General features: G+C 71.3%; 98 protein-coding genes and 2 pseudogenes (2 of these 100 only partly in view). 66 read left to right on the forward strand and 34 right to left on the reverse strand.

The window, feature by feature from the left end; translation table 11 throughout:
• The 3 genes from dprA to ACZ79I_RS28890 all read left to right on the forward strand — a co-directional run.
• Positions 1 to 707: the 3' portion of a DNA-processing protein DprA gene (dprA, locus tag ACZ79I_RS28880; protein ID WP_471500875.1), read on the forward strand. It extends 454 nt beyond the left edge of the window; the window shows 707 of its 1,161 coding nt (coding positions 455–1,161); the start codon falls outside the window, past its left edge; its stop codon occupies positions 705 to 707.
• Positions 708 to 977: 270 nt separating this feature from the next.
• Positions 978 to 1,820 carry an RNA polymerase sigma factor WhiG gene (whiG, locus tag ACZ79I_RS28885; protein ID WP_471500877.1) on the forward strand — a complete coding sequence of 281 codons (843 nt, stop codon included), beginning with the start codon at positions 978 to 980 and terminating at the stop codon, positions 1,818 to 1,820.
• A 146-nt stretch (positions 1,821 to 1,966) separates the two neighbouring features.
• Positions 1,967 to 2,524, forward strand: a complete 558-nt coding sequence (locus ACZ79I_RS28890; protein ID WP_471505299.1) for a TetR/AcrR family transcriptional regulator — start codon at positions 1,967 to 1,969, stop codon at positions 2,522 to 2,524.
• Here ACZ79I_RS28890 and ACZ79I_RS28895 read toward each other — a convergent pair.
• On the reverse strand, positions 2,478 to 3,188 hold the full coding sequence (locus tag ACZ79I_RS28895; protein WP_471500879.1) for a murein hydrolase activator EnvC family protein: 711 nt from the start codon (positions 3,186 to 3,188) through the stop codon (positions 2,478 to 2,480). The genes ACZ79I_RS28890 and ACZ79I_RS28895 overlap by 47 nt on opposite strands.
• 271 nt (positions 3,189 to 3,459) lie before the next feature.
• On the opposite strand from ACZ79I_RS28895, the gene rpsB reads away from it, so the two are divergent.
• The 5 genes from rpsB (at position 3,460) to ACZ79I_RS28920 (ending at position 8,178) form a co-directional block, all read left to right on the forward strand.
• On the forward strand, positions 3,460 to 4,362 hold the full coding sequence (gene rpsB / locus ACZ79I_RS28900; protein WP_471500880.1) for a 30S ribosomal protein S2: 903 nt from the start codon (positions 3,460 to 3,462) through the stop codon (positions 4,360 to 4,362).
• A gap of 170 nt (positions 4,363 to 4,532) precedes the next feature.
• Positions 4,533 to 5,369 carry a translation elongation factor Ts gene (gene tsf / locus ACZ79I_RS28905; RefSeq protein ID WP_471500882.1) on the forward strand — a complete coding sequence of 279 codons (837 nt, stop codon included), beginning with the start codon at positions 4,533 to 4,535 and terminating at the stop codon, positions 5,367 to 5,369.
• A gap of 192 nt (positions 5,370 to 5,561) precedes the next feature.
• Positions 5,562 to 6,320: a UMP kinase gene (gene pyrH / locus ACZ79I_RS28910; protein WP_471500884.1), complete on the forward strand. Its 759-nt coding sequence runs from the start codon at positions 5,562 to 5,564 to the stop codon at positions 6,318 to 6,320.
• Positions 6,321 to 6,496: 176 nt separating this feature from the next.
• Positions 6,497 to 7,054: a ribosome recycling factor gene (gene frr / locus ACZ79I_RS28915; RefSeq protein ID WP_014675285.1), complete on the forward strand. Its 558-nt coding sequence runs from the start codon at positions 6,497 to 6,499 to the stop codon at positions 7,052 to 7,054.
• Positions 7,054 to 8,178, forward strand: coding sequence for a phosphatidate cytidylyltransferase (locus ACZ79I_RS28920; protein ID WP_471500886.1), 1,125 nt, complete (start codon positions 7,054 to 7,056; stop codon positions 8,176 to 8,178). Before frr ends, ACZ79I_RS28920 begins: the two co-directional genes overlap by 1 nt.
• A 22-nt stretch (positions 8,179 to 8,200) precedes the next feature.
• Here ACZ79I_RS28920 and ACZ79I_RS28925 read toward each other — a convergent pair whose 3' ends face one another.
• Positions 8,201 to 9,409 carry a PP2C family protein-serine/threonine phosphatase gene (locus tag ACZ79I_RS28925; RefSeq protein WP_471500888.1) on the reverse strand — a complete coding sequence of 403 codons (1,209 nt, stop codon included), beginning with the start codon at positions 9,407 to 9,409 and terminating at the stop codon, positions 8,201 to 8,203.
• Positions 9,410 to 10,511: 1,102 nt separating this feature from the next.
• Between ACZ79I_RS28925 and rlmN the strand changes: the two genes are divergently transcribed.
• The 4 genes from rlmN to ACZ79I_RS28945 all read left to right on the forward strand — a co-directional run bounded on the left by rlmN (position 10,512) and on the right by ACZ79I_RS28945 (position 15,597).
• On the forward strand, positions 10,512 to 11,618 hold the full coding sequence (rlmN, locus tag ACZ79I_RS28930; RefSeq protein ID WP_471500890.1) for a dual-specificity RNA methyltransferase RlmN: 1,107 nt from the start codon (positions 10,512 to 10,514) through the stop codon (positions 11,616 to 11,618).
• A 213-nt stretch (positions 11,619 to 11,831) separates the two neighbouring features.
• Entirely contained in the window at positions 11,832 to 12,923 is a 1,092-nt protein-coding gene (locus ACZ79I_RS28935) for a thiamine ABC transporter substrate-binding protein (protein WP_471500892.1), read from the forward strand.
• Positions 12,899 to 14,563 (forward strand): ABC transporter permease, encoded by a 1,665-nt coding sequence (locus ACZ79I_RS28940; protein ID WP_471500894.1) that lies wholly within the window; start codon positions 12,899 to 12,901, stop codon positions 14,561 to 14,563. Before ACZ79I_RS28935 ends, ACZ79I_RS28940 begins: the two co-directional genes overlap by 25 nt.
• A gap of 2 nt (positions 14,564 to 14,565) precedes the next feature.
• Positions 14,566 to 15,597 (forward strand): ABC transporter ATP-binding protein, encoded by a 1,032-nt coding sequence (locus tag ACZ79I_RS28945; protein ID WP_471500896.1) that lies wholly within the window; start codon positions 14,566 to 14,568, stop codon positions 15,595 to 15,597.
• A gap of 66 nt (positions 15,598 to 15,663) precedes the next feature.
• Here the strand turns inward: ACZ79I_RS28945 and ACZ79I_RS28950 are convergent, their stop codons facing one another.
• The 6 genes from ACZ79I_RS28950 to ACZ79I_RS28975 form a co-directional block, all read right to left on the reverse strand.
• Complete coding sequence (locus ACZ79I_RS28950; RefSeq protein WP_471500898.1) at positions 15,664 to 16,329, reverse strand: LAETG motif-containing sortase-dependent surface protein; 666 nt, start codon at positions 16,327 to 16,329, stop codon at positions 15,664 to 15,666.
• A gap of 234 nt (positions 16,330 to 16,563) precedes the next feature.
• The gene (locus tag ACZ79I_RS28955; RefSeq protein ID WP_471500900.1) at positions 16,564 to 16,971 is read right to left on the reverse strand and encodes a VOC family protein; all 408 of its coding nucleotides are present in this window, start codon (positions 16,969 to 16,971) and stop codon (positions 16,564 to 16,566) included.
• 149 nt (positions 16,972 to 17,120) lie between these two features.
• Complete coding sequence (locus ACZ79I_RS28960) at positions 17,121 to 18,392, reverse strand: hypothetical protein (RefSeq protein WP_471500902.1); 1,272 nt, start codon at positions 18,390 to 18,392, stop codon at positions 17,121 to 17,123.
• Positions 18,374 to 19,111, reverse strand: a complete 738-nt coding sequence (locus ACZ79I_RS28965) for an ABC transporter ATP-binding protein (protein ID WP_471500904.1) — start codon at positions 19,109 to 19,111, stop codon at positions 18,374 to 18,376. The genes ACZ79I_RS28960 and ACZ79I_RS28965 overlap by 19 nt, the downstream gene beginning before the upstream one ends.
• Before the next feature lie 254 nt (positions 19,112 to 19,365).
• Positions 19,366 to 20,748 (reverse strand): aspartate aminotransferase family protein, encoded by a 1,383-nt coding sequence (locus tag ACZ79I_RS28970; protein WP_471500906.1) that lies wholly within the window; start codon positions 20,746 to 20,748, stop codon positions 19,366 to 19,368.
• The gene (locus ACZ79I_RS28975; protein ID WP_471500908.1) at positions 20,733 to 21,251 is read right to left on the reverse strand and encodes an Lrp/AsnC family transcriptional regulator; all 519 of its coding nucleotides are present in this window, start codon (positions 21,249 to 21,251) and stop codon (positions 20,733 to 20,735) included. The genes ACZ79I_RS28970 and ACZ79I_RS28975 overlap by 16 nt, the downstream gene beginning before the upstream one ends.
• Before the next feature lie 171 nt (positions 21,252 to 21,422).
• Here ACZ79I_RS28975 and ACZ79I_RS28980 point away from each other — a divergent pair, with 171 nt between their 5' ends.
• The 3 genes from ACZ79I_RS28980 (at position 21,423) to ACZ79I_RS28990 (ending at position 24,654) form a co-directional block, all read left to right on the forward strand.
• Positions 21,423 to 22,862, forward strand: a complete 1,440-nt coding sequence (locus ACZ79I_RS28980) for a gamma-aminobutyraldehyde dehydrogenase (RefSeq protein WP_471500910.1) — start codon at positions 21,423 to 21,425, stop codon at positions 22,860 to 22,862.
• A gap of 200 nt (positions 22,863 to 23,062) precedes the next feature.
• Positions 23,063 to 24,253: a polyamine ABC transporter substrate-binding protein gene (locus ACZ79I_RS28985; protein WP_471500912.1), complete on the forward strand. Its 1,191-nt coding sequence runs from the start codon at positions 23,063 to 23,065 to the stop codon at positions 24,251 to 24,253.
• Complete coding sequence (locus ACZ79I_RS28990) at positions 24,229 to 24,654, forward strand: Mu transposase domain-containing protein (RefSeq protein ID WP_471500914.1); 426 nt, start codon at positions 24,229 to 24,231, stop codon at positions 24,652 to 24,654. Before ACZ79I_RS28985 ends, ACZ79I_RS28990 begins: the two co-directional genes overlap by 25 nt.
• 4 nt (positions 24,655 to 24,658) lie before the next feature.
• Here ACZ79I_RS28990 and ACZ79I_RS28995 read toward each other — a convergent pair whose 3' ends face one another.
• The gene (locus ACZ79I_RS28995) at positions 24,659 to 25,342 is read right to left on the reverse strand and encodes a TetR/AcrR family transcriptional regulator (RefSeq protein ID WP_471500916.1); all 684 of its coding nucleotides are present in this window, start codon (positions 25,340 to 25,342) and stop codon (positions 24,659 to 24,661) included.
• A gap of 92 nt (positions 25,343 to 25,434) precedes the next feature.
• Between ACZ79I_RS28995 and ACZ79I_RS29000 the strand changes: the two genes are divergently transcribed.
• From ACZ79I_RS29000 to ACZ79I_RS29015, 4 genes are all read left to right on the forward strand, one after another.
• A complete protein-coding gene (locus tag ACZ79I_RS29000) occupies positions 25,435 to 26,121 on the forward strand; it encodes a class I SAM-dependent methyltransferase (protein ID WP_471500918.1) in 687 nt (228 codons plus the stop codon).
• A gap of 36 nt (positions 26,122 to 26,157) precedes the next feature.
• On the forward strand, positions 26,158 to 26,583 hold the full coding sequence (locus ACZ79I_RS29005; protein WP_471500920.1) for a hypothetical protein: 426 nt from the start codon (positions 26,158 to 26,160) through the stop codon (positions 26,581 to 26,583).
• A gap of 120 nt (positions 26,584 to 26,703) precedes the next feature.
• Entirely contained in the window at positions 26,704 to 27,819 is a 1,116-nt protein-coding gene (locus tag ACZ79I_RS29010) for a PLP-dependent cysteine synthase family protein (RefSeq protein WP_471500922.1), read from the forward strand.
• Positions 27,816 to 29,069: an MFS transporter gene (locus ACZ79I_RS29015; RefSeq protein WP_471500924.1), complete on the forward strand. Its 1,254-nt coding sequence runs from the start codon at positions 27,816 to 27,818 to the stop codon at positions 29,067 to 29,069. Before ACZ79I_RS29010 ends, ACZ79I_RS29015 begins: the two co-directional genes overlap by 4 nt.
• Positions 29,070 to 29,128: 59 nt before the next feature.
• On the opposite strand, the gene ACZ79I_RS29020 is transcribed toward ACZ79I_RS29015, so the two are convergent.
• The 3 genes from ACZ79I_RS29020 to ACZ79I_RS29030 all read right to left on the reverse strand — a co-directional run bounded on the left by ACZ79I_RS29020 (position 29,129) and on the right by ACZ79I_RS29030 (position 33,013).
• The gene (locus ACZ79I_RS29020) at positions 29,129 to 29,773 is read right to left on the reverse strand and encodes a DUF305 domain-containing protein (protein ID WP_471500927.1); all 645 of its coding nucleotides are present in this window, start codon (positions 29,771 to 29,773) and stop codon (positions 29,129 to 29,131) included.
• Between the two features lie 86 nt (positions 29,774 to 29,859).
• Positions 29,860 to 30,258, reverse strand: a complete 399-nt coding sequence (locus ACZ79I_RS29025) for a DUF6153 family protein (RefSeq protein ID WP_471500929.1) — start codon at positions 30,256 to 30,258, stop codon at positions 29,860 to 29,862.
• 73 nt (positions 30,259 to 30,331) lie between these two features.
• A complete protein-coding gene (locus ACZ79I_RS29030) occupies positions 30,332 to 33,013 on the reverse strand; it encodes a heavy metal translocating P-type ATPase (protein ID WP_471500931.1) in 2,682 nt (893 codons plus the stop codon).
• 105 nt (positions 33,014 to 33,118) lie between these two features.
• Between ACZ79I_RS29030 and ACZ79I_RS29035 the strand changes: the two genes are divergently transcribed.
• Entirely contained in the window at positions 33,119 to 33,655 is a 537-nt protein-coding gene (locus tag ACZ79I_RS29035) for a hypothetical protein (RefSeq protein WP_471500933.1), read from the forward strand.
• Positions 33,656 to 33,719: 64 nt separating this feature from the next.
• On the opposite strand, the gene ACZ79I_RS29040 is transcribed toward ACZ79I_RS29035, so the two are convergent.
• Together ACZ79I_RS29040 and ACZ79I_RS29045 are read right to left on the reverse strand one after the other, a co-directional pair.
• The gene (locus tag ACZ79I_RS29040) at positions 33,720 to 34,403 is read right to left on the reverse strand and encodes a glycerophosphodiester phosphodiesterase (RefSeq protein WP_471500935.1); all 684 of its coding nucleotides are present in this window, start codon (positions 34,401 to 34,403) and stop codon (positions 33,720 to 33,722) included.
• A gap of 66 nt (positions 34,404 to 34,469) precedes the next feature.
• Positions 34,470 to 35,625, reverse strand: a pseudogene (locus ACZ79I_RS29045) (adenosine deaminase).
• A 67-nt stretch (positions 35,626 to 35,692) separates the two neighbouring features.
• On the opposite strand from ACZ79I_RS29045, the gene ACZ79I_RS29050 reads away from it, so the two are divergent.
• On the forward strand, positions 35,693 to 36,601 hold the full coding sequence (locus ACZ79I_RS29050; protein ID WP_471500937.1) for a DUF4190 domain-containing protein: 909 nt from the start codon (positions 35,693 to 35,695) through the stop codon (positions 36,599 to 36,601).
• Here ACZ79I_RS29050 and ACZ79I_RS29055 read toward each other — a convergent pair.
• On the reverse strand, positions 36,598 to 37,155 hold the full coding sequence (locus ACZ79I_RS29055; protein WP_471500939.1) for an NADAR family protein: 558 nt from the start codon (positions 37,153 to 37,155) through the stop codon (positions 36,598 to 36,600). The two genes, ACZ79I_RS29050 and ACZ79I_RS29055, sit on opposite strands and share 4 nt — an antisense overlap.
• Before the next feature lie 211 nt (positions 37,156 to 37,366).
• Between ACZ79I_RS29055 and ACZ79I_RS29060 the strand changes: the two genes are divergently transcribed.
• The 6 genes from ACZ79I_RS29060 to ACZ79I_RS29085 are packed head-to-tail and all read left to right on the forward strand — an operon-like array spanning position 37,367 to position 44,548.
• The gene (locus ACZ79I_RS29060; protein ID WP_471500941.1) at positions 37,367 to 38,920 is read left to right on the forward strand and encodes a gamma-aminobutyraldehyde dehydrogenase; all 1,554 of its coding nucleotides are present in this window, start codon (positions 37,367 to 37,369) and stop codon (positions 38,918 to 38,920) included.
• A 52-nt stretch (positions 38,921 to 38,972) separates the two neighbouring features.
• Entirely contained in the window at positions 38,973 to 40,220 is a 1,248-nt protein-coding gene (locus ACZ79I_RS29065) for an ABC transporter substrate-binding protein (RefSeq protein ID WP_471500943.1), read from the forward strand.
• A gap of 5 nt (positions 40,221 to 40,225) precedes the next feature.
• On the forward strand, positions 40,226 to 41,377 hold the full coding sequence (locus ACZ79I_RS29070) for an ABC transporter ATP-binding protein (RefSeq protein WP_471500945.1): 1,152 nt from the start codon (positions 40,226 to 40,228) through the stop codon (positions 41,375 to 41,377).
• Complete coding sequence (locus tag ACZ79I_RS29075; protein ID WP_471500947.1) at positions 41,377 to 42,306, forward strand: ABC transporter permease; 930 nt, start codon at positions 41,377 to 41,379, stop codon at positions 42,304 to 42,306. The genes ACZ79I_RS29070 and ACZ79I_RS29075 overlap by 1 nt, the downstream gene beginning before the upstream one ends.
• A complete protein-coding gene (locus ACZ79I_RS29080) occupies positions 42,307 to 43,107 on the forward strand; it encodes an ABC transporter permease (protein WP_471500949.1) in 801 nt (266 codons plus the stop codon).
• Positions 43,108 to 43,129: 22 nt separating this feature from the next.
• A complete protein-coding gene (locus ACZ79I_RS29085) occupies positions 43,130 to 44,548 on the forward strand; it encodes an NAD(P)/FAD-dependent oxidoreductase (RefSeq protein WP_471500951.1) in 1,419 nt (472 codons plus the stop codon).
• Between the two features lie 51 nt (positions 44,549 to 44,599).
• Here the strand turns inward: ACZ79I_RS29085 and ACZ79I_RS29090 are convergent, their stop codons facing one another.
• On the reverse strand, positions 44,600 to 45,322 hold the full coding sequence (locus tag ACZ79I_RS29090) for a phosphatase PAP2 family protein (protein ID WP_471500953.1): 723 nt from the start codon (positions 45,320 to 45,322) through the stop codon (positions 44,600 to 44,602).
• Positions 45,323 to 45,853: 531 nt separating this feature from the next.
• On the reverse strand, positions 45,854 to 47,188 hold the full coding sequence (gene gabT / locus ACZ79I_RS29095; protein WP_471500955.1) for a 4-aminobutyrate--2-oxoglutarate transaminase: 1,335 nt from the start codon (positions 47,186 to 47,188) through the stop codon (positions 45,854 to 45,856).
• A gap of 367 nt (positions 47,189 to 47,555) precedes the next feature.
• Here gabT and ACZ79I_RS29100 point away from each other — a divergent pair, with 367 nt between their 5' ends.
• The 3 genes from ACZ79I_RS29100 to ACZ79I_RS29110 all read left to right on the forward strand — a co-directional run bounded on the left by ACZ79I_RS29100 (position 47,556) and on the right by ACZ79I_RS29110 (position 53,110).
• Entirely contained in the window at positions 47,556 to 49,673 is a 2,118-nt protein-coding gene (locus ACZ79I_RS29100) for an ATP-binding protein (protein WP_471500956.1), read from the forward strand.
• A gap of 134 nt (positions 49,674 to 49,807) precedes the next feature.
• A complete protein-coding gene (locus tag ACZ79I_RS29105; RefSeq protein WP_471500958.1) occupies positions 49,808 to 51,475 on the forward strand; it encodes a PucR family transcriptional regulator in 1,668 nt (555 codons plus the stop codon).
• Between the two features lie 189 nt (positions 51,476 to 51,664).
• Positions 51,665 to 53,110: an aldehyde dehydrogenase family protein gene (locus tag ACZ79I_RS29110; RefSeq protein ID WP_471500960.1), complete on the forward strand. Its 1,446-nt coding sequence runs from the start codon at positions 51,665 to 51,667 to the stop codon at positions 53,108 to 53,110.
• Between the two features lie 180 nt (positions 53,111 to 53,290).
• On the opposite strand, the gene ACZ79I_RS29115 is transcribed toward ACZ79I_RS29110, so the two are convergent.
• Complete coding sequence (locus tag ACZ79I_RS29115) at positions 53,291 to 54,340, reverse strand: LacI family DNA-binding transcriptional regulator (RefSeq protein ID WP_471500962.1); 1,050 nt, start codon at positions 54,338 to 54,340, stop codon at positions 53,291 to 53,293.
• Positions 54,341 to 54,733: 393 nt separating this feature from the next.
• On the opposite strand from ACZ79I_RS29115, the gene ACZ79I_RS29120 reads away from it, so the two are divergent.
• The gene (locus ACZ79I_RS29120; protein WP_471500963.1) at positions 54,734 to 56,710 is read left to right on the forward strand and encodes an acyl-CoA dehydrogenase family protein; all 1,977 of its coding nucleotides are present in this window, start codon (positions 54,734 to 54,736) and stop codon (positions 56,708 to 56,710) included.
• Between the two features lie 93 nt (positions 56,711 to 56,803).
• On the opposite strand, the gene ACZ79I_RS29125 is transcribed toward ACZ79I_RS29120, so the two are convergent.
• Entirely contained in the window at positions 56,804 to 57,256 is a 453-nt protein-coding gene (locus tag ACZ79I_RS29125; RefSeq protein ID WP_471500964.1) for a lamin tail domain-containing protein, read from the reverse strand.
• Positions 57,257 to 57,438: 182 nt separating this feature from the next.
• Between ACZ79I_RS29125 and dxr the strand changes: the two genes are divergently transcribed.
• The 6 genes from dxr (at position 57,439) to ACZ79I_RS29155 (ending at position 65,026) form a co-directional block, all read left to right on the forward strand.
• Positions 57,439 to 58,695, forward strand: coding sequence for a 1-deoxy-D-xylulose-5-phosphate reductoisomerase (gene dxr, locus ACZ79I_RS29130; RefSeq protein ID WP_471500965.1), 1,257 nt, complete (start codon positions 57,439 to 57,441; stop codon positions 58,693 to 58,695).
• Entirely contained in the window at positions 58,692 to 59,996 is a 1,305-nt protein-coding gene (locus tag ACZ79I_RS29135) for a M50 family metallopeptidase (protein ID WP_471500967.1), read from the forward strand. The genes dxr and ACZ79I_RS29135 overlap by 4 nt, the downstream gene beginning before the upstream one ends.
• Positions 59,997 to 60,164: 168 nt before the next feature.
• A complete protein-coding gene (ispG, locus tag ACZ79I_RS29140; protein ID WP_471500968.1) occupies positions 60,165 to 61,322 on the forward strand; it encodes a flavodoxin-dependent (E)-4-hydroxy-3-methylbut-2-enyl-diphosphate synthase in 1,158 nt (385 codons plus the stop codon).
• A gap of 413 nt (positions 61,323 to 61,735) precedes the next feature.
• Positions 61,736 to 62,584, forward strand: coding sequence for a GNAT family N-acetyltransferase (locus ACZ79I_RS29145; protein ID WP_471500970.1), 849 nt, complete (start codon positions 61,736 to 61,738; stop codon positions 62,582 to 62,584).
• Between the two features lie 105 nt (positions 62,585 to 62,689).
• Positions 62,690 to 63,259, forward strand: a complete 570-nt coding sequence (locus ACZ79I_RS29150) for a GNAT family N-acetyltransferase (RefSeq protein ID WP_471500972.1) — start codon at positions 62,690 to 62,692, stop codon at positions 63,257 to 63,259.
• A 72-nt stretch (positions 63,260 to 63,331) separates the two neighbouring features.
• Positions 63,332 to 65,026 (forward strand): proline--tRNA ligase, encoded by a 1,695-nt coding sequence (locus ACZ79I_RS29155; RefSeq protein WP_471500974.1) that lies wholly within the window; start codon positions 63,332 to 63,334, stop codon positions 65,024 to 65,026.
• 529 nt (positions 65,027 to 65,555) lie between these two features.
• On the opposite strand, the gene ACZ79I_RS29160 is transcribed toward ACZ79I_RS29155, so the two are convergent.
• Genes ACZ79I_RS29160 through ACZ79I_RS29170 form a run of 3 tightly spaced genes read right to left on the reverse strand, consistent with a single transcriptional unit; the run spans position 65,556 to position 67,566 of the window.
• Entirely contained in the window at positions 65,556 to 66,458 is a 903-nt protein-coding gene (locus ACZ79I_RS29160; RefSeq protein WP_471500976.1) for an aminoglycoside phosphotransferase family protein, read from the reverse strand.
• A 56-nt stretch (positions 66,459 to 66,514) separates the two neighbouring features.
• On the reverse strand, positions 66,515 to 67,024 hold the full coding sequence (locus tag ACZ79I_RS29165) for a ferritin-like domain-containing protein (protein ID WP_471500978.1): 510 nt from the start codon (positions 67,022 to 67,024) through the stop codon (positions 66,515 to 66,517).
• Entirely contained in the window at positions 67,021 to 67,566 is a 546-nt protein-coding gene (locus ACZ79I_RS29170) for a hypothetical protein (protein ID WP_471500980.1), read from the reverse strand. Before ACZ79I_RS29170 ends, ACZ79I_RS29165 begins: the two co-directional genes overlap by 4 nt.
• 270 nt (positions 67,567 to 67,836) lie before the next feature.
• Here ACZ79I_RS29170 and rimP point away from each other — a divergent pair, with 270 nt between their 5' ends.
• The 7 genes from rimP (at position 67,837) to truB (ending at position 74,993) form a co-directional block, all read left to right on the forward strand.
• Entirely contained in the window at positions 67,837 to 68,346 is a 510-nt protein-coding gene (gene rimP, locus ACZ79I_RS29175; RefSeq protein WP_471500982.1) for a ribosome maturation factor RimP, read from the forward strand.
• A gap of 2 nt (positions 68,347 to 68,348) precedes the next feature.
• Positions 68,349 to 69,344, forward strand: a complete 996-nt coding sequence (gene nusA, locus ACZ79I_RS29180; RefSeq protein ID WP_471500984.1) for a transcription termination factor NusA — start codon at positions 68,349 to 68,351, stop codon at positions 69,342 to 69,344.
• A 140-nt stretch (positions 69,345 to 69,484) separates the two neighbouring features.
• Entirely contained in the window at positions 69,485 to 69,763 is a 279-nt protein-coding gene (locus ACZ79I_RS29185) for a YlxR family protein (RefSeq protein ID WP_381080559.1), read from the forward strand.
• 178 nt (positions 69,764 to 69,941) lie between these two features.
• Positions 69,942 to 73,013 (forward strand): translation initiation factor IF-2, encoded by a 3,072-nt coding sequence (gene infB, locus ACZ79I_RS29190; protein ID WP_471500986.1) that lies wholly within the window; start codon positions 69,942 to 69,944, stop codon positions 73,011 to 73,013.
• Between the two features lie 293 nt (positions 73,014 to 73,306).
• The gene (locus ACZ79I_RS29195) at positions 73,307 to 73,600 is read left to right on the forward strand and encodes a DUF503 domain-containing protein (protein ID WP_381079379.1); all 294 of its coding nucleotides are present in this window, start codon (positions 73,307 to 73,309) and stop codon (positions 73,598 to 73,600) included.
• Between the two features lie 38 nt (positions 73,601 to 73,638).
• Positions 73,639 to 74,091 (forward strand): 30S ribosome-binding factor RbfA, encoded by a 453-nt coding sequence (gene rbfA, locus ACZ79I_RS29200; RefSeq protein ID WP_471500988.1) that lies wholly within the window; start codon positions 73,639 to 73,641, stop codon positions 74,089 to 74,091.
• Positions 74,088 to 74,993, forward strand: coding sequence for a tRNA pseudouridine(55) synthase TruB (truB, locus tag ACZ79I_RS29205; protein WP_471500990.1), 906 nt, complete (start codon positions 74,088 to 74,090; stop codon positions 74,991 to 74,993). The genes rbfA and truB overlap by 4 nt, the downstream gene beginning before the upstream one ends.
• 276 nt (positions 74,994 to 75,269) lie before the next feature.
• Here truB and ACZ79I_RS29210 read toward each other — a convergent pair whose 3' ends face one another.
• Together ACZ79I_RS29210 and ACZ79I_RS29215 are read right to left on the reverse strand one after the other, a co-directional pair.
• On the reverse strand, positions 75,270 to 76,088 hold the full coding sequence (locus ACZ79I_RS29210) for an alpha/beta fold hydrolase (protein ID WP_471500992.1): 819 nt from the start codon (positions 76,086 to 76,088) through the stop codon (positions 75,270 to 75,272).
• Positions 76,089 to 76,183: 95 nt separating this feature from the next.
• A complete protein-coding gene (locus ACZ79I_RS29215; RefSeq protein ID WP_471500994.1) occupies positions 76,184 to 76,849 on the reverse strand; it encodes a DUF4097 family beta strand repeat-containing protein in 666 nt (221 codons plus the stop codon).
• A gap of 451 nt (positions 76,850 to 77,300) precedes the next feature.
• On the opposite strand from ACZ79I_RS29215, the gene ACZ79I_RS29220 reads away from it, so the two are divergent.
• Positions 77,301 to 78,290, forward strand: a complete 990-nt coding sequence (locus ACZ79I_RS29220) for a bifunctional riboflavin kinase/FAD synthetase (protein WP_471500996.1) — start codon at positions 77,301 to 77,303, stop codon at positions 78,288 to 78,290.
• Positions 78,291 to 78,401: 111 nt separating this feature from the next.
• Here ACZ79I_RS29220 and ACZ79I_RS29225 read toward each other — a convergent pair whose 3' ends face one another.
• From ACZ79I_RS29225 to eccE, 3 genes are all read right to left on the reverse strand, one after another.
• Positions 78,402 to 81,458: an SCO5717 family growth-regulating ATPase gene (locus tag ACZ79I_RS29225; RefSeq protein WP_471500998.1), complete on the reverse strand. Its 3,057-nt coding sequence runs from the start codon at positions 81,456 to 81,458 to the stop codon at positions 78,402 to 78,404.
• A gap of 370 nt (positions 81,459 to 81,828) precedes the next feature.
• Complete coding sequence (locus ACZ79I_RS29230; RefSeq protein ID WP_471500999.1) at positions 81,829 to 82,614, reverse strand: hypothetical protein; 786 nt, start codon at positions 82,612 to 82,614, stop codon at positions 81,829 to 81,831.
• Positions 82,611 to 83,939 carry a type VII secretion protein EccE gene (gene eccE / locus ACZ79I_RS29235; protein ID WP_471501001.1) on the reverse strand — a complete coding sequence of 443 codons (1,329 nt, stop codon included), beginning with the start codon at positions 83,937 to 83,939 and terminating at the stop codon, positions 82,611 to 82,613. Before eccE ends, ACZ79I_RS29230 begins: the two co-directional genes overlap by 4 nt.
• A 197-nt stretch (positions 83,940 to 84,136) precedes the next feature.
• Here eccE and eccB point away from each other — a divergent pair, with 197 nt between their 5' ends.
• The 10 genes from eccB (at position 84,137) to ACZ79I_RS29285 (ending at position 92,812) form a co-directional block, all read left to right on the forward strand.
• Positions 84,137 to 85,663: a type VII secretion protein EccB gene (gene eccB, locus ACZ79I_RS29240; RefSeq protein ID WP_471501003.1), complete on the forward strand. Its 1,527-nt coding sequence runs from the start codon at positions 84,137 to 84,139 to the stop codon at positions 85,661 to 85,663.
• Between the two features lie 46 nt (positions 85,664 to 85,709).
• Entirely contained in the window at positions 85,710 to 86,990 is a 1,281-nt protein-coding gene (mycP, locus tag ACZ79I_RS29245) for a type VII secretion-associated serine protease mycosin (RefSeq protein WP_471501005.1), read from the forward strand.
• A gap of 241 nt (positions 86,991 to 87,231) precedes the next feature.
• Positions 87,232 to 87,666 carry a hypothetical protein gene (locus ACZ79I_RS29250; RefSeq protein WP_471501007.1) on the forward strand — a complete coding sequence of 145 codons (435 nt, stop codon included), beginning with the start codon at positions 87,232 to 87,234 and terminating at the stop codon, positions 87,664 to 87,666.
• Positions 87,666 to 89,369, forward strand: coding sequence for a WXG100 family type VII secretion target (locus ACZ79I_RS29255; protein ID WP_471501009.1), 1,704 nt, complete (start codon positions 87,666 to 87,668; stop codon positions 89,367 to 89,369). Before ACZ79I_RS29250 ends, ACZ79I_RS29255 begins: the two co-directional genes overlap by 1 nt.
• 112 nt (positions 89,370 to 89,481) lie before the next feature.
• The gene (locus ACZ79I_RS29260) at positions 89,482 to 90,660 is read left to right on the forward strand and encodes a S8 family serine peptidase (RefSeq protein ID WP_471505302.1); all 1,179 of its coding nucleotides are present in this window, start codon (positions 89,482 to 89,484) and stop codon (positions 90,658 to 90,660) included.
• Positions 90,661 to 90,805: 145 nt separating this feature from the next.
• Positions 90,806 to 91,147 carry a WXG100 family type VII secretion target gene (locus ACZ79I_RS29265; RefSeq protein WP_471501011.1) on the forward strand — a complete coding sequence of 114 codons (342 nt, stop codon included), beginning with the start codon at positions 90,806 to 90,808 and terminating at the stop codon, positions 91,145 to 91,147.
• 80 nt (positions 91,148 to 91,227) lie between these two features.
• Positions 91,228 to 91,530 carry a WXG100 family type VII secretion target gene (locus tag ACZ79I_RS29270; protein WP_471501013.1) on the forward strand — a complete coding sequence of 101 codons (303 nt, stop codon included), beginning with the start codon at positions 91,228 to 91,230 and terminating at the stop codon, positions 91,528 to 91,530.
• Positions 91,531 to 91,678: 148 nt separating this feature from the next.
• On the forward strand, positions 91,679 to 92,266 hold the full coding sequence (locus ACZ79I_RS29275) for a Scr1 family TA system antitoxin-like transcriptional regulator (RefSeq protein WP_471505304.1): 588 nt from the start codon (positions 91,679 to 91,681) through the stop codon (positions 92,264 to 92,266).
• Positions 92,163 to 92,591 (forward strand): DUF5753 domain-containing protein, encoded by a 429-nt coding sequence (locus ACZ79I_RS29280; RefSeq protein ID WP_471501015.1) that lies wholly within the window; start codon positions 92,163 to 92,165, stop codon positions 92,589 to 92,591. The genes ACZ79I_RS29275 and ACZ79I_RS29280 overlap by 104 nt, the downstream gene beginning before the upstream one ends.
• Entirely contained in the window at positions 92,588 to 92,812 is a 225-nt protein-coding gene (locus ACZ79I_RS29285; protein ID WP_471501017.1) for a DUF397 domain-containing protein, read from the forward strand. Before ACZ79I_RS29280 ends, ACZ79I_RS29285 begins: the two co-directional genes overlap by 4 nt.
• 306 nt (positions 92,813 to 93,118) lie before the next feature.
• Here ACZ79I_RS29285 and ACZ79I_RS29290 read toward each other — a convergent pair whose 3' ends face one another.
• The 4 genes from ACZ79I_RS29290 to ACZ79I_RS29305 all read right to left on the reverse strand — a co-directional run bounded on the left by ACZ79I_RS29290 (position 93,119) and on the right by ACZ79I_RS29305 (position 95,913).
• Positions 93,119 to 93,586 carry a hypothetical protein gene (locus ACZ79I_RS29290; protein WP_471501019.1) on the reverse strand — a complete coding sequence of 156 codons (468 nt, stop codon included), beginning with the start codon at positions 93,584 to 93,586 and terminating at the stop codon, positions 93,119 to 93,121.
• 2 nt (positions 93,587 to 93,588) lie between these two features.
• Positions 93,589 to 94,086 carry a hypothetical protein gene (locus ACZ79I_RS29295; RefSeq protein ID WP_471501021.1) on the reverse strand — a complete coding sequence of 166 codons (498 nt, stop codon included), beginning with the start codon at positions 94,084 to 94,086 and terminating at the stop codon, positions 93,589 to 93,591.
• A 29-nt stretch (positions 94,087 to 94,115) separates the two neighbouring features.
• Entirely contained in the window at positions 94,116 to 95,432 is a 1,317-nt protein-coding gene (locus ACZ79I_RS29300) for a hypothetical protein (RefSeq protein WP_471501023.1), read from the reverse strand.
• 88 nt (positions 95,433 to 95,520) lie between these two features.
• Complete coding sequence (locus ACZ79I_RS29305; RefSeq protein WP_471501025.1) at positions 95,521 to 95,913, reverse strand: hypothetical protein; 393 nt, start codon at positions 95,911 to 95,913, stop codon at positions 95,521 to 95,523.
• Between the two features lie 311 nt (positions 95,914 to 96,224).
• Between ACZ79I_RS29305 and ACZ79I_RS29310 the strand changes: the two are divergent.
• The 3 genes and pseudogenes from ACZ79I_RS29310 to ACZ79I_RS29320 form a co-directional block, all read left to right on the forward strand.
• Positions 96,225 to 96,849 (forward strand): annotated as a pseudogene (locus tag ACZ79I_RS29310) (IS66 family transposase); the annotation flags it as partial.
• A gap of 25 nt (positions 96,850 to 96,874) precedes the next feature.
• On the forward strand, positions 96,875 to 98,173 hold the full coding sequence (locus ACZ79I_RS29315; protein WP_471501027.1) for an IS256 family transposase: 1,299 nt from the start codon (positions 96,875 to 96,877) through the stop codon (positions 98,171 to 98,173).
• Between the two features lie 60 nt (positions 98,174 to 98,233).
• A protein-coding gene (locus tag ACZ79I_RS29320) for an IS630 family transposase (protein ID WP_471493049.1) occupies positions 98,234 to 99,318 on the forward strand; the annotation gives its coding sequence in 2 pieces (ribosomal slippage) (positions 98,234 to 98,759 and positions 98,759 to 99,318; 1,086 coding nt in all).
• Positions 99,319 to 99,483: 165 nt separating this feature from the next.
• Here the strand turns inward: ACZ79I_RS29320 and ACZ79I_RS29325 are convergent.
• The gene (locus tag ACZ79I_RS29325; RefSeq protein WP_471501029.1) at positions 99,484 to 99,837 is read right to left on the reverse strand and encodes a DUF4333 domain-containing protein; all 354 of its coding nucleotides are present in this window, start codon (positions 99,835 to 99,837) and stop codon (positions 99,484 to 99,486) included.
• A 225-nt stretch (positions 99,838 to 100,062) separates the two neighbouring features.
• Entirely contained in the window at positions 100,063 to 104,016 is a 3,954-nt protein-coding gene (eccCa, locus tag ACZ79I_RS29330) for a type VII secretion protein EccCa (RefSeq protein WP_471501031.1), read from the reverse strand.
• 220 nt (positions 104,017 to 104,236) lie between these two features.
• Between eccCa and eccD the strand changes: the two genes are divergently transcribed.
• Together eccD and ACZ79I_RS29340 are read left to right on the forward strand one after the other, a co-directional pair.
• A complete protein-coding gene (gene eccD / locus ACZ79I_RS29335; protein ID WP_471505306.1) occupies positions 104,237 to 105,742 on the forward strand; it encodes a type VII secretion integral membrane protein EccD in 1,506 nt (501 codons plus the stop codon).
• A 135-nt stretch (positions 105,743 to 105,877) separates the two neighbouring features.
• The gene (locus ACZ79I_RS29340) at positions 105,878 to 107,377 is read left to right on the forward strand and encodes an outer membrane protein assembly factor BamB family protein (protein ID WP_471501033.1); all 1,500 of its coding nucleotides are present in this window, start codon (positions 105,878 to 105,880) and stop codon (positions 107,375 to 107,377) included.
• Between the two features lie 57 nt (positions 107,378 to 107,434).
• On the opposite strand, the gene ACZ79I_RS29345 is transcribed toward ACZ79I_RS29340, so the two are convergent.
• Positions 107,435 to 107,731: a DUF397 domain-containing protein gene (locus tag ACZ79I_RS29345; protein WP_471501035.1), complete on the reverse strand. Its 297-nt coding sequence runs from the start codon at positions 107,729 to 107,731 to the stop codon at positions 107,435 to 107,437.
• A gap of 174 nt (positions 107,732 to 107,905) precedes the next feature.
• Here ACZ79I_RS29345 and ACZ79I_RS29350 point away from each other — a divergent pair, with 174 nt between their 5' ends.
• From ACZ79I_RS29350 to ACZ79I_RS29375, 6 genes are all read left to right on the forward strand, one after another.
• Positions 107,906 to 108,082 (forward strand): hypothetical protein, encoded by a 177-nt coding sequence (locus ACZ79I_RS29350; protein ID WP_471501037.1) that lies wholly within the window; start codon positions 107,906 to 107,908, stop codon positions 108,080 to 108,082.
• A gap of 256 nt (positions 108,083 to 108,338) precedes the next feature.
• Positions 108,339 to 108,626: a 30S ribosomal protein S15 gene (gene rpsO, locus ACZ79I_RS29355; RefSeq protein WP_100571636.1), complete on the forward strand. Its 288-nt coding sequence runs from the start codon at positions 108,339 to 108,341 to the stop codon at positions 108,624 to 108,626.
• Between the two features lie 331 nt (positions 108,627 to 108,957).
• Positions 108,958 to 111,195, forward strand: coding sequence for a polyribonucleotide nucleotidyltransferase (locus ACZ79I_RS29360; RefSeq protein WP_471501039.1), 2,238 nt, complete (start codon positions 108,958 to 108,960; stop codon positions 111,193 to 111,195).
• A complete protein-coding gene (locus ACZ79I_RS29365; protein WP_471501041.1) occupies positions 111,192 to 112,571 on the forward strand; it encodes a M16 family metallopeptidase in 1,380 nt (459 codons plus the stop codon). Before ACZ79I_RS29360 ends, ACZ79I_RS29365 begins: the two co-directional genes overlap by 4 nt.
• 42 nt (positions 112,572 to 112,613) lie before the next feature.
• The gene (gene dapB, locus ACZ79I_RS29370) at positions 112,614 to 113,366 is read left to right on the forward strand and encodes a 4-hydroxy-tetrahydrodipicolinate reductase (protein WP_381085574.1); all 753 of its coding nucleotides are present in this window, start codon (positions 112,614 to 112,616) and stop codon (positions 113,364 to 113,366) included.
• Between the two features lie 5 nt (positions 113,367 to 113,371).
• On the forward strand, positions 113,372 to 113,630 hold the 5' portion of the coding sequence (locus tag ACZ79I_RS29375) for a hypothetical protein (protein WP_471501043.1). Its footprint extends 194 nt past the window's final position; only the first 259 of its 453 coding nucleotides appear in the window; the start codon lies at positions 113,372 to 113,374; its stop codon lies beyond the right edge, outside the window.

A 113,630-nucleotide genomic window follows, 5' to 3' on the forward strand; every position in this document is an offset into this window, starting at 1 on the left:
GGGTGGTCGTCTCCGGCGGTGCCTACGGCGTGGACGGGGCAGCCCACCGCGGCACCCTCGCGGCCGGCGGCGCCACCATCGCCGTGCTGGCCTGCGGGGTCGACCGGCCCTACCCGCGCGGGCACACCGAGTTGATCACCAGGATCGCGCACCAGGGGCTGGTCGTCGGCGAGCTGCCACCCGGCGATCACCCCACGCCCAGCCGGTTCATCCTCAGAAACCGCGTGATCGCGGCGCTCACCCGTGGCACCGTGGTCGTCGAGGCGGCCTACCGCAGCGGCGCCCTGGTCACGGCACGCGCGGCACAGCGGCTGGGCCGGCACACGATGGGTGTGCCCGGACCGGTCACCAGCGGACTCTCCGCCGGCGTCCACGAACTGCTGCGGGGGGAGGCCGTCCTGGTCTCCGACGCCGCGGAGGTCGCCGAACTGGTCGGGGAGATGGGTGAGCTGGCCCCGGACCGGCGCGGACCCGTCCTGCCACGCGATCTCCTCCACCCCGCCGCGGCCCGCGTGCTCGCCGCGCTGCCGGCCCGCGGCGCGGCCGCGGTGCGGGAGATCGCCCGCGGGGCCGGGACGAGCGACGACGACGCGGTCGGGAGACTGTACGAACTCCGATCACTTGGATTCGTCGAACGACACGACGATGGCTGGAAGTTGACACGCCAGGCGGTGAGCGCGGTCCGACAAGATCACGGCGGATGCTGACCCAGAGTGATCGGCCGTCCGGGCGATGCCCGACAGCCTTGGCAATTCCCGTAGTTGACCGCTTCGGCGGTCACGCAGGGCGACGACCCCGCTCTCCGCGGGAAGTCTGCCGTGCCCGTTCGCGCGGGGGTGATGCACTGTTCTTCGCACACTGCGACACCACAGTCACGCTACGCTCACGAGGATCCCGACTCAGACAGGCATCTCGACATCAGACCGACAGCTCACCCAGGTATCCCCAGTTCACAGCAGAACGGCACAAGGCGACGAATGCCCCAGCACACCTCCGGGTCCGACCGGGCGGCGCTCCCCCCAGCCGCCCGTGACGGCGGCAGCGTGCGCCCGCCCGCTCCCTCGACACTCGACGAGTTGTGGCGGTCGTACAAGGAGACGGGGGACGAGCGGTTGCGGGAGCAGCTGATCCTGCACTACTCACCCTTGGTGAAGTACGTGGCGGGTCGGGTGAGTGTGGGACTGCCGGCCAATGTGGAGCAGGCGGACTTCGTGTCGTCGGGCGTGTTCGGGCTGATCGACGCCATCGAGAAGTTCGACATCGACCGGGAGATCAAGTTCGAGACGTACGCGATCACCCGTATCCGCGGCGCGATGATCGACGAACTGCGGGCGCTGGACTGGATCCCGCGGTCGGTGCGGCAGAAGGCGCGCAGCGTGGAGCGGGCGTACGCGACCCTGGAGGCGCGGCTGCGGCGGACGCCGACCGAGGCGGAGGTGGCGCAGGAGATGGGGATCGGCGTGGAGGAGCTCCACGCCGTCTTCAGCCAGCTGTCGCTGGCGAACGTGGTGGCCCTGGAGGAGTTGCTGCACGTCGGGGGCGAGGGCGGCGACCGGCTGAGCCTGATGGACACCCTGGAGGACACCGCCGCGGACAACCCGGTCGAGGTGGCGGAGGACCGGGAGCTGCGACGGTTCCTGGCACGCGCCATCAACACGCTGCCCGAGCGGGAGAAGACCGTCGTCACGCTCTACTACTACGAGGGCCTCACGCTCGCCGAGATCGGCAATGTGCTCGGGGTGACCGAGAGCCGGGTGAGCCAGATCCACACGAAGTCGGTGCTGCAGCTGAGGGCCAAGCTGGCCGGCTTCGGCCGCTGACCCGGCCGCCGACCCGGTCGCCGGCACGGATGGGCCGGCGCGCCCCGGCGGGGGAGCCGCGACCGGCGCGCAGGGCGGGAACTGGCTCCCGCCGGCGGTGGTCCGTCCGTACAGTGGTGGACGTGCCAAGGATTCGAGCGGCCTCCGTGGCCGAGCACCGGTCGATGCAGCGAGCCGCCCTCCTGGATGCGGCACGGTCCCTGCTGTCCCAGGGCGGTACGGAGGCGCTGACGTTCCCGGCGCTCGCCGAGCGAACGGGCCTGGCGCGGTCCTCCGTCTATGAGTACTTCCGCTCCCGCGCGGCGGTCGTCGAGGAGCTGTGCGCCGTCGACTTCCCGGTCTGGGCGGCGGAGGTCGAGGCGGCGATGGCCGCGGTGGACGGGCCCGAGGCGAAGGTCGAGGCGTATGTGCGGCAGCAGTTGGCGCTCGTGGGGGACCGCAGGCACCGCGCCGTGGTGGCCATCTCCGCGCGCGAACTGGACGCGGGGGCGCGCGAGAAGATCCGGGCCGCGCACGGAGGGCTCGTCGCGATGATCGTCGGGGCGCTCGGCCAGATGGGGCACCGTGAACCCCGGCTGGCGGCGATGCTGCTCCAAGGCGTGGTCGACGCGGCGGTGCGGCGCATCGAGCTGGGGGCCGCGGAGGACCCGGCCGCCATCACCGAGGCGGCGGTGGCGATGGCCCTGCGGGGCGTCCGGGGCTGAGCGCTCCGCGGCCGGCGGCGCCCACGGCGGGGGCCCCGCGCGGACGCCACGCCACCGGCCCCCGGCCCGGCGGCAGCGGCACCCCGTCCACCCGCAGCAACCGCGACGGTCCGGCGCGCAGCAGCCACGGCGGCAGCAGGGACAGCGGGTCCAGATACGTCTCCCCGCTGCGCAGGCCCCAGTGCAGGCACGGTCCGCCGCAGTGGGCGCCCGCCGGCTCCAGCAGGCCCAGGACCTCGCCCGGCCCGACCTCCTCGCCCAGGCGCACCGAGGCGCGGACGGGCTCGTACGTCGTCCGCAGCGGTGGATCGCCCGTCCCCGCCAGGTCGACCGCGACCACGCCCCGCCCCGCCACCCGGCCCGCGAAGGCCACCCGGCCCGCGGCGACCGCCCGCACCGGGTCGCCGGGGGCCGCCGCCAGGTCCACGCCCCGGTGACCCGGGCCGTACGGGGTGGCCGGAGGCTCCCAGCCCCGTACGACCAGGGGGTGAACGCCCACCGGCCAGACGCGGGCGACGGCCGGCACCGCCCCGCGGGGTGCCGGCACGGCGGCCGGGGGCGGCGGTCGCCCCGCGAGCGCGCCGGCCCGGGCCACGGGAGCCGGCACGACCGGGAGGACCAGCAGCAGCGCGGGCCATGGCCACGCACATCGTTTCGCTCGCATGCGAGAACCGTCCCGCATATCGAGCGATCATGGCGGAATCTGTGGACAACTGCCGGGTTGTGGACAGCGGCGTCACCCGCCACCCCGCCGGTCCCGTACACTTCTTGTGGCGATCCGGGTCACCGGGTCGACTTCGCACGCCCCGGCACCAGGCCCTCACGAGGCCGGTGTCAGCGCTCCTCGGTCCTTTGCGGCACGGCGCACGCGGGCGTCAGGCGCGAGTGTCATCCGGCACTCGCGGCACAACCGAGAAAACTCAAGGAGAACGGCCATGGCCGTCGTCACGATGCGGGAGCTGCTGGAGAGCGGCGTCCACTTCGGTCACCAGACCCGTCGCTGGAACCCGAAGATGAAGCGCTTCATCTTCACCGAGCGCAACGGCATCTACATCATTGACCTGCTCCAGTCGCTGTCGTACATCGACCGCGCCTACGAGTTCGTCAAGGAGACCGTCGCCCACGGCGGTACGGTCATGTTCGTCGGCACGAAGAAGCAGGCGCAGGAGGCCATCGCCGAGCAGGCCACCCGCGTCGGCATGCCGTACGTCAACCAGCGCTGGCTGGGCGGCATGCTCACCAACTTCTCGACCGTGTACAAGCGTCTGCAGCGGCTGAAGGAACTCGAGCAGATCGACTTCGAGGACGTCGCGTCCTCCGGTCTGACCAAGAAGGAGCTCCTGGTCCTCTCCCGTGAGAAGGCCAAGCTGGAGAAGACCCTCGGCGGTATCCGCGAGATGCAGAAGGTGCCGAGCGCCGTCTGGATCGTGGACACCAAGAAGGAGCACATCGCGGTCGGCGAGGCCCGGAAGCTGAACATCCCGGTCGTCGCCATCCTCGACACCAACTGCGACCCCGACGAGGTCGACTACAAGATCCCGGGCAACGACGACGCGATCCGCTCCGTCACCCTGCTCACCCGTGTGATCGCGGACGCCGTCGCCGAGGGCCTCATCGCCCGCTCCGGCGTCGCCGCCGAGGGCAAGGGCGAGAAGGCCGCGGGCGAGCCGCTCGCCGAGTGGGAGCGCGACCTGCTCGAGGGCGAGAAGAAGGCTGCCGAGGCCGAGGCCGCGGCCCCGGCCGCCGAGGCCCCGGCTGCGGAGGCCCCGGCCGCCGAGGCTCCGGCCGCCGAGGCTCCGGCTGCGGAGGCCCCGGCCGCCGAGGGCGAGCAGGGCTGACCCTCGGGCCGTTCGGCTGACGTGGGGGCGGGTGGCACCGACGGCGCCACCCGCCGTTCACCCGCAGCCCCTAGATCTTCGTAGCCCGTAGATCTTTGGCGGCCGTCCGCTCACCTTGCGGCGGCCGCCGACTTCGAGACTTCGAACTCCGAGAAGAGATTCACAGAATCATGGCGAACTACACCGCCGCCGACGTCAAGAAGCTCCGTGAGCTCACCGGCGCCGGCATGATGGACTGCAAGAAGGCGCTGGACGAGGCCGAGGGCAACGTCGACAAGGCCGTCGAGGCGCTCCGGATCAAGGGCCAGAAGGGCGTCGCCAAGCGCGAGGGCCGCTCCGCCGAGAACGGCGCCGTGGTCTCCATCATCGCCGACGACAACTCCTCCGGCGTCCTCGTCGAGCTGAAGTGCGAGACCGACTTCGTCGCCAAGGGCGAGAAGTTCCAGGCCGCGGCCCAGGCCATCGCCGAGCACGTCGCCAGGACCTCCCCGGCCGACCTGGAGGCCCTGCTCGCCTCCGAGATCGAGCCCGGCAAGACCGTCCAGGCGTTCGTCGACGAGGCCAACGCCAACCTCGGCGAGAAGATCGTCCTGGACCGCTTCGCGCAGTTCGCGGACGGCTATGTGACGGCGTACATGCACCGCACCATGCCCGACCTGCCGCCGCAGATCGGTGTCCTGGTCGAGTTCGACAAGCCGAACGCCGAGGTCGCCAAGGGCGTCGCCCAGCACATCGCCGCCTTCGCGCCGAAGTACCTCTCCAAGGAGGACGTGCCGGCCGAGGTCGTGGAGGCCGAGCGCCGTATCGCCGAGGAGACGACCCGCGCCGAGGGCAAGCCCGAGGCCGCCCTCCCGAAGATCGTCGAGGGCCGGCTCAACGGCTTCTTCAAGGACGCCACGCTGCTCGGCCAGCCGTACGCGCTCGACAACAAGAAGTCCGTCCAGAAGGTCCTGGACGAGGCGGGTGTCACCCTGAAGCGCTTCACGCGCATCAAGGTCGGCATCTGAGTCCGTACCGCGATCGACGCGCGACCCCGATAGGGTCGACAGCAGTCGTCCGTGCTGTTCGCGCAGGCCGTCCCGCACACCGGTGCGGCGGGCGACAGCAGATATGACGAGGAGGCCATTGCCGCGCATGGGATGCGAACCACGCCCCACCGGCAATGGCCTTCTTCGTATGTGCACCACGAGGAGATCTCCATGACCACCAAGGCCCAGAAGAGCGACGACGGCAAAGTACACGGCCGGTTTCTGCTGAAGCTGTCCGGAGAGGCCTTCTCCGGTGGCGGGGGCCTGGGTGTCGACCCCGATGTGGTGCACGCCATCGCCCGTGAGATCGCGGCCGTGGTGCGCGACGGCGCCCAGATCGCGGTCGTCATCGGCGGTGGCAACTTCTTCCGTGGCGCCGAACTCCAGCAGCGTGGCATGGACCGGGCCCGCTCCGACTACATGGGCATGCTCGGCACGGTCATGAACTGCCTCGCCCTCCAGGACTTCCTGGAGAGGGAGGGCATCGACAGCCGGGTGCAGACCGCCATCACCATGGGCCAGGTCGCCGAGCCCTACATCCCGCTGCGGGCCGTGCGCCACATGGAGAAGGGCCGTGTGGTGATCTTCGGCGCCGGTATGGGAATGCCGTACTTCTCGACCGACACGACCGCCGCCCAGCGGGCGCTGGAGATCGACGCCGAGGCGCTGCTCATGGGCAAGAACGGCGTGGACGGGGTCTACGACTCCGATCCGAAGACCAACCCGGACGCGGTCAAGTTCGACTCCCTCGGCTACGGCGAGGTCATCACCCGTGACCTCAAGGTCGCCGATGCCACCGCGATCACCCTGTGCCGTGACAACAAGCTGCCGATCCTCGTCTTCGAACTGCTGACGGAAGGCAATATCGCCCGCGCCGTCAAGGGTGAGAAGATCGGCACACTCGTGGGTGACCAAGGAGGCCGGGACTGACCGGGGCCGACCTGCCCGGGGTGAACTCCGCGAGGGGTGAACTCCGTCCGGGCGACGGGCCCTGACCGGAGGATGGACAATGTCCTGCCGGTCCGGAACCGTGCAGGAAGAAGACGCGACGCAGCCGGCCGCCGCCCACGGATGCCGGGCCTACTCAAGACACGCAGGAGCAAGTGGTGATCGAAGAGACCCTCCTCGAGGCCGAGGAGAAGATGGAGAAGGCCGTCGTGGTCGCCAAGGAGGACTTCGCCGCGATCCGCACCGGTCGTGCGCACCCGGCGATGTTCAACAAGATCGTGGCCGACTACTACGGAGCACCGACCCCGATCAACCAGCTGGCCTCGTTCTCGGTACCGGAGCCGCGCATGGCCGTGGTGACGCCGTTCGACAAGAGCGCGCTGCGCAACATCGAGCAGGCGATCCGCGACTCGGATCTGGGCGTCAACCCGAGCAATGACGGCAACATCATCCGCGTGGTGTTCCCCGAGCTCACCGAAGAGCGCCGCCGTGAGTACATCAAGGTCGCCAAGGGCAAGGGCGAGGACGCCAAGGTCTCGATCCGCTCCGTCCGCCGCAAGGCCAAGGACGCCATCGACAAGCTGATCAAGGACGGCGAGGTCGGCGAGGACGAGGGCCGCCGTGCTGAGAAGGAACTCGACGACACCACCGCGAAGTACGTCGCCCAGGTGGACGAGCTCCTCAAGCACAAGGAAGCGGAGCTGCTCGAGGTCTGATGAACGATTCTTCCTGGGGGGCGCCGCCACAGGCCGGGTACTGGGCGCCCACCGACCAGGGGCCCGTGCCGGGCGCCGGCCCGGCGGGCCCCGCGTACGATGCGCATGACGCGCAGCGGACGCGCCCCATGCCCATCGTGCCCGACGTAGCCGCACACGGCGGAGACCAGGATGACGACCGGGGGGCCGCTCGGCTGAGCGGCCCCTTGTTCCGCGACGAGACGCCGCAGGCGCCGCACCCCCGGGCGGCGTCGCAGAATCCGGAGCCCATGCCCGACGCCCCCAAGCCGGCGCCCGCACCGCAGAAGAAGAGCGCGGGCCGTGACCTGGGCGCCGCCATAGGAGTCGGCGTCGGGCTCGGCGTCGTGATCGTCGTGTCGTTGTTCATCGTCAAGGCCGTGTTCGTCGGCGTGATAGCGGTCGCCGTCGTGGTGGGCCTGTGGGAGCTGACGAAGCGGCTGGAAGAGCGCAAGGACGTCAAGGCGCCGCTCGTGCCGCTGGTGGTCGGCGGCGCGGCGATGGTCGTCGCGGGCTATGTGCGGGGGGCCGAGGGCGCCTGGGCGGCGATGGCCCTCACCGCGCTCGCGGTCCTCGTCTGGCGCATGACGGAGCCGCCGGACGGCTATCTCAGGGATGTCACGGCGGGTGTCTTCGCGGCCTTCTACGTGCCGTTCCTGGCCACGTTCGTCGCCCTGCTGCTGACGGCGCAGGACGGGCCGCAGCGCGTCCTGACGTTCCTGCTGCTGACGGTCGTCAGCGACACGGGCGCGTACGCGGTCGGCTGGCGCTTCGGCACGCACAAGCTCGCGCCGCGCATCAGCCCCGGCAAGACCCGCGAGGGACTGATCGGGGCGGTCGCCTTCGCCATGGCGGCGGGGGCGCTGTGCATGCAGTTCCTGATCGACGGCGGCTCATGGTGGCAGGGGCTGGTCCTGGGCCTCGCGGTCGCGGCCAGCGCCACACTGGGCGACCTGGGCGAATCCATGATCAAGCGGGACCTGGGCATCAAGGACATGGGCACGCTGCTGCCGGGGCACGGCGGCATCATGGACCGGCTGGACTCGCTGCTGCCGACGGCGCCCGTGGTGTGGCTGCTGATGGTGCTCTTCGTCGGAACCGGCTGACCCGCCGGGTCGGCCGGTCCGGTCAGCTTGTCCTGCGCACGTCCGCCGGGCCCTCGGCCCGCGAGCTGGGACGGACCGGGGACGGGGGGCGCTGGACGGCCACCATGGCCACGTCGTCGGTGAGCCGGGCGCCCACGTACTCGCGCAGGTCGTCGTGCACGGCGGCGAGGAGGGCGTCCGGCGCCAGGGCGGTCCAGCGCGTCAGCCTGTCCTCGAGCGGATAGAAGGCGCCGTCCGGGCCGCGGGCCTCGGTCACGCCGTCGGTGTAGAGCAGCAGGGTGGCGCCCGGAGGGAAGTCGACCGTGTCCACCGGCACCTCCCCACGGATGAGGTCGCCGAGGCCCAGCGGTGGCACCGCCACCGTCGGATACAGGACGGTGACGTTCCCCTCGTGGGCGAGCAGGGGCGGCGGGTGTCCCAGGTTCGCCAGGCGGAGGGGCCCGGTGTCCGGCAGGTCCAGCACGACCGCCGTGACGAACGCCTCCTCCTCGAACGGGCCGTTCAGGGGCCGGCTTCCGGCCGCCGCGGCGGACAGCTCCTGGATGTCATGGCGGAAGGCTGTCTCCAGCTCGTGCACCACTTCCGGCACCGTGTGGCCCTGGCGGACCGACTGCCGGAAGGTGTTCAGCACACAGCTGACCATCTCCAGCGAGGCCAGCCCCTTGCCCTGCACGTCGCCGAGCAGGATCCTCGCGGAGGTCCCGCCGCGGGCGAAGGCGTACAGGTCCCCGCCGATGGCGGCCTCCTCGTCCGCCGCCAGGTACAGGGAGGCGACGTCGAAGCGGCCGACCCGGTGCGGCAGCGGATGCAGCAGGACCCGCTGGGTCACCTCGGCCACCCAGCGGGACTGGGCCAGCTGCCGCTCCTTGTGCAGCCGTACGGCGCTGGCGGCCAGCGCGGCCGCGCTGACCAGCACGATGGTGGCGATCTGCACCGGGACGAAGTACGACCCCCCCAGCTGCCGGCCCACCACGTCGGCCACCCACACACACGGCAGCGTCACCGCGATCACGATCAGCACGCCGACAGGAGTGCAGAAGACGGCCGCGAGGGCGGGCGCCGCCACCATCAGGGAACCGAAGCGGATGACGGGTGGCGTCAGCACGTCCACGACCAGCAGGATCACCGGCAGGAGCGACACCAGCAGCCCGACGGTCACGGGGTGGCGCCAGATACCGGCGCGCGACACCCGGCCGACGAGGTCCGGCACCCCGATCACCTCCACGTTCACGCCCTGGCGACCCCGGCTGCCCTGGCGTCGGCCCTGTGATGCGGCTTTTATCACAATATGCCCGGTAATGGGCCGGGAGTACCCGCGTGCGTGTCTGCGACACCGGGAGGACCGTGCCCAAGCCCGGAGAACCGGCAGCAGCCGGGCAGCAACACGCCCGCTGCCGGCGGGTCCGGCGGCGCGGATAGGGGCCTGGGGCGGGTCGCTGGGCCGCCTCTGGGCGTCAGGCTCGCGCGGGACCGGCAGAAGCACCCGATCCACGGCCTTCCCACCCGATCCGCGGGCCAGCGCAAGGGGGCATGATCACTCGCGCCAAAGCAGCTCCAGCCCAAAGCCGCCCGGCCGACCTGCGTGGGCTGCTCCGGGGTGCCAGGGGCACCAGGGCCTGTCCAGCGGATCATGCCAGTCACCGCGGGCGGTAGGGGCACCGGCGGCGCACCAGTACGGGCAAGGGCCGGAAGGGGGCTTGCTGGTCGTGTGACCTCCGTGGCCTACTACGCCGGATCGATGGGGCTGACCTGCATCACCGTCGATGCCTTGACCGGTCCGCAGGTCACCTTGCCGCCGTCAGCGTCTGCGGTTGTCAGTGCGTCAGGCGGTGTGCCCGACGTGGCCACGGCATCACATCCCGCATGTGCCGCCACCACCGCACCACCACCGGCGTGTCTGCCGTGTGGTCGACGCTCGGCACGTGCTGCCAGTCCGACAGCGGGGCGAGTGGTGTTCCTTCGGGGGAGTGCTTCCGGGGCACGTCGGGCATGGCTCCTCCCAGGGCCGGTACGTACCGCAGTTCTTGCGCAGGTCGTTGTCCGACCGAGTCGTGGGGCTGGACTTGAAGCTGGCCACGCCCTTCATGGACCCTAAGGAACCGACATGGACCATCCCGAACGCTTTGTGCATGAGGTGTACGGATTCGGTCACCCCCGGAGGGCCGTGAGCTGCATCGGCCGAGAGGGGCCTGGTGGGACGGGTCACCGCTCGACGGGATCTTCCCGCCATCCGGTGATGAGGTAGCACTCGGCGACCGGTGACGACCGCTAACGACAGCCGTAGCCGGCGGCAGCCCAGGTCACCCGACTGGATCTGCGACACTGATAACGCCATGCCTAAGCCCGGAGAACTGACCTTCACCGCGCCGCGCGGAGCCAAGAAGCCGCCGCGGCATCTCGCCGATCTCACGCCCGCCGAGCGCAAGGAGGCGGTCGCCGCGATCGGTGAGAAGCCCTTCCGCGCCAAGCAGCTCGCGCAGCACTACTTCGCGCGCTACGCACACGACCCCGCGCAGTGGACCGACATCCCGGCCTCCTCCCGTGCCAGGCTCCAGGAGGCGCTGCTGCCGGAGCTCATGACGGTCGTCCGGCATCTGTCGACCGACCGGGGCACGACCCGAAAGACGCTGTGGCGGCTGTTCGACGGCACGCTCGTCGAGTCCGTGCTGATGCGCTACCCCGACCGGGTCACCATGTGCATCAGCTCGCAGGCGGGCTGCGGCATGAACTGCCCCTTCTGCGCCACGGGGCAGGCCGGCCTCGACCGCAACCTGTCCACCGCCGAGATCGTGCACCAGATCGTGGACGGTATGCGGGCGCTGCGCGACGGCGAGATCCCGGGCGGTCCGGCGCGGCTGTCCAACATCGTCTTCATGGGCATGGGCGAGCCCCTCGCCAACTACCGGCGTGTCATCGGCGCCGTCCGCGCCCTCACCGACCCCGCGCCGGACGGGCTCGGGCTCTCACAGCGCGGGATCACCGTGTCGACGGTCGGACTGGTGCCGGCCATCCACCGCTTCGCCGACGAGGGCCTCAAGTGCCGCCTCGCCATCTCCCTGCACGCCCCGGACGACGAGCTGCGCGACACCCTCGTCCCCGTCAACACGCGGTGGAAGGTGCGCGAGGTGCTGGACGCCGGGCTGGAGTACACCGCCAGGTCCGGGCGGCGGCTGTCCATCGAGTACGCGCTGATCCGGGACATCAACGACCAGGCGTGGCGCGGCGATCTGCTCGGCCGGCTGCTCAAGGGCAAGCCCGTGCACGTCAATCTGATCCCGCTGAACCCCACGCCCGGCTCCCGGTGGACCGCCTCACGGCCCGAGGACGAGAAGGCGTTCGTCGAGGCGATCGCCGCCCACGGCGTGCCGGTGACCGTCCGGGACACCCGGGGCCAGGAGATCGACGGAGCGTGCGGGCAGCTGGCGGCCGGCGAGCGGTAGGGCGGTAGTCTGACCCCCGTAAGCACATCTTCATATTCCGACAGGGGAGCGCCACAGCGCTGAGAGTGCGGGAACGACCGCAGACCCTCTGAACCTCGCCCAGGTCATTCTGGGTAGGAAGTTCGGTCTCCATTCAGGCTGTTGCGCCCTGCCCGGGTTCCGTTCCGTGATCCCGGGCGGGGCCGCGTCTCTTCCTGGTCACCTCCAGGAGGAATGTCAGTGAGCATCATCGGCAGGCAGTTCGCGGCCGTGGTCGTCGGGCTGGGCATGGTCACGCTGTCCGCGTGCGGCTCGTCCGGTACCGCCGGCGGCAGCGGCGGCGACTCCAAGACCGTGACCCTCGTCAGTCACGACTCGTGGGCCGCCTCCAAGGGCGTCGTCTCGGCCTTCGAGAAGGAGTCCGGCTACCGCGTCAAGGTCCTCAAGGACGGCGACGCCGGCCAGGCCGTCAACAAGGCGATCCTCACCAAGGACAACCCGCAGGGCGACGTCTTCTTCGGCGTCGACAACACCCTGCTGTCGCGGGCGCTCGACAACGGGCTGTTCCAGCCCTACCGGGCCGAGGGCCTCGACCGGGTCGGCACGCAGTACCAGCTCGACCGGGACAAGCACCGGGTCACACCGGTCGACTTCGGGGACATCTGCGTCAACTACGACAAGAAGTACTTCGCCGACCACAGGCTGACCCCGCCCGCCTCCTTCGACGACCTCGCCAAGCCCGCGTACCGGAACCTGCTCGTCACCGAGAACGCCGCCACGTCCTCGCCCGGCCTCGGCTTCCTGCTCGGCACCGCCGCCCGGTACGGCGACCGGGGCTGGCCGGAGTACTGGAAGAAGCTCAAGGCCAACGGTGTGAAGGTGGTCGACGGCTGGGAGCAGGCGTACAACCAGGAGTTCTCGGGATCCGCCGGCGGCAGGAAGGCGGGCGGCGACCGGCCGCTCGTCGTCTCGTACGCCTCCTCCCCGCCCGCCGAGGTCGTCTACGCCCAGCCGCGCCCCAGGACGGCGCCGACGGGCGTCGCCGGCGGAACCTGCTTCCGGCAGATCGAGTTCGCGGGCCTGCTGAGCAACGCGCACAACACCAAGGGCGGCAAGGCGTTCATCGACTTCCTGATCGGCACGAGGTTCCAGCAGGACATGCCGCTCAACATGTTCGTGTACCCGGTGGTCCAGGGTGCCGCGGTGCCCGCCGAGTTCACCGCCTACGGGCCCGCGGCGAAGAACCCCGAGACCATGGCCCCGGCCGAGGTCGCCGCCCACCGCGACCAGTGGGTCAAGGCGTGGACGTCGCTCGTACTGAAGTAGCCCCGAAGCGACGGGGGAGCGCGGCGCGGCTGGGGCTCATGGCCCTGCCCGTCGCGTTCTTCGCGGTCTTCTTCGCCTACCCCGTCGCCGCGATCGTCGCCCGTGGCCTGCGCGTCGACGGGGTGTGGCACCCCGGCGCCGTCCTGGACGTCCTCGCGCAGCCGGGCATGCGGCACGTGCTGTGGTTCACCACCTGGCAGGCGCTCGCCTCGACCGTCCTCACGCTTCTCGTCGCGCTCCCCGGTGCCTACGTCTTCGCACGCTTCCACTTCCCGGGCAAGGAGGTGCTGCGCGCCGTCGTCACCGTCCCGTTCGTGCTGCCGACCGTCGTCGTCGGCACGGCCTTCCTGGCGCTCGTCGGCCGCGGCGGACTCCTCGACGACCTGTGGGGAATCCGGCTCGACACGACCGTGTGGGCCATTCTGCTCGCCCATGTCTTCTTCAACTACGCGGTCGTCGTCCGCACGGTCGGCGGGCTGTGGGCGCAGCTCGACCCGCACCAGGAGGAGGCAGCCCGTGTCCTCGGCGCCTCCCGGTTCGCTGCCTGGCGGCAGGTGACCCTGCCCGCGCTGGGCCCCGCCGTGGCCGCCGCAGCGCTGATGGTGTTCCTGTTCACCTTCACCTCGTTCGGCGTGGTGCAGATCCTCGGCGGCCCCTCCTTCTCCACGCTCGAGGTCGAGATCTACCGCCAGACCTCGGAGATCTTCGACCTGTCCACGGCCGCCGTGCTCACACTCGTCCAGTTCGCGGCGGTGGGCGCGATCCTCGTCGTGCACGCGTGGACCGTGCGCCGCCGGGAGAGCGCGCTGCGGCTGGTCGACGCCTCCCGCACGGCGCGCAGGCCGCGCGGGGCGGGCCAGTGGACGCTGCTCGCCTCGGTCCTCGTCACCGTGGGCGTGCTGCTGGTGCTGCCGCCGGCCGTCCTCGTCCTGCGGTCGCTCGACGCCCCCGGTCTCGGGTACTACCGGGCGCTGACCCGCACGGACGGCGGCACCTTCCTCGTCCCGCCCGTCGACGCGGTCGGCACCTCGCTGCGGTACGCCGTCGCCGCCACGCTCATCGCCGTGCTGATCGGGGGCCTGGCCGCCGCGGCCCTCGCCCGCAGGGACGCCGGGCGTCTGGTCCGCGGCCTCGACGCGCTGCTGATGCTGCCGCTCGGCGTGTCCGCCGTCACTGTCGGCTTCGGGTTCCTGATCGCCCTCGACCGGCCGCCACTGGACCTGCGCGGTTCATGGATCCTGGTGCCGCTCGCGCAGGCGCTGGTGGGCGCCCCCTTCGTCGTACGCACCATGCTGCCGGTACTGCGGGCCGTGGACGAGCGGCTGCGGGAGGCGGCGGCCGTGCTCGGGGCGTCGCCGTGGCGGGTGTGGCGGGAGGTCGACCTGCCGATCGTGCGGCGGGCGCTGCTGATCGCGGCGGGGTTCGCGTTCGCCGTGTCGCTGGGCGAGTTCGGGGCGACCGTCTTCATCGCGCGGCCCGGCGCCCCGACCCTGCCGGTGGCGGTGGCGCGTCTGCTCGCCCGGCCGGGTGATCTCAACTACGGCCAGGCCATGGCCCTCTCGACGATCCTGATGGTGGTGTGCGCGATGGCGCTGCTGGTCCTGGAACGGCTGCGCACGGACCGGGCGGGGGAGTGGTGACGATGCTCAGTCTCAACGGGGCGACCGTGCGCTTCGCGGGGCGCGCCGTCCTCGACGGAGTCGGCCTCGACGTCGCCGAGCACGAGGTGGTGTGTGTGCTCGGGCCGAGCGGCAGCGGCAAGTCGACGCTGCTGCGGACGGTGGCCGGACTGCAGCCCCTCGACGAGGGGCGGGTGATCCTGGACGGCCGGTCCCTGGACGGGGTGCCCGCGCACCGGCGCGGTGTCGGGCTGATGTTCCAGGACCACCAGTTGTTCCCGCAGCGCGATGTGGGCGGCAACGTGGCCTTCGGGCTCCGTATGCACGGCATGGCGCGCGCCGAACGGGACGCGCGCGTCGGCGAACTGCTGCGCCTGGTCGGGCTGCCGGGGGCCGCGCGCAGGGCCGTCGCCTCGCTCTCCGGTGGCGAACAGCAGCGCGTCGCGCTCGCCCGCGCCCTCGCGCCCCGGCCGCGGCTGCTCATGCTGGACGAGCCGCTGGGCCAGCTCGACCGGTCGCTGCGAGAGCGCCTGGTCGTCGAACTGCGCGATCTGTTCGAGCGGTTGGGCACCACGGTGCTGGCCGTCACCCACGACCAGGGCGAGGCGTTCGCGCTCGCCGACCGGGTCGTCGTGATGCGCGACGGACGGATCGCCCAGTCCGGTACGCCCCTTGAGGTGTGGCAGCGCCCCGCGGACGAGTTCGTGGCGCGGTTCCTCGGCTTCGACAACGTGGTGCCGGCGACCGTCTCCGGTCAGGCGGCGGACACGCCGTGGGGCAAGCTCCCGGTTCCGGAGGGTTCCCCGCAGGGGCCGGGCACGCTGCTCGTCCGGCCCGCCGGCGTACGGCTGGTGGACGCCGCCGAGGGCCTGCGCTGCACCGTGGCCACACGCACCTTCCGCGGCACCCATGTCACCGTGCGGCTGCTGCCCCGTCAGGCGCCGGATCTGGAGGCGGCGTGCGCCCTGCGGGAGGCGCCGGAGGCCGGGGACGAGGTCGGGGTGGTGTTCGAGGCGGCCGAGATCGTCGTGCTCCCACCCGGTGGAACGGGGTGACCCGGCAGCACAACGGCCCGCCCCGGTCAGGGGCGGGCCGTCGTGGTGGAGTGAACCGATGGGGCGTCAGTCGGCCTTCGCGGCGCCGCGACGGCGCATACCGAAGAACACCGCGCCACCGCCGATGACGACCAGGCCGCCGGCGATACCGGCGATCAGGGGCGTGCTGGAGCTCGCGCCGGTCTCGGCCAGGTTGGAGCTGCCGGCCGCGGGCGAGGGGGAGTTGTCCCCGGTGGTGGCGGGGGCCGTGCTGCCGGACGCCGACGGCGTCGTGGACGACGACGGAGTCTCCGACGGCTTCGGGGTCACCGAGGCCGACGGGGTGGTCTCGCTCTTGCACGCCTCGGACGGCGTGGTCAGGCCCGACTTGATGTCCGCGTCGACGATGTTGCCGGCCTTGATGTGGACGCGGTACTGCGCGTTCGGCGCCCAGTCCTCGGAGAACGTGACGGTCGCGCCCTCGCGGGTGCCGGTGACGGTCTGCTCGCCGACCTTCTTGGCGTCCGCGCCGTTCGACTCCAGGTAGACCGACACGGTCGCCTCCTTGCCGGAGGCGTCCTTGTCGGTGACGGTGATGGTGCCCTTCCCGTTGCCGTCGCAGGACGCGGCAGCCGAGAAGTCACGGATGTTGCAGGCGAGGGCGTTGCCGGCGGCACCGAGGGCGAGCGCTGCGGTGGCGGAGGCGATGCCGAGAATGCGCACCGAGCGTGCGGTGCGGGGAGATATGGTCACGATTGCCCTTCACGGGATGCGCAACTGCGGGGGGTGTCGGGACCGTTGCTGCAGCAACAGCGCAACAGCGTCCCCAGGAGAACCACAGGTCTATAAGCGTCGGCTAAGTGCTGTCAACGTCGATGTCCGGCATGACGGTCGCCTTTGCCTTCTCATTAACCGTGGCCGCGTTTGAACGCATTCCGGACGTGCCCTCAACCCCTCGCAGCCGCCGCGCCGTTCACCCGGGCGGGCTCAGCCCTCGACCGCCGCGGGGTCCATCCACACGACCTCCCAGGTGTGGCCGTCCAGGTCGTCGAACGCGCGGCCGTACATATGGCCGTGGTCCGTCGCCTCCCGGCTGCTCGTGCCGCCCGCCGCGATCGCCTTGCCGACCAGTTCGTCGACCTTCTCCCGGCTCTCGGCGCTCAGACAGACGAGCACCTCACTGGTCTTGGTGGCGTCCGCGATCTCCTTGGCCGTGAAGTCGGCGTAGCGCTGCCGGCTCAGCAGCATCGCGATGATCGTGTCGCTGATGACGACACAGGCGCAGTCGTCCGTGGTGAACTGCGGGTTGAGCGAGTAGCCCAGCTCCGTGAAGAACTTCTTCGAGGCGTCGACGTCGGCGACCGGAAGGTTCACGAAGATCATCTGCTGGTACATGAGCGGTCTCTCCCAGGGTGTGACGGGTCGTACGCGGGTGCCGTACGCGGATGCCGTACGCAGGGATGGACCGCGTGGCGCCGCGGAACTCATCGGTGGGGTGAGAACTTCTTCCGGCCGCCGGATCCCCGGTCTTCGCGCGGGAGCGGTCAGCCCCCGATCGGCACGGCCGCCAGTTCGGCGACCACCCAGGTCAGGGGGGCGAACACCGCGACGAGCACGCCCGCGCGCAGCAGCGCCGCGGTGCGCAGCACCGTCGCCGGCGCTCCCAGCCGTACCAGCGCCGCGGCCGTGTCGGCGCGCGCCTGCCGAGCCTCGACGGCCGCCGTGGCCAGTGTGGCGAGCGTGCAGCCCGTCACGAGCACCGCGCCCAGCGTGGTGAGCGGCCCGAAGGACGGGCGCGCGTCGGCGTACACCGACATCGCGTAGGTCCCCGACGCCACGGCGCACACCACGCCGAGCGGCCGCCCGATCCGCCGCGCGTCCTCCTGCAGGCCGCGCCCGGCCAGCAGGCGCAGCGCACCCGGACGCACCGCCTGCAGCAGCCCGCCGCACAGATAGGCGACCGCGGGCGCGGCCAGCGCCAGCCCCAGCGCGGTCAGCGCCCAGCCCGCCGACACCCCTACCTGTCCGCTCAGGAGCCCGTCGGCCAACCGGGGGGCCGGATTCGGACGGCTCGCGTGCGTCTGCACGGCGAGCCCGGCGGCCAGCGCGGCCACGCCCCAGGGCAGGCCGCCCGGAGCGGGCCGGGACACGGCCGGCGGATCCGGTACCCGTACCTCGTCCGGGCCGGTGGGCGCTGCCTCCGGGGTGCCGTCACCTTCGGGGGCGGTCCGCGCTGCGTCCGGGGTGCCGTCACCGTCGCGGGCGGTCCGCGCTCCGGCGCGCCGCACGGCCGGGCGCGGCCGTCCGTTCCCGGGGCGCAGGACCAGCGCGACGGCCGCGGACGCCGCCATCGGCACCAGCGCGAGCAGCGTGAGCGCCGCGGGCAGCGGCAGCGGCCGGTCCGCGGCGAGGAACTCCGCACGGGCACCGTCGAACGGCATGCCCCGCAGGTCGCCCCGCAGGTGCAGGAAGACCAGCAGCGCCAGCAGCGAGCCGAGCAGCGTCGACAGGGCCGTGGTCACCGCGGAGAAGACCATCAGCCGGGCCGGTCCGAGTCCGATCGCCGCGAGGCCGGAGCGCGGACGGGTGCCCGGATCGGTACGGGCGACCGCGACCGCGAAGTACACCGTGGCGGCCAGGGGCGCGGCGCACCAGGCCAGCCGCAGCGCCGAGCCGCCCGGTGCCTCGGGGTGCCCCATCGCGTACCCGAGCGTGCACAGCAGCAGGAAGCCCGTGCCCGCCGAGGCCGCTGCGACCAGGAGCCGGCGGAGCTGGACGAGGGGGTGGGCCCCCCGGGCTAGGCGGAGAGCGAGCACGCGGCCCGGCCTTCCGCCTCGGCCGCCGGGGGCAGGTGCACGGTGGTGACGCGCCGTCCGTCGAGCAGGGACACCGTGCGGTCGGCCAGGGCCGCCTCCTCCGCGTGGTGCGTGGCGAGGACGACCGTGATGCCGTGCGAGCGGGCCGCCGTGGTGAGGGTGCGCAGCACCTGTGCCCCCTCGCCCCGGTGCAGCGCGGCGGTGGGCTCGTCCGCGAAGAGCACGGTCGGACAGGCGGCGAGCGCCCGCGCGACGGCGACCCGCTGGCGCTCGGCCTGGACGAGCCGGTGCGGGCGGGTGCGGGCGCGCTCGCCGATGTCGAGGCGCTCCAGCCACTCCATCGCGGCGGCCTTGGCCCGCCGGCGGCTCGTGCCGCGCAGCATCAGCGGAAGGGCGGCGTTCTCCCAGGCGTTCAGCCCGGGCACGAGCAGGGGCGTCGTGTCGATCCAGCCGAAGCGGTCGCGCCGCAGTCGTTCGCGGGCCGGCGGGCTCAAGGTGTGCACCGGTGTGCTGTTGAACCAGACCTCGCCCTCCTGGGCCGGGAGCAGCCCCGCGAGGCACTGCAGAAGGGTCGTCTTGCCGCTGCCCCGGGGGCCCGTGACGGCCAGGATCTCACTCTCGCGCACCTCCAGCGAGACGCCGCAGAGAGCGGGTGAGCCGTTGTGCTGGAAGTGCAGGGCGCGTGCCCAGAGCACGTCGTTGTCCGGCGGGGCCACCATCGCGTACACCTCGGTTCGGTTCCGTTGGCCCGTGCGGTCCCCGTGCGGGGGAGCCGTTCGGGGGACGAAGGCAGGGCCGATCACTCGCTGTCACGCTAGGCAGCGCGCGCCGCGAGCCCGGACAGCGAACGGCCCCGGACCGCCGTTTCTCACTCGAACGGTCGGCACGGGGCCGTTTCTGATCATCCGGAAGGCAGACCGGAACAGACCGGAACCGCCGGCGCCCGCCGTCCGGAGCCGGAGGGCCTGCCGGCTCAGAGCTTCGTCCACGCCTCCGTCAGCGTCGCGCGCAGGATCGACTCGATCTCGTCGAACGTCCGCTGGTCGGAGATCAGCGGCGGGGCGAGCTGGACGACCGGGTCGCCGCGGTCGTCGGCACGGCAGTACAGGCCGTTGTCGAACAGGGCCTTGGAGAGGAAGCCGTACAGGACGCGCTCGGTCTCCTCCTCGTTGAAGGTCTCCTTGGTCGCCTTGTCCTTGACCAGCTCGATGCCGTAGAAGAAGCCGTTGCCGCGGACGTCGCCGACGATCGGCAGGTCGTGCAGCTTCTGCAGGGTGGCGAAGAACGCGGACTCGTTGTCGAGCACGTGCTGGTTGAGGCCCTCGCGCTCGAAGATGTCGAGGTTCGCGAGGCCCACCGCGGCGGACACCGGGTGGCCGCCGAAGGTGTAGCCGTGCAGGAAGGTGTTGTCGCCCCGGTAGAACGGCTCGGCCAGGCGGTCGGAGACGATGCACGCGCCGATCGGGGAGTAGCCCGACGTCATGCCCTTGGCGCAGGTGATCATGTCCGGGACGTAGTCGAACTTGTCGCAGGCGAACATCGTGCCCAGACGGCCGAAGGCGCAGATGACCTCGTCCGACACGAGCAGCACGTCGTGCCGGTCGCAGATCTCGCGCACCCGCTGGAAGTAGCCGGGCGGCGGTGGGAAGCAGCCGCCCGCGTTCTGCACCGGCTCCAGGAAGACCGCGGCCACGGTGTCCGGGCCCTCGAAGAGGATCTGCTGCTCGATCTGGTCGGCGGCCCAGCGGCCGAACGCCTCCGGGTCGTCGCCGAAGACCGGGGCGCGGTAGATGTTGGTGTTCGGGACCTTGTGGGCGCCCGGCACCAGGGGTTCGAACGGGGCCTTCAGGGCCGGCAGGCCGGTGATGGACAGGGCGCCCTGCGGGGTGCCGTGGTAGGCGACCGCGCGGGATATGACCTTGTGCTTGGTGGGCTTGCCGACCAGCTTGAAGTACTGCTTGGCGAGCTTCCAGGCGGTCTCGACCGCCTCACCGCCGCCGGTGGTGAAGAAGACCTTGTTCAGATCGCCCGGCGCGTAGTCGGCGAGGCGCTCCGCCAGCTCGACCGCCTTGGGGTGGGCGTAGGACCACACGGGGAAGAACGCCAGCTCCTGCGCCTGCTTCAGCGCCGTCTCGGCCAGCTCGGTGCGGCCGTGGCCCACCTGGGTCACGAACAGACCGGACAGACCGTCGATGTAGCGCTTGCCCTTGTCGTCGTAAATGGAGACGCCCTCGCCCCGGACGATGGTGGGAACGGGCGCGTTCTCGTACGAGGACATGCGGGTGAAGTGCATCCACAGGTGGTCGTACGCGGTCTTGCTGAGGTCGTTGGTACTCACGGCTATCGGGTTCCCCACATGTAGGTCTGCTTCTTGAGCTTGAGATAGACGAAGCTCTCGGTGGAGCGCACTCCGGGGAGGGCCCGGATGCCCTTGCTGATGACGTCCAGCAGGTGGTCGTCGTCCTCGCAGACGATCTCCACCATCAGGTCGAACGAGCCTGCGGTCATCACCACGTACTCGCATTCGGACATGGCGGCCAGCGCGTCGGCGACCGGCTCCACCTCGCCCTCGACGTTGATGCCGACCATCGCCTGCCGGCGGAAGCCCACGGTGAGCGGGTCCGTGACGGCGACGATCTGCATCACGCCCTGGTCGAGCAGCTTCTGGACGCGCTGGCGCACGGCCGCCTCGGAGAGGCCGACCGCCTTGCCGATCGCGGCGTACGGCCGGCGGCCGTCCTCCTGGAGCTGCTCGATGATGGCGAGGGAGACGGCGTCCAACTGGGGGGTGCCGCCGCTCCTGGACTCGCGGGAGTCCTTCTGGTCTGCACTTCGACTGGCCACGACCTCACTGTGCACGACGTCTCGGCAGTTTCGCAAGGCTCGATCGATGAAATTCGTTGTCTCTGTGCACGAACCCTGCGGATTTCGTAGCTTCAATGCGAGCGGGGGTGTTGAAAACGTGGGGCCACACACTAGGGTGGGTGTCTCAGCGATTGGACACCCGAAACTGAGCTTGGAGGGCCCGCAGTGAGCACCGAGCTGCGTCGTCTGCGCAACTACATCGACGGCGAATTCCGTGACGCCGCCGACGGACGGACCACCGAGGTGGTCAACCCCGCGACCGGCGAGGCGTACGCGACCGCGCCGCTGTCCGGGCAGGCGGACGTCGACGCCGCGATGGCGGCCGCCGCTGCGGCCTTCCCGGCCTGGCGGAACACCACGCCCGCCGAGCGCCAGAAGGCCCTCCTCAAGATCGCCGACGCGTTCGAGGAGCGGGCCGAGGAGCTGATCGCGGCCGAGGTCGAGAACACGGGCAAGCCGGCCGGGCTGACCCGGTCGGAGGAGATCCCGCCGATGGTCGACCAGATCCGCTTCTTCGCGGGCGCGGCCCGCATGCTCGAGGGCCGTTCGGCCGGCGAGTACATGGAGGGGATGACCTCCATGATCCGCCGCGAGCCCGTGGGCGTCTGCGCCCAGGTGGCGCCGTGGAACTACCCGATGATGATGGCGGTGTGGAAGTTCGCCCCGGCGATCGCGGCGGGCAACACGGTCGTCCTGAAGCCGTCGGACACCACGCCGGCGTCCACGGTCCTGATCGCCGACATCATCGGCGCGATCCTGCCCAAGGGCGTCTTCAACGTCATCTGCGGCGACCGCGAGACGGGCCGCATGATGGTCGAGCACCCGACCCCGGCGATGGCCTCCATCACCGGCTCGGTCCGGGCCGGCATGCAGGTCGCCGAGTCCGCCTCCAAGGACGTCAAGCGCGTCCACCTGGAGCTGGGCGGCAAGGCGCCGGTCGTCGTCTTCGAGGATACCGACATCGCCAAGGCCGTCGAGGACATCTCGGTGGCCGGCTTCTTCAACGCGGGCCAGGACTGCACGGCCGCCTGCCGGGTCCTGGTCCACGAGTCCATCCACGACGAGTTCGTGGCCGCGCTCGCCAAGGCCGCCACCGAGACGAAGACCGGCCTGCCGGACGACGAGGACGTGCTGTACGGGCCGCTCAACAACCCGAACCAGCTGGCGCAGGTCTCCGGCTTCATCGAGCGCCTGCCCGCGCACGCCAAGGTCGAGGCCGGCGGCCACCGGGTCGGCGACAAGGGCTACTTCTACGCGCCGACCGTCGTCTCGGGCCTCAAGCAGGACGACGAGATCATCCAGAACGAGGTCTTCGGGCCGGTCATCACCGTCCAGTCCTTCACGGACGAGGCACAGGCCATCGAGTACGCGAACGGTGTCGAGTACGCCCTCGCCTCCTCGGTGTGGACGAAGGACCACGCGCGCGCCATGCGCCTGTCCAAGGTCCTCGACTTCGGCTGCGTGTGGATCAACACGCACATCCCGCTGGTGGCGGAGATGCCGCACGGCGGGTTCAAGCAGTCCGGCTACGGCAAGGACCTGTCGGCGTACGGCTTCGAGGACTACACGCGGATCAAGCACGTGATGACGTCGCTGGACGCGTAGGCGCCACTGCCTCATGAACGCGGCCCCGGGCGGGAGTTCCCCGTCCGGGGCCGCGCTGTCCGGCCGCGCGGAGGCGGACCCGACCCCTTCGCCGGGAGCGTGACGGCGGGCGTCCGGGCGACAGGGTGTCCGGTTCCCGCGGGTCGGCTTGACGTGCTGTCCATTGTCCGGCCGCGGACACGCACGGGATGCTGCCAGGCATGCCCCGGACACCGAAGGCGCCCGCTCCCTCCCGCCGTTCGCTGCTGCGCGCCCTCGGCTCGGCAGCGGTACCGGGCGTGCTCGCCGGCTGTGGCGTGCCCGCCGCGTACGTGGCACCCGGCGACCGGGCCGGAGCCGATCTGTCGGCCCACGACAAGCGGTTGACCTGGGCCAACTGGCCTCTGTACATCGACACGGACGACAAGAACCCGAATCGGCGTCCGACCCTGGAAGCGTTCGAGAAGCGCACCGGCATCGAGGTCGACTACATCGAGGAGATCAACGACAACGACGAGTTCTTCGGCAAGATCAGCCCGGCTCTGATGAACCATCAGCGGCCCGGCCGCGATCTGATCGTCATGAGTGACTGGATGTGCGCGCGCTTCGTCCGCCTGGGCTGGGTGCAGAGGATGGACCGCCCCCGGCAGCCGAACGTGACGCGGTACCTCGATCCGCTGCTGCGGGCGCCCGCCTTCGACCCGGGCCGCATATTCACGGTGCCGTGGCAGTCCGGCATCACGGGCATCGCGTACAACCGCCGCAGGGTCGGCCGCGAGATCCGGCACATCTCGGACCTCTGGGCCGACGACCTCAAGGGGCGCGTCACCCTGCTGTCCGGTCTGGACGAGGCGTTCGCGCTGCTGATGCAGGGCAACGGCGTGGACATCACGCAGTGGACCGCGGACGACTTCCACACGGTCTGCGACCAGGTCGAGCGACACGTGCGCGACGGCCGGATACGGCGGTTCACCGGCAACGACTACACCAAGGACCTGGTCAGCGGCGACGTGCTGGCCTGCCAGGCGTACTCGGGTGATGTGATCCAGCTCCAGGCGGACGACCCCGACATCCGCTTCGTCGTGCCCGAGGAGGGCGCCGAACTGTGGTCGGACTCGCTGATGATCCCCGACCAGGCCCGTCACAAGGCGAACGCCGAGCGGCTGATCGATCACTACTACGAGCCGGAGGTCGCCGCGAGGCTCGCCGCCTGGGTGAACTACGTCTGCCCCGTCCCGGCGGCCAGGGACGTCCTGGCCGCGGACAAGGACGCGGACACCGCCGCCCTCGCCGACAACCCGCTGATCTTCCCGGACGCGCGGCTGCGGCGGCGCCTGGCGATCGCCCGGGACATCACGTCCACGGAGCGGGTGGAGTTCGCGAAGCGGTGGAACGCGATCGTGGGGTTGTAGGTTCGTCGCCGGTTTCGACGGGCTGGTGGAAGACACCGCTGCGGCTGCCGCGGGATCACTGGGTTCGCCTGGACACCTGCGACTGCTCGGTCCATCCGCTGGCTGTCGGCCGCCGCATCGAGGTCGCCGCCGACCCGGACCAGGTCCTGGTGACCTGCGACGGGGTGGAGGTCGCCCGTAACCCTTCGGCCGCTGGGGCGAGGTCTTCGGCGACGACACCGTCGCCACTCAGCACTGGGCTACCGCACCCCGATCGAGTACGAACTACTCTCCGAACAAGACACCATCCCCGCCGCCAGTTGGCCATCGCAGCTGGAACCCCAACCGTGGGGCAGGTCAGCCCAGGTCGCGAACGTTACGTGGTGCCAACTGCCGATCGTGGTCATATTTCCGGCGCGTGACCCGTCAGCCGGTGCCCGTTGCCCGGTGATCCCCCGTCAGCAGCGCACGCAGCGTCAGCTCGGTCAGCCGGCCCTCCACCGCCGCCGCATCCGGTACGACCGCGGCGCGGAACCCCCGGCCGGCCAGCAGGGAGACGAGCCACCAGGCCCCCGCCTCGGGGGAGACGTCGGCCCGCACGTCCCCGTCGGCCTGGCCGCGGTGCAGCAGATCCGCGAGGGCCCCGGCGAAGTGCCGGTGCACACGGCGTGCGGCCTCGTTGAGGGCCGGGTCGCCGGCCAGGGCGGCGGCGTCCGCGAAGAGGAAGCCGTGGGCGCCGGGCTGGTGGAAGCGCTCCATGTGGGCCGGGTCCAGGAAGACGGCGAGGACCTCGGGGACCGGGCGTCCGGCCTCGGCGGCCCGGACGAGGAGCGTGGTCACCGCGTTCGCAGCGTGGTCGAGGGCGGCCTGGTAAAGGGCGGACTTCGAGCCGAAGTTCTGGAAGACCACCGGCTCCGTGACCCCGACGCGGCGCGCGATGTCGGACACCTTTCCGCGCTGGTAACCGACCTCGGAGAACACCTCGACCGCCGCCGCCAGGATCGACGCGCGGCGCTCGGCGGCCGGCAGCCGGGTGCGAGGGCGGGCCCGGCCGCGGTTCCCGGCCCGGGCGTCGGACATGTGCTCGGCGGGCGTCTCGGACTCGGTCACGTGGTCATCGTAATGCCCCTTGCCAGCTTTCTTAGTCAGGACTAAGTTGTTGGCGTGTACTTAGTCGCCACTAAGTTGAGGAGTGAGTGGTCATGTCTCTGGGGCGCCTGATGCAGGGCCGGCCGCGAACCGACACCGACGGCGCGACGATCGCGACCCCCCGTGCGTACGAGCTGTGCGGTGCGGTCTGCTTCGCCGGCAGGCGCCGTCGCGCCTTCACCCGCCTCGCCGAACTCAGCGGCGCCGAGGCGGGTGACCGCGTCCTGGACGTGGGATGCGGCACCGGCTTCCTCACGCGCCGGATGGCCGCCCGGGTCGGGCCCTCGGGCGCGGTGACCGGCGTCGACGCCTCCCCGCCCGTCCTGGCCTACGCCCGCCGCAGGCGCGGCGGCCGGAACAGCGCTCCCTGTACCTACCGGGAGGGGATCGCCGAGAACCTCGACCTGCCCGACGGCTCGTTCGACACCGTCGTCACCAGCCTGATGCTGCATCACCTGCCCGAGGCCGCACGGCCCGTGGCGCTGCGCGAGATGTGCCGCGTCCTGCGGCCGGGCGGACGGCTCCTGGTCGTCGAGTTCCGGCCGCCGGCGAGCGGGCTCGGCCGGCGCCTGGTGCACGGGGGAGTGGGCCACACCATGGCCCACAACCGGGTCGACCTGCTGGACGGGCTCGTCCGCGACGCGGGCTTCGAGCTGCGGGGCGGCGGGGATGTGAGGCCCTGGCTGACCTATGTGCAGGCCGTGCACCCCGCGGCGCAGGACGCCGCGAGGCGCGGCTGACATCGCGCAGCGTGACCGATCACCTACGATGCGTCTGTGACGGGTGTGCGGACGGGGGCACGGAACCCCGGGCGACGAGGCCGTACCGGCCTGCTCCTGGGCCTCGTCGTGCTGATCACCGCCCATCTCGCGGGCGCCGTCCACTCCTCGTCCTTCACCGGGCTGCCCATGACCGCCGTGGCCGCCGGCTGTTCCGCGGCCGGCGGGGACACCGATCACGGGCTCACATCGGCGCCCGGCCACGACCACAAGGCCGACGGGCACCTCGATCACGCGGCGGACCGGCCCCGGGAGGCCGTCCACGGCGCGGTCGCAGGAGCCGGCGACGAGCCTCCGGCCGCTGTGCCGTCGCCGACCGCGGGGCCGGGGGAGGCATACGCTGCCCGGGCCCGCCCGCCCGGCACCGCCCCGGTGCCGCACGGCTCCGGGACCTTCGTGCTCCACTGCGTCTGGCGTCAGTAGGCGCCGTCCGCACGCTCCGGCCTCGCCCGTACCGGGTGGCCGGGGCGTGCGGGCGCGCCCGCCGACCCACGACGACCGCACCCGCCCGTACCGGACGTGGTGCGAAGGAGACGTACCCCCATGCACCTCTCCCTGCTCGAACCCCTGGGGGCGCACGCCCCGCTCCCCGTGATCGCCCGCCGTCCCGCCCAGCTCGTGGGCAACACCCCTGTCCTGTGGATCGACGAACCCTTCGCCCCGCCCGGCCATGGCTTCCACGCCAAGCTGGAGGGCGCCAACCCCGGCGGCATCAAGGACCGCCCCGGCCTGCACATGGTCGCCGAGGCACGGCAGCGCGGCGACCTCGCGCCGGGCGCGCCCATCGTGGAGTCCTCAAGCGGCACCCTCGGCCTCGGGCTCGCCCTGGCCGGGCTGACATACGGTCACCCGGTCACGGTCGTCACCGACCCCGGCATGGAACCCTCCGTGGTGCGCCTGCTCACCGCCCTCGGCGCCCGCGTCGACCAGGTCGCGGCCCCGCATCCGGAGGGCGGCTGGCAGGAGGCCCGCCGCGCACGTGTGGCCGAGTGGCTCAGCCGCACTCCGGGCGCGTACTGCCCGGACCAGTACCACAACCCCGACAACGCGGCCGCCTACCGGCCCCTCGCCGCCGAACTCGTCGCCCAGCTCGGACGCATCGACGTCCTGGTGGCGGCCGTCGGCACCGGCGGCCACTCGGCCGGTGTCGCCGCCGGGCTGCGCGAGTCGCTCCCCGGGCTGAGGCTCATCGGCGTGGACGCGGTCGGCTCGGCCATCTTCGGGCAGCCCGCCGGGCCCCGGCTGATGCGTGGGCTCGGCTCCAGCATCCACCCCGGGAACGTGGACTACGCCGCCTTCGCCGAGGTCCACTGGGTGGCTCCGGCCGAGGCGGTGTGGGCGTGCCGCCGGCTGGCCCGGCATCATTACGCGTCCGGCGGCTGGAGCGTCGGAGCGGTCGCGCTCGTGGCCGGATGGGCCGCCCGGACCATGCCGGCCGGCACCCGGATCGTCGCGGTCTTCCCCGACGGCCCGCACCGCTACCTGGAGACCGTCTACAACGACGCCTGGTGCCGCGAGCACGGGTTCCTCGGCCGTGTACCGGCGGAGGAACCCGACGAGATCGCCGAGCCCGACGCCCGCGCGGTCACCCGCTGGACCCGGTGCGGCCGGGTCCGTGACCCGCTGGGCCGCGACCTGGCGAAGGCGGGTGCCCGATGAGGGGCCTGCGGGCCCAGGTGGCCTCCTTCGACCGGCCGGTACGGCTGTTGATGGCCAACCAGTTCGCCATCAACCTCGGCTTCTACATGCTCATGCCCTACCTGGCCGACCACCTCGCCCACGGCCTCGGCCTCGCGGCCTGGGCGGTCGGCCTGGTCCTCGGCGTGCGCAACCTCTCCCAGCAGGGCATGTTCCTCATCGGCGGCACCCTCGCCGACCGCTACGGCTGCAAGCCGATGATCCTCACCGGCTGCGCGATGCGCACCCTCGCCTTCGGGCTGCTCGCGGTGGCCGGCTCCCTGCCCGCCCTGATCCTCGCCTCGGCGCTGACGGGTCTGGCAGGGGCGCTGTTCAACCCGGCCGTCCGCGCCTACCTCGCCGCCGCGGCGGGCGAGGAGCGCCGCGTCGAAGCCTTCGCCGCCTTCAACGTCTTCTACCAGGCCGGGATCCTCGTCGGGCCGCTGGCCGGACTCGCCCTGCTGGCCTGGGACTTCAGCGCGGTGTGCACCGTCGCGGCACTCGTCTTCGCGGTCCTGGCCCTGCTCCAGGCCCGCGCCCTGCCCGCGACCGCCGCGGTGAACCGGAGCACCGGGCCCGCCTGGCGCGCGGTCGCCGCCGACTGGCGCACGATCGCCGCCGACCGGCCCTTCCTGCTGTTCGCCGCCGCGATGACCGGCTCCTACGTCCTCGCCTTCCAGGTCTACCTCGCCCTGCCGCTGAGAGGCCGCGAACTCTTCGGCGCACAGACGGGGCCGGTCACCAGCGCGGTCTTCGCCGTCTCCGCGCTCGCCGCGCTGTCGGGCCAGCTGAAGCTGACCGCATGGGCGAAGCGGACCCTGGCCGGTCCGCAGGCCATCGCGTACGGCCTCGTGGTGATGGGGGCGGCGTTCCTGCCGCTGCTGCCCCGCCCGTACCCCGGCGTCCCCGGCCGCGCCGCGAGCCTCCTCGCGCTCCTGCTGTGCGCCTCCCTGCTGGCCTGGGGCGGGGCGCTGCTCTACCCGTTCGAGATGGACACCGTCGTACGTCTCTCCGGCGACCGGCTCGTCGCGACGTACTACGGCGCCTACAACACGGCCTCCGGCATCGCGGTCTCACTGGGGAACCTCGCCGTCGGCGCCCTGTTCGACACCGGGATCCGATGGCTGCCGTGGGCGGCGCTGGCCGCCACCGGTGGGGTCTGCGCGGGGGTCGTCGCGGGACTGCACCGCGCGGGCCACCTGGCGCCCGGGCCGGTTCCGGTGCCGGGGTGAGACGGGCGGCCCGGCCCGGCGGAGGCCCCGCGGACTCCGCCGGGCCGGGCCGGTCGCCGTCAGCCCTTGCCGAGCAGCTTGTCCATCTCGGTGATCTCGGCGGTCTGCGCGGAGACGATCCCGCCGGCCAAGGAGGTGGCGGGCCCGTACGTGCCCTTGTCCTTCTCGGCGGTGGCCATCTCGATCGCGCCCTTGTGGTGCTCGACCATCATCGTCAGGAACATGGTGTCGAAGTCCTTGCCGGACGCCTTCTTCAGCCGGTCCATGTCCTGGGCGGTCATCATGCCGGGCATGCCCGAGTGGCCGGAGTGGTCCATGCCGGGCATGGACCCCATGGTGTCGTCGGACGCCGGCACGTCCTCTCCCCAGGACTTCAGCCAGCCCGTCATGGTCGTGATCTCCGGGTCCTGCGCCTTCTCGATACGCGAGGCGAGGTCCTTGACCTGGGCGGAGGAGGCCCGGCCGGCGGCGAGCCCCGCCATCTCCACGGCCTGCCGGTGGTGCGGGATCATGCCCTGCGCGAAGGACACGTCCTGGGTGTTGTGCGCTCCGGCGCTCGCGCCGGTGCCCGTGGACGACGACGCCGAGCCGTTGCCGGAGCGGTCGCCGCCGCCGTCGCCGCCACAGGCGGCGAGCACCACCGTGGCGGTGGCGGTGGCCGCGACCAGGGCTGCGCGGCGGATGAGGACACGTGAAACGGTCATGCTGGAACTCCTGCGGTGGGAAAGGGAAGAGGATCCGGGCGTGCGTCGGCGCCGGGCCGGGTCGTGACCCGGTGCCGTGGCGGCCTCTAGATCCGCAGGAGTTGGAGTTCGGCCAGAGACGGTGGCGCGCGTCCGCCGTCCGGGTTCGCGGCCGGGTGCGGGCACAGGACGTCGGCGTGCGCGGGACGGGCCGTCGGGTCGGGCGTGAGCGCGGGCGTCTTCGGGCCCCCGCCGACGGCGGCCGCCGCGCAGGTGGTGTCCGCGTGCTGGACATGGGTTCGGCCGCAGTGCCCGTCGGCGCAGTCGCACTCCACTGCCGCCTCCGCCGCGGCCGGCGCGGGCCGGGCATGAGCGTGGTGCGGGGTGACGCCTCCGGGGGCCAGGGCGTGCATGCCCAGGAGCCCGGCCAGCAGGCCCAGCACGAGCAGCGCCGTCCACCGCGGCACGGGCGGTCGCGGTGGCTGGTGCTGCTCGTGGCTCTGCATCGGGATCATCCTAGGCGGCACGGGGGCCCGGTGTCGGTGCCCCTGATGCATACGGCCGGGGCCGGGACCGTGTTCAGTCCGACCGGGCGGTCGAGGCGTCCGGGCGATCGCGCGGCTCAGCCGTCGCCGTGCCCCCGTGGCGCGGGTGCCGTGCCGCCGGGGCGGTCCGCGCGTCGCGCCCCGCGGCCGGGACCGCGGCGGACTCGGCCGCCGGCCGTCCGCCCGCGGCGGGTTCGACCGTCGGCCGTACGTCCGCGGCGTCGGCTTCCGGCAGCGGCGCGGGGTGCCAGCGGCGCAGCCGGGAGGCGTTGGTGACGACCGAGAGGGAGGACAGCGCCATGGCCGCGGCGGCGATGATCGGGCTGAGCCGGATGCCCCACACGGGGTAGAGGGCGCCGGCGGCGACGGGAATGCCGACGGCGTTGTAGACGAGGGCGAAGAACAGGTTCTGCTTGATGTTGCGCAGGGTGGCGCGCGACAGCCGGATCGCGGTGACGACGCCGGACAGCGAGCCGGAGATCAGGGTGATGTCGGCGGCCTCGATGGCGACGTCGGTGCCGGTGCCGATGGCCAGGCCCACATCGGCCCGGGCCAGCGCGGGGGCGTCGTTGATGCCGTCGCCGACCATGCCCACGGTACGGCCTTCGCTCTGCAGGCGGCGGATCTCGTCGGCCTTGTGCTCCGGCAGCACCTCGGCGAGCACGCGCGGGATGCCGACCTGCCGCGCGATGGCGGCGGCGGTGCGGGCGTTGTCCCCGGTGAGGATCACCGTCCGGACGCCGAGCCGGTGCAGGGCGGCGACGGCCCGGGCGGAGTCGTCCTTGACGGTGTCGGCCACGGCCAGCACTCCGGCCGGCTGTCCGTCGACGGCGACCAGGACGGGCGTCCTGCCCTGTGCCGAGAAGGTGTCGGCGGTCGCGGTGAGGTGCGCGGCGGCGATCCCGGCGTCCGCGAGCAGCCGGGCGGTGCCCACCAGCAGTGTCCTGCCGTCCACGGTGGCCCGGACTCCCTTGCCGGTGACCGAGTCGAAGCCGGAGACCGCGGGCACCGTGAGGCCGCGGTCGCGGGCCCCGTCGCTGATCGCGGCGGCGAGGGGGTGTTCGCTGTCGGCCTCGGCGCCGGCCACCAGGCGCAGCAACTCCTGCTCCGTGAAGCCCTCCACGGCGTGCACATCGGTCAGCACCGGCTTTCCCACCGTGACGGTGCCCGTCTTGTCGAGCACGACCGTGTCCAGCCTGTGGGCGGTCTCCAGGGCCTCGGCCGAGCGGATCAGGATGCCCGCACGGGCTCCCTTGCCGGTGCCGACCATCACCGACAGCGGGGTGGCGAGCCCCAGCGCGCACGGGCAGGCGATGATCAGGACGGAGACCGCGGAGACCAGCGCCAGGGTGAGCGCGGGCGCCGGGCCGACGGTGTACCAGAGGGCGAAGGCGGCGATCGCCACCGCGATGACCACGGGCACGAAGAAGGCGGAGACGGCGTCGGCGAGCCGCTGGATCGGTGCCCTGGACGCCTGGGCCTGCCGCACCAGCCGGATGATCTGCGCCAGCATGGTGTCGGCGCCGATCTTGGCCGCCCGCACCCTGAGGCTTCCGGTGCCGTTCACCGTCGCACCGATGACGGTGTCCCCGGCGCGCTTGGTGACCGGCATCGGCTCGCCGGTGACCATCGACTCGTCCACCGCCGAGGTGCCGGACAGTACGTCCGCGTCGACCGGGACCTTCTCACCGGGCCGTACGACGATCTCGTCGCCCACCACGACCTCGTCCACGGGGATGTCGGTCTCGGACCCGTCCCGTACGACCCGGGCGGTTCGGGCCTGGAGCCCCAGCAGGGCCCGGATGGCCTCGCCGGTGCCGGCCTTGGCACGGGCCTCGAGCAGTCGGCCGAGCAGGATCAGGGTGAGGATCACCCCGACCGCCTCGAAGTAGACCTCGCGCAGGTCCGCCGGCAGCAGCCCCGGCGCCAGGGTGACCAGCACGCTGTAGCCGTACGCCGCCGAGGTGCCCAGCGTGATCAGGGAGTTCATGTCGGCGCCGCGGTGGCGCAGGGTCAGCCAGCCGATGCTGTGGATCGGCCAACCCGTGTAGAACATCACGGGGGTGATCAGGGCCAACTGCAGCCAGTGGCCGAGCAGCCAGCCGGGCACCCAGTCCGCACCGAAGAGTTCGTGCGCCATCACGGAGAACAGCACCGGGAGCGTCAGCACCGCGCCGACGGTGACCCGGCGGCCCAGGTCCGCGATCTCCGCGCGGCGCTCGCCGGCCTCCGCGGCCTCGGCGTCGGCGGCCGGCGCGCCCTCCTGGAGCCTGTCCACCGTCACGGCGGCCGTCCCGCCGGGGGCCGGAGCGGGAGCGGACGGGCCGCCGCCCACGTCCTCCGCCGGGGTGACGACGAGCGTGCCGTGGATCATGCTCATCCCGCAGACGAACCCGAACGAGCCCGGCCGTTCGGGGCGCAGGCGCACGGTGGTGCGCCGGAAGGCGGGCAGCCCCGCGCTGACGTGCAGGTCGGGGAAGTCGACCCGGTTGGTGCACTCGCCGGACTCCTGCCGGTCGAAGACGAGTTCCACCGGAACGCCCTGCCGCACCCGGATCACGTCGGGGCGGTAGCCGCCCCGCACGGTCACCTCCGCCCGCTGCACCCCGCCCTCCAGGCGTGCGCCGCGGGCGCGGCGCGGGCCGAAGAAGAACCAGCCCAGGGCGCCGATCAGCACGGCGGCCAGGGCCACCACGACGATCTCGGCGGTGTCCATGGCGGACCTTCCCTCCGTCCACCCCCCTCTCAAGCTCCTCCCGTTCGCCTCCCACGGCAAGAAGAAGTTTTTGAACGTGTTCAATTCAAGGCGTACGCTCCTCGCATGAGCGACAGAGCCGCCCTGCTGAAGGGCATTCGTGTCTGGCTGGTTGTCTTCGTCGTCTGTCTGGTGCTCAGCGGCGCCACGGCCTTCCCCCTGGTGCACGAGCTGCACTGGGCCGAGGATCTGCTCACCTCGCTGTCGGTGCCGCAGCACCTCCCCGCCCTCACGGACTGGATCGAGCGGGTGCGCCGCGGACTCGACGCCACCGACGCCGAGCAGCCCTTCGTCCTCTACGGAACGGACTGGCTGGCGTTCGCGCACCTCGTGATCGCGGTGGCTTTCTACGGGCCGTACCGCGATCCCGTCCGCAACATCTGGGTGGTGGAGTTCGCGATGATCGCGTGCGCGGGCGTCATCCCGCTCGCCCTGATCTGCGGGCCGATCCGCGGAATCCCCTTCTGGTGGTCGCTGATCGACATGTCGTTCGGGGTCTTCGGCGTGATCCCGCTGTACGTGGTCCGCAGGAAGATCAAGCGGCTGGAGGGGCTGACGGCGTCGGCGCCGCCGGCCGCCCCGGCCGCGGCCGTCGGCGGCTGACCGGCCCTGGCCAACGCGGCCGTCGGCGGCTGACCGGCCGCGGGCCGCCGTGGGTGACGCCGCCTCAGCCGCCGCGCACCGTGCGCAGCGCGTCGATGCGGTTCGTCGTGATCGAGTCCACGCCCATGGCGAGGAGACGGCGCATGGAGCGCCTGGTGTCGGGCGTCCAGGCCGACACCAGGTAGCCGTCGCGATGCGCCCGGGCCGTCAACTCCTCACTGAGGAGGCCGAAACGGTAGTTCAGCCAGCGCGGGCGTACCGCATCGAGCAGGGCGGGCCGCGGCGGGGCGAGGGTCGACCAGGTCAGGGCGATCTCCGCCGACGGAGCGGCGGCCCGGACCGCCAGCATGGTCTGCGCCCCCGCGCAGTAGTACACCCGCTCCTCCGCCCCGCACGCCCGGACGACACCCACGATCCGGCGGGTGGCACGGACCGAGGGTGTGCCGGGCAGGTCGATCATGACCCTGCTGCCGTCGGTCGCCGCCAGGGCGTCCGCCAGCGTCGGCACCCGGCCCGCCGTGAGCCCCTCCACCTCGGCGGAGGAGAGCGCGGTGAGCCGCCGGTCCTGTTCCCACAGCCGCTTCAGCGTCTCGTCGTGCAGCAGTACGGGGACGCCGTCACGGGTGAGCCGTACATCGATCTCGACCGCGTCCGCGCCCCGGCGGAGCGCGGAACGCAGCGAGTCGATCGTGTTCTCGCGGTGGCGGTAGGGGTCGCCGCGATGGGCCACGGCGGTCACGGTTCGCATGGGCCCCATTGTGGCGGCGGGGCGCCGCGCGGCGCCCCGCCGGGGCGGCGGACGGAAGGACGGGGGTCAGGGGGTGAGCCGGGCCGCAGTGTAGGCGTCGATCTCCGCCGTCAGCCTCTCCTTGCCCGCGGCGTCGAGGAAGGACGCCTCGACCGCGTTCTTGGCCAGGTCCGCCAGACCCCGCTCGTCGAGGTCGAGCAGCCGGGCGGCCACCGCGTACTCGTTGTTGAGGTCGGTGCCGAACATCGGCGGGTCGTCGGAGTTGACGGTGACGAGGACGCCCGCGCGCACGAACTCCTTGATGGGGTGCTCGTCGAGGGTGCGGACGGCTCGGGTCGCGATGTTGGAGGTCGGGCAGACCTCCAGGGGGATGCGCTGCTCGGCCAGGTGCGCGAGCAGCTTCGGGTCCTGGGCGGCGCTGGTGCCGTGCCCGATGCGCTCGGCACGCAGCTCGCCGAGGGCGTCCCAGACCGTTTCGGGCCCGGTCGTCTCGCCCGCGTGCGGCACGGACCGCAGCCCGGCGGCCCTGGCCCGGTCGAAGAACGGCTTGAACTGCGGCCGGGGAACGCCGATCTCGGGTCCGCCGAGCCCGAAGGAGACGAGGCCCTCGGGGCGCAGCCGGTCGTCGGTGGCGAGCCGGATGGTCTCCTCGGCGGATTCGAGGCCGGCCTCGCCCGGTATGTCGAAGCACCAGCGCAGGACGGTGCCGAACTCGGCCTCCGCCGCCTTGCGGGCGTCCTCGATGGCGTCCATGAACGCGCGTTCGTCGATGCCTCGGCGGGTGGAGGAGAAGGGGGTGATCGTCAGCTCGGCGTAGCGGACCTGCTGCCGGGCCATGTCGCGGGCGACCTCGTACGTCAGCAGCCGTACGTCCTCGGGCGTCCGGATGAGGTCGACGACCGACAGGTACACCTCGATGAAGTGGGCGAAGTCCGTGAAGGTGAAGTAGTCGGCAAGGGCCCCGGGATCGGTGGGCACCTTGGAGTCGGGGTGGCGGGCGGCCAGTTCCGAGACGATGCGGGGGGAGGCGGAGCCGACGTGGTGCACATGGAGTTCGGCCTTGGGCAGCCCGGCGATGAAGGCGTGGAGATCGCGCGCGCCGGCGGTGTCGCGGTGGTCGGTCAAGGGTTCCTCCCCGGAACGGCGCCCCCGCACCGGACTCGGGCGGGACGCGGGTGATCGGCTGATCGGTGACTCGGGGATCATCGTAGAGCGCGGTCATGCCGGGGAGGCGCGGACCGTAGCATGACGGGACGTACGACAGACGTACGACGGAGGGGGCCCAACGCATGTCCGACGACGCGCAGGCGCAGCAGGGGGCGCCGGAGGACGCCGCCCCGGGCCCGTGGGCTTCCCCGGGTGACGGGACGGGCCCGGCACCGTCCGAGGTCTCCCTCGACAAGCCCGCCGCCGGTCCGCGTCCCGCGCCGGACCCGTGGGCGCCGCCCGCAGGCCAGGCGCCCGGTTCGGGCACCGCCGGTACGGGCGGGCCGGTGCCCGCCGCTCCCCGGCACACCGTGGTCTTTGGCGGCGGCCCGCCGTCCGTGCACGACCAGCCCACGGTCGTCTCCCTGCCCGGCTCCGAGCCCACCGGCGCCCCGGCCCCGGCCGGGGACTGGAACGCCCCGTTCGCCCCGCCGGGCCCCACCTCCTCCGTGCCGGGCGACCCCGCGGGCGCGTTCCCGTCGTTCGGCGGGCCCGCGCCCGGCGCCCTTGCCGACCCCTTCGCCCCGCCCGCCGCCGGTGAGCCCGTGCCGCCGCCGCCCATCGCCCCCGAAGGCCCCGGCCGCACGGCGTACGCCTATCCCGCGTACCCCGGCTATCCGGGGTACGGCCCCGAGGGCGGCGTCGTCGGCTACGGCTGGTCCGGGACGCCCCTCATGCCGAGCAACGGCATGGGCACCGCCTCGCTCGTCCTCGGGATCGTCTCCGCCGCCGTGTTCTGCCTGTGGCCGGTGGCCATCGTCGCGGGCGTGCTCGCCGTGATCTTCGGCGTCATCGGCCGCCGCAAGGCGCGCCGCGGCGAGGCGACGAACGGGGGCATGGCCCTGGCCGGCCTCATCTGCGGAGCGGTCGGCGTCGTCCTCGGCGTCGCGCTCCTCGTCGTCATCCTGATCGCCCCGAACGGTGACGACGATCCCTGGCCCGGCACGGAGGACGGCTATTCGACGTCGCTGACGGCCCACCGGCTCGGCTAGGCCGCCGCCAGCCGCTCCCGCGCCGCCATCAGCGCGAACCCCAGGAGATTGGGTCCCCGCCACCGCTGTGGGTCCGCCGCCCGCTCGTCGTCCGCCGCGAGGCCGATGCCCCACACCCGGTCCACCGGGCTCGCCTCGACGAGCACACGGTCGCCCGTGCCCAGCAGGAAGGCGCGCAGACCGGGATGCGCGGCGAACTTGTGGACGCTGCCCTCGACGACGATCCCGAAGCGCTCGCGCTCCCACACGGCCTCGTCGAAGCCGCGCACCAGCCGTCCCGCCTTCTTGGCGAGCGCCGGGTTCGGCGCCGCCACGGCCCTGCGCTCGGCCTCCGCGTCGTGGAAGAGCCGTGCCTTCGACGCCATCATCCAGTGCTCGGCCGTCGCGTACTCCACGCCGTCCACCACGAAGGGCGACGGCCACCACTGGCTCAGACAGCCCGCCCCGATCCGCCCGTCCGGCCTCGGACGGTGCCCCCAGAAGTGCAGGTACTTGACCCTGGCCCCCTCCTGGAGCTCCCTGACCAGGGTCTCCCGAGAATCGATCTTCCCCATGCCGGTGAGTGTGGCACGCGCCACTGACACTACGTCTCGGCTTTTCGGGTGCGACTCGACACCCCGGTCGACAGATTCCGTCGCGTAACCAAAAGGCAACAACGGAATCCCTTGTTGGTGTCCTTCTCCTCTGTCAGGATCGGCACTCAAATCGAGCTGGAGCTACGCCAGCCCCCGCGGTGGACGCGGGTCGGCGGCGAGGGAGAGCGACATGGACATCCCGGGCAACACCGGCGAGGCCGACATCCGCCTCCGGACGCAGGAGGAACTGCGCGAACGCTTCGCGGACGGCGCGCAGTACATCGCGGGCAGGCCCGTCAGGGGCACGTCGGGCCGCACCCACGCGGTGGTCGACCCGTCCACCGGCGCCGAGGTGTTCACATACGAGCTGGCCGGCGCCGAGGACGTGGACCGAGCCGTGGCGGCCGCCCGCGCCGCGTTCCCCGAGTGGTCCGCCGCCACACCGGGCGAGCGCTCCGACGCGCTGCACCGCTTCGCCGCCGTCCTCGCCGGGCACGCCGAGGACCTCGCCCGCCTGGAGTCCCTCCAGTGCGGCAAACCGCTCAAGCTCACGCGGGAGTTCGACGTGCCGGGCACGATCGACAACACCGCCTTCTTCGCGGGTGCCGCCCGGCACCTGACGGGGCAGGCCGCCGGCGAGTACTCCGGCGACCACACCTCGTACGTGCGTCGCGAACCCATCGGCGTCGTCGGCTCCGTCGCGCCCTGGAACTACCCCCTGCAGATGGCGGCCTGGAAGATCCTCCCGGCGATCGCCGCGGGCAACACGATCGTCCTCAAGCCCGCCGAGCTCACCCCGCTGACCTCGCTGCTGTTCGCCCGGGCCGCCACCGAGGCGGGCATCCCGGACGGTGTGATCAACGTCGTCACCGGCGCCGGCAAGGAGGCGGGCGAGCGCCTCGTGGGCCATCCCGACGTGGCCATGACCTCGTTCACCGGCTCCACCGCCGTCGGCAAGCGCGTCGCCGAGATCGCCACCGCGACCGTCAAGCGGCTCCATCTGGAGCTCGGCGGCAAGGCGCCCTTCGTCGTCTTCGACGACGCCGACCTGGACGCCGCCGTCAACGGAGCGGTCGCGGGCGCGCTCATCAACACCGGTCAGGACTGCACGGCGGCCACGCGCGCGTATGTGCAGCGCCCCCTCTACGAGGAGTTCGTGGCGAGGACCGCCGCCCTCATGGAGACCGTCCGGCTCGGCGACCCGTTCGCCCCCGGCACCGACCTGGGCCCGCTGATCTCGCACGTCCAGCGCGACCGCGTGGCCGGGTTCGTCGACCGGGCGCGTGCCTACGCGCGCGTGGTGACCGGCGGCGAGGCTCCCGAGGGGGATCTCAAGGGCGGGGCGTACTATCGGCCCACCCTCGTGGCCGGCGCGCCCCAGGACAGCGAGATCGTCCAGTCCGAGATCTTCGGGCCGGTGCTCGTCGTGCTGCCCTTCGACGGCGACGACGACGGTATCCGGCTCGCCAACGACACCCCGTACGGCCTCGCCGCGTCCGCCTGGAGCCGCGACGTCTACCGGGCGGGGCGCGCGACCCGCGAGATCAGGGCGGGCTGCGTATGGATCAACGACCACATCCCGATCATCAGCGAGATGCCACACGGCGGATTCCAGCAGTCCGGCTTCGGTAAGGACATGTCCGCGTATTCATTCGAGGAGTACACGCAGATCAAGCACGTCATGTTCGACAACACAGCGGTGGCCAGGAAGGACTGGCACCGCACGATCTTCGGGGACCGATAGCAGACAGGCCGCCTGACCCGCGGCCGTACCCTCCCGAAAGGGCACCACGCGCATGGAGCAGTACGAGCCCGACCGCCTGACCCCGGCCCAAGTGGCCGCCGTGCGGCGCAGCCTCCGGAACGGCAGGGCCTCCCTCACCCGCCGTTCGCTGCTGCGCGCCTCCGCGGGCGGCGTGCTCGCGGTGGGTGGACTCGGGGCGCTGAGCGCCTGCGGGATCCCCGCGGCAGGCAAGACGCAGGGCGGCACGGCCGCCCAGGACCACTCGGCGAAGGAGAAGGTCGTCGACTTCTCCAACTGGCCCGAGTACATCGACGTCGACGACAGCGGCAAACACCGCCCGACGCTCGAGACCTTCACCAAGCGGACCGGCATCCAGGTCAAGTACACCGAGGACATCAACGACAACAACGAGTTCTTCGGCAAGATCAAGCCGCAGCTCGCCGCGGGCCAGGAGACCGGACGGGACCTCATCGTCCTCACCGACTGGCTGGCCGCCCGGGTGATCCGCCTGGGGTGGGCCCAGAAACTGGACCCCTCCAACCTTCCGCACGCGTACGCCAACCTGTCGAGCCAGTTCCGCAGTCCCGACTGGGACCCGGGGCGCGCCTACTCCTACCCCTGGCAGGGCATCTCCACGGTCATCGCCTTCAACAAGAAGGCGCTCGACGGCATCGAGGTCAGGTCGATCTCCGACCTGCTCGACAACCCCAAGCTCAAGGGCCGGGTCGGCTTCCTGTCCGAGATGCGCGACAGCGTGGGCATGACCCTGCTCGACATGGGCAAGGACCCGGCGAAGTTCACCGACGACGACTACGACGCGGTGATCGCCCGCCTGCAGAAGGCCGTCGACAAGGGCCAGATCCGCCGCTTCACCGGCAACGACTACACGTCCGACCTCACCAAGGGCGACCTGGCCGCCTGCGTGGCCTGGGGCGGCGACATCGTGCAGCTGAAGGCGGACAGCCCGGACGTCGACTACATCATCCCCGACAGCGGCTACATGACGTCGACCGACAACATGCTGATCCCGAACAAGGCGCGCCACAAGGCCAACGCCGAGCGGCTCATCGACTTCTACTACGAGCCGGACCAGGCCGCCGCACTCGCCGCCTACGTCAACTACGTCAGCCCCGTCGACGGGGTGAAGCCCTACCTCGAGAAGATCGACGAGGGCGCGGCGAACAACCCGCTGATCCTTCCCGACAGGGCCATGGCCGCCAAGTCCCACGCCTTCCGCGCGCTGACGCAGAAGGAAGAGACGGCCTACGAAGAGAAGTTCGCAAAGCTGACAGGGGCGTGACGAAGATGACGACAGACACCAGCGGCGACGTCCGCCTCGCCGGGATCAGCAAGACCTACGGCTCCTTCACCGCCGTGCACCCGCTCGACCTGACCGTGCCCCAGGGCTCCTTCTTCGCGCTGCTCGGCGCCTCCGGCTGCGGCAAGACCACCACCCTGCGCATGATCGCCGGCCTGGAGGAACCCTCCTCCGGCACCGTGCACCTCGGCGACCAGGACGTGACCCGCCTGCCCCCCTACAAGCGGCCGGTGAACACGGTCTTCCAGTCCTACGCCCTCTTCCCGCACCTCGACATCTTCGAGAACGTCGCCTTCGGCCTGCGCCGGCGCGGCATCAAGTCGGTGAAGAAGCAGGTCGAGGAGATGCTCGACCTGGTGCAGCTCGGTGAGCAGGCCCGCAAGAAACCGCACCAGCTCTCCGGCGGCCAGCAGCAGCGCGTCGCGGTGGCCCGCGCGCTGATCAACCACCCCAAGGTGCTCCTCCTCGACGAGCCGCTCGGCGCCCTCGACCTCAAGCTGCGCCGGCAGATGCAGCTGGAGCTCAAGCGCATCCAGACCGAGGTCGGCATCACGTTCATCCATGTCACGCACGACCAGGAGGAGGCCATGACGATGGCCGACACGGTCGCCGTGATGAACTCGGGCCGCGTCGAGCAGCTCGGCTCGCCCACCGACCTCTACGAGAACCCGCAGTCCACGTTCGTCGCCAACTTCCTCGGCACCTCGAACCTCATCGAGGCCGAGGTCGACACCAGGAGCGGCGGCGACATCGTGCTCAAGGCCGGCGGCAGCAAGCTCGTGCTCCCCGAGGCGCGCTGCTCCGCGCCGGCGGCGGCCGGCGGCAAGGTGCTGGTCGGCGTCCGCCCGGAGAAGATATCCCTCGCCCACGCCGACGACGCGGGCGAGATCCCCGGGGGCCGCAACCGCATCACCGGCAGGATCGCCGACTCCAGTTTCATCGGCGTCTCCACGCAGTACGTCGTCGACAGCCCGGTCTGTCCCGAGTTCGAGGTCTACGCCCAGAACATCGACCGCGACCCGCGTCTGGTGCCCGGCGCCGAGGTGGTCCTGCACTGGAACCCGGCCCACACCTTCGGCCTGGACGCGGCGCAGGACATCGACGCCGGTGTGGAGACCGTCGAGGAAGAGGCGGCCTGATGTCGACACTCACCGAGGCTCCCCCGCCTCTCGCCCCCGCCGACGCGGAGCGCAGACCACCGCGCAGACGGGGCCGCATGACCCCGTACTGGCTGCTGCTGCCCGGCATCCTGTGGCTGCTGGTCTTCTTCGCGCTGCCGATGGTCTACCAGGCGTCCACGTCGGTGCAGACCGGATCCCTGGAACAGGGGTACAAGGTCACCTGGCACTTCGCGACGTACTGGGACGCGCTGTCCGCGTACTGGCCGCAGTTCGTGCGCTCCGTCCTGTACGCGGCCGCCGCCACGCTCCTGTGCCTGGTCCTCGGCTATCCGCTCGCGTACCTCATCGCGTTCCGCGCGGGCCGCTGGCGCAACCTCATCATGATCCTGGTGATCGCGCCGTTCTTCACCAGCTTCCTGATCCGCACGCTCGCCTGGAAGACGATCCTCGCGGACGGCGGCCCGGTCGTCGGCGCCCTCAACACGCTGCACGTCCTGGACGTCACCAACTGGCTCGGCTGGACGGCCGGCGACCGGGTGCTGGCCACACCGCTCGCGGTGGTCACCGGTCTGACGTACAACTTCCTGCCGTTCATGATCCTGCCGCTGTACACGTCGCTGGAGCGCATCGACGGACGCCTCCACGAGGCGGCGGGCGATCTGTACGCCAAGCCCTTCACGACCTTCCGCAAGGTCACCTTCCCGCTGTCGATGCCGGGCGTGGTCTCCGGCACGCTGCTGACCTTCATCCCGGCCGCCGGCGACTACGTGAACGCCGACCTGCTCGGCTCCACCGACACCCGCATGGTCGGCAACGTCATCCAGACACAGTTCCTGCGGATCCTCGACTACCCGACGGCCGCGGCACTCTCGTTCATCCTGATGGCCGCGATCCTCATCATGGTCACCGTCTACATCCGCAGGTCCGGCACGGAGGATCTGGTTTAAATGGCCTTCGTCAACTGGCTCAAGCGCCATCTCGTCGTCATCGCGGGACTGCTGACGCTCGGATATCTCCTGCTGCCGAACGTCATCGTCACGGTGTTCTCCTTCAACCAGCCGAAGGGCCGCTTCAACTACGAGTGGCAGCGGTTCTCGCTGAGCGCCTGGAAGGACCCGTGCGGCGTCGCCGACATGTGCGGCTCCCTGTCGATCAGCCTCCAGATCGCCGTGTGGGCGACGATCGGTGCCACGATCCTGGGCACGATGATCGCCTTCGCGCTGGTCCGCTACCGCTTCCGGGCGCGCGGCGCGATCAACTCGCTGATCTTCCTGCCCATGGCGATGCCCGAGGTCGTCATGGCGGCCTCGCTGCTCACCCTGTTCCTCAACATGGGTGCCCAGCTCGGCTTCTGGACGATCCTGATCGCCCACATCATGTTCTGCCTCAGCTTCGTCGTGACCGCCGTCAAGGCACGCGTCATGTCGATGGACCCGAGGCTGGAGCAGGCGGCGCAGGACCTGTACGCCGGTCCGGTCCAGACGTTCATCCGGGTCACCCTGCCGATCGCGGCACCCGGCATCGCCGCGGGCGCGCTGCTCGCGTTCGCGCTGTCCTTCGACGATTTCATCATCACCAACTTCAACGCGGGCTCGACCGTCACCTTCCCCATGTTCGTGTGGGGCTCGGCCCAGCGCGGCACGCCCGTCCAGATCAATGTCATCGGCACGACGATGTTCATCGTCGCCGTGCTGCTGGTCCTGGCCTCGATGGCACTCGGCAACCGCCGCAACCGCCAGAAGGCGTAACGCACCGTAGGGAGTTGACATCATGGCCCCAAGCGCCATGACCCGTTGGACGACATCTCTTTCCGAAGCCCGGCCGGTCCCGTACTGGCTGGACGATCCCGCCAGGCCCCGCCCCGAGCCCGCTCTCACCCGCGCCGAGACCTGCGACCTGCTGGTCGTCGGCGGCGGCTACAGCGGACTGTGGACCGCGCTCATCGCCAAGGAACGCGATCCGCAGCGGGACGTGGTGCTGGTGGAGGGCAGGGAGGCGGGCTGGGCCGCCTCCGGCCGCAACGGCGGCTTCTGCGCCGCCTCCCTCACCCACGGTCTGGCCAACGGGCTCGCCCGCTGGCCGGGTGAGATCCACACACTGCAGGAGCTGGGCGCCCGCAACCTCGACGAGATCGAGAGGGCGGTCGCCCGCCACTCGCTCGACTGCGACTTCGAGCGCACCGGCGAGATCGACGTCGCCACCGAGCCGTACCAGGCTCGGGAGCTGCGCGAATGGCACAGGGAGACGGAGCGCCGGGGCCTCGCAGAGGGCACCGAGTTCCTGGACGCGGAGGCGGTCAGGGAGGAGGTCGACTCGCCGACCTTCCTCGCCGGTCTGCACGACCGCCGGGGCGTGGCCATGCTCAACCCGGCCAAGCTCGCCTGGGGGCTCAAGCGGGCCTGCCTCCGGCTCGGCGTCCGGGTCTACGAGCACACGCCCGCCCTCACCCTGAAGCCGTACGGCGCCGGCATGGCCGTACGCACCCCCTACGGCTCGGTCCGCGCCCGGCGGGTGGCGCTCGGCACAAACATCTTCCCCAACCTGGTCCGGCGCGTGCGCCCGTACACCGTCCCGGTCTACGACTACGCGCTGATGACCGAGCCGCTGACGGCCGGCCAACTGGCATCGATCGGCTGGAAGAACCGCCAGGGACTCGGGGACTCGGCGAACCAGTTCCACTACTTCCGGCTGTCGGCCGACAACCGCATCCTGTGGGGCGGTTACGACGCGATCTACCCCTACGGCGGCCGGGTGCGCGCCGAGTACGACGACCGCCCGCAGACGTACGCCAAGCTCGCCGGGCACTTCTTCACCTGCTTCCCGCAGCTGGAGGGCCTGCGCTTCACCCATGCCTGGGGCGGCGCGATCGACACGTGCTCGCGCTTCTCGGCGTTCTTCGGGACGGCACACCAGGGGAAGGTGGCGTACGCGGCCGGTTACACGGGCCTGGGCGTCGGCGCCACCCGCTTCGGCGCGGAGGTGATGCTGGACCTGCTGGCGGGGGAGCGCACCGAGCGGACCGAGCTGGAGATGGTCCGCAGGAAGCCGCTGCCGTTCCCGCCGGAGCCCTTCGCCTGGACGGGCATCGCGCTGACCAGGTGGTCGCTGGCCCGGGCCGACGCGCACAACGGGCGGCGCAACCTCTGGCTGCGGACGATGGACAGACTGGGGCTGGGCTTCGACAGCTGACGCCGGGCGCCGGGCACCCCGGCGGGCGGTGACGCGAGGTGACGTGCCCGGTCAGCCGGGACCGGCCGGGGGGCCGGGAGTCCCCGAGGGCGTGCGGCGCCCGTTTCGGCCGAGGAGCACCGCGAGCCCGGTCAGCAGCATCGCGCACAGGCACCAGCTGGCCAGCACGTCCAGGAGCCAGTGGAAGCCCTGGCGGACCAGGCCGAGGCCGACGCCGAGGTTCAGCACCACACACACGACGAGGAGTTCACGGCGGGCGTACGGCGAGCGCAGCCAGGGCCACAGGACCAGGGCCGCGGAGCCGTACGCGACCGCCGCTGTCGCCGTGTGCCCCGAGGGGTAGAAGCCCGTGCCGGAGCCGGGGCCCGAGGCCATGGGGCCCGAGCGGGCGATCAGCTCCTTGAACGGGACGACCAGTGCCGGGACGGCCGCCATGCAGACCGCCGCGGCGAGGGGCGGCAGCCACCACCGGTCCGCACCGAAGCGCCGCGCCTGCGAGGCGGCGTAGACCAGGACGAGGGCCAGGACCGGCACGGCGACCGGGACGCTTCCCAGGTCGGCGAGCAGCCCGGAGAGCCGGCCCGGCCCGGTCACGGCCTCGCTCAGCCGCTCGTCCGCACGCGCGAGCGGTCCGTGGGCAAAGACCTGCCAGGTGATCAGGAGCAGGAGGACGGCCGCGCCGGCCACGACGCGGGCGGGCCGTGCGGGAACGGGGCACGTTCCGGCCCGCGCGGCCGGTGCACTCTGGATGTCCGGGTCCGGGAAGCTCGACACGCCGCTCAGCTTGGCAGGAAAGTGGCCGGGAGACCGGGTCGACGACGCCGGGCCGGTCATGTCCTTGGTCTGCGAGGGCCCTGGAAGGCCGTCCGGGAAGCACGTCGGCCGCCCCGGAACAGGGGGGCGGTTCCGAGGCGGCCATCCGGATCGGTGTGCCGCCCGCCCCGGGGGGTTTGGGGCGTGCGGCCGTCCGATCGGTGAGGAGATCCAGAGCCGGAAGCTCCGGGTGTGTGCGCGAGGGCACGACCGGGTCGAGGCTGGGGATGCCGCGGCCAGGTGTCGCCCACAGTCCCCTGTGGGCGGGGTGTATCTCTCATCTGCATAGAACCTACGGCAGGGAAAACCGCTCCGACAGCCGGAAACGGGTCCCGCCATCCACCTCGCACACCTTCTTCACACCCTCTGACGCCCGCCGCCCCGGGCCGGAATCCCGGTGAAGGACGGGGCCGGGACGGGAGGGGCGCCACACGTGCGGGCCACTGGGCCCAGCTGCGGGTTTCCCGTGGCGGACGGCGGCTGCCGGCCGGCTCAGATGCGGGCGAACGCCTGCTCGATGATGTCGAGGCCCTCGTTCAGCAGCTCCTGGCCGATCACCAGCGGCGGCAGGAAACGCAGCACGTTGCCGTAGGTGCCACAGGTCAGGACCAGCAGCCCCTCCTGGTGGCACGCCTTGGCGAGGGCGGTGGTCGCCTCGGGGTTCGGCTCCTTGGTGGCGCGGTCCTTGACCAGCTCGATCGCGATCATCGCACCGCGGCCGCGGACGTCACCGATGACCTCGAACTTCTCGGCCATCGCCGTGAGGCGGGCCTTCATGGTCTCCTCGATCTCCTTCGCCCGGGCGTTGAGGTCGAGCTCCTTCATCGTCTCGATCGCGCCCAGCGCGCCCGCGCAGGCGACCGGGTTGCCTCCGTAGGTGCCGCCCAGGCCGCCCGCGTGCGCCGCGTCCATGATCTCGGCACGGCCGGTGACGGCGGCGAGCGGCAGCCCGCCGGCTATGCCCTTGGCCGTGGTGATCAGGTCCGGGACGATGCCCTCGTCCTCGCAGGCGAACCACTGGCCGGTGCGGCAGAAGCCGGACTGTATCTCGTCGGCGACGAAGACGATCCCGTTGTCGGTGGCGAACTTCCGCAGCGCGGGCAGGAAGCCCTTCGCCGGCTCGATGAAGCCGCCCTCGCCGAGCACGGGCTCGATGATGATCGCGGCCACATTGTCCGGGCCGACCTGCTTGGTGATCTGGTCGACGGCCATGGCGGCGGCCTCGGGGCCGCAGTTGTCCGGACCGGTCGGCCAGCGGTAGGCGTACGCCATCGGCATCCGGTACACCTCGGGCGCGAACGGGCCGAAGCCGTGCTTGTACGGCATGTTCTTGGCGGTGAGCGCCATCGTCAGGTTCGTCCGGCCGTGGTAGCCGTGGTCGAAGACCACGACCGCCTGGCGCCTGGTGTAGGCGCGGGCGATCTTGACGGCGTTCTCGACGGCCTCGGCGCCCGAGTTGAACAGCGCCGACTTCTTGGCGTGGTCACCCGGAGTGAGCTCGGCCAGCGCCTCGGCGACGGCCACATAGCCCTCGTAGGGCGTGACCATGAAGCAGGTGTGCGTGAAGTCCTGCAGCTGGGCCGAGGCCCGGCGTACGACGGCCTCGGCGGAGGCGCCCACGGACGTCACCGCGATGCCGGAGCCGAAGTCGATCAGACGGTTGCCGTCGACGTCCTCGATGATCCCGCCGCCCGCGCGCGCGGTGAACACCGGCAGCACGGAGCCCACACCCTGCGCGACCACGGCGGCGCGGCGGGCCTGCAGCTCCTGCGACTTCGGGCCGGGGATGGCGGTGACGACGCGGCGCTCCTGGGGAAGTGCGGTCATGGGGGCTCCCTGATGATCGTGCGGACCGAGAGGTCCCGGCCCCGGTGTTCCGGGGGACCGGCCGTCGCGGTGGAGCGGCCGGCCCGGCGGACCGGGGGTTCCGGCAAACCGGGGGTTCCGGCGGGCCGGGTGTTCCGGGCGGGGTGCTTTTCGGACGCTTGCCTTCTTTTCTCGCAGGCTAGAGCGGGTCGCGGAGGGTGGGCATGCTCCATGTGGGCGCCTTGGGCGCACCCGCTTGTCCGTCGTGGACATAGCGGAGCGGGCCGCGTCGGCGCGCGCCCGGCCGCGTATGCGGTGAACTCCCCTTGCAGGGGCGTTAGATTGACTCGCAATGGTGGACGGAACGGCTGGTCAGGGGGCAGCGGCGATGGACAGCGACGGGACGCAGGACGCGCGGGTCACACGGGCGGATCCCCTGCCGCGTCCGGCCGGGCCGCCCCGGATCCCGCCCCGGCCCGCGAACGCCCCCGGGGCGCCCCCGCTGCCGGACGGCTCGTCCTTCCTGGCCTGGCTGCGGGCACCGCGCCCGCCGGCGGGACCCGGCGTGTGGCGCTTCGGGCACCGGCCGCGGCCGGAGCAGGAGCCCGAACGGACGCCGACGCGGCAGCTGCTCAGCGGGGCGCTGATCTCGTTCCTGGTGGGCTGGCTGATCTGGTCGCTGCTGTGGAACGGCTACCTCGGCGGCTGGTGGGTGCTGCCCCTGGAGCTGTTCACCCCCGACTCGTGGCTGCACGGCAACGACCGCGTCCAGAACGCCTTCCTCTGGTACGGCTACTACACGGTCATCGCCCTCGCCATCATGATCGCCGTCGGCAGGCTCGGCCGCTGGGGCGAGGTCTGGCGGCGCTTCGGACCGCCCGCCTGGCGCCCCGCCGCCCCGGTGGGCGAGCGGCCCCCGGCCCCCGAGGACGACCCCGCCCAGTGGAACCAGCTGCGCGCCGCGGGTGCGCACGACGCCGCCGACCGGCTCGCCGCCGAGGCCCGGGCCGGGCTCATGCGCGACGTCGACCACGCCCGGATCGCCCGCGCCTGGCAGGGCGTCCTCAACGGCCGGCACAGCCTCGCCGACTTCACCGGCGCCGTGCTCCAGGACGGCGCCACGGCCTGCCTGCACCCCTCGGGGAAGCGCGACCTGCCCGCCCGGCTGGCCCGGCACGACCTGATCACCGGGCAGGTACGGCTCGGCACCACCCTCGACGACCCCCGCAATCCCTACGCGTACCGCGGCACCGGCCTCGGCGTCGGTCCCGAGCTGCTCGGCACCTCCCTGGTCGCCGTGGGGCCCGCGGGCTCCGGCAAGACCAGCACCGTGGTGTGGCCGCTGGCCGAGTCCCTGTGCCTGCACGCACTCGCCGGGCGGGCCGCCGTGGTCGTCGTCGGTGCGGCTGGCGCCGGTCTCGGCCCGGCGGACGGCTACGACGTCGTCGTGCGCGTCGGGCACCCCGAGTCGGTGTACGACCTGGACCTGTACGGCGGGACCACCGACCCGGACGAGGCCGCGGCCGTGCTCGCCGAGGCGCTCGTGGGTGATCTCGCCGACCCGCACCCCGGCGGGGACAGCCGCCGCTCCACCACCGTGCTCGCGCAGCTCCTCGGGCCCTACCGGGCCGTCCACGGCCGCTTCCCGTCCGTCCCGGAGCTGCGTCAGCTCCTCGACGGCGCGCCCGGCCCGCTCGCCGCGCTGCGCAAGGCCCTGGAGGACTCGGGGCAGGACTCACTGCTGCGCGAACTCGACGCGCGGGCACGGCAGTCGGGGCACCCCGGCGACCTGGGCGGAGTCCTCGCCGACCGGGTCGCGTTGCTCGACCGGCCCGCCTTCGCCCACTTCTTCGACACCTCCGGGCACTCCCGGCCGTTCTCGCTGCGCGCCCTCGACCACCCCGTGCGGGTCCGGATCGACCTGCCCGAGCGCGGCCACGCCGACGCCTCGCGCATCCTCGCGCGGCTGGTGCTCGCCCAGTTCACGGCCAGTGTCGCGACCCGCGAGGACCGGTCGCTGTTCGCCTGTCTGCTGCTCGACGACGCGACGGGCGTGGTGACCCCCGAGGCCGTCCGGGCCATCCAGCGGCTGCGCTCCGTGAACGCCGGAGCCGTCCTCACGCTGCGCACCCTCGACGACGTGCCGCGGCCGCTGCGCGGGCCCCTCCTCGGCGCCACCGGGTGCCGGATGGCGCTGTCCGGGCTCACCCCCTGGGACGGGCAGGACTTCGCCGAGGTGTGGGGCAAGGAGTGGACCGAGACGCGGGACGTCACCGACCGGCAGATCATCGCGGAGACCCCGGCGGGCAAGGCCCTGCACATGCTGCGCCGGGTGATCACCGGGCACGCGCCGACCGCGCGCGCCGTGACCGTCCGCCAGGTCGAGCGTGAGCGGTGGTCCGCCTCCGAGCTGGCGCACGCGGTGCCGCCGGGGCACGCGGTGCTCTCGCTGACCGGTGTGAGGGGCGAGCACGCGCCGCCGCTGCTGGTGAATCTGCGCGGCTGAGGGGCGCTGAGCGGGGCGTCCGGTCATCAGAGCACGAGGCGACCGTACGGTGAGGCAGAATCGACAGTGGCCGTTCATACGCGGCGGCCAAAGGATCACGAGGATCACCCCGTCCGTGCAGACCTGAAGGCCCCATGCCCCCCACGCTCGCCTCGCTCGTCCACCACTCGGCGCTCAAGCTGACCGTGCGCGCGGGCGAGGACCGCCTGGACGTCCCCGTCCGCTGGGCGCACGTCAGCGAGCTCGCCGACCCGGTGCCCTACATGGAGGGCGGCGAACTGCTGCTGATCACCGCGCTGAAACTGGACGCCGAGGACCCGGCGGCCATGCGGCGCTATGTGAAGCGGCTGGTGGCCGCCGGCGTGGTCGGCCTCGGGTTCGCCGTCGGCGTCAACTACGAGGAGACCCCGAAGGCGCTCGTGGACGCGGCGGAGGAGGAGGGGCTGCCCCTGCTGGAGGTGCCCCGGCGCACGCCGTTCATCGCCATCAGCAAGGCCGTCTCCGCCGCCATCGCCGCCGACCAGTACCGGGCCGTGACCGCGGGCTTCGCCGCGCAGCGCGAGCTGACCAGGCAGGCGCTGAGCGACGGGCCCGAGGGGCTGCTCGCCGCGCTCGCCGCACAGGTCGACGGCTGGGCGGCGCTGTACGACGCGTCCGGCGCCGTCGTCGCGGCGGCGCCCGAGTGGGCGGGGCGGCGCGCCGGGCGCCTCACCCCCGATGTGGAACGGCTGCGGGAGCGGACCGCGCCGGCGAGCTGTGTGGTCGGCGGGCCGAGCGGCGAGGACCGGGTCGAACTGCACTCCCTGGGCACCGGGCGGCGCCCGCGCGGCGCGCTCGCCGTGGGGACGGCGGCCGCGCCGGGCACCGCCGAGCGGTACGCGGTCCACTCCGCCGTGGCCCTGCTGACGCTCACCACCGAGCGGTCACGGTCCCTGCACGCCGCCGAGCAGCGGATCGGGGCGGCCGTGCTGCGCATGCTGCTCGCCGGGGAGCCGGACCACGCGCGGGCGGTGGCCGGTGACCTGTACGGCGATCTGCTCGACGCGCCCTTCCGGCTGATCCTCGCCGAGTCGGCGTCCGCCTCCGCGGCCCGTGCGCACGCCGAGGGGCACGCGCGTGTGGCGCCCGCTCCGCAGGCCGCCGCGCAGCTCGCCGCGGCGGACACGGACGGCGATCCGCTGGAGGGGCTCGCCGAGGCCGTGGAGTCCGCCGCCGCGCGCGCCGGCGAGGCCGTCCTCGTCGTGCCCGAGGGGGAGCGGCTGGTGGTGCTCGCCGTGGACGGGGGCGCGGCCGTCGCCGCGTGCCAGGAGTACGCGTTCGCGGTGCAGGCGGCGCGGGCCGCGACCCGGGAGCAGCCGGCCGGCGACGAGGACGAGCTGGTCGTCGGGATGTCGGCACCGGCCGGGCCGATCGCCGCGGCCGCGGCGTACAAGCAGGCGGAACAGGCGCTGTCGGTGGCCCGGCGGCGCGGCCGGTCGCTGGTCGAGCACGAGGAACTGGCGGCCGGCTCGGTCCTGCCGCTGCTGGCGGACGACGCGGTGCGCGCCTTCGCGGACGGCCTGCTGCGGGCGCTGCGCGAGCACGACGCGACGGGGCGGGGGGACCTGGTGGCCTCGCTGCGGGCCTGGCTGTCGCGGCACGGCCAGTGGGACGCCGCGGCCGCCGACCTCGGTGTGCACCGGCACACCCTGCGCTACCGGATGCGCCGGGTCGAGGAGATCCTGGGGCGCTCGCTCGACGATCCGGACGTCCGGATGGAGCTGTGGCTGGCGCTCAAGGCCACGGCCGCGGCGGGCGAGTGACGGAAGGAAGGCCCGGGCATCGTCCCGGCACCGGGCACCGCATCGGCACCGGGCACCGCATCGGCTGTACAACCCGTCCTGCTCCCGCACCGCACTGCTACTCCCCGGACAAACGACCCGTCGCTGCCCCGGCCCTACCGTGGACCACGAACTTCAGGAACACCCAACGTGAAGGGCCGGGACCCGACCATGACCTCCACCCACGCCTTCTGGCTCGCCGGCCGCCAGGCCGCCGGCGAGACCACCTTCGACGTCACGTCCCCGTGGGACGGCCGGCTCGTCGGCACGGTCAGCGTGCCGACCGAGGCCCAGGTCGAGGAGGCCGTGGCCGCCGCGTACGCCGTGCGGGACGAGTTCGCCGCCACCCCGGCCCATGTCCGTGCCGCCGCCCTCGACCATGTCTCGAAGCGGCTCGCCGAGCGCAGCGAGGAGATCGCGCGGCTCATCTCCGCCGAGAACGGCAAGCCCCTCAAGTGGGCCCGCGGCGAGGTCGGCCGCGCCGTCTCCGTGTTCCGGTTCGCGGCCGAGGAGGCCCGCCGCTTCAACGGCGGCGAGGCACAGCGCCTGGACACCGACCCCGGCGGCCAGGGCCGCCTGGCGCTGACCCGCCGCTTCCCGAAGGGTGTCGTCCTCGGTATCGCGCCGTTCAACTTCCCGCTGAACCTGTGTGCCCACAAGGTCGCGCCGGCCATCGCGGCCGGCGCCCCGATTATCCTGAAGCCGGCGCCCGCCACCCCGCTGTCCGGCCTGGTCATCGGCGACCTGCTGGCCGAGACCGAGCTGCCCGCCGGCTCCTGGTCGATCCTCCCGGTCCCCAACGACCGCATGCCCGAACTCGTCCAGGACCCGCGTCTGCCGGTCATCTCCTTCACCGGCTCCGACAAGGTCGGCTACGCGATCATGGAGTCGGTGCCGCACAAGCACTGCACCCTGGAGCTGGGCGGCAACGGCGCGGCCGTCGTGCTCGCCGACTACGCGAGCGACGAGGACCTGGACTGGGCGGCGAACCGCATCGCCACCTTCTCCAACTACCAGGGCGGACAATCCTGCATCTCCGTGCAGCGCGTGATCGCCGACGCCTCCCTGTACGACCGGCTGCTGCCGCGCATCGCCGCCGCCGTCGAGGCCCAGGTCACCGGCGACCCCTCGGACGCCGCGACGGACGTCGGCCCGCTGGTCAGCGAGGACGCCGCGCGGCGCGTGGAGTCGTGGGTCGACGAGGCCGTGCGCGCCGGCGCCACGCTGCTGACCGGCGGCAAGCGGGACGGGGCGTCGTACGCGCCGACCGTCCTCACCGACGTCCCGGCCGACGTGACCGTCTCGTGCGAGGAGGTCTTCGGCCCCGTCCTCACCGTGCAGAAGGTGAACGGCGAGGCCGAGGCGTTCGCCGCCGTCAACGACTCCAAGTACGGCCTCCAGGCGGGCGTGTTCACGCACGACCTCCAGGTGGCGTTCCGCGCGCACCGCGCCCTGGAGGTGGGCGGCGTCGTCATCGGCGACGTGCCGTCCTACCGCGCCGACCAGATGCCGTACGGCGGCGCCAAGCGGTCCGGTGTCGGGCGTGAGGGCGTGCGGTTCGCGATGGAGGACTACACCTACGAGCGGGTGCTCGTCCTGACGGGCCTCGCCCTCTGAACCCCTCGGCCACCCGACGGCCGGAGCCCCCCGCCCGGCGGGCTCCGGCCGTCGCCGTGCGCGGTGCGCCGCTGCGGACGGTCCACGGGACCGGCCCGTAAGGCACCCCCGGCCCCGCTGGCCCCGCCGGCCCGGCCGTCGGCGGCGGCTGAACCGCGCGCCCGTACGAGAGGCGGCGGCTCAGGAGGCGGACGGCACCGGACCCGTGCTCGCCCGGACCGTCAGCTCGGGCGCGATCAGCACCACCTCGTCGGTACCGCGCCCGTCCAGCTTGGCGACCACCAGCTCGACGGCGCGCCGCCCCATCTCCTGCGCGGGGATGGCCACGGAGGTCAGCCGCACCGACGCCTGTGTGGCGACCTGGTCCGGGCAGACGGCGATCACGGAGACATCCTCGGGGACGGCGCGGCCCTGCCGGCGCAGCAGGGCGAGCAGGGGCTCGACCGCGGACTCGTTCTGCACGACGAACCCGGTGGTGCCCGGCCGCTCGTCGAGGATCCGGGCCAGGGTGACGGCCATCGCGTCGTACCCGCCCTCGCAGGGGCGGTGCAGGGCCCGCAGGCCCAGCTCCCGCGCACGGGACCTGAGGCCGTCGAGCGTGCGCTCCGCGAATCCCGTGTGCCGTTCGTAGACGGCGGGTGCCTCGCCGATGACGGCGATGTCGCGGTGGCCCAGCATCGCCAGATGCTCGACGCACAGCGCTCCCGCGGCCCCGAAGTCGAGGTCGACGCAGGTCAGCCCGGAGGTGCTGGCGGGCAGTCCGATGAGCACCGACGGCCGGTCCTCGCCCGCTCCCGGCTTCGCTCCGGCGGGGGTGCCCCCACCGCGCAGCAGGGGCAGCCGCTCGTCGTCGAGTTCGACGTCCATCAGGATCATCGCGTCGGCGAGCCCGCTGCCCGTGACCCGGCGCACCGCGTCGGGACCCTCCTCGCCGGTGAGCAGCAGGACGTCGTACCCGTGGGTGCGCGCGGTGGTCGCCACGGCGATGGCGATCTCCATCATCACCGGGACGTGCATGTCGGTGCGCAGCGGGACCATCAGCGCGATGATGTTGGACTTGCTGCTGGCCAGGGCGCGGGCCCCGGCGTTCGGGTGGTAGCCGAGCTCCCGGATGCTGCGTTCGACCCGCTGCCGGGTGGCCGCGGAGATGGACCGCTTGCCGCTGAGGACATAGCTCACCGTGCTCGCCGACACTCCGGCGTGGCGAGCGACCTCGGCGAGGGTGACCATCCGGCTCTCCAAGCGTTGTGAAGCGCTTCGACAGCGCTTCGATCCTCTGTACGGGCGCGTGAGGGTGGATCGACAGTAGCGTGGCCGGGGAGGGCTGTCCAGGCGCAGCCAGGCGCAGTCGAAGCGCTTCGACTGCTCTTGGGAACCGGGATTCCCGCGCGGAGGGGCCGACTTGACGGCGGGGCGCACCCGGGGGACGCGAACCGTGGGCGTTTCCCGGCCCGGTGGCTGCGCGAGGACTGGTGGCCTCGCCCGGAATCGGGTACGAACGATCGAGTAGCACCGATCAGTAACGTACGTCCGCAAGATCGCCGTACGGCACTCTTGATCGTCGTACAGCAGCTTGATCGGTGTACGTCCCACAAGACCCCGATTCGCGGCGAGGTGAGCCTCATGTCCGCCCCAACAGCACCGACCCCCAAGCCCACCGTCACCGAGCGTGAGGCCCGTCAGGTCGCCGAGGCCGCGCGCGAGCAGGACTGGCGCAAGCCCAGCTTCGCCAAGGAACTGTTCCTCGGGCGCTTCCGGCTCGATCTGATCCACCCCCACCCGCTGCCCGCCGACGAGGACGTACAGCGCGGCGAGGAGTTCCTCGCCAAGCTGCGCGACTTCACCGAGACGCAGATCGACTCCGCCCGCATCGAGCGCGAGGCGCGGATCCCGGACGAGACGATCAACGGGCTCAAGGAGCTCGGCGCCTTCGGCATGAAGATCGACACCAAGTACGGCGGTCTCGGCCTCACCCAGGTGTACTACAACAAGGCGCTGGCCCTGGTCGGCTCCGCGAGCCCGGCGATCGGCGCGCTGCTGTCCGCGCATCAGTCGATCGGCGTACCGCAGCCGCTGAAGATCTTCGGCACCCAGGAGCAGAAGGACACGTTCCTGCCGCGCTGCGCCCGCACCGACATCTCGGCGTTCCTGCTGACCGAGCCGGACGTGGGTTCCGACCCGGCCCGCCTGGCCACCACGGCCGTACCGGACGATGGGGGCACCTCCCGCTCGAGCGAAGCCGAGAGCGGGGGACACTACGTCCTCGACGGGGTGAAGCTGTGGACCACCAACGGCGTGGTCGCCGACCTGCTCGTCGTCATGGCGCGCGTGCCGAGGTCCGAGGGCCACAAGGGCGGCATCACGGCGTTCGTCGTGGAGGCGGCCTCGGAGGGCGTCACCGTCGAGAACCGCAACGCCTTCATGGGCCTGCGCGGCCTGGAGAACGGCGTCACCCGCTTCCACCGCGTCCGCGTCCCGGCCGCCAACCGCATCGGCCCGGAGGGCGCGGGCCTGAAGATCGCGCTGACCACGCTGAACACCGGACGGCTCTCGCTGCCCGCGATGTGCGTGGGCGCGGGCAAGTGGTGTCTGAAGATCGCCCGCGAGTGGACGGGAGCCCGTGAGCAGTGGGGCAAGCCGGTTGCGCTGCACGAGGCGGTCGGCTCGAAGATCTCCTTCATCGCGGCGACCACCTTCGCCCTGGAGGCCGTGGTCGACCTGTGCTCGCAGATGGCCGACGAGGACCGCAACGACATCCGCATCGAGGCCGCCCTGGCCAAGCTGTACGGCTCCGAGATGGCCTGGCTGATGGCCGACGAGCTGGTCCAGATCCGCGGCGGCCGCGGCTTCGAGACGGCTGAGTCCCTCAGGGCCCGCGGCGAGCGGGGGGTGCCGGCCGAGCAGATGCTGCGCGACCTGCGCATCAACCGCATCTTCGAGGGCTCCACGGAGATCATGCACCTGCTGATCGCGCGGGAGGCGGTGGACGCCCATCTGTCCGTGGCCGGCGACCTGATCGACCCCGAGAAGTCCCTGGCCGACAAGGCGAAGGCGGGCGCGAACGCCGGCGTCTTCTACGCCAGGTGGCTGCCGAAGCTGGTCGTCGGACAGGGCCGGATCCCGGGCGCGTACGGCGCGTTCCGCCGGCAGATCGACCTCTCCACGCATCTGCGGTACGTCGAGCGCAGCGCGCGAAAGCTCGCCCGCTCGACCTTCTACGGCATGTCCCGCTGGCAGGGCCGCATGGAGACCAAGCAGGGCTTCCTGGGCCGGATCGTGGACATCGGCGCCGAGCTGTTCGCGATGAGCGCGGCGTGCGTCCGCGCCGAGCACCTGCGCGGGAGCGGGGAGCACGGGCGCGAGGCGTACCAGCTCGCCGACGCCTTCTGCCGGCAGTCCCGCGTCCGTGTCGACGAACTGTTCGGCCGGCTGTGGGCCAACACCGACGACCTGGACCGCAGGGTGGTCAAGGGCGTGCTGTCCGGCACCTACGAGTGGCTGGAGCAGGGCGTCCACGACCCGTCCGGAGACGGACCGTGGATCGCCGACGCGACCCCGGGGCCGACCCTGCGGGAGAACGTCCACCGCCCCATCCGCTGACCCCTCTCCCGCACCGTCCCGTGCCCCGTGCTCCGCGCGGGGCACGGGGCACGGGGCTGCTCCCTGTCCGGCTGCGCCGCGGGACCCGGGACGTCAGCAGTACTTGTCGCTGGGGTCCCGCGTGGTCCAGGAACACGAGTCGGCCTTGCTCCCACCGGCCTTGGTGAGCGTCGCCGTGTCGCTCGTGTTGTTCCAGACGTAGGCCCGGCGGTTCTGGTACTTGTCCGCCGAGGTGTCGCTGCCCCGGCCGGTGTGCACCTTCATCGTCTTGTGCGCCCCGAGGGTGACGTTGGGGAACGTGTACCTGTGGTTCGAGGCGTCCTTGAGGACCCAGCCCTTCAGCGAGACCGCCGAGGAGCCGTTGTTCTTGATCTGCACCCACTCGGCGTTGAGGCTCTTGTTCGAGCGGTCGTCCTTGCCGGGACTGTCGAACCAGACGTGGTAGATGGTCACCCCGCCGGCGGCCTGCGCCGGAGTGGCCAGGAACGCGGTGGCGGTCAGGGCCGCGGCGCCCGCGAGCGCGGGCAGGACAGCGCGTCTGCGCATGGAGATCCCCCCAGGGATGTCGTCCGGCGGTCGGTCGTTCGCCGGTCAGGACTGAAGTGTTATCACATGACCTTCACTTGGTCTTCACAACGGTCGATTCTCCGCGCCCGGCGGCGAGGACCGATACGGCACACCCCGAGGACCCTGTCCTTCCGGCGCCGCGGTGCGGCCACAATGGAGGGATGAGCGACAGTCCAGCCCCTCTTGCCGACCCCCATCTCGTCTTCGACCCCGTGGACGGAGTGCGGGACGTCGTGATCCTCGGCTCCACCGGCTCGATCGGCACCCAGGCCATCGACCTCGTGCTGCGCAACCCCGACCGGTTCAAGGTCACCGGCCTCTCCGCCAACGGCGGCCGGGTGGGACTGCTCGCCGAGCAGGCACACCGCCTGCGCGTGCGCACGGTCGCGGTCGCCCGCGAGGACGTCGTACCGGCCCTGCGCGAGGCGCTCACGGCGTGCTACGGCCCCGGAGAACCCCTTCCCGAGATACTCGCCGGACCCGACGCGGCCGGCCGGCTCGCCGCCTCCGACTGCCACACCGTGCTGAACGGCATCACCGGTTCCATCGGCCTCGCACCCACCCTCGCCGCCCTGGAGGCGGGCCGCACGCTCGCGCTCGCCAACAAGGAGTCGCTCATCGTCGGCGGCCCGCTGGTGAAGGAGCTGGCCAAGCCCGGGCAGATCATCCCCGTCGACTCCGAGCACGCCGCCCTCTTCCAGGCGCTCGCCTCCGGAACCCGCGCCGATGTGCGCAAACTCGTCGTCACCGCCTCCGGAGGCCCGTTCCGCGGCCGGACCAGGGCGGAGCTCGCGGACGTCACCCCGAAGGAGGCCCTCGCCCACCCCACCTGGGCCATGGGGCCGGTCATCACGATCAACTCCGCGACCCTGGTCAACAAGGGCCTGGAAGTGATCGAGGCACACCTGCTGTACGACATTCCCTTCGATCGCATTGAGGTCGTCGTGCATCCGCAGTCGTATGTCCATTCGATGGTGGAGTTCACGGACGGATCGACCCTGGCGCAGGCGACGCCCCCCGATATGCGGGGGCCGATCGCCATCGGTCTCGGCTGGCCCGAGCGGGTGCCCGACGCGGCGCCCGCGTTCGACTGGAGCACGGCGTCGACCTGGGAGTTCTTCCCGCTCGACGACGAGGCGTTCCCGTCGGTCGGACTCGCCCGGCACGTGGGGCAGCTCGCAGGCACGGCCCCGGCGGTGTTCAATGCCGCCAACGAGGAGTGCGTCGACGCGTTCCTGAAGGGCGCCCTGCCGTTCAACGGCATCATGGAGACGGTCACCCGGGTGGTGGAGGAGCACGGCACCCCTCGGACGGGAACTTCCCTGACCGTCGCGGACGTCCTCGAAGCGGAGACCTGGGCACGCGCCCGGGCCAGGGAACTGACGGCGCAGACGGCAACCGCGGAGGCTCGTGCATGACGACCCTGATGATGATCCTCGGCATAGTGGTCTTCGCGGTCGGCCTGCTGGTCTCGATCGCCTGGCACGAGCTGGGGCATCTGTCGACGGCCAAGCTCTTCGGCATCCGTGTGCCGCAGTACATGGTCGGCTTCGGCCCGACCGTGTGGTCGCGGAAGAAGGGCGAGACCGAGTACGGCGTGAAGGCGATCCCGCTCGGCGGCTACATCCGCATGATCGGCATGTTCCCGCCGGGTCCGGACGGCCGGATCGAGGCACGTTCCACCTCGCCGTGGCGAGGGATGATCGAGGACGCCCGGGCGCAGTCCTTCGAGGAGCTGCAGCCCGGTGACGAGAGCCGCCTCTTCTACACGCGCAAGCCGTGGAAGCGGGTCATCGTCATGTTCGCGGGCCCCTTCATGAACCTGGTCCTCGCCGTGGCGATCTTCCTCGGCGTGATGATGACCTTCGGCGTCCAGACCCAGACCACCACGGTCGGCAAGGTCTCCGACTGCGTCATCCAGCAGGGCGAGAACCGCACCAAGTGCGCCAAGGGCGACCCGGCCGCGCCCGCCCGGGCCGCCGGGCTCAAGCCGGGTGACACGATCGTCGCGTTCGACGGCAAGCCGGTGAAGGACTGGTCCACCCTCCAGTCCGACATCCGCGCCAACCCCGGCAAGGACGTCACGATCGCCGTCGAGCGCAAGGGGCAGCGGATCGATCTGCGGGCCCACCTGATCAAGAACCAGGTGAGCAAGACGGACGGCAAGGGCGGCTACGTCGAGGGCAAGTACGTGTACGCCGGCTTCCTGGGCTTCACGCCCGCCACCGGCATCGTCCAGCAGTCCTTCGACCAGTCCCTGCAGCGCATGGGCGACATGATGCAGAACGGCGTCGAGTCGCTGGTGTCCCTGCCGGGCAAGATCCCCGCGCTGTGGGACGCGGCCTTCGGCGACGGCCCGCGCGCGCCGGACTCGCCGATGGGCGTGGTCGGCGCGGCCCGCGTCGGCGGTGAGGTCTTCACCCTCGACATCCCGCCGTCCCAGCAGATCGCGATGATGCTGCTGCTCGTCGCGGGCTTCAACCTCTCCCTCTTCCTGTTCAACATGCTGCCGCTGCTCCCGCTGGACGGCGGGCACATCGCGGGCGCCCTGTGGGAGTCGCTGCGCCGCACCGTGGCCAAGGTGCTGCGCCGCCCCGACCCGGGCCCCTTCGACGTGGCGAAGCTGATGCCGGTGGCGTACGTGGTGGCCGGGATCTTCGTCTGCTTCACCCTCCTGGTGCTGATCGCGGACGTCGTCAACCCGGTGAAAATCTCGTAGTCACGCGGAGTTCGCGGCGGCCGGGAACACTTCCTTCCCGGCCGTCGCCCATGAGGCGCGGCGACGGACCGGTGATGTGCCTGCGGCCACACCCGTGCCGTAATCTCAAACCCTGGAGCCCGTCTTCCGGGACCGGACCTTGATCCACAACTTGGGGTTGCACAGCAGATGACTGCGATTTCACTCGGCATGCCGTCCGTTCCGACCAAGCTCGCCGAGCGCCGGAAGAGCCGGCGGATCCAGGTCGGATCCGTGGCGGTGGGCGGAGACGCTCCGGTGTCCGTGCAGTCGATGACGACGACGCGTACGTCGGACATCGGCGCGACGCTCCAGCAGATCGCGGAGCTGACGGCATCGGGCTGCCAGATCGTCCGGGTGGCGTGCCCGACGCAGGACGACGCGGACGCCCTGCCCACCATCGCGCGCAAGTCGCAGATCCCGGTGATCGCCGACATCCACTTCCAGCCGAAGTACGTGTTCGCGGCGATCGAGGCCGGGTGCGCGGCCGTCCGCGTCAACCCGGGCAACATCAAGCAGTTCGACGACAAGGTCAAGGAGATCGCCAGGGCGGCCAAGGACCACGGCACCCCGATCCGGATCGGCGTCAACGCCGGCTCGCTGGACAAGCGGCTGCTGCAGAAGTACGGCAGGGCCACCCCGGAGGCGCTGGTCGAGTCCGCCCTCTGGGAGGCGTCCCTGTTCGAGGAGCACGACTTCCGGGACATCAAGATCTCGGTCAAGCACAACGACCCGGTCGTCATGATCGAGGCGTACCGGCAGCTGGCCGCCCAGTGCGACTACCCGCTGCACCTGGGCGTCACCGAGGCCGGTCCCGCCTTCCAGGGCACGATCAAGTCGGCCGTCGCCTTCGGCGCGCTGCTGTCCCAGGGCATCGGCGACACCATCCGCGTCTCCCTGTCCGCGCCTCCCGTGGAGGAGGTCAAGGTCGGCACCCGGATCCTGGAGTCCCTCGGCCTGCGCGAGCGCGGCCTGGAGATCGTCTCCTGCCCCTCCTGCGGCCGCGCCCAGGTGGATGTCTACAAGCTGGCCGAGGAGGTCACCGCGGGCCTGACCGGTATGGAGGTCCCGCTGCGGGTCGCCGTCATGGGCTGCGTCGTCAACGGTCCCGGCGAGGCCCGCGAGGCCGACCTCGGCGTCGCCTCCGGCAACGGCAAGGGCCAGATCTTCGTCAAGGGCCAGGTCATCAAGACCGTCCCCGAGTCGCAGATCGTCGAGACCCTGATCGAGGAGGCGATGAAGATCGCCGAGCAGATGGAGAAGGACGGCGCGGCCTCCGGCGAGCCGTCGGTGTCGGTGGCCAGCTGAACTCCGCGTCTCCCGTACGCCCATGGCGCCCCGTCACGCGGTGTGTGACGGGGCGCTGGCGTGTGTGCCCGCCGCGGTCGCCCGATCCGCCGTGCGCGACGGCGACTTCGCGGGGAGCGGCGGCAACCGTGGTGCGGCGGGACGCGAGTTGCGCGGGAGCGTGACCGGGCGGGCCGGACCGCCGCGAGCCGCGGCCGTGCGCTCGTCGGCGCGGCCCGGATGCGCGGCGCCCGGATGCCGCGGACCGTGTACGGCGTGACGCGCGGGCCGGGGAGGTCACAGCGGCCCCGTGCACCACGGCGGGCCCACGGGTTCGCCGGCGCCGTCCGCTGCTCGGGCACCGGGCGGCGCGGTGGTTGTCGGCCAGGTACAGTGCGGAGATCAGCAGACTCCAGGGTGAAGGCTCGCCGTACGTGTTGACGCAGACCACCACCCGGGTCCTCGAACCGAGCGACCTGGACGCCGCGCTCGCCGTCCTCGACCGCGAGCCGGTGGCGAACGCCTTCGTCACGTCCCGGGTCCAGGTCGCGGGCCTGGACCCCTGGCGGCTCGGCGGCGAGATGTGGGGCTGGTACGAGGACGGCATGCTGACGTCCTTGTGCTACGCCGGCGCCAACCTCGTCCCGATCTGTGCGAACGCCCGCGCGGTGCGCGCCTTCGCCGACCGGGCCCGGCGCGCGGGCCGCCGCTGCTCCTCGATCGTCGGCCCCGCCGAATCCACCGCCCTGCTGTGGCGGCTGCTGGAACCGAGCTGGGGTCCGGCCCGGGAGGTTCGCGCCCACCAGCCGCTCATGGTCACCGACCGCATGCCGGACGACATCGTCCCCGATCCGTATGTCCGCCGCATCCGCAAGGACGAGATGGACACGATCATGCCGGCGTGCGTGGCCATGTTCACCGAGGAGGTCGGCGTCTCGCCGCTGGCCGGCGACGGCGGACTGCTCTACCAGGCACGGGTCGCGGAACTGGTCGGCTCCGGCCGCTCCTTCGCCCGCCTCGACCAGAACGGAAGGGTCGTCTTCAAAGCGGAGATCGGCGCCGCGACGCCCCAGGCGTGCCAGATCCAGGGCGTGTGGGTCGCCCCCGAGTACCGCGGCCAGGGCCTGGCCGCTCCCGGCATGGCGGCCGTCCTGCGCTACGCGCTGGCGGATGTGGCGCCGGTGGTGAGCCTGTACGTCAACGACTTCAACACACCGGCCCGGCGGACGTACCGCAGGGTGGGCTTCACAGAGGTCGGCGCGTTCATGAGCGTGCTGTTCTGACCCGCGCCGCTCCGTGCCGCTCCGTGCCGCTCCGGGCCGGCCCCGGCCGGACGGTCTGCGCGGTACCCGGCGCCACCCCTCGAAGCGCCCCGGTAGGCTCCCCGCATGCTGCGCATCCCCGGTCACGGTCACCCCAGCCCCGACGAGGTCGTGATCGGCCCCCTGGACCTGTCCGCGCGCGTCGACGAGGCGCTCGCCGTGCAGGCCGTCGCCTTCGGGCTCAGCGCCGACGAGATCGCCGTACGCCGCCAGATCGTGCAGCGGCACATGACGCACCCGGGAGCCCGCGCCTTCGGAGCCACCACCGGCCACGGACGGCTCGTCGGCTTCGTCTACGGCATGCCCAACGACCGCACCCACTGGTGGTCCACCGTCGTGGAACCGTATCTGCGCGCCCAGGGCCACGAGGACTGGCTCGACCGCTCCTTCGTGATCACCGAGCTGCACGTCCATCCGCAGTACCAGAACCGGGGCATCGGCCGGGCCCTGATCACCACCATCACGGACGGTGCCGACGAACCCCGCTCCATCCTGTCGGCGATCGACACGGACAGCCCGGCCCGCGGCCTGTACCACTCGCTCGGCTACGAGGACCTCGCGCGGCAGGTGCTCTTCCCCAGCGCGCCGAAGCCGTATGCCGTGATGGGCGCTCCGCTGCCGCTGCGCCGGCCCTAACCGATTACCGCCCGCACAGGCGGCCCGGCTAACCTCGTGGCCATCACCCTTACCCAGCAGGAGTCGAGAATCATGGCCCAGGTCCAGCGCATGTCCCGTTTGATGGTCAAGACACTGCGTGACGACCCGGCGGACGCCGAGACGCTCAGCCACAAGCTGCTCGTCCGCGCCGGCTACGTACGCCGGAACTCGGCGGGCATCTGGACCTGGCTGCCGCTCGGCAAGAAGGTCCTCGACAACATCTCCCGGGTCGTGCGCGAGGAGATGGACGCGATCGGCGCCCAGGAGGTGCTGCTGCCCGCGCTCCTGCCCAAGGAGCCGTACGAGGCGTCGGCGCGCTGGGAGGAGTACGGCGACCTGCTGTTCCGCCTCAAGGACCGCAAGGGCGCCGAGTACCTGCTCGGCCCCACCCACGAGGAGATCTTCACGCTCGTGGTGAAGGACCAGGCCGCGTCCTACAAGGACCTGCCGATCATCCTGTACCAGATCCAGACCAAGTACCGGGACGAGGCCCGCCCCCGCTCCGGCGTCCTGCGCGGCCGCGAGTTCCAGATGAAGGACTCGTACTCCTTCGACACGACCGACGAGGGCCTGGCCGAGTCCTACCGGCTGCACCGCGAGGCGTACCAGAAGATCTTCGCGCGCCTCGGCCTCGACTACCGGATCGTGTCGGCGGTCTCGGGTGCGATGGGCGGCTCGGCCTCCGAGGAGTTCCTGGCCCCGGCCGCCGCGGGCGAGGACACCTTCGTCGACTGCCCGAACTGCGACTACGCGGCGAACACCGAGGCGGTCACCTTCGCGCTGAAGCCGGCCGAGGGCGCCGGGCACCCGCCCGTCGAGGAACTGGACACCCCGGACACCCCGACCATCGAGACGCTCGCCGAGCTCCTGGGCGTCCCGGCGTCCGCCACGCTCAAGAACCTCCTGGTCAAGGTCGACGGCGAGATCGTTGCCGTGGGCGTGCCGGGAGACCGCGAGGTCGACCTGGGCAAGCTGGGCGAGCACCTCGCGCCCGCCGTCGTCGAGCTGGTGACGGCCGAGGACTTCGAGGGCCGCGAGGACCTCGTCCGCGGCTACGTCGGCCCGCAGGGCCTGGAGAAGGTCCGCTACATCGCCGACCCGCGGGTGGCTCCGGGCACGGCCTGGATCACCGGCGCCAACAGGATCAACACGCATGCGAAGAACGTCGTCGCCGGCCGCGACTTCGAGGTCGACGACTACCTCGACGTCGTCGTGGTCGAGGAGGGCGACCCCTGCCCGCGGTGCGGCACCGGCCTCAAGCTGGACCGCGCGATCGAGATCGGCCACATCTTCCAGCTGGGCCGCAAGTACGCGGACACCTTCCACCTCGACGTCCTCGGCCAGAACGGCAAGCCGGTCCGCGTGACCATGGGCTCGTACGGCATCGGCGTCTCCCGCGCGGTCGCGGCGCTCGCCGAGCAGCACGCGGACGAGCAGGGCCTGTGCTGGCCCAAGGAGGTCGCCCCGGCCGACGTGCACGTCGTGGCGGCGGGCAAGGCGCTCCAGACCGAGCTGGCCCTCGACGTCTCGCAGAAGCTGGCCGACGCCGGCGTCCGCGTCCTGGTGGACGACCGGGCCGGCGTCTCGCCGGGCGTGAAGTTCACGGACGCCGAGCTGATCGGAGTGCCGCAGATCCTGGTGGCGGGCCGCCGCTCCGCCGAGGGCGTCCTGGAGCTGAAGGACCGCAAGACCGGCGAGCGCGAGGAGCTGACGGTGGCCGAGGCGGTAGCCCGCCTGACGGCCTGACCTCTGGTCCACCGCCTCCGCCACGACGACGACCGTCCGGGCGCGCCGGTGGGCGGTTCGGCCCGTCCGGGTCGCCCGGCGGGCCGGCGGCCGGCCCGTACGGGTGGGACCCGCCGGGGCGGGGCGGTGCAGGGAGGACGCGGCTGACGCCTCGCCGGGCGAGAGCGGGCCGAAGGACGACGGGTCCGGGCTCGACGGGCGGGGCCGCCCGGTGTGCGGCCGTGGTCCCCGGCCGGCCGGGGACCGGCGCGCGGTGGTGGGCGGTCCGGAGCCGCCCCGGGCCGGCCGGGCGAGCCGCCCCGGGCCGGCCGGGCCCACCGCTGTGGGGCGGGCGGGGCGGATCCTCGCGGGCCCACCGGCGGCCCAGGGGCGGGCGAACCCGACACGACGGGTGGGGGTCTCCTGCTGCCCGCCGGGAGCGGTCGCTGAGGCCCGTGCCCTGTGTCCCGTGCCTGGCCCTGTCCCTGTCCCGTGTCCCGTGCCGCTCGGGCTCGCGCCGCGTGAGGTCCCCGGGCGGCACGGGCAGGATTCACAGCCAGCTCGCGAACTCCAGCAGCAGGTCCGCGTCCTGCAGGCGGCCGACCCGGCGGGCCCGGACGCCGGACTCCACCGCCCGGAACAGGGTCCAGCCGCGCAGCCGCTCCTCGTCCAGGTCGAGCGACTCCGCGAGCCGCTTCACCCGGCGGCGGGTGATCGCCGCACCCGAGGGCGCCGCGATCAGGTCCTCCACCCGGTCGCGCACCAGCCGCGCCAGATCGAAGGCGCACTCGCCGACCACCGGGTCGGGGCCCACGGCCAGCCACGGCATCCGCTCCCCGGCGAGAACCTTGCTCTGCCGGAACGTGCCGTGCAGCAGCCGCTCCTCCGGTGGCGAGGCGAGCAGCTCCTCACGGGCGGCCAGCGCCGCCTCGACCAGGGGTGTGGCCTCGGTGTCCGTCGCGGCGGCCGCCCGCATCGCCCCGGCCTGCCGCCCGGTCCGCACGGCCACCGTCTCGAAGACATGACCGGCCGGGGGCCCGACCCACAGCCGCCGCAGCGTGCCCGCCGCCTCCAGCAGGGCCTTCGCCTCCGGGAGCGAGCGCACGGACACCTCCGGGTGCAGCCGCTCCAGCAGCAGGACGCCCTCCTCGGCGCCGGCCTCCAGCAGCCGTACGGCCCCGGAGCCGCCCCAGTGCGCGAGCGCCGCCCGCTCGCTCTCCGGACGGGCCCACGGCGGCGCCAGCTTCAGCACGGCGGGGGTGCCGTCGGCCTGCCGCACCAGAAGGACCAGGCTGCTGCGACCACCGGGCGCCTGCACCCGCTCCACGGTGAGCGCGCGTGGAGCGACCGCCCGCCGGACCCGTTCGGGCAGCTCCTCCAGCCACTCGGCGCCACCGTCGCGCCGCGTCTCGCCGAGGGCCCGTACGAGGCGCTGCGGCGGTTCCAAAGCCATGCGCGAGGTGTTCCCTTCCAGGTCGGCTTCGCACGCGTGCGGTGCGCGCGTACGCCTCAGGTCCGCGGTGCCGCCGACGCGGTGGGGCCGGCCGCCGCCCGTTCGGCGAGACCAGGGAAGGCTACGCTCTCGCCGCTCCAGCGCACCGACCGCACCGCCGCCTCGCGCAGCGCCGAGGCCGCCGAGCGCCGCCGAGCGCCCGTGGACGCGCGGACGAGGTCGGAGTACACCCCGGCCAGCCGCTCCTCCAACTCGGCGGCGAGCCGTACCGCGGCGGCGGAGTCGCGGACGGGGAACGGCAGCGCGTACGCGGCCGCCGCCGCGTCCGGTGTCCCGCCCAGGTCCCGCACCGTCCGGGTCAGTTCGTCCCGCCGGGCGCGGTGGGCGTCGTACGCGGCCCGCGCCTGCTCTCGCCGGGACGGCTCGATGCGGCCGCCGACGACGCCGTAGCCGTAGACCGCGGCGTGCTCGGCGCGCAGGGCCGCGCGCAGGGCCGACAGCTCGGCGTCCCGCTCCTCCGGTGTGCCGGTGGCGGTCATCTCCCGCCGCGTGCCGGTGGTGGTCATCTCCCGCCCTCCGTCAGCAGATACGCGTGCACGGCCCCGGCCGCCGAGACGGACGCCAGCAGCCGGGCCAGCTCGCCCGGCACGTCCAGCAGCGCCGTGGCCCGTCTGTCGGCCAGGGTCCGCTCCGCCGTGGCCAGCCCGGCGAGGGCGGACTTGGGGTCCGCGGGAACAGGGGAGGGACCCGACGGGGCGGAGGCGGAGGCCGCGGCAGAGGCGGACCGGGACGCGGACGCCGCGGCCGACGGGGACGCCGGGGCGCCGGAGCCGCCGCCGAAGGCCCGGGCGTGCCGGACGACCTCCGCGTGCAGCGGCAGCAGCCGCGCCGCCAGCGCCGGATGGGCGGCGATCACGGCCGCGTACTGCCCGGCCAGCGCCTCGCTGTCGCGCGCCGCACGCGCGCGTGCCCGGTCGGCGGCCGACGGGGCGGCCGGGGCGGCCGCGTCGGGCGTCCCGGAGCAGCCGGTCAGCAGCGCGGCCCCGGCGGCCGAGGCGAGCAGGTTCCTTCTGCGCAGGAGGGTGCGCGGGGGCGGTGGGAACGGCACGGCAGACGTCCTCGATGACCGGATGCGAACGGGATGCGAACGGGATGCGAACGGGATGCGAACGGGGTGGGCGGCCAGGGGGTGTCGCACGGACCCTCGCCCGTGATCACCGTACCGGTGCGCCGCCCCGCCGCTCGCCATCGGCTCGGCCGATCGCACGCCCGCCCGAGGGGACGCGCAGGTGGACGGCATCACCGCCCGGGACCGGATACCCTTTGACCTGACACGCGACCTTCCCACAACAGCACACGCGGCCGAGGAGTCACCCGGATGAGCACCACCCAGAGCGAGAGGCTGCGAGAACTGCTGGAACCGCTCGTCAGCTCCCAGGGCCTTGATCTCGAAGAGATCGCCGTGGACTCCGTCGGACGCAAGCGTGTGCTGCGCGTCGTCGTCGACTCCGACACCGGTGCCGACCTGGACCGGATCGCCGATGTGAGCCGTGCGCTCTCGGCGAAGCTCGACGAGACGGAGGCGATGGGCCAGGGCGCGTACGACCTCGAGGTCGGAACCCCGGGCGCGGAACGCCTCCTCAGAGAACGCCGGCACTACGTGCGGGCCGTCGGCCGGCTGGTGCGGTTCCAGCTGGCCGAGGGCGGCGAGCTGGTCGCCAGGATTCTGCGGGTCGACGACGACGGCGTCGACCTCGAAGTGCCCGGTGTGAAGGGCCGCAAGGCCACCACCCGCAGACTCGCCTTCCCGGACATCGCCAGGGCGCGCGTCCAGGTCGAGTTCAACCGCAAGGACAACAGGGACATGAAGGAAGAGGAGGAGGCGTAGCCGTGGACATCGACATGAGTGCCCTGCGGGGCTTGGTTCGGGAGAAGGAGATCTCCTTCGACCTGCTCGTCGAGGCGATCGAGTCGGCCCTCCTCATCGCCTACCACCGCACGGAGGGAAGCCGCCGTCACGCGCGCGTGGAGCTCAACCGGGAGACCGGCCATGTGACTGTGTGGGCGAAGGAGGACCCCGAGGACCTGGAGGAGGGGCAGGAGCCGCGCGAGTTCGACGACACCCCGTCGGGCTTCGGGCGGATCGCCGCCACCACCGCCAAGCAGGTCATCCTGCAGCGCCTGCGCGACGCCGAGGACGACGCGACGCTCGGCGAGTACGCGGGGCGCGAGGGTGACATCGTCACCGGTGTGGTCCAGCAGGGCCGCGACCCGAAGAACGTGCTCGTGGACATCGGCAAGCTGGAGGCCATCCTGCCGGTGCAGGAGCAGGTGCCGGGCGAGACGTACGAGCACGGCAAGCGCATCCGGTCCTATGTCGTCCGGGTGGCGAAGGGTGTGCGCGGCCCGTCCGTGACGCTGTCCCGCACGCACCCGAACCTGGTGAAGAAACTCTTCGCGCTGGAGGTGCCGGAGATCGCCGACGGCTCCGTCGAGATCGCCGCGATCGCCCGCGAGGCCGGCCATCGCACGAAGATCGCCGTGCGGTCCACCCGGTCGGGCCTGAACGCCAAGGGCGCGTGCATCGGTCCGATGGGCGGCCGGGTGCGCAACGTCATGGGCGAGCTGAACGGCGAGAAGATCGACATCGTCGACTGGTCGGACGACCCGGCCGAAATGGTGGCGAACGCGCTCTCCCCGGCCCGTGTCTCCAAGGTGGACATCGTCGACCTCGCGGCCCGCTCCGCGCGGGTGACCGTCCCCGACTACCAGCTGTCGCTGGCGATCGGCAAGGAGGGGCAGAACGCCCGCCTCGCGGCCCGGCTGACCGGCTGGCGGATCGACATCCGGCCCGACACGGAGCAGCCCGCCGAGAAGCAGGACTGAGAGCCGGGACTGAGAGCCAGGACTGAGAGGGCGGCCTCGGCCGGGAATAGATCCCGGCCGTGCGGCGCTGAGATCACGACAACAACCGTTCGATTCTTGCCCCAAAGGGGTGAGGTCGACGCGGGGAGGTAGACTGAACCGTGTCTGGCCGGACGCGTGCCCGCGCACGCCCTGAACGCACCTGCGTGGGGTGCCGGGAGCGGGCGGCCAAGGTCGAACTGTTGCGCATCGTGGCGGTCGAGGACGCCTGTGTCCCCGATCTTCGCGGTACGCTGCCCGGCCGGGGTGCGTACATACACCCCGCCATGGGCTGTCTCGACCTGGCGGTCCGCCGCCGGGCTCTCCCGCGGGCGCTGCGCGTCCCGGGGCTCGACGTAAAGGCGTTGCGCCGTTGCGTCGAGCAGACAGAAGGTTGCTGAACAGCACCTCGCTGAGCACGCAACACCGCACGATGTGCCGTACGGAAAACCCCGTGCGGCCTGGTACCTCGCGAGTCGAAAGCAGGTCGAGATTGCGATGAGCACTCGATGAGTACGCGATGAGTACGCCCATGAACTAGCGACGGTCCGGCCGCAACCCGGACCTCAAAGGAGCGAAGTGGCTAAGGTCCGGGTCTACGAACTCGCCAAGGAGTTCGGTGTCGAGAGCAAGGTCGTCATGGCCAAGCTCCAGGAACTCGGTGAATTCGTCCGTTCGGCGTCCTCCACGATTGAGGCGCCCGTAGTACGCAAGCTGACCGATGCCCTGCAGCAGGGCAACGGCGGGGGCGCGAAGCCCGCCGCCCGCAAGGCGTCTCCGGCGAAGCCGGCCGCGCCTTCCCCGGCGCAGGGTGGGGCCCCCTCCCACGCCCCCAGGGCAGCGGGGGAGCGTCCGGCTGCCCCTCGCCCGGCGGCGCCCAAGCCGCCCGCGGCCGAGAGGCCCGCGGCCCCGGCTCCGGGTCCGCGTCCCACCCCGGGTCCCAAGCCCGCGCCGCGGCCCGCTCCGGCGTCCCCGGCTCCGGGTGCACCCGAGTTCACGGCGCCGCCGTCGGCTCCGGCCGCCCCGACGCCGCGCCCGGCTGCCCGTCCGGGCGCGCCGAAGCCCGGCGCACGTCCGGCCGGCTCCGGCCACGGGCAGGGCGGGCGCACCGGTGCCCCCCGTCCGGGTGCCTCGGGTCCGCGCCCGGGTGCGCGTCCGGCCGGTCCCCGTCCGGGTAACAACCCCTTCACCTCCGGTGGCTCCACCGGTATGGCGCGCCCGCAGGCGCCCCGTCCGCAGGCTCCGCGTCCGGGTGGCCCCGGTGCGCCGGGCGCACCGCGTCCGCAGGGCGCCGGCCAGGGCGGTCCCCGTCCGCAGGGTGCGGCCGGTGGCCCGCGTCCCCAGGCCCCGGGCGGTCCCCGGCCCACGCCGGGTGCCATGCCCCGTCCGCAGGGCGGTCCGCGTCCCGGCGGCGGTCCCGCCGGCCCGCGTCCGAACCCCGGCATGATGCCGCAGCGTCCCGCTGCCGGCCCGCGTCCCGGCCCCGGCGGCCGCGGCCCGGCCGGTGCCGGTCGTCCCGGCGGTGGCGGTGGCGGTCGTCCCGGTGGCGGCGGCTTCGCTGGCCGTCCCGGCGGTGGTGGCGGTGGCGGTCGTCCCGGTGGCGGCGGCTTCGCCGGCCGTCCGGGTGGCGGCGGTCCCGGTGGCGGTGGCGGCGGCTTCGCCGGCGGCGGCGGTGGCCGTCCCGGCTTCGGCGGTCGTCCCGGTGGTCCGGGTGGCCGTGGTGGCACGCAGGGTGCGTTCGGCCGTCCCGGCGGTCCGGCACGCCGTGGCCGCAAGTCGAAGCGGCAGCGCCGTCAGGAGTACGAGGCCATGCAGGCCCCGTCGGTCGGCGGTGTGATGCTGCCTCGCGGCAACGGCGAGAGCATTCGCCTGTCGCGCGGTGCCTCGCTCACCGACTTCGCGGAGAAGATCAACGCCAACCCGGCGTCCCTCGTCGCGGTCATGATGAACCTGGGCGAGATGGTCACGGCCACGCAGTCCGTCTCCGACGAGACGCTGCAGCTCCTCGCCGGCGAGATGAACTACACGGTTCAGATCGTCAGCCCCGAGGAGGAGGACCGCGAGCTGCTCGAGTCCTTCGACATCGAGTTCGGTGAGGACGAGGGCTCCGAGGAGGACCTGGTCGTCCGTCCGCCGGTGGTCACCGTCATGGGTCACGTCGACCACGGCAAGACCCGCCTGCTCGACGCCATCCGCAAGACCAACGTCATCGCGGGCGAGGCCGGTGGCATCACCCAGCACATCGGTGCCTACCAGGTCACGACCGAGGTCAACGGCGAGGACCGGAAGATCACCTTCATCGACACCCCGGGTCACGAGGCGTTCACCGCCATGCGTGCCCGCGGTGCCAAGTCGACCGACATCGCGATCCTCGTGGTGGCGGCCAACGACGGTGTGATGCCCCAGACGATCGAGGCCCTGAACCACGCCAAGGCGGCCGAGGTGCCGATCGTGGTCGCGGTCAACAAGATCGACGTCGAGGGCGCGGACCCGACCAAGGTGCGCGGTCAGCTGACCGAGTACGGCCTGGTGGCCGAGGAGTACGGCGGCGACACGATGTTCGTCGACATCTCCGCCAAGCAGGGCCTGCACATCGACAGCCTCCTCGAGGCCGTCATCCTCACCGCGGACGCCACCCTGGACCTGAGGGCGAACCCGGGCCAGGACGCGCAGGGCATCGCGATCGAGTCCCGTCTCGACCGCGGCCGCGGCGCCGTGGCGACGGTCCTCGTGCAGCGGGGCACGCTGCGGGTCGGCGACACGATGGTGGTCGGCGACGCGTACGGCCGCGTCCGGGCGATGCTCGACGACAACGGCACCAACGTGGCCGAGGCCGGCCCGTCGATGCCGGTCCAGGTCCTGGGTCTGACCAACGTCCCGGGCGCCGGCGACAACTTCATCGTGGTCGAGGAGGACCGTACGGCCCGCCAGATCGCGGAGAAGCGCGCCGCCCGCGAGCGGAACGCGGCGTTCGCCAAGCGCACGCGCCGTGTGTCGCTGGAGGACCTGGACAAGGTGCTGAAGGCCGGCGAGGTCCAGCAGCTGAACCTGATCATCAAGGGCGACGCTTCCGGCTCGGTCGAGGCACTGGAGTCCTCCCTGCTCCAGCTCGACGTCGGCGAAGAGGTCGACATCCGGGTCCTGCACCGCGGCGTCGGTGCGGTCACGGAGTCGGACATCGACCTGGCGATGGGCTCGGACGCCATCGTGATCGGCTTCAACGTGCGCGCGGCGGGCCGCGCGGCGCAGATGGCCGAGCGCGAGGGCGTGGACGTCCGGTACTACTCGGTCATCTACCAGGCGATCGAGGAGATCGAGGCGGCCCTCAAGGGCATGCTCAAGCCGGAGTTCGAGGAGGTCGAGCTCGGTACGGCGGAGATCCGCGAGGTCTTCAAGTCGTCCAAGCTGGGCAACATCGCGGGTGTCCTCATCCGCTCCGGCGAGGTCAGGCGGAACAGCAAGGCGCGCCTCATCCGCGACGGCAAGGTGGTCGCGGAGAACCTCACCATCGAGGGCCTGCGTCGCTTCAAGGACGACGTCACCGAGATCCGCGAAGGGTTCGAGGGCGGTATCAACCTCGGCAACTTCAACGACATCAAGGTGGACGACGTCATCGCGACGTACGAGCTGCGCGAGAAGCCGCGCGCCTGACGGCGGGCGGGGCCGATGCACAGGGCCGGCCGGCGGGGACACACCTCCCCGTCGGCCGCCCCTTGCCGTCCCGGGGGCTGCCGCCCCCGGGTGCCGTTCACCGACGGCGGTGCGGCGGGTGAGCCCACCCCCCGGCGGCCCGGACGGCCTCGTCCGCGCCGCCGGGCGGGCCTTCCCCCGCCCGGGAAAACCCCGTCGAGTCGATCCGGTGTTCGTTGTACGGTTTTCGTGTCCCTGCCCATAGCGGCGGCGGGGCCATCGATCCCGTACCGGCGGGTCATCCGGATACATCCATGTACGTGGGGACCCTGTCCTTCGACCTCCTCCTCGGCGACGTACGGTCGCTGAAGGAGAAGCGCTCCATAGTCCGCCCGATCGTCGCCGAACTCCAGCGGAAGTACGCGGTGAGCGCGGCCGAGGTGGACCACACGGATCTCCATCGGCGGGCCTGCATCGGCCTTGCGGCGGTCTCCGGCGACGCCGGGCACCTGACCGACGTACTGGACCGGTGCGAGCGGCTGGTCGCCGGGCGCCCCGAGGTGGAGCTGCTGTCCGTCAGACGGCGCTTCCACGGCGACGACGACTGAACCGAGAACACAGACAGGAAAGAACGGGAGACGGACCAGTGGCCGACAACGCGCGGGCGAAGAGGCTGGCGGACCTCATCCGAGAGGTGGTGGCCCAGAAGCTGCAGCGCGGGATCAAGGACCCGCGGCTCGGCTCGCATGTCACCATCACGGACACCCGGGTGACGGGAGATCTGCGGGAGGCGACCGTCTTCTACACCGTGTACGGGGACGAGGAGGAGCGGAAGGCCGCCGCGGCCGGCTTGGAGAGCGCCAAGGGCATCCTGCGCTCCGAGGTCGGACGGGCGGCCGGCGTGAAGTTCACGCCCACCCTCACCTTCGTCGCGGACGCACTCCCGGACACCGCCCGGACCATCGAGGACCTCCTCGACAAGGCGCGTGAGTCCGACGCGAAGGTACGCGAGGCGGCCACGGGCGCCTCGTACGCCGGTGACGCGGACCCGTACCGCAAGCCCGGCTCCCCCGACGAGACGGACGACACCGCCGAATGACCCACAAGCACACCGCGCCCGACGGCCTCGTCATCGTCGACAAGCCGTCGGGCTTCACTTCGCACGACGTGGTCGCCAAGATGCGCGGGATCGCGAAGACGCGGCGCGTCGGCCACGCCGGCACCCTCGACCCGATGGCGACCGGAGTGCTCGTCCTCGGCGTCGAACGGGCCACCAAGCTCCTCGGGCACCTCGCCCTCACGGAGAAGGAGTACGTCGGCACCATCCGGCTCGGCCAGACCACCGTGACGGACGACGCCGAGGGGGAGATCACCTCGTCGGCGGACGCCTCCGGGCTCACGCGCGACGCCGTCGACGCCGGCATCGCCAAGCTGACCGGCGACATCATGCAGGTGCCGTCGAAGGTCAGCGCCGTCAAGATCGACGGGGTGCGGTCGTACAAGCGGGCGCGGGACGGCGAGGACTTCGAGATCCCGGCGCGGCCGGTCACCGTCTCCTCCTTCGCGGTCCACGACGTGCGGGACGCCGTCGCCGAGAACGGCACCCCGGTGCGCGACCTGCTGGTGTCCGTGGTCTGCTCGTCCGGCACCTACATCCGGGCCCTCGCCCGCGATCTGGGCGCCGACCTGGGCGTCGGCGGACACCTCACAGCACTGCGGCGCACCCGGGTCGGGCCCTACAAGCTCGACTCCGCGCGCACCCTGGACCAGCTCCAGCAGGAGCTGACCGTGATGCCGGTCGCCGAGGCCGCCGAGGCCGCCTTCCCCCGCTGGGACCTGGACGCCAGGCGGGCACGGCTGCTCAGCAACGGCGTGCGTCTGGAGATGCCCGACGCGTATGCGGGCGCCGGACCCGTCGCCGCGTTCGACCCGCAGGGCCGGTTCGTCGCGCTCGTGGAGGACCAGAAGGGCAAGGCGAAGAGCCTGGCCGTGTTCGGCTGACGGCCTGCCGTGGAGCGGCGGTCACGGGGCCGAGCCGCCGCTCCACGGTCCCCCTCGGTTCCCCCTCCAGAGGTGTATCCATCCCCACCGGGCTATTCACCCCATCGAGCAGGCGCTCGGAGTGAACCGAGGGGGCGGAAGGGGGCGCGTTCGTCACGAGCTCTGCCCCGCTGAGCTGTCCCGCTGATCACCGGCTGCCCCCTCGCCCAGGTACTACGGCTGCAAACCCGGTGTGACCCGGCTCGACGCGTCAACGACCAGACCGCCGGGACCGGGTCACCGCCCCCCGCGGGCGAGGGCGGCGACCTCCCGTACGGCCTCGGCGACGGCCGGGGAGTCCTTCTTGAGGATCGCGCCGTGGTTGCTGGTGACCTTCGCGCTGATCTGGATGTTCGCGTTGCGGGCGGTCACCGCACCGAGGCTGGTGCGTATCCGTTCCTGCTCGTCACCGCGGCTGCCGAGGGACGTCCCCGAAGCGACCACGTATCGCACCGGCACGGTGATGCCGTCCAGCACGGGGCCCAGCTCACCCTCGCGGGAGATCACGCCGAGCTCGATGTTGCTGTTCGCCATCTGTTCGGCGTTCATCCGCGGGGTCAGTCCCGTCGGGCGCAGCAGCGGCATGCACCAGGCCCACTGCCGGAACTGCTTTCGGATCCGCCGCTCCATGGCCTCGTCGAGCCAGTCGTACGGGAAGGCACCGTCGACCAGAACCGCGCCCAGGGCACGCTCCGGCTTCCGGCCGGCCCAGTGCGCCGCGACGAACGCCCCGTAGGACCAGCCCACCACCAGGGCCCGGTCCACACCCCTGGCCGCGAGAACCGCATCGACATCCCGGACGGCGGCCTCGAAGGAATAGTCCGCCGAACGCTTCGACTTCCTGCCGCGAGCGCGCTCGTCGTAGGTGATGTGCCGCCACCCGGTCCCCAGTTCGGCGATGACCCGCCGCCAGTACCCCTGAGTGGCGAACTGGCCGTTGAGGTAGACCACCGGGATACCGGGACCCCCGGTGTCGGTGACGGCCAGGGCCGTGTCGTCGACCGGCACCATGCCGGTCCACTTCGAACCGGTCGAGGAAGTGCTGCTCTTCGTCATGTGTTCCCCCTGGTTACGTGACGGCAGGATCTCGATCGCGGTGGATCGGTCGATCGCTGGATCCGGCCGGACGGTCCTGGTCTCGGTCTGCTTCTTCAGAGGCTGCGGGCGGTGATGTCGCCGTGGGAGGTGGTGGCGCGGATGTCGAGTGCCGTGGTGCCGTCGTTCTTGAGGGCGTTGCTGATGCGGCCGCGGGCGGTGTCGGCGTCCAGGGCGGCCGAGACGCCGACGGCGGCGCCGACGGAAATGTCGCCGGACTGGGTGCGCAGCACGAGCGCGCCGCGCGTGGCCTCGTTGATCCGGATGTCGCCCCTCGTGGTGCTGATCTCCGCGGGGCCGCCCAGCCGGCCGACCTCGATGTCGCCGTCGACCGCGGTGAGACGGACGCTCGCGGCCTCATCGATCTTGATCTGGCCGCACGCGCCTTCGAAGGCGACGTCGCCGAGGCGGCCCACGCCGCGAAGCTCGGAGGCGAGGGCCCTGGCCTCGACTCGGGACCCCGCGGGCAGCCGGACGGTGACCTCCAGGGACCCGGAGGGGCCGAGGAGGCGGTTCTTGGGCTCGGGGGTGCGGATCCGCAGAACGCCGTCGGCGTAGGTGACGGTGGTCTGCTCGGCGGTCTGGACGTCGCGGCTCTTGGAGGAGTCGGCGGGCAGGACCTCGACTGCGGTGTCGGCGCGGTCGGCGCCGATGAACTGGACGCGTCCGGCGGGGATGTCCAGGACGGCGGAGATCGGGGCGGGGGTGTCGAACTTCTGCATCGTGCTCTCCCGTTGGTGGCTCGCTGCTTTCCTCTATTGGAAACGCTACGTTGCTTTCCGGGTCATGACAACGTCTAAGTTGCATGGAATCGTCGATCGTGCAGGCAGAGGTCGTAAATTCATTGCAATCGCCTTGGTGATAATGCAACGAAATCCGTCCTGGTCATTGCAATGAGTGAGAAGTGAACGCTATGGGGAGGCGATCAGGGACCACCACGAAGGACCGTCGGGGAGATCGCGGTGGAGGGCCGCCCTGGTCGGTCCGGGCGCCCGCCGCGTGATCGAGAGCCTTGCGATCCCAGGGGTCCCGGACTGATCACCGCCGCCCCGGAATCCCGCGTGCCCCCCGTCACAGCCATGATGCCGATGCGGGCCGAGGCCCCCGGGCATGGCACCCTTAGACCTGCGTAAGAGGCATAGACGGACACGGGTTCGACGAGGAGCGGTCACAGTGCAGCGCTGGCGTGGCTTGGAGGACATCCCCGAGGACTGGGGGCGCAGCGTCGTCACCATCGGCTCCTACGACGGGGTCCACCGGGGACACCAGCTGATCATCCGGCACGCCGTGGAGCGCGCCCGCGAGCTGGGCGTCCCCTCGGTGGTCGTCACCTTCGACCCGCACCCCAGCGAGGTCGTGCGCCCCGGCAGCCACCCGCCGCTGCTCGCCCCGCACCACCGCCGCGCCGAACTGATGGCGGGGCTGGGCGTCGACGCGGTTCTCATCCTGCCCTTCACCACGGAGTTCTCCCGGCTCTCGCCGGCCGACTTCGTGGTCAAGGTCCTGGTGGACAAGCTGCACGCCAAGGCCGTGGTGGAGGGCCCGAACTTCCGCTTCGGCCACAGGGCCGCCGGGAACGTGGAGTTCCTGGCCGAACTGGGCAAGACCTACGACTTCGAGGTCGAGGTGGTGGACCTCTATGTGACCGGTGATGCCGGCGGGGGCGAGCCCTTCTCCTCCACCCTGACCCGGCGGCTCGTCGCCGAGGGCGACGTCGAGGGCGCGCACGAGATCCTCGGGCGTCCGCACCGGGTCGAGGGCGTGGTCGTGCGCGGCGCCCAGCGAGGCCGCGAGCTCGGTTTCCCGACCGCCAACGTCGAGACGCTGCCGCACACCGCGATCCCCGCCGACGGCGTCTACGCGGGCTGGCTGCACGTCGGGGGCGAGGCGATGCCGGCCGCGATCTCGGTCGGCACCAACCCGCAGTTCGACGGGACCGAGCGGACGGTGGAGGCGTACGCCATCGACCGGGTGGGACTGGAGCTGTACGGGCTGCATGTGGCCGTGGACTTCCTCGCGTTCGTCCGCGGCCAGGCCAGGTTCGAGTCGCTGGACGCCCTGATGGAACAGATGGCCGAGGACGTGAAGCGCTGCCGGGAGCTGATCGCCGCCCACGATGCGGCACGTGACGGGACGCGTGACGGAGCACACGACGTGGGGTGAGCCGGCGAACGGCCTCGCTCGATCGTCGTACGAGAGGGGGCGGCCCGTGCCTGCCGGCGTGGGCCGCCCCCTCTCGTACCGTCGCCCCCCACCCGGGAGAGCGGCGGCCGCCTACTGCTGGGGCGGCGACGGGGGCGGAGGCGTGGTCTGGCCCGGATACGGCTGCGGCGGATACGGCTGGGCCGGAGCGTAGTGCTGCCCGGGCTGGTGCTGGGGCTGTGCGGCCTGGCCGGGCTGCGGGTACCCCGGGGCGGGCTGACCGGGGACCTGCTGCCCCGGCGTCTGGCCGGGCGCGGGATGCCCGGGCAGGGGCTGTCCGGGAATCTGGCCGGGCAGCGGCGGGGCGGCGACGGGGGGCGGGTTGCCGTCCGACGTCCACAGGCCGTGCGACTGCTGGTGCCGCGCGATGTCCTCCGCGACCATCGCGGCCAGCGTGAAGTACGCCTCCCGCACCTTCGGCCGCATCATGTCGAGGTCGACCTCCGCGCCCGCCGCCAGATGCTCGTCGAACGGCACGACCACGACACCGCGGCAGCGGGTCTCGAAGTGCGCGACGATGTCCTCCACCTTGATCATCTTGCCGGTCTCGCGGACCCCGGAGATGACGGTGATGGACCGCGCCACCAGATCCGCGTACCCGTGCGCGGACAGCCAGTCCAGCGTCGTGCTCGCGCTGCTCGCACCGTCGACCGACGGGGTTGAGATGATGATCAGCTGGTCGGCCAGGTCCAGCACCCCGCGCATCGCGCTGTACAGCAGACCGGTGCCGGAGTCGGTGAGGATGATCGGGTACTGCCTGCCGAGCACGTCGATCGCGCGGCGGTAGTCCTCGTCGTTGAAGGTCGTGGAGACCGCAGGGTCCACGTCGTTGGCGATGATCTCCAGGCCGGAGGGCGCCTGAGAGGTGAACCGCCGGATGTCCATGTACGAGTTGAGGTACGGAATCGCCTGGACCAGGTCGCGGATGGTGGCGCCGGTCTCGCGGCGCACACGGCGGCCGAGCGTACCGGCGTCCGGGTTGGCGTCGATCGCGAGGATCTTGTCCTGCCGCTCGGTCGCGAGCGTGGCGCCCAGCGCGGTGGTCGTGGTCGTCTTGCCGACGCCGCCCTTGAGGCTGATGACGGCGATGCGGTAGCACGACAGCACCGGCGTGCGGATCAGCTCCAGCTTCCGCTGCCGCTCGGCCTCCTCCTTCTTGCCGCCGAGCTTGAACCGGCCACCGCCGCCGACCGGACGGCTGCTCTTCGTCTTCTGTTTCTTGTTGTTGAGCAGCCGGTCGGAGGACAGCTCCACCGCGGCGGTGTAACCGAGGGGCGCGGCACCGGGGTTGGTCGGCTGCCGCTGGTCGTGCTGCACCGGCTGCGGCCAGGCGGCACCCGTGCGGGGGTCGACCGGGGGCTGCGGCTGGGCGCCGCCCTGCTGTCCCTGCTGTCCCTGCTGGGGGAAGCCATAGCCGCCCTGCGGGGGCACGGGGGCGGCGGCCGGCTGCGGGAACCCGTAACCGGCCTGGGGGACCGGGGGCGGCGGGGCGGCCGGCTGCGGTGCCTGGGTGCCGGGGGCCGGAGCTGGGGCAGGGGCAGGGGCAGCCTGGGCGGGCGGAGCGGGCGGACCGGGCGGGGTGGGCGCCGGAGCGCCCGGGCCCTGCTGGGGGACGCCCTGCTGGGGGAAGCCATAGCCGCCCTGCGGGGGGACCGGGGCGGCGCCCTGCTGCGGGAACCCGTAACCGGGCTGCTGGGCAGAGGCGTTGGGCGCCGGGGGAGCCGGGACTCCCGACGGGGGGAAGCCGTAGCCGGCCTGCGCGGGCGGTGCGCCGGCGGGCGTGCCCGGCGCGGCCTGCTGCCAGGCGGCCGGGGCGGACTGGGGCGCCTGCGGCTGGAACGGCTGCTGCTGCGGCGGCACCGGGGGCTGCGGCTGAACGCCGGCCTGCGCCGCCGGGGCGGGCTGCGGGGCGGGCGGCACCGCGTCGGCGGGCTGCGGTCCGGCGGGCCACTGCGCCGCCGGACCGGGCGCGGCCGGCTGGTAGGCGGGCGGCAACGGCGGAACCGTGCTCTGCGGCACCGGCGGCGGCGTCCAGCCCTGCGACGGCTGCGCGCTCCCGGGGGTGTCCGAAGCGGTGGGCACGGCGGGGGGCCCGGCGGCCGCGTCGGGCTGCGGTGCGGCGGGCGTGTCCGTCTGCGGTGCGGCGGGCGCGGCGTCCGAGGAGGGGGAGCCGGACCCACCGGCGTCGTCGGAGTCCTCCGAGGTCCCGGCGGCGGGGGCCGGGGGCGTGATCCCCGCCCCGGTGGCCTCAGAGGGCACGGAATCACCGGTGGGCCCGGCCTCACCCTCGCCTCCTCGCGCCGCCTCCGCCGCCGGGCCGTTGTCTCCCGCGGCATCACCGGAGGCGTCGGCCGCCTTGCCCGCGTCCCGCGCGGCGGAACCCGCGCCGCCTGCGGCACCGGTGCCGTCCTCGGCCGCCGAGGCGCCGGGCCCCTGGGGCTCGTCCGACGCCGGAGCGGCGGCGCCCGCCGGAGGCGCGGTCAACTCGAAGTCGCCGGCCTCTCCCGACTCCGGTTCCCCGGGCGAGGCGTCGGCCGCGCCGGCCGCGTCGGCCCCGACGTCCCCTGCGGCCTCGCCCGCCGCGGCGAGATGCTCGAACTCCCGCTTGAGCGCGACCGGGGAGAACCGCATGGTGGCGCCGCTCTCCACGTCTCCGCCCGACGGCTCGGCCGCGGGCGCGTCGGCCGGCGGCGTCCACACGGGAAAGCCGTCGCCGGACGCGGCGTCGGGCAGACCGCCGACCGGTTCGCCCACCGGCACCGGCACCGGCACCGGAGGCGCGGCCGCCGGCGGAACGGCGGGCGGGGGCGGGGCCACGCCGGCGTCTGCGGAGGGAGCCGGCGGTGCCGGGGCAACAGGCGCCGACGGAGCGGCCTCCGGCAGAACGGGTGCCGGTGGCGCGGGCTCCGACGGAACGGGTGCCGGTGGCGCGGGCGGAACCGGTCCGGCCGGAGACTCCGCTGAGGCCGCCGTGTCCGCCGCACCCCCGGACGCGTTCTGCGTGTACCAGGCGGGTGGCGCGTAGTCGATGGTGAACTCGCCCGTCATGTCGATGGCGGACTCGGCGTCGGACTGGTCATCGTCGGGTGAACCCCAGCCCGCGCGCATCCCGTTCCGATCGCTGTTCACAGTTCCTCCTGGTGTGGTCGAGCACCCTCATGCCGTGCTGGGGCGACCGCTCTCGTTGTACGAAGTCGTCCGACGCCGTCCGATTCCGCCCGGCAATCCCCCTGGGGCGCGGACGGCCCGCCACAGGTTCCGGTGGGACGCCCACTCCCAGCCTAATCACCACGAGCGCCCCCACGGCAGGTCTGTCCGTCCCTCCGTACCCGCCCGGCGGGCCGCAACCCGCCCGCACCTGACGGGCGTTCGGACACCGGCCGTTCACCGGCCGGGCGCCACCGGTGAACAAACCGGGCGAAAGACGGGGAGCGAACCGGTCGCAACCACCGCAGGACCGGCGGCGGTCAGGGCCCGTCGAATCCGCTGCCGCTCCCGCTCAGTCCATCCTCCGTGGCGTACCCAACAATCCGGTCTCGGCATCCGTCGGCCGCGTCACCACATACTGCCGGTCGCGGGCGCCACACCACAGGGTGACGCCGTCGTGCAGGGTCGGCAGCGTCTCGACATCGGCCCCGGGCAGGCCCAAGGTGCGTCCCACCTCCGCCGCCTCGTCCGGCGAGACCCGCTGCACCCCGACGAGCCTCGCCTGCCGCATCAGCCGCGGTGCGGCCGGGCTGAGATAGGGCAGCAGCGTCAGCACGGCCTGCCAGGGGCCGGAGACGACACGCCCGCGCGGCGGCCGCATCCCGCAGTCCCGCACCACCAGCACCGGTTGGCCCGCCGACGCGCCCTGCGGCGGCACGCGCCCCACGTCGTACACGCTCAGGCCGTTCTGCCCGCCGCCCATGGCGTGCACCATCTGCATCCAGTGCTGGGCCCGCCCGGTCTCCACGGCCACCCGGGCACCGGTCGCCGCCGCCCGCAGGGCGAGCACCTGGGCGGTCCACAGCCCGCCGATCAGGACGACGTCGTACGGGGTGGGCCGGTTGAGCCCGAGCACGGCGGGCTGCCCCTCGCCGTCCACGCCGACGACGACCCCGTCGTCCCCGACGGGCAGCGCGAGGGAGTCCAGTTCCACCGCGGACAGCGCATGCCGCCCGTGCCGGGGCCCCACCAGCCCGAACCCGCTGCGCACCCGGTCGCGCAACCGGCCCCCGGCCCGGGGCTCCCCGGCGGGGGAGCCGTGCGCGCCCGCCACCGGGGCCGTGGCGTCGGCGGTCACCGGGCACCTCCCAGCGGCAGCGTGGCGAGCACGCCGGGCAACTGCTCGCGATCGAGCCGGGCCAGCCCCGCACCGGCCCGGCGCGCGGCGTCCTCCAACGCCCTGCGCGCGGCGACCAGTTCCTCGTCGCTGCGGCCGGTCACCCGCAGATGACCGGCGAGCGCCACCTCCCCGCGCTCCCCGCGGCCGAGGGTGAGACTGAACGTCGTGGCCAGCGCCGGAACGGCCGTGAGCAGCGCGACCAGCTGGTGCAACGAAGGCCCCCGGCCGCCGAGCTGAGGCCAGCGCCGTATCCAGTACGTGGTGTGCCGGCGGTTGTCGCAGCGCCAGCTCCGGCCGGACTCCTCGGTCCGCCGCTGCGGCACATCGGCCCGTCCCGCCTCGGCCGTCACCAGGGGGTTGGCACAAGTGGAGGTGGCGACGGCGGCGATCAGCTCCTCCTCGTTCAGTACCGTGACCCGGAATCCGGCTCCGGTGAGCCGACTGGCCAGGTGGTCGGCCACCCGCACGACGCACTTCTGCGCCCCCGTCAGCCCGCCGCCCCGCGCGGCGACGGCCTCCGGACACAGCTCCGGATCGAGCTTGAGCGCGATCCAGGTGATCCGCACGGCGGGTGCCCCCGTCTCGGCCTGCAACGGTGCGTAGTTGCTGACGGCGACGGACTGCCGCGGCAGATGTATCGCGGGGGAGGGCTGGGTGTGCAGCACGATCTGCGCGGACTCCGAGCGGATGCCGTCCACGTCGAGGGCGTCCCGCACCAGCCGCAGCGGCAACGGCTGCCGGTTCCGCTCGGCCCGCAGCGCCGTTGCGTCGGCCTCGACCTGCAGCACGGCGGTCACGAAGGTCCCGTCCCCGATGATCCCGACGGGCCGCCGGTCCCTGCCGCCGTACGCGTACGTACGCAGACTCGGATCGCACTCGACGGCGGGCGCCAGGCCCGGCTCGGTGCCCGGCGGGACATCGGCGGTCCTCCTCTGGCGGGCCCGCAACGCCCGTACGGTCGCCAGCCATTCGGGAAGCGAGCGACCCCGACGACGCACGACGGCCGGCAGCACCAGCGCCGACGCCACCACGGCCGCGGGGACCAGCCCCAGGGGACCCGAGGCCCAGCCGACGAGCAGCACGGCAGCCGCCAGCTCCAGCAGCACGACCCGTTGCAGACGGAACGAACCGCCCCTGCCCGTGCGGGAGGTGAGGGCGGGTGAGACGGCGCCCCGCGCGGCACCCTGAGAGCTCGGCGCCTGTCGCTGCGGCGCCGAACCCGACGGAGCACCATCACGCGACCCGGCCCGGTCGCGTGGGCGCGTCCGCATGCCCGAAGCCATCACGTCATCCCCCCGTTTGTGCTCACAACTCGCCGGAACCAGACCACCGCAGAAGGCCCTTGAGGGCCCAGGTACCCTACCCGCTCCAGGAAGGCGCCCCCGTACCAGGCATAGTAGGGGGCGGGTCCGACAACGGAGGCGGGGGAACGTGATCCCCGGGCGCCGTCCGCGCGAACCACGGGGAGAAACGGGCACAGATGGCATCTCGGCGGGACCAGCTCAACGCCTACACCTTCGCGAAGCGACGCATGCTCGCGGCCTTTCTGCAGCCTTCACCCGACGGCTCGGACGAAGGCGCACCGAGACCGCTGCGCGCGGTGCTGCCCGGTGTCATCGTGGGCGTGGTCGTCATGGCCGTGTTCGGGGCCTGGGGGATGTTCAAACCCACGGCGCCGCAGGGCTGGGACGTCCCCGGTGAGAAGGTGATCATCGCGAGCAAGTCCACCACGCGCTACGTCGTGCTCAAGACCGGCAAGACCGTCCAGCTCCACCCGGTCCTGAACATGGCGTCCGCGAAGCTGGTCCTCGACACGGGCAAGGGCGACGTCGTCACTGTCGACGAGTCGGTCCTCGACAACGGCGGCATCCCGCACGGCGTCACCATCGGCATCCCGTACGCCCCCGACCGGCTGCCCTCCGGCAAGGAGGCGGGCGCCGCGAAGCGCTGGGCCGTCTGCGAGCGCCCGGGCCCCGGCGGCAGGACCATCCAGAAGGCCGCGTTCGTCCTCGCGGCCCGCGACAAGGACAAGACCGAGGGCCGCAAGGAGAAGCTGCGCGGCGGCGACCTCCTGTACGTCGTGGCGCCGGACGGGACCCGCTACGTCGTCGACGCGCGCGGAACGGCCTACAAGGTGAACCCCGCGGACAAGCTGCTGCTCAGCACCATCGTCGGTGCGGACCGCGAACCTCAGCGGGTGACGCAGGAATGGATCGGTACCCTCCACACCGGTGATCCGGTCACCTTCCCGGCGATCAACGGCACGCCGGGCGCCGCGGCCGGGGCCCCCGGTCAGCTGGACACCCGGGCCAACCGCGTCGGCATGGTGCTCCGGGCGCCGGTCAACACCAAGGAGCAGTACTACGTGGTCCTGCAGGGCCGCGTCGCGCCCGTCTCCGACTTCGTCGCCGAACTGCTCCTGGCCAGCGAGGACCTGGTCAGGCTGGGTCAGGCCGGACACGCACAGGAGGTGAGTCCGGGCGCGATCGAGCCCGGGGCGGCCTTCGGCGCCGAACACAAGTGGCCGACCGAGAAGTCCACCGCCGTCAACGACGCGTCGGCCACGGGCGGCGGCCGCAACACCATCTGCAACGTGCTGCGCGACGTCGACCCCCACGACGGCTCCACCACGCTGAGCACATGGGCGGGAACCGCTTTCCCGGCGGTGCTGGCCACCGGGTCGACCAGCGCCTACGTCACTCCGGGCTCGGGCCAGCTCTTCCGCCAGTTCAAGGGCACCGAGACGAAGGCCGGCAGCGTCTTCCTGGTCACCGACACGGGCCTGCGCTACGCCCTGCAGTCCAACAGCGACAGCGCCACCGACGACCAGGGCATCGGCACCTCCGCCCGGCAGCGCGAGGAGGAGCTGAACCAGTCCAGGATCGCCCAGACCCGCCTCGGATACGCGGACGTGGACCCGGCACCGATCCCGGCCGAGTGGTCGACGTTCCTGCCGACGGGCCCACGGCTGTCGGAAGCGGCGGCGCGGCAGCCGCAAGGTTCCTGAGACGACGACTGGCAGGGAGCAGGAGGCCATGCAGGAGCGCCACCTCATGAACGGCACAAGGGAACCGCTGCGTACCGCCACGACGCGCGCCGTGGTCGCGACCGCCGCCACGGCACTCACGGCGGCGGCATCGGTTCTCTCCCTGCCGCCGTCGTCGGCCCGCGCGGACGCCGGTGACCAGTGCACCTTTCCTTCGAAGAAGTACGAGGGCCGCCCCTGGGCGCTGCAACGCGTCAATCTCGACGAACTGTGGGCCCAGTCCACGGGCAAGGGCGTCAGCGTGGCGGTGATAGACACCGGGGTCGACATCAAGAACCCCCAACTCGCCCACGCGGTCGACGCGTCCAGGGGCAGGAACTACCTGCCACCCAAGAACGCCAAGGGCGAGAAGATCGACCGCGGCGACCACCAGGGCACCACCGACACCGTCGGCCACGGCACCCGCGTGGCCGGCATCATCGCGGCCCGCCCCGCCAGGGGAACCGGCTTCGTGGGCCTGGCCCCCGACGCGACGGTCATCCCCGTCAAGCAGAACGACGCGGAGGGTGACGGCACGGCCGCCACCCTCGCGACAGCCATCCGTTACGCGGTCCAGGCGGGCGCCGGCGTCATCAACATCTCCCAGGACACGGCCAACGCCGTCGAACCCGACTCCCGGCTGAAGCAGGCGGTCGACTACGCCCTCAGCCGACAGGTCGTGGTCGTCGCCTCGGCGGGCAACGACGGCCTGGGCGGCAACGTCAAGGTCACCTACCCAGCCTCGTACGAGGGGGTCCTGGCGGTGGCGGCATCGGACCGCAACAACGAACGAGCCCCGTTCTCCCAGTCGGGAGACTTCGTGGGCGTGGCCGCCCCCGGCGTCGACATGATCTCCACCGTCCCCGGCAACGGCCACTGCGCGGACAACGGCACCAGCTTCTCGGCCCCCTACGTGGCGGCGGTGGCCGCCCTCCTGAAGGCCAAGTACCCCAAGTGGACGGCCCGCGAGATCGTGGCCCAGATCGAGCAGACGGCGGAACGCTCGATCGCCGGCCACGACCGCCTGGTCGGCTGGGGCGTGGTCGACCCGGTCAAGGCCCTCACGGACGTGGACCCGGTGAAACCCGTGGAGTCCCCCCAGGCCCAAGAGGGCATGACGAAGGCCGAAGGCCCCTACGTCCCGCCCCTCCACCTCGGCGAGACACCGGACGAACGCAACGCACGCCTGGCCACGTACGTGGCAGTGGGCACTGCGGTGTCGGCGGCCGGCCTCGCGGGCGCGGCGGTGGCGATCCGGGACGCACGCCGAAGGACCCGACGGCGGTCGCCCTTCTCCACGTCAGCTTGAGTACCCGTACTCAGGCACCCGCCGCCGGCGCTGGCCTAGTGTGGAGTGCAGACGCCAAGGGCACTGGCGCGCCGAGGCATGGAGGCGATGAGCTGAAGCCCGATCAGCTTGTGACACACCCCTCTGGTAAGCCAGTTGGGGCTGTCGGTGCGAAAGACTAGAGTGTTCTGGCTGCGGACGCGAACGCTTGAGCGGTGCAGTCGCCCGGGGCGGGCGACGAACAACGGGGAGGGAAGGCATCGTGCTTCCTGCGGACATGGGCGGGGGCGCTGCCGACGTGCGGCGTGGCCTGATGGCGCTGTCGACGTTCAAGAAGCGCGTGGACGACCTGCTCACCGCCTTCGAGAACTCGGCGGGCGGCTCGTCGAAGGTCGCGGCTCACAGCCTGTCGGAGTCCGCGTTCGGCATGGGCGAGTTCCCGGAAGCGAAGGCGCTCCACCGGGAGTACGAGCGAGTCCACGAGCGCATCACGGCGCTGTCCAAGTCGCTCGGCCTCCAGCTGGAGGCGATGCAGATCGCCGTCCACGGCGTGGACGTCACCTTCGACAACCTCGAAGAAGACCTCCGATACCGATTCCACGAGATCCGCACCGAGGTCAACCAGGCACGCGAAGAGATGCTGAACGAGCGGACCAAACGCGATAACAACGCCGACCACACTGACGCGGGGTACTGATGAGCGGCGACGAGAAGCAGCCGGACCTCCACAAGGCGGAACACCAGAAGGCCGCCCAGCAGAACGGCACCCTCGACGCGGTCATGGATATGACCAAGGTGATCAACCCCTGGGGCCCCAAGCAGGGTTTCCACTTCGGCGGGACCAGCTTCGAGGACTACGACCTCAACGAGATGATCGACATCGTCGAGTCCGCGAATCCGGAGCTTCTGGAGAACGCCGGCACGGCCCTCGTCGACGCCCGGGACGCCATCAGCAAGGCCGCCGACGAACTGAGCACCAACCTGGGAGGCGTCGACTGGGAAGGCGAGGCCCACACCGCGTTCTCGACCTGGGGCAACGACCTGGTCACCACGGCCCTGGCGCTCGCCGATTACGCCGACGTGGTGGGCACACAGGTCATGGCGGCCGGCTCCGGACTCGCCTCGGTACGCAAGTCCATGCCACCGCGCGACACCCGCACCGACCGCACGCCGCTCCGCGACATTCCCGAGGCGGAGCAGGTCGACAGCAACGACGCGTACACGGCGGCGGTGAAGGCCGAGAGCCACCGGCAGGAAGCCATCAACCAGATGTACCGGTTGGCGTCGTACTACACGGTGTCGGGCGGGGCGATGCAGGCGGCTGAGGAGCCGGTGTTTCCGAAGATGCCGGATGCGGGGGTGCCGGCGCCGCCGCCGGACATTGGTTTGATCAGAGGCAAACCGATCCCGACGTTTCTTCCGGCTGTGAGTGAGCCTGGAAGCGCAGGCCATCAACCTGCAGACTCAGCGGTGACGCGACCGCGTGCGCAGGATCTGTCCTCGCCCCATAGGTCCGTGGGCGAGCCTGTCGGGCACCTGGAACACCACGTCGGCACAGAGATCGACAGCGTCGGTACGTTGCCGCCACAGGGGACCGTGAAGCCGACGTCAATCACTCCGCCGTCGACGACAGGTCCCACCGCGAATAATCTAGGAATGGCCCCTCCCTTGCTGCCTGTTGTGGGCCCCCCTGCCTCGCAAGGGCCGACCAGGCGTACGTCCGGGTTCGGCGGCATCCCGGGAACCAAAGCTACTGCTTCGGCGCAGGGCCGAGTCCGCGGTACGACGGGCCGCGCCCCGATAGGGCGAGGAACCGGTCCGATGGGACCGATGGGACGTGCCGCCGTGCCCGGGCAGGCAAGCGGCCGTACGGCTGGTCCGATGGGGCGAGGCGTGGTCGGCGGGGTGCCGAAGGCTGGGGGACCAGCGGCCAAGCAGTCTGGCGGAGTGCCACGCGGTCCAGTCACCGGCATGGGCGCCACGAATCCTGGGCGTACAGGCTCTGGGCGCGGCGGTATGGGGCTTCCTGCCGATGGCGTCGTCGGTGGGAAGCCCGTTACCGGGTCTGCCCCTGGAGCCAACGGTTCCAGGGTGCCACGTGGCACGGTAGTCGGTGGTGAGGGTGTGCCGGCCTCGCGCGTCACGGGCGAGAGGCCCGGCCGGCGTGGGGTGGTCGGAGCCCCTAGTCCGACGACGGGCGCGGGACAGGCATCTCGCCGCCCCGTCGCCAGTTCTGAGGGCGTAGTCGGGACGCCGAAGGGACGAACTGCCGGGACCAGGAGCAGTGGAGTCAAGCCTGGCGGTGCCGGCGCGGCGTATGGCCCTGAAGGCAATCAGGGGGCGGGTGAGACGCGTTCGCGACGTGAGGAGCGGCGCGACGGGCCGTCATCGACCGACTGACCGGACAAGAGCGAGGACAGACAGAGGCATGGTGTCAGGGATCATCCGACGCGGCGGGTGGAGTGCGCCTTTCGTGGGACGAAACGGAAGACGGGTATCCACCGTCTGTTCAATGCTTGGCGCCTTGGCCGTACTGTCGGTAGGCCTCGCACCGATTGCGATGGCTGCCGATGGCCGGTCCCAGCAGTGGTACCTGTCGGCGATGAAGGCTGACGAAATGTGGAAGGTGAGCACCGGCCAGGGCGTCAAGGTGGCTGTTGTCGATTCGGGAGTCAACCCCGATACGCCTTCACTGAAGGGGCAGGTGCTCGCTGGCGAGGTGCCGAAATCCGTCGGCTACAAGGCGACTGAGGACTACGACGGCCATGGGACGAGTATGGCCGAACTGATCGTTGGTACTGGCGCCGATGGCGGCTTGAGGGGACTGGCTCCCGGGGCGAAGGTGGTTCCTTATCGGATTGCATCGCACGGATTGAAGAGTGCAAGCGAGACCCGGAAGGCCCCTGCACTGACGGATGTGATCAGAGCAATCGCAGATAGCGATGTCAAGATCATCAGCATGTCTTTCACCGAGGACATCAGTAGGCCAGACGTCCTGGCGGCAATCAAGTATGCCCAGTCCAAAGGCAAGTTGATGATTGCGGGCACTGGTAATGACGCGATAGGGAAGAATTTCATCGGGTACCCAGCCGCCTACCCCTACGTAGTAGGGGTTGCCGCAGCAGACGAGTCTGGAAGGGTCGGAAAATTCTCAGAACATGGTAACTACGTCGATCTGGCCTCCCCTGGTCTGAACGTACCCACTTGGTGTGACAACACGTTCCGCTCCTACTGCCCAGGCCAGGGCACCAGCCAAGCCACGGCCATCGCCTCAGCCTCCGCCGCCCTCATCTGGTCCGCCCACCCCGACTGGACGGCCAACCAGGTGCTCGCCAGCCTGATCGACACCGCCGGACGTGACTGGCCGAAGGACAAGCCGAGCACATACCTCGGCTACGGACTGATCCGCCCCCGCAAGGTGTTGGGGAACCCCCGCTTCAACCCCGGTGCGGCCGACACCGACCCGCTTGTCAAGGAGAACGCGGCGGGCGTCACAGACGACTCACCCTCTGCCGCCTCAACCTCGTCCCAGCCGGCAAAGAACCCTTCAGGCGGCCGGGCCTCGGCGGCAGAATCAAGCTCCGGCACCTCCGACAACACCACGTTGTGGACGGCCCTCGGAGCCGTGGCGGCCGTACTGGTGATCGGAGGCGGTGCCTTCGCGGTGATCCGTTCACGGCGAGGTGCATGACGTCCCACGCACGACTCGCCCGCACAACTGACCAGTCACACGGAACGGTCCTGACGTCGGCCGGCGGAAATGCGGCGAGCAACGCGGCACCCCACTCGGTGACGCGCGGAAACGAACCACAGCTCTCACGAAAGGGAGTGCCGAAATGGCCGACGGCCGCAAGCTTGACGAAGGTCAGGTTCAGAGGCTTCAGACGGAAGTCATCGATCGATACGACAGCATCAGGCAGTCGCTCGCGAAGCTGCAGGGAACGATCGACATGATCGAGAGGGCGTGGACGGGCCAGGGCGCCAACGCGTTCAACTCGAAGCAGTCAGAGATCAACACCCACATGGTCGGGATCGGCAAAATGCTCGATGACTTCCTTGAGGGCATCCACATGACCAAGACCGACAAGCGCAACCTTGAGGACCAGATCCAGGCCGACATGGCCAAGATCTCGGTCGAGGATCTCGGTGGGAAGACGTCGGCGCTCAACAGCTACTGACGAGCCATTGGCGGGATTGAGCCGCACCGCCGTTCGGGCCGTCACGTCCGGCTGAAAAACGTCAATGAAACGAGGGAAACATGTCCGGAGCCCACTACGAGGACCTTGCCGTCAAGTACGGCACCCTGGACGCGCTCGCCACCGAGCTCGGCGACCAGGCCAAGAAGCTCGAGGAGGACCTCGAAGCCCTGAAGAAGGCCGTGCTCGACGTGTCCGCGGGCTGGGGCGGCGACGCGCACGACGAGTTCGCCAAGAAGGCCCATGTATGGGACGGCCACGCCCGGGCCATCCACTCGGCGCTGGTCCAGATCTCGCAGCGGGTCCACACCGCCGGTGGTGACTACCGGGGCGGGGACTTGAAGGGCGCGAGCTACTTCATGTAGAGGCGCGTACAACGCGGAACCAGGGTGGGCACGCACGGGAGGTGCCCACCCTGTGCTGTATGCGCTGTTCGGCAGTTCGCCAGACTGAGCGCTCGGGGCTTCGGTCGGGCCGTAGGCCGGAGCCGCGTGGTGTCTTCTGCTGATGGCGATGGGATACAGGCTCCATGAGAAGCGGCTCTCGCCTCTCCTCCGAAACGGGCATCGCGGGACTGAGCGATCAGCAGCGCTCCGCGAGCACTTCGGTCAACTAAGCAGCCGGGAAGGCGAGTTCATCGGCCTTCGGATCCTGCCTGGCCAGGACGTCTCGCACACGGCTGAGGAGCCTGCGCGCGAGGTCGAGCTGTACGTCTTCGATCCGGTTGGCAAGCCGGGAAACGGACCCGTTGCCGTCTGTGAGGAGAAGGCAGGGCTGGCCTGGGCCCCGTCCAGGGCAGGAGTCCTACACGGATGGTGGGTCGGCAACAGCGCGGTACCGGAGTGGCGGGACCCGCTCGTCGCCTGCGACTACGGGGCGGCATACGAGCACGTCTTCGCGAGCTCCATGATCCCTGGCCTGCTCCAGACCAGGGAGTACGCCCGCGCAATCCACCAGGCACGTGAAACATGCAGCTCGAACGAAGCGATCAAGCCGGATGGTGGAAGCGCGCGTCAAGCGTCAGAGCATCTTGCGCCGGGAACCGGACCTGCATCTGTGGGTGGTACTGGACGAGGCGGTTCTGTGCAGAATGGCCGGTGACGCCGAGACCATGGCCCAGCAGCTCAAACACCTTCACGAAGCTGCCCAGAGCCCCAACAGCGACATTCAGATCCTGCTGTTCAGTGCCGGGGCGCACTCTGCGGGTGCCGGGCACTTCGTGATCCTCGGACGGGACGGCGAGCGGAAACCGCTCAACTCCATGACGGTCGACTACATCTCGATGCGCCGACGCGGACTGTTTCTGGACGACCCGGAGGACATGGCTGCCTACAAGCTGACGTTCGACTACCTTCGTTCGCAGGCCGCCAGCACCACGGCCTCGTTGCGTCTTGTCACCAGAGCGCTGCTGGAGTTGTCCCTATGACCGGCATAGGCGCTTCCCCTGCCGAACCCATGGCTGTGACCTGGTGCAAGAGCAGCTACAGCGGCGGCGAGGGCAATGATTGCGTGGAGATCGCGGACCTCCAGGTTGAGGCTCCCGTCCGGGATCCAAAGGTTCCCGACGGGAACAACCTCACTGTGTCGCGAGATGCCTTCACCGCGTTCCCACGACGTCTCACGGATGAGGATGGAAAGGCGCTGTGATGAGCGGCGGGATCGGTGGCCGGACAGGGTCCGGCCACATGGCGTGAGGTGAGGTGGCCGTGGTCACCGCTCAGGAGCGAGTGGCTGGGGATGTTTGTCCAGCGCCGTCTCTCGATCTTCGAAGTTGAGCGGTGCAAGCGTCCTGGTGGCAGGGCGATGTGGCTGATGAGCGAGACGATGATCGGCGGCGTTGCCAGGTCCGGGGGCTGGGCTCAGTTCCTATCCGCGCCGGGTTGGAACGGATTCATCTCGCGAACGGCTGGCGACCGCTCAACTTCGAAGACCCGGTTTCTCACCGGCCCGGTCTCACAGCCGGAACAACACTCCCCGCCAGGTCCATCCGGCGCCGAGGACCGTGTTTCGTAGAGGGTCCGTCATCTCTCGGGTGTCGAAGCGGAACGTCTCGACCTTGTGCCGACGGCCATCGGGGCCCTGCTCGACCTCCCAGTGCCGGTACACCGCAGGCGCGTTTCCACGTCCATACTGTGCATTGGCATTGTCGGACGAACGGTTCTCCCACCGCTCAGCGAGGAAACGCACCTCCCGCTTCTCAGGAATCAGGCGCATCCGGGTCTTGAGCCTCACGCCCACCCGCCGTATCTCACACTCCGCCACCAGGTCAGCCCTCTCCGCAGGGAGAGCATTGCGCACGCGGTACGGCACGTCTGGCCCGTTGAGCGCCAGCAGCGCGGCCCGGAGCTGCATGTTCGGCAGCGGTGCCACACTGCTGTCGGGGTGCTTGGTCCCGGTCAGTTTGTCCCAAAGATTCTCCACCGCTAAGCCCCCGCCCCATTGTCCGGGCGAACCGTGCGAACAAAGTCCTGAAAGTCTCCCAGGACGGCGTCGTGCTGGGCTGCAGTGGCGGTCAGAGCCAGCCGGATCACGGCACGCTTGTGTGGATCTTCGACGTCCGAGAGGGACAAGTACACATGTGTCTGGACGAGATCGCGACGCACGCCGTCGATGACGGTGGAGAATGTCAGCCGCTGGGTCAGGGCGGGCGCGTCGGCGGAGCCAAGCTCACGGCGGTGTGCCAACACCACCGACTCGGCGACCTCGCGCAGGCGCTCCACCGACTGGTCCGCGAGGTCGGCCAGCGTCACCGTGTCCGATGGCACCTCGAAGTCGATGGTGATGTTTGCGGCAAACCCGGCATCCGGCTGCGGGTGCACCGCAGCGAAGGCCACGCCGACGGCATCGACCCCTTTCGGACGGGCCGGGAGCCAGCCCTCCGGCAATCGGAACTCGATGGGCATCGGCAGTGTCGTGGGCATTGCGGGCCCTCCTTCCAGGGGAAAGTAGATCAGAACCAGTTGGTGACGCTGTCCTTGACGGAGCCGATGCTGTCGCCGACCGAGTCGACCGCGTCGCCCACCGCGTCGGCCGCATCGCCAACGGTCTTGCTCAGTTTGTCCGGATCGACAGTGATCTCGACTCCCGCTGCACCGCCGAGGACGGGCGAGACGCCGGCCTTACCGCCGAGGTGGAACTTGCCGTCGTCGTCTCTCTTGTAGCCCCACCACGCCTCCGCACCGGGACCGGCCCACCCCTCGGCCGTCGCCCCGACACCGATGCCGGCGACCTCCCCACCTCCGGCGACGCTGCCTTTCGCCCCGGCAAACGCCTTCGCGCCAACGGTGAGCTCGTCCTTGGTCGCCTTAACGTTGATCCCCGCCTCGGCACCGGCGAATCCGTCGGCTCGCCCGTAGACACCGGCGTAGGGTCCGTACTCGGTCCGGCCTTCGGCCAATGCCCGCAGCCCCACGGACGCCTCGGCCTTGCCCACGACGCCCTTGTTGTTGAATCCGTAGTTCGCAGTGGACCTGGCTCCCCCATAGCCGTCGGCTATCCCGGCAAGCTTCCAGTCTCCATTGGTCAGCGTCCCTTCCGCGGTCGCGTGGAAGAGGTCGGCGTACGCCTTGACTGATCCCTCCTTGCCATACTTGGGGTCAGTGGTGACGGAGAAGCCAGCACCGGGACCGGTCAGCTTGGCCTTTCCTTCGGCGACCCAACCGTCGGTCTTCATGCCTACGGGCTTCTGGTTCGCGTACGCGTCAATGTCGCCCTGTGCCTGCCCGTTGAAGCCGGTGAGCGTGCCGTCGGCGAGGTCGCCGTCAACCACCGCGGCCTGTAGCGCGGTCTGAACATCCTTGTCGGCGTCGCTCACGTTCTTCACGCACTGATCGATAAGTTGTTGCCAGGAGCTGACGGACCCGCGGACGCTTTCCTGGTAGTCGGGATCGTGGACCCAGGCCGTGCGCTCGGCCTGGCTCAGCTTGTCGGCGTCGAAGGACACCAGCCCCTGGTCGGACACCTTCATGCCCGCTTCCGCGGCGTCCTTTCGAGCCGATTCGAGCTTGCCACGCAGGCTTGTGAAGTGTGTGTGCGCGTCCCGGAAGAGGCAGGCGATGGCCTTCGCCTCGACCTGGGCCTTCTGGAATTCCTTCAACGTGATGTCGAAGCGCTTGTTGGCGGCGTCCGCGCTCAGGCCCGTCCAGGTCCGCCCCATGGATATGCCGTGCACATCCCGCCTGTACGCCGTCTCCTGCTTGTGGAACTCTTTCGCCATGCCATCCCAGCGTTCGGCGGCCGTGGTGAGTGCGGACAGGTCGGTCGTCATGATCTCGTGGTACGTCGGCATGAGTCCCCGTTGCGTGTGATGGCGTGTCCGGATGACGTTGCGGCCCCATAGTCCGGGCCTGATGTGATCAGAATTCGTCGAGCGACGAGGACGCGCGAACTCCCGATCCGACCCCGAGGTCCGTGCTCTGCAGCACGGTGTTGGTCGCCCGCAGTGCAGCTTTTTCAGACGCGAGCCGGTTCATCAGGTTTTGAACTTGCTCGCCCCACGTCTTGTGGGCGCTCTTGACGGCTCTCGACGTGAGCCATCCGTCCCCGTCTTTGGCTTGGAACTCCTTCACGAGGGCGTTCGTCTCGCCGTCCGCCCAGTCGCCGGCCTTCTTGGCGTCAGGTTCGATGTGATCCTCGATGGCCCGTGCGGCGGCCTGCTTCTCTGAGGGACTCGACGCCAGGTCCTTCTGGCCACCCCAGGGAGCCCCCGAGGAACCCCCGGAATCGGCGGGATACTGATTCAGCTGCATGCCGATGGTATGTGCAGCTTCGCGGTTGCCCCCATACTGCTCTCCGACGGGCTCTGTCATGAGTCCCTGCCCCCCAGTGCGCTCGATTGGCGTGCACTGGCCAGGCTAGCAACTTGCCTACCTCCATAAGCGGTAGGGAGCGCTTCCGCCGGTCAACCGATCGGGGGCCAGTAGTCGTCGAATCATTTGCCCAAGCCAGTTTCTCATCCGCTGCTCTGACAGGTGGTCACCAGGGATGTCTCGCGGCGAGGCCGGTGCCCACGCCCAGGCAAGCCCAGGGGGCGTAAACGTCGGGTCTCGCCGCCCACCGCGTGCACGTCGGGGACCGTACCAAGGGCACTATCGACGTTGGAGGCATCTGACCCGCCTCCGACGCCGTGCTGGTCCGCGACGGCTGCACCCACCTCGACCATGTTCTGCACGCATGGTGTGGCGCCTGCTGCGCGACCTGCGCTCCATCCACGACTGCGACCCCGCCAGCCAGCTGGGGGCCTGGCACGGCCGACATCTTGCTGGACGCCGAGCACGCCGCTGAGCAAGCCGGCGCCTGCGGTCTGGACGCCCTGACCGCGCACGACCGGCAAAGATCTGCAACCGCTGCCTCGGCGCACTCGCCCACGGCCGCACCGCTACCACCGGCTGGTGCGGCCCCCGCCGACGAAGCTCGGACACTTATCCGGCGCTTTGAGTGCGTTGACGACCTCATCCTCAGGTCTTGCGCGGTCCCCTTCTCGAACAACTTGGCCGAGAGGGACCAAAAGCCCGTCACGGTCCAGCAACGCACCTCTGGCGGCTGCTGGAGAACGCAACAGGGCCCGGCCGACTTCGCCGTCGTCCAGTCCTACCTGTCCACCGTTGAAAAGTGGGGACTGGACGCTGGAGCAGCTCTTCACCACCGGCGCGTGGCCCGCCGGGTCTGTACGGTCTTCGGTGTAACTCCCGATCATGGAAGTAGCACCTGATGAGCGACGTGACTGTCTCTGCCGAGGCGGTTGAAGAGGTCTGGCCGGCCGAGTTGCAGGCGGACGTGCTAGACGAGCAGTTGATCGGGCAGTTGGTCGACCGGGCCCGCGCGAGCGGCCTGCAGCTGACCGGCGAGGGCGGGCTGTTGCAGCAGGCCACCAAGCGCGTGTTGGAGTCCGCTCTCGAAGGCGAGATCACCGACCACCTCGGCTATGAGAAGCACGACCCGGCCGGTGCCGGTAGCGGCAACAGCCGTAATGGGGCCCGGTCCAAGACCGTGCTGACCGACGTCGGTCCGGTGGAGATCACGGTGCCGCGTGATCGCGACGGCAGCTTCGAGCCGCAGATCATCAAGAAGCGGCAGCGGCGGCTGACCGGTGTCGACGAGATGGTCCTGTCGCTGTCCGCGCGTGGTCTGACGCACGGTGACATCTCCGCCCACCTGGCCGAGGTCTATGGCGCGAGCGTGTCCAAGCAGACCATCTCGACCATCACCGACAAGATCATGGACGGGATGGCCGAGTGGCAGAACCGGCCGCTGGACCCGGTCTATCCGGTGATCTTCATCGACTGCGTGCACGTGAAGGTGCGAGACGGGCAGGTGGCGAACCGGCCGATCTACGTCGCACTCGCGGTAACGGTGGACGGCACGCGCGACATTCTCGGTCTGTGGGCCGGCGATGGCGGCGAAGGCGCCAAGTACTGGCTCCAGGTCCTGACCGAGATCAAGAACCGCGGCGTCGAGGACGTGTGCATGGTCGTCTGCGACGGGCTCAAGGGCCTGCCCGACTCGATCTCGGCGGTCTGGCCCCAGGCGGTGACCCAGACCTGCGTCGTTCACCTGATCCGGGCCTCGTTCCGCTACGCGGGCCGCCAGGACTGGGACAAGATCTCCCGCGCGCTCAAGCCGGTCTACACCGCTCCGACCGCGAGTGCGGCGGAAGACCGGTTCCTGGAGTTTCAGGAGGAGTGGGGCGCCAAATATCCGGCGATCGTGCGGCTTTGGGAGAACGCCTGGGCCGAGTTCGTACCGTTCCTCCAGTTCGACACCGAGATCCGCCGTGTCGTCTGCACCACCAATGCGATCGAGTCGGTCAACGCTCGCATACGAAAAGCCGTCCGGGCCCGCGGCCACTTCCCGAACGAGGCCGCAGCCCTCAAATGCGTCTACATGGCCGTCATGAGCCTGGACCCCACCGGCCAGGGACGCAAACGCTGGACCATGCGCTGGAAGCCCGCCCTGCAGGCCTTCGACATCGCCTTCGACGGCCGACTCTCCGTCGGCCGCCGCTACTGACCTTGCTGGCGTGATGTCGTGGGGGTCGACAAGCTGTGCTTGTCGCAGTAGGCCGGTCACATGAGGTATCCGCAAGGGGGCGGGCTGACCGCGGAGCGACGGGCGTTTCGCGAGCACATCCGGATGCAGGCGGCCGAGTTGTTCGCCCTGGAACACGACAATGCAGCTATCGCCAGGCAGTTACGTGTCAGCGTGCGGTCGATACAGCGGTGGCACCAGGCATGGGAGCACGGCGGAACACCGGCCCTGGAGTCGAAGGGGCAGGCGTCCCAGCCCAAGCTGAGTGAGGCACTGTTTGCGGCGCTCGAGCAGGAGCTGGCCAGGGGGCCGGTAGCGCACGGCTGGCCGGACCAGACGTGGACGCTCGCGCGGATCAAGACGCTGATCGGGCGCCGGTTCCACAAGAGCATGACGCTGTCGGCCATCGCGCAGATGCTGCACCGCCACGGTTTCAGCCATCAGGTCCCCGCCCGCCGCGCGGTAGAGCGGGACGAGGACGCCGTCACCGGCTGGGTGAAGGGAACCTGGCCGCAGGTGGAAGGTCCGTGGCGGCGCTCGGGGCCTGGCTGTGCTTCGAAGACGAGGCCGGCTTCTCGATGACGCCGCCCACCGCCCGCACCTGGGCCCGGCGCGGCCACACACCCGTCATCCGGGTGCGGGGACGTTCCCAGCGCCGCTTCTCCATCGCCGCCCTGGCCTGCTACAAGCAGGGTGAACGCTCACGCCTGGTCTACCGGCCCAAACGCCACGTCGATCACAAGCGGGGCGGCAGACGCAGTTTCACCTGGACCGACTACCGCGACCTGCTCATCGCCGCCCACCAGCAGCTTGGCGCACCGATCGTGCTGGTGTGGGACAACCTGAACGTCCACAAAGACCATCGGCTGCGGGAGTTCATTGACACTCACGATTGGATCACCTGCTACTTCCTGCCGTCCTATGCACCCGACCTCAACCCCGTCGAGGGCATCTGGTCACTGCTGCGACGCAGCAGCCAGGCCAACACCGCATTCACCAACCCGGACCACCTCATGAGCGCGCTTCGCCACGGTCTCCGCCAGATCCAGTACCGCAGCAACCTCATCGACGGATGTCTCGCCGAAACCGGCCTCACCTTGACGACATCACGGCAACAATGTCAGTAACTCACACCACCCGAGTTACACCGTTGGCTGGACAGACCCTACCCAAGCTCGGCACCTCGGCAGCAGATCCTGCGGCTCTGCCTTGACCTGCACAGTTACGAGTTGGTGAAATCCGGCGAGACCTCACGGAACACTATCCGAGCCCTGGTGCAGAACATCGTGGGGTCAGTTCACAGCCGGGGACGCTGTGTCGTCGGCCTTGAAGTCGAAGTTGATCTGGTCTCCATCGACAGAGGACACCGTGACTGATATGCCCAAGGTGCTTCCATCCTCCGCTGTGAGCTTGCATCGGGTGGTGGTACCGACCTTGCCTACGAGGTCCTCGGGACAAGTGATGTGCGGCTTCGGCTGACCCGTCGTGGCAGCAAGCCTTTCGGCGAGCATGGTGGCCAGCTTGTCGGCAGACATCCGCGGCGTGGACCTTTCGACGTGGACCGAGGCCGAGCAGCCAACGAGTAGTACGCCGGCGGCTGCGGCCGAGAGGCCCCAGGTTGTCAGGGTCAAGCGGGCTTTGGTCATTACGGAATCCACCCCAAGTGATCAAGGAAAGGGACACGCTGAAAGGCAAACATTCAGATGGATAATCGGAACGTGACAAGGATCGTGCAAATATGACGTCCTGTAAGAAAACGCTGCCCCATGAGGCCCGGGTGTTCCCCCGGTCCTGACCCCGTGCGGACGGGGAGTGTCGCGAATCTATCGGCCGGAACTGACCGAGTCCCATCAGTTTGCGCATCAATATCGTTACTCCGCCACCAGCCCCACCTGAACCAACGGCTTCCCCCGCCGCCGTGAAACGAAGACCCCCCGCCCCGCAGGCATCGGCCGCGGCCGTACCCCGCCGAGGATGTCCCCCTCCCCGGGGTCGCCGGCCAGCACCACGCCCTGGGCGCCCAGCTCCTTGATCCGCTGCATGAACGGCTCGTACGAGGCCCGGCCCGCGCCGGCCGAGGACCGCGCGATGATGAACCGCACGCCCACGTCCCGGGCGAACGGCAGCAGTTCCGTCAGTCCCGCCAGCGGGTTGCCACTCGACGTCGACACGAGGTCGTAGTCGTCGATGACGACGAACACCGTCGGCCCCTGCCACCAACTGCGGTCCCGCAACTGCTGTGCGGTGACGTCCGCGGTCGGTGTGCGGCGCTGCATCAGGTTGGCCAGGGCGGTCATGTGGTGGTCCATGGCGTTGGACATGGGGATGTACTCCGCCAGGTGGCTCGCGGGTGTCACGTCCAGCAGGGAACGCCGGTTGTCCACGATGAACAGCTTGCACTCGTCGCCCGGGTAGCGCTCCGTCAGCTGCTTGATCAGCAGCCGCAGCAGGTTCGACTTGCCCGACTCGCTCTCGCCGAAGACGAGGAAGAACGGGTCCTGCTCGAAGTCGACGAACACCGGTTCGAGGTTGTCCTCGTCCAGTCCGAACGCGACGCCGTGCCGCGGGAAGCGGTCACCCGCAGGCAACTGCTCGGCGGCGAACTCGCGGGGCAGCAGCCGCACTTCGGGCGCGCCGGGCGCCTGCCAGTGGCGGGAGACCTCCGTCGCCAGCGCCTGAGTGGCGTCGGCAAGGTCTGTGTCGGACGTCAGACCGTCGATGCGCGGTACCGCCGCCATGAAGTGCAGCTTCTGCGGCGACTGCCCGCGACCGGGCACGCCCGCGGGCACGTTGGCGGCCACCTTCCGGTCCAGCTCGGAATCCATCGTGTCGCCGAGCCGCAGCTCCAGCCGGTTCATCAGGTGGTCCTTCAGGGCGGATCGGATCTCCATGGAACGCGAGGCCGTCAGGATCAGGTGGACGCCGTAGCCGAGCCCTCGCGCCGCGATGTCCAGGATGACCTGGTCCATCGCCTCGTACTCCGCGCGGAAGTTGCCCCAGCCGTCGATGACCAGGAAGACATCGCCCCACGGTTGGCTGGCTACCGGGATGTCGCCGCGGGCCCGCCTTGCCCGGTACTCCGCGATCGATGAGAGGCCCGACGAGCGGAAGTACTCCTCGCGGCGCGTCAGCACGCCGTACACCTCGGCCACCGTCCGCCGTACCCGCTCCGGGTCCAGTCGCGAGGCCACCCCGCCCACGTGGGGCAGGCCGGCCACCGCCGCCATGCCTCCACCGCCGAAGTCGAGGCCGTAGAACTGGACCTCGTAGGGCGTGTGGGTGAGGGCGAAGGAGCAGATGAGCGAGCGCAGCAGCGTCGACTTGCCGGACCGCGGGCCGCCGAGGATCTGCATATGGCCGGCCGCGCCGGAGAAGTCCGCCCAGAGGGCGTCACGGCGCTGCTCGTACGGCTTGTCCACCAGGCCGATGGGCACGATCAGACGGCCCGCGCCCTCGTAGTCGGGCTGCGTGAGCCCGCGGCCCTGCACCGCGGTGAGCCCGGGCAGGAGCTCGTCCAGCGACGGCGGGCTGTCCAGCGGCGGCAGCCACACCTGGTGCGCCGCAGGGCCCTGTGCCTCCAGCCGGCGCACGATCACATCGAGCACCGTGTCCGCGAGCGCCTCGTCGACGTCGGCCGTGTCCGTGCGCTGCCGAGGCACCGGCACGTACCGGACGGGTACCTCCGCCGCCGTGAACAGCACCGGCCGCCGGTCCACCGGCAGCGCGCCGCCGCCCGGCCCCGCCTGCCGGCCGCCCGATCGGTAGACGCCCGAGACGTACGCCGCCTTGAACCGCACCATTTCGTCCGTGCCGAACTTCAGGAAGCCGGAACCCGGGACGTTCGGGAGCTGGTACGCGTCCGGCACGCCCAGCGCGGCCCGTGACTCCGCCGCCGAGAAGGTCCGCAGGCCGATCCGGTACGACAGGTATGTCTCCAGGCCGCGCAGCCGGCCTTCCTCCAGCCTCTGGGACGCCAGGAGCAGGTGCACGCCGAGCGAGCGGCCGATACGGCCGATCTGCACGAACATCTCGATGAAGTCCGGCTTCGCCGTCAGCAGTTCGCTGAACTCGTCGATGACGAGCACGAGGGAGGGGATCGGCTGCAGCGGCGCACCCGCCGCCCGCGCCTTCTCGTAATCGTGGATGTTGGCGTAGTTGCCCGCGTCGCGCAGCATCTCCTGGCGGCGGTTGAGCTCCCCGCGGATGGAGTCGCCCATGCGGTCGACCAGCGTGAGATCGTCGGCCAGGTTGGTGATGACCGCCGCCACGTGCGGCATCGCAGCCATGCCGGCGAAGGTCGCACCGCCCTTGAAGTCCGCCAGTACGAAGTTCAGGGTCTCCGACGAATGTGTGACCGCGAGGCCGAGCACCAGCGTGCGCAGCAGCTCCGACTTGCCGGAACCGGTGGCACCCACGCACAGCCCGTGCGGGCCCATGCCCTCCTGCGCGGCCTCCTTGAGGTCCAGCATGACGGGCCGGCCGTCCTCGCCGACGCCGATCGGTACGCGCAGCCGCTCGGCCAGCGAACGCGGCCTCCAGGTGCGCTTGGTGTCGACCGAGGCCGCGTCACCGAGGTTGAGCAGGTCGGTGAACTCCAGGTTGGCGAGCAGCGGTTCGTCGTCCCCGCCGGAGGCCACCCGCAGCGGCGCCAGCTGACGGGCCAGGGCCTCGGCGGACTCGTAGGAGAGCGCGTCGGGAGTGCCCTCGTAGACCGCACCGTGCGCCGACTCCAGATGCAGCGCGCCGGGGCGTACGACGATGGAGAGGTCACCGTCGGCCCCGGTCGGCTCGCCGGGGGCGACCTCGAGGACGGTCACACCCTGCAGCCCCTCGGGGTTGGCCAGCACCGAGTCCGGGGCCGGTGAAACGCCGTCCAGTACGACGACGATGTGCGGCTCGTCCGGCAGCGGCGCCGCGTTCGGGTGGAAGCGCGGGCGGCCGGTCAGCCGGGAGGCGAGGAGGTCCTCCAGCTCGCGCGAGTCGCCGTCGATCAGCCGGCGGCTGCCCGCGCCGTCCACCGCACCGGGCGCCTGCACGTGCGGCAGCCACTTCGCCCACTCCCAGTGCGCCAGTGCCTCCCGTCCCGCGGCGACCGCGATGATCAGGTCCTCGGGGGAGTGCAGCGCCGCCAGCGACCCGGCCATGGCGCGCGCGGAGGACCGTGCCGACTGCGCGTCACCGCTGATCGTGACGTGGTAGAAGGCGCGCAGGGAGACCGCCATCGGCAGGTCGTCCAGGGTCCCGTGGGCGGCCAGGAAGCGTTGCATGGCGCCCGCCGTCAGCGGTTCCAGCTGCTCGACCGGGGCGGCCTCGGGCGCGACGAGCGGGGTGGCGAGCGACTGCGCGCCGAGGCCGATGCGGACCTGGGCGAAGTCCTCGTCGCCCGGGCGTCGTTCCCACACGCGGCTGCCCTCGGCGATCAGGGCCCACAGCTGGTCGGGGGAGGGGTGCAGGTAGTACTGGGCGTCGCGCTGCGTCCTCGCGGTGTCCAGGACGGTGCGCCGGGTCTGCGCCAGATAGCTCAGGTAGTCGCGGCGCATGTCCGCCAACTGCCCCTGCGAGCCGCGGCGGAAGCGGACCACCATGGCGATGGACATCGCCACCGTCGAGGCGATCATCACCATGCCCATGATCTTCATGAACGGCTGTCCGTTCGTGAAGAAGAAGACCACGGAGCCGCCCATGCCGAGCGTCGGCAGCAGTTGCATCAGAACGCTCTCCTGATGCCCCCGCGGCAATTCGGGCGGAGGCTGCAGGACGATCTCACCCGTGGGCACTTCGGACGGCAGCGACCGAGGCGGACGCTTCACGACGATGTGGCTCACTGCTCACCAATTCCCTCGACGGGCCCCCAGAGTTCGTCCGCCGCCCCGTGTCAGGCGGACGCAGGCCGCCGCGTGATCCTACTGACTGCACGCGGGACGAGGGGGCGGTAGGGTGCCGGATGTTCGCGTGCGCACACGCGAGTTGGGCCGGCGGACCGGTCGCGGACATCACCGATGCCGCAGACGCGGAACCATCACTGAGGGGGAGCAGCAGGTGAGCATGACGGCCTCCACGGCGGCCACCGGAGGAGGGCCCGGTACGGGAGCGTCTTCCGGGGTGGGCACGGGGCTCGGCTTCTGCCGGGTCACGATCGTCGCGCCCGACAGCCGGATCGACGTGGCGCTGCCCGACGACGTCCCGGTCGCCGACATCTATCCGGAGATCCTGCGGCTGTCCCGGCAGAGCCCCGCCGAGGGCGCCCCGGTCGGCTACCACCTCGTACGCCGGGACGGCACCGTCCTCGACAGCTCCCGGTCCTTCGCCGCCCAGCGCATCCTCGACGGTGAACTGCTCGCGCTGCGCCCCTTCTCCGAGTCGCTGCCTCCAGCCGTCTTCGACGACGTGTCCGAAGCGGTCGCCTCGGCCGTCACACGGGACCACATGCTGTGGGACGGTGATCTGACACGGGCCGCGGGCCTCGTCGGGGGCGGCGTCCTGCCGCTACTGCTCGCCTTCGTGGCCTGGACCGCCGACCCGCGCCACGACATGCACGGCCTGCCCGGCATCCTCGCCGCGATCGCCGGCGTGCTCCTGGTCGTTCTCGCCTGCGTACGGGCCCGGATCTACGACGACCGCTCCTCGGCCGTCGCCCTGGGACTCGGCGCCCTGCCCAACCTGGGGGTGGCGGGCTCCGGACTCCTGCCGCTCGCCGACGGCCAGGGCATCGGCAAGCTGCAGTTCCTCCTCGCCTGTGCGGCGGTGCTCCTGGCCGCGGTCCTCCTCACCCTGTGCTCGCCGAGCGGGGACGGCCCGTTCGTCGCCGTCGTCTTCGCGTCCGCCATCGGCCTGGTCGTGGTGTTCACCGCGATCCTGGAGCACTGGAGCGCCTCCGAGATCGCTGCGCTGTGCGCGCCGATCGCCGTGGGAGCCCTGGGCTTCCTGCCGGGCCTGTCGATGCGCTTCGCCCGCCTTCCGATCGGTTTCGACGCCCCGGACACCGCTCCGCGCAGCGCGTACGGCGCGGACCCCGCTCTCCAGGAGCCGGTCGACGCCGAGCGCGTCGCCGCCCAGGCCCGGCGCGGCCATGAACTCCTGGTCGGCCTGGTCGGCGGCTGTGCGATGGTCGCGGTCGCGGCCTCGGCCGTCCTCGGCTTCTCCGGTGACGTCTGGCCCCAGTTGCTCGCCCTTGCGACCGGTGTCGCGCTGGCGATGCGCGCCCATCTCTTCCGCTACACCGCGCAGGTCGCCGCCGTCCTGGGCGCGGGCCTCGCCTCCCTGGTGCTGCTCGGCCTCGGTCTGGCGCTCGACCCGCCGGACGCGCTGGTCCGCGAGGCCCTCACAGGGGCCCGCACCGGCCTCGACATCCGCACGATCTGGCTCGTCGCGGCGATCGCAGCGGCGGCCGCGCTCATCACCGCGATCGGCCTGATCGTCCCGCGCCGCGGCCTGACCCCCTTCTGGGGACGTTTCCTGGAGATCGCCGAGAGCTTCGTGCTGCTCACGCTGGTGCCGCTGGCGCTCGCCGTCTTCGACGTGTACGCGACCGTCCGGTCGATGACCGGCTGACCAGGCCCGTTCCACGGTCTACGCGTCAGACCTCCACGCCTCAAGCGCCGACGCGCCGACGCGTCAACACCCGTGTTTTCACGGCTGGATGACGGCTGCCGGAGGGAGGCAGCCGTCGAAGAAGGGAATCTCCGCGTGAGCTACGGCCCGCCTCCGTCCATCTACACGCAGTCCGCGCTGGCGGCGGACGACCAGCGCAACAAGCGCCGCATACGGCTGTTCGGCGCGGGGGCGGCCGTCCTGCTCACCGTGGTGTGCGCGGGCGGCTGGCTCCTGCTGTCCAGCCCGGGCGAGGGCGGGCCGGCCGGGGGCAAGGCGTCGGCCGCGGCCCCGGGCCCCGACGAGATCAGGGAGACCGTCGAGAAGATCCCGGTCACCCCCGAGGGCCAGGTGGTGATCGACCACTCCGAGGAGAACCTCCCCAAGTCCACCGACCCCGCCCCGCGGTACGCGCCCGGCACCTGGGCCACGGGCAGGATCTTCGCCAAGGGCATCGCCGACACCGTGGTGGGGCTCAAGATCGAGCCCCACTACGACGAGAAGGCATGGACCCTCAAGCTGGACGGCCACATCTGCGCCACCAGCGGCCACGTCACCGTCGACGGTCGCACGGCGGTCGTCGTGCAGCCCGGCCAACGCAAGGGGACCAGCGCTCAGGGCGTGTGCGACGAGGTGGTGTTCTTCGACCTGAACACCGGCAGGAAGCTCTGGCAGAAGAAGATGCCCTCGGCGGACTTCGCCTATGTGACGAACACGAACCTGACCCTGACCCGCGGCGTGGTGGCCGTGGCCTGGGGACACGGTTCGGTCGCGTACGACATGAGGGACGGCAGGCAGCTCTGGAACGGCACCACCGTCTCCGCGTGCGAGGACAAGGGGTTCGCCGGCGGACGCGCGCTGCTCGCCCTGGAAAGCTGCGGGGGGCCGTCCGGCACCACCTACAAGGTGCAGAGGCTCGACCCGCGCACGGGCAGGGCCGAGTGGACGTACAAGGTCGCCGGAGGGGTCCAGGACGTCTATCTGCCCTCGTCGGACCCGCCGGTGCTGGCCGTCGCGGCCGGGGACAGCCTGGTCACCGACCTGATCACGCTCGACCGCCACGGAAGGCACCTGGCCACGGTCTCCATGGGCGGGCGCTACGACCCCAAGTGCGGCGACCGGTACTTCGGGGCGGGGTACTTCGGTGAGGTGGAGTACTGCGACGGAATGGTCGTGGGGGCGAGCCAGGTCTACGTCGAGAGCAAGGAGACCGGCGAGATCGACCAGCCGGAGAACTGGATCATGGCCTTCGACCTCAAGACCGGGAAGACGGTGCGGAAGTTCGAGGGACGTCCCATGGAGCCGGTGGTTCCGCTGCGGATGAGCGGGGACCGGCTCCTGGTGTACCGGCAGAGCTACAGCGACATCGAACCGTCGGCCGTGGTGAGCTGGAATCCGGGCACGGACGAGGAGACACCGTTCCTGCTCTTCAATCTGCCGGACGACGACGACGGGAACCTGAGCGATCCGGAACAGTCCGACATCATCGTCGAGCAGGGCAGGGTCTTCTTCGCCAAGCGGGAACTGACCGCCGACGGGAAGTGGCACAAGGCGCAGGCGGCGATCGGCCTGGGGAGCGCCGGGGTGGCTCACTGACGGACGCCACGGCGGAAGAGGGACGGCGCAGCGCGCGCCGTCCCTCTCGTGCTCCCGTCACTCCGCCGCGAGCCCCCCGTTGTGCGGCGCCGGCTCCAGATCGAACTCCCCGTCCCGCGCACCCAGCACGAAGGCCCGCCACTCCGCCTCCGTGTACCGCAGCACGGTGCCGGGATCCAGGGACGATCTCATGGCCACGGCGCCGCCCGGCAGATAGGCGATCTCGACCCGCTCCTCGTGCTCCTCGGTCCCCGGTGCGCTGTGCCACTCGACCCCCGAGATGTCGAGGGCGTAGAGCTCGTTCTTCTCCCGCTCCTTGCGTTCCCTGACGTTCTTCTCCAGGGCATCAGCCATGGTGGAGTGGTCCTTTCGCGATGTGCCACCGAGCGACCGACCACATTACTTGTGGTCGCCGGACGCCGTCTGCCGGTGGACGGAGACGACGGCCCCATAACAGAGTGTCACACGGCTGTCACAACTCTCATAGCCATGCCCATGCCATCACGCGGTGCCACTACATTCCCGGCCATGACTCTCAACCTGGCGTATGCGGCCGCGGCCGGGGGGCGGCGCGGCCGGTACCACTCCCACTACCACCACGGCGGCACGGGCGGCGGAGGAACGACGTGGCTGTGGGTCCTGGTCGCCGTCGTGGTCGTCGTCCTCGTCGTCTGGGCGGTCAAGCGATCGACGGCGGACGACTGAGCGGTGCTCCGCCCGTACCCTTCCCTCGGCCGGTGTGCGCGGGCGGGCCGCGGCCAAACGCGTCCGTCCAGGCTGGTACGCTGTGGGACGGCCGTTTGTGTACGCACCTCCGGAGCCCGCCCCCAGTCCTGCACCAGGGGCGTCCAGGGACCTGGAGGCCGCGCCCAGCGGATCCCCGCCTCCCGAGTCACGGAAGCTCCCCTGAGAAGACGACCAGGGGCACTCGGTGGCACTCCGAAGACCACGAGGAGTACGCGTGTCGCTCGACGCCGCTACGAAGAAGCAGATCATCACCGAATTCGGTACCAAGGAGGGCGACACCGGCTCCCCCGAGGTCCAGGTCGCGCTGCTGTCCCGCCGCATCTCCGACCTGACCGAGCACCTCAAGACCCACAAGCACGACCACCACTCCCGCCGTGGTCTGCTGATCCTGGTCGGCCAGCGCCGCCGCCTGCTGCAGTACCTGGCCAAGAAGGACATCCAGCGCTTCCGTGCGCTGGTCGACCGCCTCGGCATCCGCCGTGGTGCGGCGGGCGCCAAGTAAGACGCCGTGGAGGGAGCGGTTCCCATACGAAGGGAGCCGCTCCCTTTGCTGTACGTGCGGACTGTCACCGCCGCTTTGTAGTGTGGTAGCACAACGCAATACGTACGACGCAGACGCAGTGTGACAGTGCCCGGACATGCCGGGCGCCGTCCCGCACACCGAACGAGGAGAAGCGCACCTCGCCGCCGCCGGTCCTCGGTAGTGGCCCCCGGGGGGAAGCGAGCCCCGGGTGCTTCGATCGAAGACCGGCCCGCACCAGACGGAGCGCTTCTCCGCCACCGTCCCCCTGCCACACGGGCAGCCCAGGGACGAAGACGAGGAGAAAACGCTAGTGGAGAACGAGACCCACTACGCCGAGGCCGTCATCGACAACGGCTCATTCGGCACCCGCACGATCCGCTTCGAGACGGGCCGCCTGGCCAAGCAGGCCGCCGGCTCCGCCGTCGCGTACCTGGACGACGACACGATGGTCCTGTCGGCCACCACCGCGTCCAAGAACCCCAAGGAACAGCTCGACTTCTTCCCGCTGACGGTCGACGTCGAGGAGCGGATGTACTCGGCGGGGAAGATCCCCGGTTCCTTCTTCCGCCGTGAGGGCCGTCCCTCCGAGGACGCCATCCTCACCTGCCGGCTCATCGACCGCCCGCTGCGCCCCTCCTTCAAGAAGGGCCTGCGCAACGAGATCCAGGTCGTGGCCACGATCATGGCGCTCAACCCCGACCACCTGTACGACGTCGTGGCGATCAACGCCGCGTCCGCGTCCACGCAGCTCGCCGGCCTGCCCTTCTCCGGCCCGATCGGCGGCGTCCGCGTCGCGCTGATCAACGGCCAGTGGGTCGCCTTCCCGACGCACACCGAGCTCGAGGACGCCGTCTTCGACATGGTCGTCGCCGGCCGCGTCCTGGAGGACGGCGACGTCGCGATCATGATGGTCGAGGCCGAGGCCACCGACCAGACCATCAAGCTCGTCCAGGGCGGCGCCGAGGCGCCCACCGAGGAGGTCGTCGCCGCCGGTCTGGAGGCCGCGAAGCCCTTCATCAAGGTGCTGTGCAAGGCTCAGGCGGACCTGGCCGCCAAGGCCGCCAAGCCGACCGGCGAGTTCCCGATCTTCCTCGACTACGAGGAGGACGTCCTGGCGGCGCTGACCGCCGCCGTCCGCCCCGAGCTGGCCCAGGCGCTCACCATCGCCGGCAAGCAGGAGCGCGAGGCCGAGCTTGACCGCGTCAAGCAGCTCGCCGCCGAGAAGCTGCTGCCGGAGTTCGAGGGCCGCGAGAAGGAGATCTCCGCCGCGTACCGCTCGCTGACCAAGACCCTGGTCCGTGAGCGCGTCATCAAGGAGAAGAAGCGCATCGACGGCCGCGGTGTCACCGACATCCGCACCCTGGCCGCCGAGGTCGAGGCCATTCCGCGGGTGCACGGTTCGGCCCTCTTCGAGCGCGGCGAGACCCAGATCCTGGGCGTCACCACGCTGAACATGCTGCGCATGGAGCAGCAGCTCGACACCCTCTCCCCGGTGACGCGCAAGCGCTACATGCACAACTACAACTTCCCGCCGTACTCCACCGGCGAGACCGGCCGCGTCGGCTCCCCGAAGCGCCGCGAGATCGGCCACGGCGCCCTCGCCGAGCGCGCCCTGCTCCCGGTCCTGCCCGCGCGCGAGGAGTTCCCGTACGCGATCCGCCAGGTCTCCGAGGCCCTCGGATCGAACGGCTCGACCTCCATGGGCTCGGTCTGCGCCTCCACCATGTCGCTGCTGAACGCCGGTGTGCCGCTGAAGGCACCGGTCGCCGGCATCGCCATGGGCCTGATCTCCCAGGAGATCGAGGGCGAGACGCACTACGTGACCCTGACCGACATCCTCGGCGCCGAGGACGCCTTCGGCGACATGGACTTCAAGGTCGCCGGCACCAAGGAGTTCGTGACCGCCCTCCAGCTCGACACCAAGCTGGACGGCATCCCGGCCTCCGTCCTGGCCGCGGCCCTCAAGCAGGCCCGCGACGCCCGGCTCCACATCCTCGACGTGATGATGGAGGCCATCGACCGGCCCGACGAGATGTCCCCGCACGCCCCGCGGATCATCACCGTCAAGATCCCGGTCGACAAGATCGGTGAGGTCATCGGCCCCAAGGGCAAGATGATCAACCAGATCCAGGAGGACACCGGCGCCGAGATCACGATCGAGGACGACGGCACGATCTACATCGGCGCCGCCGACGGCCCGTCCGCCGAGGCCGCCCGTGCCACGATCAACGGCATCGCCAACCCGACCATGCCGGAGGTCGGCGAGCGCTACCTGGGCACGGTCGTCAAGACGACCACCTTCGGCGCGTTCGTCTCGCTGCTCCCGGGCAAGGACGGTCTGCTGCACATCTCGCAGATCCGCAAGCTCGCCGGCGGCAAGCGGGTGGAGAACGTCGAGGACGTGCTCGGCGTGGGCCAGAAGGTCCAGGTCGAGATCGCCGAGATCGACTCCCGCGGCAAGCTCTCCCTCATCCCCGTGATCGAGGGCGAGGAGAAGGAATCCGACAGCGGTGACGCCGCGGCGGCGAAGGACGACGCAGCCAAGTGACGTCGCGCGGCTCCAAGGCGACGGCCCGCACCTCTCCGGAGGCGCGGGCCGTCGCCCGTACCCAAACGCTGATCAAGGGCGAGAACGGCATCGGCACCGTCCGCAAGACCACCCTTCCGGGTGGTCTGCGCGTGGTCACCGAGACCCTGCCGTCCGTGCGTTCGGCCACCTTCGGCATCTGGGCGCACGTCGGCTCCCGCGACGAGTCCCCGGCCCTGAACGGCGCGACGCACTATCTGGAGCACCTGCTCTTCAAGGGCACGCACCGCCGCAGCGCCCTCGACATCTCCTCCGCGCTCGACGCGGTCGGCGGCGAGATGAACGCGTTCACGGCGAAGGAGTACACGTGCTACTACGCGCGCGTGCTCGACGCCGACCTCCCCCTCGCCATCGACGTCGTCTGCGACATGCTGACCGGTTCCCTCATCCTCGAAGAGGACGTCGACGTGGAGCGCGGCGCGATCCTCGAGGAGATCGCGATGACGGAGGACGACCCGGGCGACTGCGTGCACGACCTGTTCGCGCACACGATGCTCGGCGACACCCCGCTCGGCCGCCCCGTCCTGGGCACCGTCGACACGGTCAACGCCCTGACCGCCGATCGCATCCGCCGCTTCTACAAGAAGCACTACGACCCGACCCACCTCGTGGTCGCGTGCGCCGGCAACATCGACCACCACAGGGTCGTACGGCAGGTGCGTGCCGCCTTCGAGAAGGCCGGCGCCCTCACGCGGGGCGACGCCACCCCCGTCACCCCCCGCGCCGGCCGCCGCGCCATCCGCACCGCCGGCCGCGTCGAACTGCTCGCCCGCAGGACCGAGCAGGCGCACGTCGTCCTCGGCATGCCCGGCCTGTCCCGCACCGACGAGCGCCGCTGGGCCCTCGGCGTGCTGAACACGGCACTGGGCGGCGGCATGTCGTCCCGCCTGTTCCAGGAGGTCCGGGAGAAGCGGGGCCTGGCCTACAGCGTGTACTCGTACACATCGGGCTTCGCCGACTGCGGCCTCTTCGGCGTCTACGCGGGCTGCCGTCCCAGCCAGGTGCACGACGTGCTGAAGATCTGCCGGGACGAGCTGGACCACGTCGCCGAGCACGGCCTGTCCGACGACGAGATCGCCCGCGCCATCGGCCAGCTGAGGGGCTCCACGGTCCTCGGGCTGGAGGACACGGGCGCGCTGATGAACCGTATCGGCAAGAGCGAGCTGTGCTGGGGCGAGCAGATGTCCGTGGACGGCATGCTGGCCCGGATAGCCGCCGTCACCCCGGACGACGTGCGGTCCGTGGCGCGGGACCTCCTGGGACAGCGGCCCTCGCTGTCGGTCATCGGCCCGCTCAGGGACAGACAGGCGGCCCGTCTGCACGACGCGGTCGCGTAGGCCCTCGACAAGCTCGATAAGTACGACCAAGGAATCAACAACATGAGCAAGCTGCGCGTGGCGGTCCTCGGCGCCAAGGGCCGGATCGGTTCGGAGGCGGTACGGGCGGTGGAAGCCGCCGAGGACCTGGAGCTGGTGGCCGCCCTCGGCAGCGGCGACAGGCTGGAGACGCTCGTCGAGACCGGCGCCCGGGTGGCGGTCGAGCTGACCACACCGGCCTCCGTGATGGGCAACCTCGACTTCTGCGTACGGCACGGCATCCACGCCGTCGTCGGCACGACCGGCTGGACCGAGGAGCGCCTCGCGCACCTGAAGGGCCTGCTGGACCAGTCCCCGGAGACGGGCGTGCTGATCGCCCCGAACTTCTCCATCGGCGCCGTGCTGACCATGAAGTTCGCGGAGGCGGCGGCCCCGTACTTCGAGTCCGTGGAGGTCGTCGAGCTGCACCACCCGAACAAGGTGGACGCCCCCAGCGGCACCGCCACGCGCACCGCCCAGCTCATCGCCGCCGCACGGGAGCGGGCGGGCAGCGCCCCGCAGCCCGACGCCACGGTGACGGCCCTGGACGGCGCCCGCGGCGCGAACGTCGACGGCGTCCCGGTGCACGCGGTCCGCCTGCGCGGTCTGCTCGCCCACCAGGAGGTGCTGCTGGGGGGCGAGGGGGAGACCCTCACCATCCGCCACGACTCACTGCACCACAGCAGCTTCATGCCGGGCATCCTGCTCGGCGTCCGCCGCATCGTGACCACCCCGGGCCTCACCTTCGGCCTGGAGCACTTCCTCGATCTGAAGTAGTCGGCATGCGCGCGAAGATCTCCTACGCCGTCACGGCCGCCGTCCTGGTCGTCTACTTCGGTCTGGTCGGCAGCCGTGGCGTGCTCCTGATCCAGAACGGAACCCCGGTCACCGTCACCTTCGGCATCGCGGTGCTGATCCTGCCGGTCATCGGCGTCTGGTTCCTCTGGAAGAACACGCAGTTCGTGCGCAAGGCCAACCGGCTCGCCGCCGAGCTGGACGCCGAGGGTGGCCTGCCCGTCGACGAGCTGCGGCGCACCCCGA

The organism is Streptomyces sp. PSU-S4-23 (assembly GCF_055632315.1).

What these genes read in the sequence shown, in the direction of transcription:
- ACZ79I_RS29105 (WP_471500958.1), top strand. Translation starts at nt 49,808, where the DNA reads ATGCCCCCCACGCTCGCCTCGCTCGTCCACCACTCGGCGCTCAAGCTG.
- ACZ79I_RS29080 (WP_471500949.1), top strand. Translation starts at nt 42,307, where the DNA reads ATGGCCTTCGTCAACTGGCTCAAGCGCCATCTCGTCGTCATCGCGGGA.
- ACZ79I_RS28945 (WP_471500896.1), top strand. Translation starts at nt 14,566, where the DNA reads ATGCTCAGTCTCAACGGGGCGACCGTGCGCTTCGCGGGGCGCGCCGTC.
- ACZ79I_RS29100 (WP_471500956.1), top strand. Translation starts at nt 47,556, where the DNA reads ATGGACAGCGACGGGACGCAGGACGCGCGGGTCACACGGGCGGATCCC.
- ACZ79I_RS29000 (WP_471500918.1), top strand. Translation starts at nt 25,435, where the DNA reads ATGTCTCTGGGGCGCCTGATGCAGGGCCGGCCGCGAACCGACACCGAC.
- ACZ79I_RS29135 (WP_471500967.1), top strand. Translation starts at nt 58,692, where the DNA reads ATGACGACCCTGATGATGATCCTCGGCATAGTGGTCTTCGCGGTCGGC.
- ACZ79I_RS29060 (WP_471500941.1), top strand. Translation starts at nt 37,367, where the DNA reads ATGGACATCCCGGGCAACACCGGCGAGGCCGACATCCGCCTCCGGACG.
- ACZ79I_RS29285 (WP_471501017.1), top strand. Translation starts at nt 92,588, where the DNA reads ATGACCGGCATAGGCGCTTCCCCTGCCGAACCCATGGCTGTGACCTGG.
- ACZ79I_RS29350 (WP_471501037.1), top strand. Translation starts at nt 107,906, where the DNA reads ATGACTCTCAACCTGGCGTATGCGGCCGCGGCCGGGGGGCGGCGCGGC.
- ACZ79I_RS29295 (WP_471501021.1), bottom strand. Translation starts at nt 94,086, where the DNA reads ATGCCCACGACACTGCCGATGCCCATCGAGTTCCGATTGCCGGAGGGC.
- ACZ79I_RS29030 (WP_471500931.1), bottom strand. Translation starts at nt 33,013, where the DNA reads ATGGACACCGCCGAGATCGTCGTGGTGGCCCTGGCCGCCGTGCTGATC.
- ACZ79I_RS29300 (WP_471501023.1), bottom strand. Translation starts at nt 95,432, where the DNA reads ATGACGACCGACCTGTCCGCACTCACCACGGCCGCCGAACGCTGGGAT.
- ACZ79I_RS28935 (WP_471500892.1), top strand. Translation starts at nt 11,832, where the DNA reads ATGTCAGTGAGCATCATCGGCAGGCAGTTCGCGGCCGTGGTCGTCGGG.
- ACZ79I_RS29085 (WP_471500951.1), top strand. Translation starts at nt 43,130, where the DNA reads ATGGCCCCAAGCGCCATGACCCGTTGGACGACATCTCTTTCCGAAGCC.
- tsf (WP_471500882.1), top strand. Translation starts at nt 4,533, where the DNA reads ATGGCGAACTACACCGCCGCCGACGTCAAGAAGCTCCGTGAGCTCACC.
- ACZ79I_RS29075 (WP_471500947.1), top strand. Translation starts at nt 41,377, where the DNA reads ATGTCGACACTCACCGAGGCTCCCCCGCCTCTCGCCCCCGCCGACGCG.
- ACZ79I_RS29275 (WP_471505304.1), top strand. Translation starts at nt 91,679, where the DNA reads ATGGGATACAGGCTCCATGAGAAGCGGCTCTCGCCTCTCCTCCGAAAC.
- ACZ79I_RS29040 (WP_471500935.1), bottom strand. Translation starts at nt 34,403, where the DNA reads ATGCGAACCGTGACCGCCGTGGCCCATCGCGGCGACCCCTACCGCCAC.
- ispG (WP_471500968.1), top strand. Translation starts at nt 60,165, where the DNA reads ATGACTGCGATTTCACTCGGCATGCCGTCCGTTCCGACCAAGCTCGCC.
- ACZ79I_RS29020 (WP_471500927.1), bottom strand. Translation starts at nt 29,773, where the DNA reads ATGACCGTTTCACGTGTCCTCATCCGCCGCGCAGCCCTGGTCGCGGCC.
- ACZ79I_RS28965 (WP_471500904.1), bottom strand. Translation starts at nt 19,111, where the DNA reads ATGGTGGCCCCGCCGGACAACGACGTGCTCTGGGCACGCGCCCTGCAC.
- ACZ79I_RS29345 (WP_471501035.1), bottom strand. Translation starts at nt 107,731, where the DNA reads ATGGCTGATGCCCTGGAGAAGAACGTCAGGGAACGCAAGGAGCGGGAG.
- eccD (WP_471505306.1), top strand. Translation starts at nt 104,237, where the DNA reads ATGACGGCCTCCACGGCGGCCACCGGAGGAGGGCCCGGTACGGGAGCG.
- ACZ79I_RS29010 (WP_471500922.1), top strand. Translation starts at nt 26,704, where the DNA reads ATGCACCTCTCCCTGCTCGAACCCCTGGGGGCGCACGCCCCGCTCCCC.
- ACZ79I_RS28920 (WP_471500886.1), top strand. Translation starts at nt 7,054, where the DNA reads ATGAACGATTCTTCCTGGGGGGCGCCGCCACAGGCCGGGTACTGGGCG.
- ACZ79I_RS29265 (WP_471501011.1), top strand. Translation starts at nt 90,806, where the DNA reads ATGGCCGACGGCCGCAAGCTTGACGAAGGTCAGGTTCAGAGGCTTCAG.
- ACZ79I_RS29215 (WP_471500994.1), bottom strand. Translation starts at nt 76,849, where the DNA reads ATGCAGAAGTTCGACACCCCCGCCCCGATCTCCGCCGTCCTGGACATC.
- ACZ79I_RS29125 (WP_471500964.1), bottom strand. Translation starts at nt 57,256, where the DNA reads ATGCGCAGACGCGCTGTCCTGCCCGCGCTCGCGGGCGCCGCGGCCCTG.
- ACZ79I_RS29115 (WP_471500962.1), bottom strand. Translation starts at nt 54,340, where the DNA reads ATGGTCACCCTCGCCGAGGTCGCTCGCCACGCCGGAGTGTCGGCGAGC.
- mycP (WP_471501005.1), top strand. Translation starts at nt 85,710, where the DNA reads ATGAACGGCACAAGGGAACCGCTGCGTACCGCCACGACGCGCGCCGTG.
- ACZ79I_RS29055 (WP_471500939.1), bottom strand. Translation starts at nt 37,155, where the DNA reads ATGGGGAAGATCGATTCTCGGGAGACCCTGGTCAGGGAGCTCCAGGAG.
- dapB (WP_381085574.1), top strand. Translation starts at nt 112,614, where the DNA reads ATGAGCAAGCTGCGCGTGGCGGTCCTCGGCGCCAAGGGCCGGATCGGT.
- eccB (WP_471501003.1), top strand. Translation starts at nt 84,137, where the DNA reads ATGGCATCTCGGCGGGACCAGCTCAACGCCTACACCTTCGCGAAGCGA.
- eccE (WP_471501001.1), bottom strand. Translation starts at nt 83,939, where the DNA reads ATGGCTTCGGGCATGCGGACGCGCCCACGCGACCGGGCCGGGTCGCGT.
- gabT (WP_471500955.1), bottom strand. Translation starts at nt 47,188, where the DNA reads ATGACCGCACTTCCCCAGGAGCGCCGCGTCGTCACCGCCATCCCCGGC.
- pyrH (WP_471500884.1), top strand. Translation starts at nt 5,562, where the DNA reads ATGACCACCAAGGCCCAGAAGAGCGACGACGGCAAAGTACACGGCCGG.
- ACZ79I_RS29270 (WP_471501013.1), top strand. Translation starts at nt 91,228, where the DNA reads ATGTCCGGAGCCCACTACGAGGACCTTGCCGTCAAGTACGGCACCCTG.
- ACZ79I_RS29165 (WP_471500978.1), bottom strand. Translation starts at nt 67,024, where the DNA reads ATGACCACCACCGGCACGCGGCGGGAGATGACCGCCACCGGCACACCG.
- ACZ79I_RS29120 (WP_471500963.1), top strand. Translation starts at nt 54,734, where the DNA reads ATGTCCGCCCCAACAGCACCGACCCCCAAGCCCACCGTCACCGAGCGT.
- ACZ79I_RS29305 (WP_471501025.1), bottom strand. Translation starts at nt 95,913, where the DNA reads ATGCAGCTGAATCAGTATCCCGCCGATTCCGGGGGTTCCTCGGGGGCT.
- ACZ79I_RS29260 (WP_471505302.1), top strand. Translation starts at nt 89,482, where the DNA reads ATGCTTGGCGCCTTGGCCGTACTGTCGGTAGGCCTCGCACCGATTGCG.
- ACZ79I_RS29015 (WP_471500924.1), top strand. Translation starts at nt 27,816, where the DNA reads ATGAGGGGCCTGCGGGCCCAGGTGGCCTCCTTCGACCGGCCGGTACGG.
- rlmN (WP_471500890.1), top strand. Translation starts at nt 10,512, where the DNA reads ATGCCTAAGCCCGGAGAACTGACCTTCACCGCGCCGCGCGGAGCCAAG.
- ACZ79I_RS29315 (WP_471501027.1), top strand. Translation starts at nt 96,875, where the DNA reads ATGAGCGACGTGACTGTCTCTGCCGAGGCGGTTGAAGAGGTCTGGCCG.
- ACZ79I_RS28955 (WP_471500900.1), bottom strand. Translation starts at nt 16,971, where the DNA reads ATGTACCAGCAGATGATCTTCGTGAACCTTCCGGTCGCCGACGTCGAC.
- ACZ79I_RS29065 (WP_471500943.1), top strand. Translation starts at nt 38,973, where the DNA reads ATGGAGCAGTACGAGCCCGACCGCCTGACCCCGGCCCAAGTGGCCGCC.
- ACZ79I_RS29325 (WP_471501029.1), bottom strand. Translation starts at nt 99,837, where the DNA reads ATGACCAAAGCCCGCTTGACCCTGACAACCTGGGGCCTCTCGGCCGCA.
- ACZ79I_RS29150 (WP_471500972.1), top strand. Translation starts at nt 62,690, where the DNA reads ATGCTGCGCATCCCCGGTCACGGTCACCCCAGCCCCGACGAGGTCGTG.
- ACZ79I_RS29155 (WP_471500974.1), top strand. Translation starts at nt 63,332, where the DNA reads ATGGCCCAGGTCCAGCGCATGTCCCGTTTGATGGTCAAGACACTGCGT.
- ACZ79I_RS29255 (WP_471501009.1), top strand. Translation starts at nt 87,666, where the DNA reads ATGAGCGGCGACGAGAAGCAGCCGGACCTCCACAAGGCGGAACACCAG.
- ACZ79I_RS29050 (WP_471500937.1), top strand. Translation starts at nt 35,693, where the DNA reads ATGTCCGACGACGCGCAGGCGCAGCAGGGGGCGCCGGAGGACGCCGCC.
- ACZ79I_RS29035 (WP_471500933.1), top strand. Translation starts at nt 33,119, where the DNA reads ATGAGCGACAGAGCCGCCCTGCTGAAGGGCATTCGTGTCTGGCTGGTT.
- whiG (WP_471500877.1), top strand. Translation starts at nt 978, where the DNA reads ATGCCCCAGCACACCTCCGGGTCCGACCGGGCGGCGCTCCCCCCAGCC.
- rimP (WP_471500982.1), top strand. Translation starts at nt 67,837, where the DNA reads ATGAGCACCACCCAGAGCGAGAGGCTGCGAGAACTGCTGGAACCGCTC.
- ACZ79I_RS29210 (WP_471500992.1), bottom strand. Translation starts at nt 76,088, where the DNA reads ATGACGAAGAGCAGCACTTCCTCGACCGGTTCGAAGTGGACCGGCATG.
- ACZ79I_RS28985 (WP_471500912.1), top strand. Translation starts at nt 23,063, where the DNA reads ATGCCCCGGACACCGAAGGCGCCCGCTCCCTCCCGCCGTTCGCTGCTG.
- rpsB (WP_471500880.1), top strand. Translation starts at nt 3,460, where the DNA reads ATGGCCGTCGTCACGATGCGGGAGCTGCTGGAGAGCGGCGTCCACTTC.
- ACZ79I_RS29070 (WP_471500945.1), top strand. Translation starts at nt 40,226, where the DNA reads ATGACGACAGACACCAGCGGCGACGTCCGCCTCGCCGGGATCAGCAAG.
- ACZ79I_RS29280 (WP_471501015.1), top strand. Translation starts at nt 92,163, where the DNA reads ATGGTGGAAGCGCGCGTCAAGCGTCAGAGCATCTTGCGCCGGGAACCG.
- ACZ79I_RS29110 (WP_471500960.1), top strand. Translation starts at nt 51,665, where the DNA reads ATGACCTCCACCCACGCCTTCTGGCTCGCCGGCCGCCAGGCCGCCGGC.
- ACZ79I_RS29160 (WP_471500976.1), bottom strand. Translation starts at nt 66,458, where the DNA reads ATGGCTTTGGAACCGCCGCAGCGCCTCGTACGGGCCCTCGGCGAGACG.
- ACZ79I_RS29025 (WP_471500929.1), bottom strand. Translation starts at nt 30,258, where the DNA reads ATGCAGAGCCACGAGCAGCACCAGCCACCGCGACCGCCCGTGCCGCGG.
- ACZ79I_RS29195 (WP_381079379.1), top strand. Translation starts at nt 73,307, where the DNA reads ATGTACGTGGGGACCCTGTCCTTCGACCTCCTCCTCGGCGACGTACGG.
- ACZ79I_RS28895 (WP_471500879.1), bottom strand. Translation starts at nt 3,188, where the DNA reads ATGCGAGCGAAACGATGTGCGTGGCCATGGCCCGCGCTGCTGCTGGTC.
- truB (WP_471500990.1), top strand. Translation starts at nt 74,088, where the DNA reads ATGACCCACAAGCACACCGCGCCCGACGGCCTCGTCATCGTCGACAAG.
- dxr (WP_471500965.1), top strand. Translation starts at nt 57,439, where the DNA reads ATGAGCGACAGTCCAGCCCCTCTTGCCGACCCCCATCTCGTCTTCGAC.